Raw genomic sequence first — 115,343 nt, forward strand, 5'->3', positions numbered from 1 at the left:
GCTATCAGCTATCAGCTATCAGCTATCAGCTATCAGCTATCAGTTAGTAGAAAATAGCGATAAGTGTAGTTGCTTTTTTTGTAGGTTCTTTGTTGGACTTTAGTCCATCATCTTGATTTAGCGACATAATTAGCATGATAATCCATCATGCTAACTGCCTATTCGACAGCATAAACGCGAACCCACAACGAGCACTGATGCATAGGTAATTCACGTCATACCGTTTCAAACACAAAGCGAGTTTGGCTATAAAAAGGCTGGTCTGGTCGCACTATGGTGTTGTTTATATTAGCGCCATTAATACGGGTAGCTAAGTTTTGTGGTTCAAAACAAAATGCAGCATGTTGTTGATAAACCCAGTGTTCTTTACCTGTTTGGCTGCCATCAATATAATTAGCTGTGTATAAAATCAAGCAAGGTTGAGCGCTATACATAGTTAATTGCCTGCCAGAGTTAGGTTCAAATGCTCTTGCTGCAAATATTTCACCACTGATAACATTATCATTGCTTAACCAATAATTATCGTACCCTTTAGCGATAATCACTTGTTCGTCGTTTGAATTAATATTTTTACCTAAAGCGGATAACTGACTGAAGTCGTGCGCGCTATTTAGCACGGCTCTAATTTCACCTGTTGGGTAAATATTTTCATTCATAGGTAAAAAATAATCAGCATTTATTTGAATCTGGTGCTGATAGATATCACCAGATTTATGCCCAGCGAGGTTGAAATAGCTATGCTGAGTTAGGTTAATTACGGTAGTTTTATCGGTATTGGCAAAGTATTCAACGGTTAGTTCGTTGCGACAATTAAGGCTATATTTTACTGTGAACTCGACATTACCTGGAAAACCGTTATCACCATCAGGACTCGTATGTTGCAGTATTAAGCTGACTTTTTCAGCTGAACTTTCAGTGGTTGCCTGCCAGAGTTTTTTGTTTAGCGCTTTGTGACCACCATGAAGCTGATTGTCATTATTATTGATATCAAGCTGATAAGTTTTATCGTCAATAGACAAGAGTCCTTGATCTATCCTACCGGCATAACGCCCGATAATAGCACCTAAATAATAAGGGTCATTTTCATAAGCTTTAATGTCGTCATAACCCAAGACAATATCGTTTGAAACAGCATTTTTATCTAAGGTTTCCAAAGCAACAATAATGCCGCCGTAATTACTGATTTTTACTCGAACACCGTGAGTATTTGATAAGGTAAAAAGTGTTGCGCTTTCGCCATTACTTAAAGTGCCAAAGGCGCGTTGAGTAATACTTAGGCGGTTAATTTTGGGCTGGCTTGGCATGCTTTATACCACTATCAAAAATAATAAGAAGACTATAGCAAATATTTTTATGGCTTTACTAGCGCTACAAAATTATCTCAAGGAATAAATACAAACAACAGTGAGTTATATACCCGTAATCAATGACGATGCAGGTTTTATGACGGTCTAAAAAATCAGCTACTGCGTTGTGTTCAATCCCAATAGCGAGCTATTACTCAATCACACGCCTTGTATCTTACATTTTATCCTCGCCCTAAATTCCAGCACTTTCAATGGTCACGGGTATAAGCCAACTGTTGTTTGGCTAGAGACTTAATGGCTGCGATTAGCGGCTATATGGGCTAATGAAATTAAGGCTTGTTTGTATGCTGACTCAGGCAGTATGGCAATCGCATTAATGGCTTTATCTGCTTCTTGCTCGGCTTTATCTTGGGTATAGACTAAAGCGCCAGTTTGTTTCATGGCGGCGAGTATATCGTCTAAATGCTCCATACCATCGCCATGCTCAATTGCGTTGCGGATCATACTTTTTTGTTGTTCATTGCCATGTGCCATAGCGTATAAAAGTGGCAGGGTAGGCTTACCTTCAGCGAGATCATCGCCAACATTTTTGCCCATGGCTTGTGCATCAGCGGTATAATCCATAATGTCGTCAACAAGCTGAAAGGCAGTACCTAAATGTTTACCATAATTTAGCATGGCGGTTTCTGTTGCTTGATCTTGTTTGGCAATGACGGCAGCAAGTCGCGTGGCGGCTTCAAATAATTTAGCTGTTTTGCAGTAAATAACCTTCATGTAGCTATCTTCTGTGGTGTCGGGGTCATTACAATTCATTAATTGCAGCACTTCACCTTCAGCAATGATATTGGTTGCATCGGATAAAATATCCATGATGTTTAAATTACGTAACTCACTCATCATTTGAAATGAGCGAGAATACAAAAAATCACCTACCAACACGCTAGCACTGTTACCAAACATAGCATTGGCGGTTTCACGGCCTCGGCGCATATTTGACTCATCTACAACGTCGTCATGTAGCAGGGTTGAGGTATGGATAAACTCAACTATTGCTGCAAGTTGTAAATGCTCATGGCCTTGATAGCCAATAGCTCTTGCCGCTAATACCGTGAGTAGGGGACGCATACGCTTACCACCACCATTAATAATATAAACGCCTAATTGATTAATCAGCGCAACATCAGAATGAAGTTTTGAAAAGATAAGATCGTTGACAGCTGTCATGTCTTGTTGAGCCAAAGCTTGGATATTTTTGATATTCATAGAACGTAACAAGTTACCTTAGATGTACTTTAGTGTTAGAATACTAGTAATTTCACGGGGTAATTTTACACGAAATTCATGACGATAGAAGTTTTCCGAGTGATAAGTTTTTAGTTTAGTAAAAATAACAATAAATCATCATTTTTATGCTTGCTCTCACTGATTTCTTCGCGTAGAATTCGCGCCCTATAATTTTAAATTTAAGCGTCATCCATAGATGATGACGCAGTACGGAGTAGCTATGTACGCGGTATTCCAAAGCGGTGGTAAACAGCATCGTGTAACTGAAGGCCAAACAGTTCGTTTAGAGAAGATTGAACTTGAAATTGGTGCTGCAGTAGAATTCGAAAACGTTTTAATGATCGCCGATGGCGAGAGCATCAATGTAGGCGCGCCTTACATTGCTGGTGGTAAAGTTGTTGCTGAGGTTGTAAACCAAGGTCGCGCTGACAAAGTTAAAATTGTTAAATTTAAACGTCGTAAGCATTCACGTAAAGAAGCGGGCCATCGTCAATGGTTCACTGAAGTGAAAATTACTGGCATTAACGGCTAACTAGGAGCGATTTACAATGGCACATAAGAAAGCTGCGGGTAGTACACGTAACGGTCGTGATTCAGAAGCTAAACGCCTAGGTGTTAAGCGTTTTGGCGGCGAAGCCGTTTCAGCGGGTAACATTATTGTTCGTCAACGTGGTACTCGTTTCCACGCTGGTAGCAACATGGGTATCGGTAAAGACCACACTCTATTTGCTTTATCTGATGGTAGAGTACAATTTGAAGTTAAAGGTCCTAAAAACCGCAAGTTTGTAAGTATTGTTGCTGAGTAGTAATACGCAAACTTATAAAGCCCTGCTTTTACGCAGGGTTTTTTTTTGCAGGTAATTTATAGTAATTCGTTACAAATTGTATAAAAAATGACATTTTTCAAAACTATTTGAAATAAATCATTTATAATGTGTAGCAGAAAATAAAATTTTGGAGTGTTTTAAAACACCATGAAATTCGTAGATGAAGTAGAAATTCGCGTAGAGGCCGGAGACGGTGGCAATGGTTTAGCCAGTTTTCGTAAAGAAAAATTTATTGAGTTCGGTGGACCAAACGGCGGCGACGGCGGTGATGGTGGTGACGTTTACTTAATTGCTGATGAAAGCTGGAATACGCTAATCGATTACCGTTTTGAAAAATTTCATCGCGCGAAACGTGGTGAAAATGGCAGAAGCCGTGACTGTACCGGTAGAGGCTCAGAAGACTTGTACTTAAAAGTTCCTATAGGTACACGTGCTGCAGATATTGATACCGGTGAGCAACTCGGTGATCTAACTCACCATGACCAAGCGCTACTGGTAGCAAAAGGCGGTTGGCATGGTTTGGGTAATACACGTTTTAAAAGTAGTACCAATCGTGCACCACGTCAGAAAACTGATGGTACCCCAGGCGAAATTCGCAACTTAAGACTTGAGTTGTTGTTGCTTGCCGATGTTGGTTTACTCGGTTTACCAAACGCAGGTAAGTCTACTTTAATTCGCAGTGTTTCGGCCGCGAAGCCAAAAGTAGCAGACTACCCGTTTACTACTCTAGTACCTAATTTAGGCGTTGTGCGCTTAGACCCTCAACGTAGCTTCGTTATTGCCGATATTCCAGGCTTAATTGAAGGTGCTGCTGACGGCGCAGGTTTAGGTACACAGTTTCTAAAACACTTAGAACGTTGTCGTATTTTATTGCATGTGGTTGATGTCATGCCAGTTGATTGCTCAGACCCATTAGAGAATGCAAAAACTATTATTGGCGAATTAGAAACACATTCTTCAGAGCTTGCTGGCAAACCACGCTGGTTAGTCTTCAACAAGTTAGACTTGTTACTTGAAGAAGAAGCAAAAGAAATTACTGAGCGGGTTATTGAAGGCTTAGGCTGGACAGGTGAAGTTCGTAGTATTTCAGCCGTTAATCGCACCGGTACTGACGATTTGTGTCAAGGTGTCATGGGCTTTATTGAAGCCTTGCCACCAGAAGAAGAAGCTGCACCTGTTGATGGTAAAACTGTTGAGTTTAAATGGGATACCTATCACGAAGATACTATTGCAGAACTCGAAGATGATCTTGATGATGAAGATTGGGACGAAGACGATTACGATGTAGAAGTTGAATATCGTAAGTAATTCTTGATCTAAACTGAGTTCAGTTTAAGCCTTAACCATAGGCTTAAACGCCAAAGCAAATGTTAAAAGGTGGCTTATTTTAGCTGATAAGCCACCAGTCTTACCAAATAAATTCCACATACCCCATATATCCCGTTAAAATTTAACCTGAGCAAATAGGGCAATTAGCTTGCTTTTTTAGGGTGAATTGCTGCCATGAATTATGTAAACCATCAAAAATATTCAATTGATTTGTGGCGACTGCATGGCCAGTTAAAAACTTAATGGCTTGTAATGCTTGCATACCACCAATAATAGCCAGTACTGGGCCTAATATGCCGAGGGTTTGGCAATTGTTTTCTGGCGGCTTCTTATTGGCAGGAAATAAACATTGATAACATGCGCTGTCAGCTATGTTTGGATTAACAAACATATGTTGTCCGTCAAAGCCTGTTGCGGCGCCAATAATTAAAGGTTTTTTATGTTCAATACACTTTTGATTAATTAAATAACGGCTGTTTATCTTGTCGGTGCAGTCAAGTACTAAATCAACCAGTGGCAGATAGTAATCAGCCAGTTCTGCATCGAGCATCTCATCGAGCACTTCAATGTTGGTAGCGCTATTAAGCTGTTGCAACTTTTCTGCACTCGTGTCGGCTTTATTTTGGCCAATATCTGTTTCGGTAAACAATATTTGGCGGTGCAGGTTGCTAAGTTCAATATTGTCGCCATCGGCTAAGTAAATATTACCGACACCGGCGGCATTTAAATACAGACTAGCAGGGTTACCTAAACCACCGACACCGATAATTAACACACTGGCCTTCTTAAGCGCTTGTTGACCTTGTTCGCCCATATTTTTTAACATGGTTTGACGGCTAAAACGTATTTTTTCTTGGTTACTAAGCATTGGCTGTTGGCTCCGTAAAATAATAACTATGTACGGCATTGGCTTTAAATTGAATATACACCTTTGACTGTGTGGTTAGCGCCATACGTTTTGCTGACCATAAACTTATTTGGGCGTAAAACTCTTGCTCGTTAGTTTTTAATGTCACTAACGCATTGGTTTTGTTGTATTGTATAACGCTAATGCTTGCCGGTAGGTGATTTACAATCGAGCTGTGCTCGGGTTTGGTTTTACTGATGCTAATATCGCGAGCATAAATAATACAAGGTAACTGCTGAGAAATTAAGCGCTGACTATTGCTTTGTTCTAGTATGGGCAAGTAGATATTATGGTTTTTGCTTGTGCTCTTTGTTGCCGGTAGTGTCAGTCGGGTTAGGCCGTAATCAGGTAAATGTTCAGCGATAGTTAATGACAAACTGGTTTTAGGGCTAGTTTCACCGCGACTGTTTAGCTGGTGGATCGCTTGGTGAATAGGGGCTACTTGGGTTATTTTTCCTGCTGAAACTACCACCAATTGATCGGCGATATATTGTAACTCACTTAAACTGTGACTGACATAAAGCATAGGCAGCTGAAGCTGTTGTTGAATAGCTTTTAATATCGTCAACATTTGTGATTTAGTGCTTTTATCTAAGGCACTGAAAGGCTCGTCCAATAATAATAATTTAGGCTCGGCTAATAGCGCCCTAGCAATCGATACCCTTTGTTTTTCACCACCAGACAGCAGCGTGACATTTTGATGCTGTAGTTGATTTAATTGTGTTAACGCCAGTACTTTTTCAATGGTCAGTTGCCGGTTGGTTTGGCGTTTTGCGCCATAAGCTAAGTTTTGGTAAACACTTAAGTGTGGAAATAAACGACTGTCTTGAAAAACTAGCCCAATTTGCCTTTTCTCAGCTTTAATAAAACCCTTGTTGTCGCTATCTTGTAGCACTGTGCCATTTAATGATATTTGGCCTTTTGCTCGCGGTTCAAGGCCAGCGATAACGCGTAGTAAGCTTGATTTTCCTGAGCCAGAATCTCCATAAATACCGGTAATCGCTGAAATGCTAATGTTTTGTTTAATGCTTATTTCAAGATGACTAAACGCCAATTTAAACGCCAAGGTTAATGTAGGGGGGGCAGCACTTTTGGGCTGGTCAACGGCTAGCTGTTCTTCACTCATTTCGCTTGAGTTATTTGAGTTATTTATGCGGCTCATAGCTTCACAGCCCCTTGCTGTTTTTTATTGAAGTTATTACCCAATAAATAAACCAAAGACAAGAGTATTAATGAGGCAATTAATAATCCAGCCGAGAGCAGGTGGGCGTTAGCGTAATTAAAGGCTTCAACATGATCGAATAAAGCGATAGAGAGTACCCGGGTTTCGCCAGGAATATTACCGCCAATCATCAGCACCACGCCAAATTCACCTACGGTATGCGCAAAACCTAATGCGGTTGCCGTAATAAAGCTGGCCTTAGTTAACGGCAGTACCACACTAAAAAAACGATCTATTGGGCCAGCACCCAGCATAGCTGCTGCCTCAAGGTGGTGATCACCTAGCTGTTCAAAAGCTTTTTGTAAGGGTTGTACGACAAAGGGCAGTGAATAGAGTACTGAGCCTATAACAATAGCGCTAAAACTAAAGGCGAGCTGGCTGCCCGTAGCACTTTGCCATAACTGCCCTGGTAAGGAGGTGGGTGAAAAGGCTAGCAGTAAGTAAAAGCCTAATACGGTGGGCGGTAATACTAAGGGTAAAGCCACCACGGCCTCAAAAAAAACTTTGAATCGACTTTGCCACTTTGCTAAATACCACGCCATTGGCGTACCTATTATGAGCAAGATAACCGTAGTCACCGCCGCCATTTTCAAGGTGGTGATAAGCGCGAGTAAGTCGGCTGAAATATCAGTCATATTGTGCATTGACCTGGTTATTTTTTTCTATCAATGGTATTGATTTTATCGGTAAATAACCGAGTTGGACTAATTTCTCTTGGTTATTTTCCTGTAAAATAAAATCACTGATTTGCTGTGATAATTTGACTTGTTGGCTAGATTTAATAATCACTAATTGCTGGGCAATGGGCTGATAATATTTAGGCGGAATAATGATCCCCTGATATTTATTCATGGCTAATTGGCTGTACGCCACAATGCCAAACGGCACAGCTTGACTACGAACTTGTTGAAAGGTTTGGTTGATATTCATGCCGGTGATTAAATTGTTTTTAACCTGCGGCCAGAGCGATAATTTTGTTAACGCCTGTTGAGCAGCCTTGCCATAGGGAGCGGTATCTGGATTGGCAATAGCTAACTTACCGGAATAATGATTAAGCTCACTTAAGCCAGATAATGCTTGAGTAGCTGACCACAAAGCAATTTGCCCGTAGGCATAAGTTTTGCGACTGTCAGCTATTATTAGTTTTTCTTGTTCGAGTAATTCAGGTCGTGTTGAATCAGCAGATAAAAACAAATCAAAGGGTGCGCCGTGTTTTATTTGCAGATATAAGGTACCGGTCGCTGCGCTGATTATTTGAACGTCAATAGCGTCTTTTTTGGGTTGGTTAGCCAGTAATATTTTAAGGGCAGGCGCAAAGTTTGCGGATACCGCGATGCGTAAGGGCTTAGCCTGTTTTGGTTTGTCGAGTGCACAAGCATAGCTGGCTTGTAAGGCCAGCCAAATAACGCATAGCGAGAGTAACTTTTGTCTTAACTTTTGTATTAGCTTTGGCATAAACTTTTGCATAAGTGCTATCGATAAAGCTGATGCTATGTAAACTTTAGGTGCGGCACAAAGTTACAGGGGCGATGACCAGCATCCAGTTGCTCAACAATTAATTTGTCCCAAGCCGTTTTACAAGCGTTGGTTGAACCGGGTACAGATAGAATGACTGTGCTATTCGCCATGCCACCAAAGGCACGAGATTGAATGGTTGAAGTGCCAATCTCAGCTAAAGAAATCGTTCTAAATACTTCACCAAAACCTTCAATGTCTTTGTCAAATAAAGGTAATAACGCTTCTGGTGTATTGTCTCTTGCGGTAAAACCCGTGCCGCCAGTAGTCAATATTACCTGTATAGCGTCGTCAGCGATCCATTGAGAAACTACAGCGCGTAGTTGGTAAACATCGTCTTTTGAAATTGCTTTAGCGGCTAAGGTATGGCCTGCTGCTTGTAATCGTTCAACGAGTGCCTGGCCCGAGGTGTCGTTGTGCTCTTCTCGGGTATCTGAAACAGTTAATACGGCGATATTTAATGGCACGAAGTCATCGCCACAATGAATAGAAGATTTGCTAGACATGAGATTTCCTTTGCAAAGATAATAAATGTTGCGCCTGTTGCCATTGCTCAGGCGTATTGGTGTTAAATAAACATTTGCTGTTTTTTGGTGTAACCACCTTATGCGGAATTTGTGCTAATAAACTGCGCACAGAAGGCCCAGTTAAATTTCGCTTACTGGCTGCTTGATCCGCACTGACGTGTTCATGACTAAAGCTTGCTTTTGACTTTAGTTGTGAATGCGGCTTGGTTAAAAGTTGTTGAAAAAACTGTTCAACAAAGGCATTAACCGGTAAATACAAGGGCAAGTAATTATCAGTAAAGTAGCATGCTTGGTTACTCAATTCGCCTACTTGCTTTAATGTTGCAAGTTCTACCGAGGTCATTAAAGGTAAATCTACCGGTAAAATTAATAGTGCTTGGGGTTTAAATTGTTTGATAATACTTTGAATACCACCAAGTGGGCCGAGGTTTGCAACGAGATCATCAATTCCTTGTTCACCACCACTCACCAGTACTTGTGAACTGCCGGCAGCTTTGAGTAAAGACATGCTATAACTGAGCATGTCTTGTTTTTCCCGTTGCAAGCTGGCTTTATCTTGTCCCATACGGGAAGATTTACCGCCAGCTAAAACCACCCCTAAACAGGGTTGAAATAAAGTATTTTTCACTGGCATTAACCGCCCAACATAGCTAAGTTTTTCGTTGCACCAGTCAGCTTCTCATGTAAAAAATGCGTTTGCTTTTTATCAGTCAACATATGGGTGATAGCCTCTTTTAAAGGCTCAACATCATCACTTTTCAAATAGTCTTTCAACGACAAACCTTGTTCAGTAAATAAACATAAATGCAATTTACCTATGGCACTTATTCGTAAGCGATTACAGGTATTACAAAAATCTTTAGAGTAAGGCATGATCAAGCCAATTTTACCTGCATAGTCAGGGTGATAAAACTCTTGTGCTGGTCCTGCCGCCTTGTCATTAATAACCGGTAACCAGCCATCTAAAATCAAATTTTGTTTTATCCGCGAGCCTTGAACGTGCTGAGCATCAAAAAATTCTTTGTTATCACCCGTTTGCATTAATTCAATAAAGCGTAAGGTAATGGGGGTGTCTTTTAACCAGGCTAAATAACTGGCGATGTCGTAGCCATTATATTCACGCATTAATACGGTATTAACTTTAACATCTATATTGCCAGCCGCCACTGCCATATCAATACCTTTGAGGATATGTTTAAGCTTGTCGTGGCCAGTAATAGCATGGAATTGTCTTGGGTCTAAAGTATCAATACTGATATTTATAGCATCAATGCCGGCATCTATCCAAGCAGGCAAATGTTCAGGAAGTTTGTAACCATTGCTGGTAATAGCAACCTTTTTAATGCCAGGCGTTTGCTTACATCGTGCAATAATTTCAGGTAAGTCTTTACGTAAAGAGGGCTCACCACCGGTAATACGGATTTTTTCCGTACCCATAGCAGAAAACGCCGAAGCTAAGCGGGTTATTTCAGGCAGTGTAAGAAATTTTCTATCGTTATCACATTGATAGCCATTGGGTAAACAATAGTCGCAGCTAAAATTGCATACGTCAGTGATTGATAGGCGCAAGTAGTAAAACTTGCGACCGAAGTTGTCTGTTAACATGTCACCTTTCCAATGTCGGGAGGTAAACAAGTTTCCTTGTTAACCCTGGCAAACTCAAAATTAAAATTAAATTTGGTTTACGGCTAAAACAGCATGTTAGTTGCACAGCAACTAATTTAGCTAAGATAGCTCGGCGAAAAAAAATAATATTTTATATCATCTATCTAAATATTTTATATCATCCACTTATAAGCATAGTATGATTGCGATCACTATAACAGACAAAGACCTTTGTTATAGTAAATGACATTCAATAATATAATTATTATTTAAAAATTAGATAACTCGTACCATTTGATTAAATAAGTGCTCTACTTGGTATAAAATCAAATGTTGCTTAATCGCGCTGTTTTAATGCGCTTAGTTAAAGCTAGAGATATAAAACACAATATAAGTTGGAAGAGTTTATTATGCTTGATTGTTATTCTGCACCCGGATTAATGCCCTTTGAACAAGCACTAGCAACCATGCTAGCGGCTATTACCCCGATTACTGACCTTGAAAATATTAGCTTAGCTGCAAGCTTAGGTAGGGTTTTATCAACAGATATAACTAGCCCAATTAATGTGCCACCGCATAATAATTCTGCTATGGATGGTTATGCTTTTGCCTATGCTAGTTTGGCCAAGCAAGCGAGCTTGAGTTTAGCTGGTCGCTCTATGGCCGGGCAGCCTTTTGCAGGGATTTGTGGTGCAGGTGAATGTATTCGTATTATGACGGGCGCTAAAATGCCTGCTGGTTGTGATAGCGTAGAAATGCAAGAAAATTGCCAAGTAGTAGGCGAGAGCGTTAAATTTTTAGGCCAGAGTAAATTGGCTGACAATGTACGCTACGCCGGTGAAGATATTAAGCAAGACCAACTCGTTTTTACCCAAGGTCGGCGTTTGTCTGCTATTGATATTGGTGTATTAGCTTCTCTTGGTATTAACGAATTAACTGTATTTCGCCAGCTTAATGTCGCGTTAATTGCCACAGGTGATGAGCTAAAAGCATTAGGCGAGCCCTTAGGCAGTGGTGATATTTTTGAAAGTAACAGTTATGCGCTAGCGGCAATGTTAAAGAACTTAAACGTTAATGTCATTAATTTTGGCGTTATTGCTGATGATGAAGATGCGATAAGATCGGCGTTTATTCAAGCGGATGCCCAAGCTGACGCTGTGATTTCCTCTGGCGGTGTGTCGGTAGGTGAGGCAGATTATACTAAACTCGTGCTTGAACAAATTGGTGAAATTGCCTTTTGGAAAATAGCGATGAAACCCGGTAAGCCCTTTGCCTTTGGTAAATTGCCGAACAGTGTATTTTTTGGCTTACCGGGGAACCCAGTTTCCGCCATGGTAACCGCGGACCTTTTAGCCATGCCAGCGCTGATTAAATTACAAAATTGTCACTCAACACCGGCAATCACCTTAAAAGCAAAAACTATCACTGATTTAAAAAAGTCACCCGGGCGCATGGACTTTCAGCGCGGTGTTCTCTCTTATGACCACACAGGTGAGTTAATGGTCAATAGCACAGGCAGTCAAGGCTCCGGCATTTTAACCAGTATCTCGTCGGCCAATTGTTATATTGTTTTACCTGCTGAACAAGGTCGAGTGCCGGCGGGAGAAGTAGTCAATGTTCGCTTGTTTGAGCGCTACTTTGCGTCATAATTTATACCAAGTAGCACTCAAAAAAACCTACAAGGGATAAAAGTGTCACAAACTATTTACTTTATTCCCGGTACTATGTGCGATCAGCATTTGTGGTTGCCTGTATGGCAGCTGCTACAAGAGCAATGTCATGAAGATCACCGATTAATTTCTTTGGTGATCCCCCATACCGGTTGTATGGACGAAGTGGTGAGTGCTTTGTCAGACAAAATCGTTGCACATAAGGCGATATTAGTCGGTTTTTCATTAGGCGGTTATATTGCTAGCGCCATAGCGTTAAAGCTCGACAATAAACTTAAACACTTACTGATAGTGTCTAATTTTCCGAAAAATTTACCCATAGCAGAAATTAAGCAACGTCAACGTACTACTGATGGGATAAGCAAGCGCGGTTATTGTGGTATTCCAGATAAGCGTATTGATGACTTATTACACCCAGAGATTAAGCAACTTAATCGACAAGGTTATCAAGATATAAAGCAAGTTATCGTCGCTATGGACCGCAAATTGGGGGTTGATGTCTTATTGCATCAACTCAGGGTTTCTATGCATAGGCCCAACTTAATACCTTGTTTAACTCGATTATCCTTACCTATTACCTTGCTGATTGGCGATGCGGATAACTTAGTTGATCTTGCTTCATTAAAACAAGAGCTGCACGGCGCGAGTCATATTGTGTTAAAAGAAATCCCCCATACTGGCCACATGTTACCATTAGAATCACCGCAAGCTTTTGCCACCATGCTAATGCATTTGTTGGCTAGTTAATGCTACTTTTTGTCAGCTGCAAAGTGGTTAATAATTTAATTGCCTAAAGCTGTGTTTGCCTGAGCGAAAGCGTGTAAAATAGCGGCAATTATTTTTTACCTTAGGACTTTACGTTGAGCGACAGCAAATTTTCATCACTTAGCTTGCAACCGGCACTTTTAGAAAACCTTTCATCAATGGGTTACCATGAGATGACAGAAATACAAGCGAAAAGCCTACCAGCTATTTTAGCGGGACAAGATGTTATTGCCCAAGGTAAAACCGGCTCTGGCAAAACAGCCGCATTTGGTCTTGGCCTTTTGAATAAACTACAAGTTAAAAAGTTTAGAATTCAAACCTTAGTCCTTTGTCCAACACGCGAATTAGCCGACCAAGTAGCGAAAGAAATTAGAAAGCTAGCAAGAGCTGTGCATAACATTAAAGTGCTAACGTTATGTGGTGGTACACCGTTTGGCCCGCAAGTGGGTTCATTGGAGCATGGCGCACATATTATTGTTGGCACGCCAGGGCGAATCGAAGATCACTTAGGCCGTGGCACCTTGTCATTAGAGCATGTTGACACCTTAGTTTTAGATGAAGCCGACCGTATGCTTGATATGGGTTTTCAAGCGGCTTTAGATAACATTGTGGCTAAAATGCCTCAGCAAAGACAAACCTTATTGTTCAGCGCTACGTTTGCACAACAGATTCAAAAAATAGCCAATAGCTATTTGCAAACACCGGCTGTGATAAAAGTAGAATCAAGCCATGAAAGTAGCACTATTTCACAGCATTTTTATCAGGTAGAAAATGATGAAGATCGCCTAATGGCGATTCGTTTACTGCTGTTAACTCATCAGCCTGAGTCGAGCGTCATATTTTGTAATACCAAAGTAGAAACGCAGAGTGTGGCTAATAAATTGGCGGCTTATGGTTTTGGTGTTGTCGCCCTACATGGTGATTTAGAGCAAAGAGACCGAGATCAAACCTTAGTACGTTTTTCGAACAAAAGTGCCTCAATACTGGTGGCGACTGACGTTGCCGCTCGTGGCTTAGATATTGAAGCGCTTGATGCGGTATTTAATTATCATATTGCCCACGACAGTGAAGTTCATATTCATCGTATTGGTCGCACCGGTCGTGCAGGCAGCACGGGTTATGCCTTTTCTTTATTTAATAAAAAAGACAGCTATAAAATTGGCCTGTTAGAAGATTACTTAGAGCGCAGCATTGAAGGCGAAGAATTGCCCAGTAGTGATGCTTTAGAGCGCAGTATATTTACGCCAAAAATGACGACAATACAAATCGACGGCGGTAAAAAGCAAAAAGTGCGACCAGGCGATATCGTCGGTGCATTGACTGGTGAAAATGGCATAACCTTTGAGCAAGTGGGTAAAATCCAACTAGGCGCAAATTGGGCCTATGTCGCTGTAGATAAAATGGTGATTAGAAAAGCGTTAAATAAATTAACCCATGGTAAGTTAAAAGGCCGCACTTTTAGGGTTAAAGAATTAAAATAAGACTGCTCCCCTAAACATACCTAGGTGACTAACCAGGTACTCAGTGGCAAATTTGAGTATCTGGTTAGTCACCAAACTACCATTTCTAAAGCATAGCTCCTAGTGCCACCACTTAAGTGTCATCACTTCAAATTCACCTTGATTTTTGATATCGAGCTTTACACCTGTTGACCTTGTGATAAATATTAACGCATAGTAAGGTCATATATCGTACGATAGGCACGATGAAAATAGTGCGGGTTAATAATAGCCTTTGGTAATTTAAAGTAATCAGGGTATGATGCTGTTAATATATACAGTTGTTGCTAGTGTGGTGCTGGTATATGCATGACTTTACTGCATCATAGCAATGAGTCGAGTTTGGTAAATAGTTAAATAATAGTTAATTAAGGGATAATAATGGCAGTTGAAAGTCGATATGTCGTCATAAGAAAAGCTGTAGAGGTAGAAACATTCATGGATAAAAGAGCCGCAGATGAATACGACAAAATGCTTGATATTGCAGATGGTTTATCTGAAATTTTTGAACAAGCACCGGTCGAGCTTTCAGAAAGTATCCGTGAAGAACTGAGTGTTTATTTAGCGCAAAACCGTGAAGACGTACTTGTTGCGTTACAGGCAAAAAAAGTTAAAGTCGTCAGTAAAAAATCCGCTGGCAGCAGTCAAAAAAAGACTAAAGACACAGTAGAATTAGCTAATGACACTGTTGAAGATGATAGTGTTAAACCCGCAAATGCACCAGTGAAAAAGTCTAAAGCAGCTGGCGTTAAAGCGAGTAGTAAAGCTAAATCTGACGCCGCTTAGCACCGGCTTCAATACCGGTAGGCGTGAAAGTAACTTATGAATAACTTTGCTCTTCTGCACCAAAGTTTACTAAGTCATCATATGGCCATCATATGACAGTGTTGTTTATCGCAAGTTGACTAATAAAGACATCCACTTAACTTGATATAAGTCGATGTCTTAGGGTAGCGTTTTGGAATATCAGCTGATACGTAGTTCGCGCCGAAAGACTATTGCGTTACAAGTCAGTAACGCAATAGTTATTGTTAGAGCGCCAAGGTTTGTTAAAACAACTTATGTTGAGCAGCTTATACAAGCTAAATTGCAGTGGTTGCAGCAAAAGGTGGCCGAGCAAACAGAAAATAGAGTGCTGAGCCCCCATTTTACGCTGCAATTTTCTGATGAAACGCTAGGTAAGCATCCAAGCCTATATATTGATGGTTTGCCTCATAGCGTACTTATTGATTTTGGTCAGCAAAATGTTGTGCACAATAAGTTAGCACAAAGTTTAACCGTTGTGCTTAACCCTCGCTATAAACTCCAGGCTCTAAACTCAGTTATTGTTAGCGCAAAAATAAAATCGCAAATCGAATCTTGGTTTAAAGCCTGTGTTGAAGACTACATTGAGCATAATCTTGTGATTTTTTCACAACAAATGTCGCTGCATGCCTCGTCATTTAAAGTGAGAAAATATAAAGCACGTTGGGGTAGTTGTAATAGCCGTGGCGAATTGAGTTTTAATTATTTATTGAAAATGCTGCCTACTTGGGTGATTGACTACGTCATTATTCATGAACTGTCTCATTTAGAACACATGAATCACTCGACAAAATTTTGGCAATTAGTTGCCGAGCATTATCCAGAATATCAAAGTGCCAAGCGTTGGGTGCAGAAACACCAAGCCTATCTACAGTGGTCGTAGTCGTTTAAATACCGCACTGTGGAGACTGTGTTTTTTTTCGACTGTGGGATTCTGCTTTAGTAATCTTGGCAAAAAATCAAATTATTGCTGAGGGTGTTTTTCTGTTTTTGCTGAGCAGGGAGAAAATACTTTGAGTGTAAATTATCGCGTGTTAAGCCATTGTAAAGTCAGTTTTTGTGTCGCCCACAAAAACAGTATTGGCGCCTTGAAGGCTTGATGAGTCGTCTAAGATGACCTTTCTTAAGCACAAAAAGGTCAGTGCTAATCACAGGTGCTTAATTAAAAACAGAACTGTTAGATGAATATTTTATAAAAATATTCAATCCACCTCACTTTTATACATATATTAGTTTTTTTTATTCATAAAAATCAGTTGACAGAAAAACCCTTATCAGGCACTTTATAGCCTATGAATATTCTACTTAGCCGAATTATTATTATTATCACTACCACCCTCACCGGAATGGTGGTCATCGGCTAACGTGTAGAATTTGTCAATTTTATAAAGCCCGTGACCTATAAGGTTACGGGCTTTTTTTGTTTTAGGGTTTAGGAGTAAAAATGCGTGTATTAAAATTTGGTGGTTCCTCTTTGGCTTCAGGTCAACGCTTTATTGAAGTGGCAAATATCATCAAAAATAAAAGTAAGTCTTCTAGTCTTGCTATTGTTGTCTCTGCGCCTCAGGGCGTCACTAATCATCTTGTAGCGATGGCAGAGAATATTTCCAATGAAGAAAAGTTGCAAAGTGACTTACTGCATTTTAAACAGGCAATTGAAAATATTATTAACGACTTATCGGCAACAGTGCCCAGTTTTTGCCCGCTACATAGCGAGCAAGTACTAGCAACTTGGGAACACCAGTTAAGTCGATATTTGCATGGCGCAACCTTACTGTCATTTTGTCCTGAACACATACGTGCGCGTATTATCAGTATTGGTGAGCGCTTAAGTGTGGCCTTGTTGCAATCGGTACTGTCAGTTGACGCCATTGAAGTCAGTATTATTGAACCCGAAAAATTTTTACGCACTAATGATGTGGCTATGAATGCAGTGGCTGATTTGGTGTTATGTAAAGAAAAATTTCAATATATCTATAACGAACTCAAAACTATTGCGCTTATGCCTGGTTTTATTGGTGTTGACAGCCTTGGTAATATAACCACCTTAGGCCGCAATGGCTCAGACTATTCTGCAGCAGTATTAGCGGTTTGTAGTGACGCCGAGTATTGCGAAATTTGGACTGATGTTGACGGCGTTTATAATGCGGATCCTCGCTTAATCAAAGAAGCGCAATTATTAGATTATTTGTCCTACCAAGAAGCGATGGAGTTGTCTTATTTTGGTGCCAGTGTTTTACACCCTAAAACTATTGGACCGATTGCCCAGTACCATATCCCTTGTTTAATTAAAAATACCGGTAATCCTGACGCGCCAGGCACCTTAATTGCTAATGAAAATGATCAGCAAAAGCGGGTTAAAGCAATTTCAAACCTAGATGACTTAACTATGGTGAATGTTTCCGGCCCTGGTATGAAAGGCATGGTAGGTATGGCAAGTCGAGTTTTTGCTACTATGAGTCGTGAAAATGTTTCTTTAATTTTAATTAGTCAATCTTCAAGCGAATATTGTATTAGTTTTTGTATTTACTCGTCTGATGCCGTTAAAGCAGAGCGAAGTCTACAAGAAGAATTTGAATTGGAATTGTTAAACGGTTTACTAGAGCCGTTATCATTAACCCCTGAAATGTCGATTGTGTCGTTAGTTGGCGATGGTATGAATCATCAGCAAGGTGTGGCGGCAAAATTTTTCGCTTCATTGGCACAAGCCAGAGTCAATGTGGTTGCGATTGCGCAAGACTCGTCAGAGCGTAGTATTTCTGTCGTTATCGAAAGTAGAAAGTGCACTGATGCCATGAAAGTGAGTCATCAAAACTTTTTCTCACACAAAAAATCTATCGATGTATTTTTAGTGGGCTGTGGTGTGGTAGGTAGTGAGTTACTTGCTCAAATAGCGCGCCAACAGGCGAAATTGACCACAGACAATATTTCACTAACAGTCTATGGCTTAGCTAATAGTAAAGGTATGGTATTTAACAGTGAAGGCATCGATGCGGCAAATTGGCAGGAAAACTTAAGTCAACAAGCTATGACGGTGAATGTCGAAAACATTAAAAACTTTGTTCGTCAAAATCATTTAATTAACCCCGTATTAGTTGATTGTACATCTAATGAAGCACTCGCATTGCAATATGTGGATTATTTAGAAGCGGGCTTTAATGTGGTAACGCCCAATAAGAAAGCCAACACCGACTCTTGGCAGTATTATCAAGCACTAAGAACAGCAGCACAAAAAACCAACCGTCGATTTTTATATGAAACAACCGTTGGCGCAGGTTTACCTGTAATTGATACCTTACAAAACTTATTGAAAGCCGGTGATGAACTGGTGCGCTTTGAAGGGGTATTATCAGGCTCTTTATCCTATATATTTGGTAAACTTGATGAGGGCATGACCTTATCTCAAGCAACAAATTTAGCGAAAGAACAAGGCTTTACTGAACCTGATCCGCGCGATGACCTGAGCGGTATGGACGTAGCGCGTAAATTGCTTATTATGGCCAGAGAAGCGGGTATGGCGTTAGAACTAGATGACATTGAAATAGAGCCAGTGTTGGCTAACTCATTTGACGCTAGTGGCGACGTAGCCACCTTTATGAGCAATTTACCCAGCTTAGATCAAGCTTTTGCTGAGCGAATTAATGTCGCAAAAGCTGATGGCAAAGTGCTTAGATACATTGGTAACATCGTTGAAGGGAAATGTCAGGTGACTATCGAAGCTGTCGGTAAAGAACATCCTTTATATAGTGTTAAAGATGGCGAAAACGCTTTAGCGATTCATAGCCGCTATTATCAACCATTACCTTTCGTTTTAAGGGGTTATGGTGCTGGCGCTGCGGTAACCGCTGCCGGTGTTTTTGGTGATTTATTAAGAACATTAGCATGGGAGCAACAAGACTAATGAGCGTTTCAGTATTTGCACCTGCTTCAATTGGCAATGTTAATGTCGGTTTTGATATTTTAGGTTTAGCGGTTAAACCCCTTGATGGCACATTATTGGGTGATGTGGTGACGGTTAGCCCTAGTAATGACGGCGATCAATTAGCGGTTACCGGTGATTTTGCACATAAGTTACCCAGTGATGTTAAGCTAAATATTGTTTGGCAGTGTTTACTCTTGTTTAATAAAGAGTTATTTGCCAGTAAACAGGCGAGTGTTGAAGTAAAAATAAGCTTAGATAAACGCATGCCAGTGGGCAGCGGATTAGGCTCTAGCGCCTGTTCAGTGGTGGCAGCCATTGCCGGCTTAAATGCTTTTTATGAAAAGTACCATCAGTTTAGCTTTTCAAAGAAAGCGCTGTTAAAAATGATGGGAAAGATGGAAGCACAAATTAGTGGTAGCCTTCACTACGACAATGTTGCACCATGTTTTTTAGGCGGTATGCAGCTAATGGTGCCCGACCACGATATTATTGCCCGTAATTTACCGCCATTTCAAGACTGTTATTTTGTTATGGCGTATCCAGGCATTGAAATATCAACCAAAGCGGCAAGAGATATATTACCAGACGCTTATTCTCGTGCTGACTTGATCAGTTTTGGGCAGAATTTAGCCACATTTGTTGATGCTTGTCATCGCGCTGATAAAGCGCAAGCCTTTGCGGTATTAACTGATGTGGTTGCTGAGCCTTATCGAAAATCAATTTTACCTGGCTACAGCGAAGCGGCAAGTTATTTAACACAACAGGGCTGTTTAGCTGTTGGCATTTCTGGCTCAGGCCCAACACTTTTTTGTGTCACAGACAATCTAGCAAAAGCGAGAGAATTTGCTAGCTGGTTAAACAACCATTATTTACAAACATCAGCGACCGGCAGCAGTGAAGGATTTGTTCATATTTGCCAAGCTGATACTCAAGGTGCAGTGAGTTTACCTTAAAGAGCAATAATATCTGTTGCTTTAAACCTCGAGATTAAACCCTATATAGGAATTGAGTGTGAAATTTTATAATTTAAAAGAAAACGATGAACGAGTCAGTTTTTCTGGCGCGGTAAAGCAAGGTTTAGGGCGTAATCAAGGCTTGTTTTTTCCAGAAGAATTACCCCATTTTGATAATATTGAAGCCTTACTTGCGCTGCCGATGATTGAGCGTAGCGTTAAAGTACTTTACCCTTTTGTTAGCGAAGATTTAACCGAAGAGCAGTTAACTGAAATTGTCACTGACGCCTTTAATTTTCCAGCACAAATACAGCCTATTAGTGAAAGTAGAGCCATACTAGAATTATTTCACGGACCGACACTGGCGTTTAAAGATTTTGGTGCTCGCTTTATGGCCAAATGTTTACAAGCGTTTGGTGAAGGTAAAAAAGTCACTATTTTAACCGCAACCTCTGGTGATACTGGCGCTGCAGTAGCACATGCTTTTCACGGTATTGACAACATTGATGTCGTGATCTTATACCCGAAAGGAAAAATAAGTTTATTACAAGAAAAAATGTTTACTACCCTAGGCGGTAATATTCGTACTATTGCGGTAGAAGGCACGTTTGACGACTGTCAGGCGCTTGTTAAACAGTCTTTTGATGATCAAGAGCTTAAAGAGGCTATTGGATTAAATTCAGCTAACTCGATTAATATTAGTCGCTTGTTGGCACAAATTTGCTATTACTTTGAAGCGGTTGCACAACTTTATCGTCAAAAAGGTACAGATGCACTGAGCGATATTGTTTTTGCTATTCCCAGTGGTAATTTTGGTAACCTTACTGCCGGACTTTTTGCTAAAGCCTTAGGTTTACCTATTAAGCGTTTTATTGCTGCCACAAATGCCAATGATACCGTGCCTCGCTATTTAAAAACGGGCGAATGGACACCTCATGAAACGGTAGCAACCATCTCTAATGCTATGGATGTTAGTAACCCCAATAATTGGCCACGTATAGAGCATATGTTAAAAGCGGGATTAGTTGCGCAAGATTGTGTCACTTCAGTATCAATTGATGAAGAGCAAACACAAATGGCGATGATCCAACTGGCTAAACTTGGCTACATCAGTGAACCTCATGCGGCGGTTGCTTATAGAGCGCTGCAATATAATGCCCTTGATACTGAATTTGGTGTGTTTTTGGGTACCGCGCATCCAGCGAAATTTAAAGATATTGTTGAAAGTACCTTAGGACAACCGATAGGCTTACCAAAAGAGCTTGCTGATTGTGCGAGTGAAACTATTCTATCCACCACAAGTTCAACTGACTTTGCTGAACTTAGAGCCTACTTACTCAATTAGTTACTGCGCTCGTTAGCGTAAGATCAGGCTAGTGTTAAAGGGCAGTTTTTACTGCCTTTTATCTACAGGAAGTACGGTGATTTTTTTGTGCCAGAGAAATACTAAGTAGTCTACATCCATGTAAGTAATAACGCGGGTGCATTGACGTACAATAGCGAATAGGTACAGGAAATATGGCAATGCTGTGAGTAAGTCGCTGTGAGGTAAATAAATCTTTACGGTGAGTCATAGTAAATCGGTATTTATCTTATCAAGTTAAGCACTTAACATAGTGTGTTATAGCTCAAACGGCAGCAGAAATAAAAAAGCCAAAGAAGATATTCTTTGGCTTTTTAGTTTTTCAAATCAGCGTTGATATTAGTTTAATAATCTTACTCTGATTGTTCCATCAATCTGTTTTAATTCTTTTAAGGCTAACTTGCTATTTTCAGCTTCAATATCAATCACTACATAGCCAATTTGATCAGCGGTTTGTAAATACTGAGCGGCAATATTGATATTGAGTTTGGCAAACATTTGGTTGATTTGCGTTAACACCCCAGGTCTATTGTGGTGAATGTGCAATAAACGACTTGTGCCAAGATGGCCAGGTAAGGATACTTCAGGAAAATTAACAGCAGATAAAGTTGAACCATTATCTGAATATTTAGCAAGTTTACTTGCTACTTCAAGGCCAATATTTTCTTGCGCTTCTTTGGTACTGCCACCAATATGTGGTGTTAAAATCACGTTATCAAATGCACGTAACGGGCTAAAAAACTCATCGTCATTACTTTTAGGTTCAACCGGGAATACGTCAATTGCTGCACCAGCCACTTTTTTACTGGTTAATGCCTCGGCTAAGGCCTCAATATCAACAACAGTGCCGCGCGAAGCATTAATAAAGATAACACCCTGTTTCATGACCTCAAATTCTGCTGCACCCATCATATTTTTGGTTTGTGGCGTTTCAGGTACATGCAAACTAATAACATCCGCTTCTTTCAATAATGAAGTCATAGTCGGCGCTTGGCTGGCATTGCCTAAAGGCAGTTTAGTTTCAATATCGAAAAAGCGAACTTTCATCCCTAAAGTTTCGGCTAGTATGCCAAGTTGCATACCAATATGACCATAACCGATAATACCTAAGGTTTTGCCTCTGGCTTCAACTGAACCCGTAGCTGATTTATTCCAAACACCACGATGTGCTTGGGCACTTTTTTCTGGAATACCACGTAATAATAATAATGTTTCGCCCAATACTAACTCAGCGACCGAGCGGGTATTTGAAAATGGCGCATTAAATACTGGGATACCAAATGATTGTGCTGCGGCTTTGTCTACTTGATTGGTACCAATACAGAAGCAACCAATAGCAACCAGCTTTTTAGCGTGGCTTAAAACATTTTTATTTAAGTCAGTGCGAGAACGTATACCAACAAAGTGCACGTCGGCAATTTTATTAATTAGCTCTGCTTCTGAAAGTGAGGCTTTAATATATTCAATATTTGAATAGCCTTTATTTTTCAGCTCTTCAAGGGCGCTCTGGTGAACACCTTCTAGAAGTAGTATCTTAATCTTGTCTTTTGCTAGTGAATTGTTGCTCATGATAGTTTATCTTCTCTCGATCAAACATTGATGTACTTAAATATATTTCAAATAAGCTTTTAGATGGCTAGATACCTAAAATACCATATAGGGTATAAACTCTAAAGTGTTATTTTATTATTTTTGTACCCTCTGCACTGCCGATAATTAAGACATTTGCTGGACGATTAGCAAACAAGCCATTAGTCACAACACCAACAATAGCGTTAATGCTGTTTTCTAACGCTTTAGGGTCCATTATTTTTAAGTTATGCACATCAAGAATAACATTGCCGTTGTCGGTAATAACCCCTTGGCGATAAACCGGATCACCACCTAATTTTACTAGCTCTCTGGCGACATAACTGCGCGCCATTGGGATAACTTCTACCGGCAATGGAAAACGACCTAGCATAGGCACTTGCTTAGTGTCATCGGCGATACAAATGAAGGTTTTTGCCACCGCAGCAACAATTTTTTCGCGGGTAAGGGCAGCACCGCCACCTTTGATCATATGCATGTGAGGGCTAATTTCATCAGCGCCATCAACATAAACATCAATACCGTCAACGTTATTAAGCTCAAACACTTCAATACCATATGATTTTAAACGCTCAGTTGAGCCTTCAGAGCTTGAAACTACGCCAATAATTTTATCTTTAATGGTGGCAAGGGCGTCGATAAAATAATTTACCGTTGAGCCAGTACCGACACCAACAATGGTATCTGCTTTGATATAGTCTAGGGCTTTTATTGCTGCCGCTTTTTTCATGTCATCTTGAGTCATAATAGGCCTGTTTTAAATAAGTAAAAAAAATTAGCGATCAGTTTTAAGCTGTCAGCTTTCAGTAAACGATAGTGTTCAGTTAAAAGTTAGAAGTGATTAGCATTCAGTGAGAGGTAGTTATAAAGCAAAAGAAGTTTTCGAGACATATTTTAACTATGTCTTTGTAACTTACTGATAGCTGAGAGCTTAAAACTGACAGCTATCTAGCTACCTCTCAACTATCTCTTCGTAACTTACTGATAGCTGAAAGCTTAAAACTGACAGCTATCTAGCTATCTCTTAACTATCGCTTCTAGCTTTGGTCAGTATTATAACAAGAGTATCGAGTTAATTAGCTTTTATTTATGGATATCAAATTTATATTGTCTTGTTGGCGTAATAATCTCAGGTAAGGGAATATCCCACAGTTGTGTGGGAATGGCGTCTATTAATTGGATGTCATGTGCTAAGCCTATGGGATAAGGCTTTGTTAACTTGCTTTGTGTAACCTCATGCGGTTGATTCTGATGGCGGTATTGCTGATACCAGGATGATAAGGTTCTATCGTAGAATCCGCCGCCCATGCCTAAACGATTACCTAATGGGTCAAACGCAACCAAGGGGGTAAAAATAATATCTATTTCGCCGATAGCTTTAATCAAACGCACGTCAAGTTTAGGTTCTAAAATGCCATAGTTATTTTTTTTCATGACACTGCTTTCATCATAATGGAGAAATAATAACTGCCCATGACTAAAAGGGTGAATAACAGGTAAGTAGGTCTTTTTGTTGTTTTGCCAGCACCATTTTATAAAGGGCATAGCATCAAGCTCACTGTCATTGGCTAAATAAAGCGCAATGTTTTTTGCCGCTAGCACATCTCTACGGGCGCTGAGTTGAATGAGTAAATCATCGGAGAACTCTTGTTGCTCAACCTCACTAAGACTTTGGCGTTTAGTTCTCAGTGATTTTCTTATTTCATTTCGTGTAGACATCATCAATAGCGTTTTCTCCTTAGGTTTTAAAAGACAGCGCTGAGTTTGAAGTTTTGAGCTGTCAGATTTAAAAAAATAGCTTTCAGTTTATTTGTCTGTTTGGCTTTATGCCACTAGGTTTTTTATTCGCTGTAAGCTTGACGGACTAAAGTTCGACCTAAAAAAATTTTATCAACCATCAACTCTAATGTTTTACTGAAAGCTGACAGCTATTTTCTTTTACTGATAGCTTAAACAATTTTCATAGACAAAAAAATAGCCAACATCTAGTTGGCTATTTTTAATGTTAATTATTCAAAATAATTATGCAGTAGATGTTGCGCTTTTACCTTCAACCGGCGATGAAGTGTCATCTTCTTCTGTTTCTAAGGCTTCCCAGAATCTAGATTTCAAGCCAATGAGTAAAATAATAATACCAATACCGATACTAAATAAACTGATTTGAATATATAAGGCTGGAATTTGTTCAACGTTGTTTGGATCGTAATTACCAGCAAGCAAACCAGAAATAATATTACCAATTGAATACGTTAAGACAAATACACCCATCATTTGGCCAGCAAATCTTCTTGGTGATAATTTACTTACGGCACTTAAGGCAATAGGACTTAAGCATAACTCACCCACTGTGTGTAAAAAGTAAGTGGTAATTAACCAACCGGGCGCAACTTGTAAGCCACTTGCTGCATATTGTGCGGCAAAAAACATCACGATAAAGCCACTTGCCATAATAATTAAGCCAACAGCACATTTAATGCCGTATGCAGGTGTAACCATTCTTTGACCTAATTTAATCCAAAACGCGGCGAAAAAAGGTGATAGCAAAACAATAAACATCGCATTAGAAAACTGAAACCATGCCGTTGGAATTTCAAACGAACCTATCATACGGTCAGTGTAATCACGAGCGAATAAGTTTAATGATGAGCCAGCTTGTTCAAAGCCAGACCAGAAAAAAGCTGAGGCAATACAAATTAATAATAGTGCCCAAAGTTTTTTCTTTTCATTGCCGGTTAAGTCACTAAAAAAGTAAATAATGGCATAATAAATCACAAAAATTAAAGTAAATGCTATCGCAACATATTGTGCAGTGGCAATAGGGTCTATCACCACAATGCCTTCAAAGGTTAAAACAGTGACCACTGCAATGGCGACTAGCGAAGCTACTATAATTATCCAGCTAGTGCGTTGACCTTTTGCTGATAAAGGTGCAACCGGTTTTGCGCCAACACCTTCTAATTTTGGTGTGGTAATTTTATATTGAATAAGGCCGGCGGCCATACCTATTGCTGCGGCGCCAAAGGCATAATGCCAACCAAAATCTGAAGCTAAATAACCACAAACTAAATAGCCAATGAAAGAACCTAAGTTAATGCCCATGTAATAAATAGCATAACCACTATCACGGCGCTTATCATTTTCACTATATAATTGGCCAACCATAGCGCCAATATTAGGCTTTAATAAACCCGTACCTAAAATAACTAAGATCAAACCAATAAAGAATGTTTTGTCATTTGGGATAGCTAAAACTATGTGGCCAAACATGATGATCATGCCGCCATACCAAACCGCTCTTTGCCCACCCAGTAATCTGTCTGCTATCCAACCGCCGGGTAAGCCCATAAAATAGACGGTACCTGTATATAAACCATAAATAGCGGTTGCCGATGCAATAGTTAATGCTAAACCACCTTCTTGTAAGGTTGCTGTCATAAAAAGAACAAGCAGTGCGCGCATGCCGTAATAGCTCATGCGTTCCCACATTTCGGTGACGAAAAGTGTTTTCAATCCGCCCGGATGGCCATAAAAAGCCTCTGAATTTGGGGTACTCATATAAAATCCTCGATAGGTAATACTAAACACGGTTTAAAATTATTCTTGTCTCAACATCAATATATCTAGGTTCCACTGCAACATGCAATTTCAACATTAAGCGGCTATATATCGGGTTGATCGTGCTTAGGTAAATTAGAAATTTTTATTAATTAGCCCGTTTTATACCTTTGCTAGCCTAGAAAGGCAAGTCTGACAGGTTAATCTTTTGTTAATGATGGGAAACTGCTCAATTTTTGTTGGGTTAAATCATGACTTTTTACTATCACTCAATGCCTGATAGGGGGAAATAAGCAATTAACTCAATATATTATTGCGGAATTTAACTGAGCCGTGCTTGATTAGTGGCTGTTTAATAAAGTGGCTGATGCTCAGACTGATATTTATTTTTAGCCTAAGTTTGTTACTAAAATAAAATTTCTGTAAACAAAGTTATCCGATGCCATCAACAGCTAATAGACATTGATTAGTCAACGTGCGTGTTAGAAAGACAATATTAACTAAATTACTGATAATTTTGCCAAATAAAACTTGAGCGCTGCTGCAATTCGCCGAGCTATATCTGATGATGGGTTTAATAAAAAGTTACTGTAATCAAAGCACACTTACTGATAAACTCGACGCTGTTTAACTTTAGATCTAAGTTATGTCCCCCGTATATAGGAAGAAATACGCGCCAATGATGCATTTTATTCGTCAACTGACAAGCCTTCTCGTCGTTTTTACATTCTCTGTTAGTGCTATCGCGGCGCAAATTAGCCAGCAGCAAATAGAGCAATTTAAAAATTTACCTAAATCTCAGCAGCAGGCATTAGCGCAAAACATGGGTGTTGATCTCGATGCGGTTATGGGGCAAATATCGGGTAGCAACCAACAAACACAATTATCATCTACACCCGTTGTGCCAAGATCTACAGTTGAAAATAGTGTGGTAGGGCAAGCAGAGGTTATTGAGTTTGAAAGTGACACTGAATTATTTAAGCCACTAACAAGGTTTGGTATCGACGTTTTTTCGAATGCGCCCAGCACCTTTACTCCTACTATGGACATCGCTATTCCTAATCACTATATATTAGGCGTTGGCGACCAATTGTCGATACAAATATATGGTAAAGAAAATGCTGAGTACACACTGCCGATAACACGCGAGGGCAATATACTTATTCCGGATGTTGGGCCGATAAAAGTGGTTGGTTTAGCGTTTGCTGAAATGAAAAAATTTCTAGCTGAAAGAATTCAACAACGCATTATAGGTGTAAACGTGGTGGTCAGTTTAGCCGAATTACGTTCTATGCGTATTTTTGTTTTAGGTGACGCTTACAAACCAGGCCCATATATCTTAAGTTCACTGTCAAGTGTTACGCACGCTATTTTTGCTGCCGGTGGAGTTAGCGATATTGGCTCATTACGTAATATTGAAGTAAAACGCGCGGGCAAAATAGTACAAACTGTCGATTTATACGACCTACTCATAAACGGTGACTCTTCAAGCGACATTTTGTTGCAATCTGGCGATGTGGTTTTCATTCCAACTCAAAGTAAAAATGTTTCAATTCGGGGTGAAGTTAGGCGTCCCGCTATATACGAACTAAAAGCTGGCGATAACTTCAATCAACTTATTGAAATGGCAGGTGGTTTATTACCATCAGCTTATCTGCAATCAACCATAGTAGAACGTTACAATCAAGACAGTTTACGTAGCATCATTAATATTGACCTAACGGATAGTAAAGCACGTAAACAATTACTAAAAAGCGGTGATTATATTCGGGTGTTAAAAAGCTCGGGAATGTATGAACAATCAATTACTGTTATTGGGGCAGTAACACGCCCAGGCAAATATCAATGGCAACAAGGTCTTAAAATAACTGATTTATTACCTAATTTAGACTCTCATATCTTGCCTTCTGCAGATTTAAGTTATGGCTTAATTGTGCGTCAAAAAGACCAAGCCAGAAATATTGAAGTATTACAGTTTAATTTAGCCAAGGCGCTTGATAACTCAACACCTAACCCGGTTGATAACCTTGTCTTATTACCTAACGACAAACTATTGATATTTGCTAATGTTACTAAACAGTTGGATGAGAAAATATCATTAGACCAATTGGCTTTTACCCAAGAGCAACTTTTTGCCAAAGAGCGGCAACAGGCTAAAACGTCACATAAAGAGAAATTGTTTTGGGACAAATATAGCGGCAGTTCATCACAATATGCAACAGACACTGATGCAACTGAAGAAGCAGGGCGTTTAGCCAATCAATCTTTAGTGCAGATGACCAATACTAGTTTAGACCACAAAGTCGAAATTCGTGAAATGGGCTTGTTTTCTCGCCCTCGTTTGTTAGCGCCAGTGCTAACAAAGTTACGTCAACAAGGTGCTTCTGGCCAACCCATTCAACTGATCGAAGTCGATGGCCAAGTTAAATTTCCTGGTGTTTATCCGCTAGCGAAAAATGCAAAAGTGAGTGATTTATTAGCCGCCGCTGGTGGCGTGAAAGAGTCGGCTTACTTAGCGCGAGCAGAAGTGACTCGTAATACACTTACTGCGGCAGGTGCGACAAAAATTTCTTTAGATGTCGACCTAGGCTTAGCCTTAAAAAGAGATGAAGTTTTCGATATTGCTCTGCAAAGTAAAGATCGACTGAATGTGCATAAAATTCCGGCCTGGAGTGAAAATTATATCGTTGAATTACGAGGTGAGTTTGTCTTTCCGGGTAAATATACTATTAGCCGTGGTGAAACCTTAGCTGACTTAGTCAAGAAAGCGGGCGGTTTAACCCAATATGCTCACCCTGATGCGTCAGTATTTACTCGCATAAAGTTAAAAGAACTAGAAAAGAAAAATTTAATTAAGCTTGCTGGCGACTTACGTATTGAAATGGCCTCTAAATCTTTGACCGAGCAAGGTGGCTCAGCATCTTACGACGACGGTCAAAAAATATTAGCAGATATTACTAAATTAGAGCCAGTAGGGCGTCTAGTCATTAACCTGCCCAGTTTAATGGCTTCAAATAATGACGATGTGTTACTAGAAGGCGGAGACATACTTTATGTACCGACTAAGACAAATTCAATTAATGTTATTGGCCAAGTTCAGGTGGGGTCATCACATTTATATAATAATATAATGTCGACTGAAGACTATATCGCGCAAAGTGGTGGCATTAAAAAACGTGCTGACGCCGAGCGCATTTACGTTATCTCGGCCAGTGGTAGTATTAAAATGGTTGAGGAAAGTAACTGGTTTGCTGGCGTAGAAGATGCTGGATTAAAACCAGGCGATACCATTGTAGTGCCGCTTGATGCTGAATATATGAATGACCTAACATTATGGTCAACAGCCACACAAATTATTTATAATGCGGCTGTAGCTGTTGCAGCAATCAGCGGTCTTTAACCAAGGTGTAATTATCATTTGTAGAGCGAAGATAAGTTCGTCAGGGTAAACGAGTGAATAAAAAACGTAGTGGGATAAAGCCAAAAAAACAATCTGAAAGCTTTTTCTGATGGCTGATCGCTAATAACTTAAAACTTTTTAATAACCGCTAATAAAGGCAAAGGATTCGCAAAATGATACGTGATTTAAATGATGTAAAAATTGCTATAATAGGTTTAGGCTATGTTGGCTTGCCACTGGCAGTAGAGTTTGGCAAAAAATATCAAACCTTAGGCTTTGATATCAATCAAGCACGTATTGCAGAATTAAAAAATGGTACAGACAGTACCCTTGAAGTTAGTGACGAAGAATTGGCCGAAACAACCAATCTTAGTTATTCTTGCACGCCTGATGAATTAAAAAACTCTAACGTTTATATTGTTACCGTACCAACGCCTATTGACCAACATAAACAACCTGATTTAACGCCATTGATCAAAGCCAGCGAAATGCTAGGCAAAGTGATTAATAAGGGCGATATTATTATCTATGAGTCTACGGTTTACCCAGGAGCGACTGAAGAAGCTTGTATCCCGGTAGTAGAGAGGTTTTCTGGCTTAGTGTACAACAAAGATTTTTATGCGGGTTATTCACCTGAACGCATTAATCCCGGTGACAAAGAACACAGAGTTACTAATATTTTAAAAGTTACATCTGGCTCAACACCTGAAATAGCCACGATGGTAGACAATTTATACCGTTCTATTATTATTGCAGGTACCCATAAGGCGAGTTCAATCAAAGTCGCAGAAGCCGCAAAAGTAATTGAGAACACACAACGCGACGTTAACATTGCCTTAATTAACGAGCTGTCTATTATATTTAATAAACTCAATATCGACACCTTAGAAGTGCTTGAAGCGGCGGGTACAAAATGGAATTTCCTGCCATTTCGCCCCGGTTTAGTTGGTGGGCACTGTATTGGTGTTGATCCCTATTATTTAACGCATAAAGCGCAATCAGTAGGTTATCATCCTGAAATGATACTCGCTGGGCGACGTTTAAATGACGGTATGGGCGCTTATGTTGTCTCGCAATTAGTCAAAAACATGCTGCATAAACGTATTCAGGTAGAAGGTGCTAATGTGTTAATCATGGGCCTGACCTTTAAAGAAAACTGCCCGGACTTACGCAATACTAAAATTGTTGATATTGTTAGTGAGCTTAAAGAATACAACATGAATGTTGATATTACTGACCCTTGGTGTTCAAGCGAACAAGCACAGCAAGAATATAATTTAAGCCTGACAGAAAAGCCCGAAGCGGGTCATTACGACGCTATTATTTTGGCGGTAGCACATAATCAATTTAAGTGCTTAGGTGTTGACGAAATTCGCAAACTAGGTAAACAACACCATGTACTTTATGACCTAAAATATATACTACCAAAAGAGTCAGTAGACATGCGTTTATAGCGTAGCGGTTAAATCAGCAATGCAGTCCAAAGATTCAACCTACATAGAGCCCAAAGGTGACAATATAGATTTAGGCGATTATTTTGTAGGTCGGACTTTAGTCCGACAACCGTACATCGAATACAATAAAGCTTAATATTCAAAACTTAATGGAAGTAATAATGTCTAAATATGAAGAAGTAAAAAAGCAACTTAAACAAGCGCCAAAAGTTTGGCTTGTTACCGGAGTCGCAGGTTTTATCGGCTCAAACCTTTTAGAAACATTATTATTATTAAACCAAAAAGTTATCGGTTTAGACAACTTTGCTACTGGTCACCAACGTAATTTAGATGAAGTAAAATCTGAAGTCTCAGCACAGCAATGGCATAACTTTACTTTTATTAATGGCGATATTCGAAACTTTGATGACTGTCAGCAAGCCTTAACAACAGACAACCTTAGCGTTGACTACGTATTGCATCAAGCCGCGCTTGGCTCTGTGCCTCGCTCTATAGCGGATCCTATTTTAACCAACGCGGCCAACATTACAGGCTTTGTTAACATGTTAACCGCAGCAAAAGACGCCAAAGTAGCCACTTTTGTTTATGCCGCATCAAGCTCTACTTATGGCGATCACCCCGCGTTACCAAAAGTTGAAGCAAACATTGGTAAGCCATTATCACCTTATGCTGTGACTAAATATGTTAATGAACTTTATGCTGATGTATTTAATAAAACTTACGGTTTAAATGCCACCGGCCTGCGCTACTTCAATGTATTTGGTAAACGCCAAGACCCTGATGGAGCCTATGCTGCGGTTATTCCTAAATGGACGGCTGCTATGATAGAAAACCAAGACTTATTTGTTAATGGCGATGGTGAAACTAGCCGTGACTTTTGTTTTGTCGAAAATGCCGTGCAAGCGAATATATTAGCAGCAACAGCGAATGAACAAGGTAAAAACCAAGTATATAACGTGGCACTAGGCGATAGAACAACACTTAATGAGTTATATTCAAGTTTAGCCTCTGCATTAGCAGTTAATGATGTGAGTTATACCAAAACGGCAATATATCAAGATTTTAGAGTGGGTGACGTGCGCCATTCTCAGGCTGATATATCAAAGGCTAAAGAACTTCTCGGTTATCAACCAGAATACCGTATTCAGCAAGGCATAGACAAAGCAATGCCGTGGTATATCAAGTTCTTGACTAAGCAAGCTTAAAATTACTTGTAGGTCGGACTTCAGTCCGACAGCCAGACCCTGTAACAAAATCTGTTACAGGGTCGACAGCTACAAAACGAAAAAATAACAAAAAAGGGCAAAACCCAACCAGCCAATAAACTTAAAATAGTCAAATATTTTCGTTTAAATAAATAACACAAAAATTAACAAGTAATTTAAGTAAAACCAATAAACAAGTATTAAAAAATACAAATATCTTGTTATAATACGCTATAATTGGGCGTTTAACGTAAAGTTTCGAATTAATCGCCCAGAGGAATAATCATCAAATGAACGTAAATGCGAGTTATTGTGAAAAGTCATAAATTGCAAGGAAGTACTTCAAATGAAGTCGAAGCAATGAATTCAAACGAATTTTACCAGCAACACCACCTTCCCGAAGACGACGAAATAGACCTTGCAGAGCTTTGGCATGCTATTTGGTCAGGTAAGTTACTGATTATTTTTATCAGTGCGTTTTTCGCCATTTCGTCAATTATCTATGCAATTAATCAACCCAATATATATAAAGCTACAACCTTGTTAGCGCCAGCCAGTGAGCAAGGTGGTGCAAGCGGGTTAGCGAAAATGGCTGGCCAGTTCGGTGGTTTAGCAAGCCTTGCCGGTATTAACCTTGGCGGTGGCGGCACCGATAAAACAGGCCTAGCGCTTGAAGTGTTAAAGTCTCGAGTATTTCTAGAAAAATTCATCAATAAACACCAGTTATTAGTACCTTTAATGGCAGCTAAAAACTGGGATGTTAAGACTAATACACTAATATATAATGATGAAATTTATAATGCGACAACTAAAATATGGTTACGAGAAGTTGAAGCGCCAAAACAGCCAGAACCTTCTTCATGGGAAGCTTATAAAGCTTTTAAAGATATTTTAGCGGTGGCAACGGATAAAGAAAGCGGCATGATCACGTTAACTATAGAGCATTACTCACCAAAAATTGCTACACAGTGGTTATTATGGCTAGTAAGTGATATTAACGCCGCCATGCGTGAACAAGATAAAGCCGAAGCGCAACGTAGTATCGATTATTTATCAACTAAGCTGCAAGAAACTCAACTAGCGGATATGCAAACGGTGTTCTATCAGTTAATTGAGCAACAAACCAAAACCATCATGTTGGCGGAAGTATCACTAGAATATGTGCTAAAAACCATTGACCCTGCTAATGCCCCAGAAGAAAAAGCCAAACCTAAACGAGCTTTAATTGTTGTGCTCGGTACTATCTTAGGTGGCATTTTATCGGTGTTAATTGTGTTAGTGCGTTACTTTTCTAATAAAGGTAATAAAGATGACACTAACCATTCAAATAGTGCTAACCAAGTAGCCGAGCCAACAACAAGTTCGACTACTGTTGCTCAAGTTTCAGCCGAAGTTACAAGTAAATAGGAGTATATTTAATGACCATTGCTGCCTTAACTGCCTTCTGCTTTTCTTTTATTGCAATAAAAGTATTCAAGCCACTTGCCATTGATCTTGGCTTAGTAGACAAACCTAATGCACGTAAACACCACGACGGCCAAGTGCCGCTTATTGGTGGTATTGCAATATTTGCTGCAGTATTAGCGGCAAGTCTAATCTGGCTACCTAATACCTTAGAATTACGTATGTACCTAATTGCCTCTGCGATGATGGTTTTTATAGGCGCATTGGATGACAAATACGATCTTAAAGTACGCATTCGAATTGTTGGGCAAATTATTATTGCCAGTTTAATGATTTTTGGCGTAGGTGGTTATATATCAAACTTAGGTAACTTATTTAGTTTCGGCGATATTGAGCTGGGCCCAGTAGGTATTTTATTTACTTATTTTGCTATTATCGTAGTAATTAATGCTTACAACATGGTTGATGGTATTGACGGTTTAATTGGTAGTTTAAGTTTAAATACCTTTACCGCCATTGCGGTTTTATTTTTAATAAGTGGCAATACGAGCTACTTAAGCTATCCACTAATTTTAGCGACTGCAACCTTACCTTATTTGATTTTCAATTTAGGTTTTTTCAAAAGTTATAGCAAAAAAATATTTATGGGCGATGCCGGTAGTATGTTTATCGGCCTAAGTGTTATATGGCTATTAACTATTGGTACGCAAGGCGAAAGCGCCTCGTTTAGGCCAGTAACCGCATTATGGATATGTGCCATACCCTTAATGGACATGTTAGCTATAGTTATGCGCAGATACCGTAAAGGTAAATCTCCTTTCAAACCAGACCGAGATCATTTACACCACATATTACAACGCGCAGGTTTGTCTTCACGCCAAACACTAGTGGTTATTTCAATCGCTTCGGCACTTATGTCGATATTAGGTGTGTTAGGTGAGTATTTTCAAGTACCTGAAAGTATTGAGTTGGTGCTATTTGTGTTGATGTTTATTCTTTATAATAAATATGCTCGGCATTTTAGTTGGAAGTATGATGAGTAATAATAAATTGATATAACCCTAGGTTTATTATTTTATAAATCTTAATTTAGAGTAAAAAAAACTTTGTGCAATATTTCTGAATTGTAATACATTAGCCTTTCAAGTTTAATGTGAAAAATTGAAAAAAAAGCACAATAAATAATCTGAGTAAATAGTTATTATGACTAAAAAACGTATTTTGTCCGTATTTGGAACGCGCCCGGAAGCCATAAAAATGGCACCTCTTGTTCATGCTTTAGCAAATGATCCCCGCTTCGATGCAAAAGTATGTGTAACAGCGCAGCATCGAGAAATGCTAGATCAAGTTCTTGACCTATTTGAAATAACGCCAGATTACGATCTTAATTTAATGAAACCAGGTCAAACACTGAACGATATAACAGCACGTATTTTACTAGAGTTAAAAACGGTACTGCAAGAATTTAAACCCGATGTTGTGCTGGTGCATGGTGATACGGCAACGACTTTTGCTGCTAGCCTTGCCGCTTATTATGAGCAAATTGCCGTGGGGCATGTTGAAGCAGGTCTTAGAACCGGTAATTTATATTCTCCTTGGCCGGAAGAAGGTAATAGAAAGCTTACCGGCGCATTAGCCAAATATCATTTTGCTCCAACGATAACCTCGCAGCAAAATCTACTTGATGAAAATTATGCGCAAGACAATATTGTAGTGACGGGTAACACGGTTATTGACGCTTTACTGATGGTTAAAGAGAAGATTGATAACGATGTTGAGTTAAACGCGACACTCGCTGCTTCTTTCCCTATGCTTGAAGAGCCATCAGAAAAAAACAAGAAAAAGTTAATTTTAGTCACCGGTCATCGACGTGAAAGTTTTGGTGGTGGTTTTGAGCGTATTTGTGAAGCATTAGCGATTACGGCTAAACGATACCCAAATGTTCAAATTTTATATCCGATGCATTTAAACCCTAATGTTCGAGAACCAGTGAATCGTATATTAAAAGGAATCGATAATATTTTTCTTATTGAGCCTCAACAGTATTTGCCTTTTATCTACTTAATGATGCGTGCACACATCATTTTAACTGATTCAGGTGGTATTCAAGAAGAAGCACCGTCGTTAGGGAAACCAGTTCTAGTAATGCGAGAAACTACTGAACGCCCAGAAGCTGTTGCAGCAGGGACCGTTAAATTAGTTGGTACTGATGTTGGAATGATGACATTAGCGATTAATGCATTAATGGACGATGATGTAGCGTATAAAGAAATGAGTTTTGCACATAACCCTTATGGTGATGGTGAAGCTTCTCACAGAATACTAAATTCACTCATCAGTACTTAAGTACTCTACTGTTAATTTATGAGGTATTTAAGTAATATATTGGTGTTAATTGCTTCACGTGGCATGGCATTAGCAGGTTTTTTCTTATTACCTAGCATTACCAATGCAAATGACTTTAAGCAATATGTATTGTATTTTGCGGTATGGCAGTTTTGTAGTCAGTTGCTTTCTATGCAATTAGGCACAACGTTTTTTCGTTGTGGTTTAAATAGTGCATTTACGAAAAATTTACATTGCCTGCTGTCTGTCTTTTATCCGCTACTTTTTCTAGCCTTGTTGGCTTTTATTAGTACTTTAAGTTCGGCTAACATAATCGTCTCCGCTTTTTTTATGTCAGTTATTGTTGCCGTTTTTATTGTGGTATCAGAGTACGCAAGGGCAAAAATTAATGAAAGACTGGTTTTTTGTATTTATATGTTACCGGGTCTTTTGTATTTAACGCTGTTTGCTTTTAGCAAGTATTTAGAATTAGAATTATCGTTAAGTCAGCTTTTATTTTCTGAAGCTATTACCTATGCGATAATGACAATGCTTTTATTGGTGAAATGTGAAGTAAAAATTTCATGGTCAAGCGTTAAGTTAATCAAATCTATAAAACGAGTACTACCATTTTGGTATCGAATATCGTTCCCTTTAATCCCTAATAATTTATTGTGGTATTTTTACTTTAACGTCCCGATCGTTATTGGCTATAGACTGATAACTGACGTGCAAGATTATAACGAAATGGCGTTACTCTTTCGTTTTGTTGTTGCGATATCAACCGTATCGTCGTTGTTGGCATTAGTTTTCCAAAAAAGAATTGTTAATACTTTTGAGCACAATAAGCGCAGCTACGGGAAAATAAAACACGCTTTTTTAACCCTGTTTATACCCAGTTTTTTTGTTGTAAGTATAATAGGATATTTTGTATTTGAATCTATTGCCAGAGTAGTAAAATTAAGTGTTAGTTGTGGTGTTTGTGATGTTGCTTTTAACAATGTTGCTGTATTCATTTTTCTATTTTATATGTTTTTTAGTATTTATTTGATGTCACACTACTTTGTCGCGGAAAAGAATTTAACCATTATTTCACCATCAATGTTTATTGGTTTTGTTGTGTATGTTTTATCGGTATTAGTTGGTTTGAACTTAGGGTTCAGCTTTAGTTTGATTTCTATTTATTCGTTATGTATTTCGCTTACGATAACCTTCATAATTAGATATTTTTGGTCACTTAAACAAGAAAAAATATAAGAAAATTAAAATGTTAAAAAATATTCTAAAAAAATTGCTACCTATATCTATTTATAATTTCATTAGAATGCGACCTAGGCTTTTGATTGTTAGTGAATCACTCAAACGAAAAATTGCTTATATTAATAAAGCCGCATGGCAGCAAGACCCTGATTATCGTGGTGACAATTCTGGCGCATTAAGAAAGTATGGGCACATGGTAGATAAAGGTTTGCAATCACCAAATAGAGAAGCTGGTCATAGCCTTCCTATTGCGATGCGTTTAAATGAGTTACTTGATTTAAAAGAAAGGGAGTGTGCTTCGGCTGAGTGGGCGCAAGAAATTCTTAGTTTACATCGTGATTTGCAACAAGACAGAATTGCTGATGGATATAGTAATTTCTCTTTTATTAAAGACAACGATATAACTAGTGAACAGTTATTACATCTTTTTAAAGAAAGAAGAACGTTACGTCACTTTCAGGAGCATAAAACACCGAGCTTAGCTGATATTACCAAGATATTAGAGGCGACAATATGGGCGCCATCAAGTTGTAATAGACAAACAATTGTTAACTATTTTACTTTAAATGAAGAGTTAGCTCGTCAATGCACCAAACAGAATAAGGGGGCTACAGCAATTTCAGGTAAACATGCGTTTGTTTCTGTTTGTTATGATACTCGTTCTTACCATTTACCACAGGAATCATTAACGGGCATGATAGATGCTACGCTTGGCTTTCAAAATGCGCTACTCATGGTCCATGCACTTGGCTTGGGTGCTTGTGTGTTAAATTGGTCTCATGCGGATAAAAATGAAAATGATACGTTAAGATATTTATTGAATATACCAGAGCATTGCGAAATTGCGTTTAATGTCATCATAGGTATACCAAATGGTGGGGCGCCGGCTCCAGGAAAGAAAAACACACTTGAATACATAGTAGAGAGATAGGATGAAAGTTTTTATATTAAATCATTGTTCACATAATAAAGGGGACAATAGTGTGCTTTATTATTTGACTCAATGTTTGGATATTGTTTCGAATAATAATGAAGTTATTGTTTCTTGTAGTGACGGTATAGCGCCATTTTGGGCGAAGAAAGAGGTTGACGCCGTATGCTGGCCAGGTGGTAAAATTTTTAAAACGCCTGAAGTTGGTTTTGTAAAAAATGTGATGAGGCGTGCGAACTTTATGTTAATGCGTAAAGTACTCTACAAAGCATTCTTATCTCTTTATGCAAATAAACATGATAATTTAGCTAAAGCTCTTGCGGTAACGTTTTTTGGTTCAAAGTTAATTAAAACCTTTAAAGAAGCAGATAAAGTAATATGTACGGGTGGGCATCATATTTCGAACGTATTAGAAAAAGATTGTGTAAATCCACAATTGGTCTCTATGGCATTGGCTGATTTATATGGCCATCAGCCTGTAATGTGGTCGCAATCTATAGGTCCTATTGATACTGCAGCTCCTTATTCTAAAAAAGCTATGGGTCGTGTATTTAATGCGTGTAGTCAAATATTTGTTCGTGATGACTTAAGTGAAGCTTGTGTTAAATCCACTTCTAGTGCACCTACGGTTAAAGCTCCTGACAGCGTCTTTTTATCAAATAAATTGGTGAAAAATATTATTGAAGTTGCAGAGGTACCTTATGTTTGTTGCGCTGTTTATACTGCCGGTATTTCAGACGAAAAATATTTAGCGGCTTATAAAGAATCATGGGTTCGCATTACCCAAGAAATTAAAGATAAGGGTTTTGAAGTTGTATTTATTCCAATGCAGTACAAAGGCTTTGGTGGTGATGAAAGGGCATTTTTAAATGCTATTGTTAATGAAGTGGGTGGAAATGGTGTGCGTTTTGTTGACGAAGATAAAAGCCCTAAAGATACACTAACCTTGTTTAAGAGCGCTTCTTTTATCATAGGCCATAAGACTCATTCGGTTATTTACGGTTTAGCGTTAGAAATTCCGACAATTGCGATTGCTTATCATGAGAAAACGCGTTACTTCATGTCAATGTTTGGCTTTGAAAATTATGTTCATCAAGACGTGATTGGCTGTGAGGCTAAAATCATTAAACAAATATCTTCGGAAACAGTCAATGCTCAAAAGCAGATTCATAGTCAGTCAGACAAAAGTGCTTTATTTGCAGAGCAACTTATAGAAAATTTAAAAACTTCTTTATATGACTAATTCTATATCACTAAGGCGTTTGATTTTTTTTTGGACAACATGGGGCTATCTACTTACTAACTTTTTAGTGGCATGGTTTTCTAGCCTTAGCATGGCATTTATGGCTGTTCGAGAGTCTTGGATGCTACTTTTACTCGTTTTATTAGTTTTTAATAGATCTTATCTATCGCTTGCATTTATCGGAGTTATTGCACTATATGGTGCTGCACCATTTGCTGAGGGGATACAAGGCTATGAAGTACTTGGCTTTATATATGGCATGCGAGATATCTTTTTACTTGTTTTATTAATCGAACTTATTCATTCATCCAGTGACTTAAAGGTAAGTAAGAACGAGATCTTTCTTTTTATTTATTTCGTCTTGGGTATAGCAATCGCTGATGCTGTGACAACAAATGTTCTAGGCATGAATGTACTCGAATCTATTTTCAGAACCAGCAGTTATTATTCAAATAAAGGGGTAGATATAAACTTATCGAATGGGCTAATGGGTGAAAGAATTGGGGCGCCACTGTACTCTCCTAATTTACTTTGTACATTACTAGCATGCTGTTTTTTCTTCGATCACAGGATTGTAAAAGGGAAGTTATTTGTCAAAGCTATGGCATTAATTGTAATTGCTTTTACTATGACGAAAGTTATTGTTTTTTCGTTAGGCTTTTACCTTGTAAGATCAAAGTGGAAACTTCCTACAATATTAGGCTTAACAGCCCTTTTCCCATTGTACTTTTTGTTAGTATCTTATTATTCAACTATTCCTTTAGGTCTTCTGAAATATCATTTAGCAAGCATACTCGGTCACTTTCATGCTTTTACGTTAGCAATTGAAAGTAATCTTTTGTCATATATCCCCGAGCCTCTAGGTAGTAACAGTATTGCTGTAAAAATAATGACAGCAGGTGTAAATTCTGGCCCAGGAATAGAGTCAAGTATATTGGCTAGATTCAGTGAATTAAAAATATATTACTTTATTGTAATCGCTTTTATTATATATTCTTTTTTTAAAATTGATCATGATGTTGAAAAGAAGTTTCTTGCTTTTTTTATTGTTTTATCACTACTTACGGCAACCAGTAATCAGCCTGTTGCATTTATTCCCGCTCTATATTTATTAAAGGCATTAAAATAATGAGGTTATTTGTATTTAGAAGTTTACCTTTAGACGCAGACTCAAGAACTAAACGAAATATGGGGTTTGGTGATAAAGGGTTATCGTATAGCTGTACTTGGGAAAAAGAACCTTCTTTGGTTAAACATGATAATGCTTTTAATTTTCCGTTTAGTAAATCAGGACATGCAATAGTTAGATCTATTAAATACTTTTTATTTCTATTTTGGGTGCCATATTTGGTATTTACTCAAGCCAAGAAAGGTGACGTAATTATCTTTATGGATCTTGAAACAGTTTTGTTTGGAGGGTTAGCAGCAAAAATCAAAGGCGCTACCGCGATTTTTGATATAGTAGATCCATTTGCGCAAACTAAACGTAGTTTGAAGAATATGGCTAAGTTAATTGATTGGTTAGAGTGTCGATTAGCGCGCAATGCCGATATATTAATGGTTCCACATGACTGTAGGATGCAATACTATAATGACATGCTAGGCAAAGGTGCAATTTCTAAAGAAGCTTTTATTGTTGAAAACGTACCAAATTACTCTTTTGTTCCAGCCAACTCTAAAGAAGATAGAAAACAAGGGGAATGTTTAATCGGTTATTTTGGTACCCTTGATTACGGCTCAAGAGGGCTAGAATTTCTTATCTCCTTAGCTAAGAAGTTTCCTAATACGATTTCAGTATTGTTTGCTGGACAAGGGGCTATGGAAACTGAATTAGTTAACATTTCAACAGAATATGACAATATAAGTTTTGCGGGTGGTTTTAATGCTGATACATTACCTGAATTATATAACAAAGTAGACTTTACTTGGGCATATTACTGTCCATCCATTCCGCTTCATAGGTATGCTGCGCCAAATAAATATTATGAGCATTTGTATTTTAATACCCCAATTATAACCTCTGAAATAATTCCTCAATTCAAAGTAATTGAGGAATTAAATTCTGGTATATCTATTGATGTGTCCGTTGACTCTCCAACGGATGTTATTCATCGCCTATTAAATTTTCTAGAAAATCGTTCGATTTTGGAAAGTGAGTTACTTAGTAGCTACTGGCAAGAAAATTACTCAGAATATTATATTAATAAGAGAGTGGATTTTAAACGAATGTTAACAGCAATTCACGGAAACACAGACGCTAAAAAAAATGCTAATAATAGAATTGCTATTATTGGCACAGTTGGTGTTCCAGCCTGTTATGGGGGATTTGAAACTCTAGTTGAAAACTTACTCGATGAAAATGATAAAAATAAGCTAGTTACAGTTTATTGTTCATCGAAAAGTTATAGTGAAAAGCCCCAAAAACACAAAAATGCTCATCTACATTACATTCCTTTAAACGCGAATGGTGTACAAAGTATCCCTTATGATATTTGGTCTTTATGCCATGCTGCTATGAAAAAAACAGATGATATTTTATTATTGGGCGTTTCAGGCGCGATTTGTTTGCCTATTCTAAAGTTGCTGACTAAAGCGAGAGTTATCACTAATATTGATGGTTTGGAATGGCGAAGAGATAAATGGGGAACGTTAGCTAAAAAGTTTTTAAAGTTTTCAGAAAAATTAGCGGTAAAATATTCAGATGTTGTTGTGGCCGACAACAAAGGTATTGCAGACTATGTTCTTGAAGAATATGGCATGGAAGCCGAAGTTATTGCTTATGGCGGAGATCACGCGGTTATTACTGATTTAAACCTTTCAGATGCGGGTTACGCTTTAGCTTTATGTAGAATAGAGCCTGAAAATAATGTTGAATTAATTTTAGAAGCATTTAGCCAAACAGATAAAGCATTAAAATTCATTGGTAACTGGGACAATAGTGAGTTTGGTCGAGCCATGAAGTCTAAATATGTTCAGTTTAAGAATATAGAAATTATCAATCCGATTTACGATATTAAAACGCTTTTTGAAATTAGACAAAAATGTAGTTTGTATGTGCATGGGCATTCAGCGGGAGGTACTAATCCTTCTTTAGTTGAAATGATGCACTTTAATAAAAATATCATCGCGTTTGATTGCAACTACAACAGAGCATCAACTGAAAATAAAGCTCAATTCTTTTTCAATATTGTAGATTTAGTTGAATTGATTCAAAACTCAGCTTCTTTAAGTAATGGAAGTAGCATGCGAGAAATAGCAGAGCGTCGTTATACTTGGAAAATAGTAAAAGATCAGTATTTTAGTTTGTTCAAATAAAAGAGAGAATTATGAGAAAAGGGATTATTTTAGCCGGTGGCAGCGGCACTCGCCTCTATCCACTCACAAAAGTAGTTAGTAAACAGTTGATGCCTGTTTACGATAAACCCATGGTTTACTACCCGCTTGCTACCTTAATGCAAGCAGGCATTAGAGAAATACTTATTATTTCTACGCCCGAAGAAACTCATCGTTTTGAGGAGTTATTGGGCAATGGCGAAAACTTCGGTGTTTCAATCTCTTATAAAGAGCAACCTAGCCCAGATGGTTTAGCGCAAGCCTTTATTTTGGCTGAAGAATTTCTTGCAGGCGCTGCGGCCGCATTAGTGCTTGGCGATAATATGTTCTACGGCCATGATTTAACTAAGTCATTGCAAAATGCTAATGCACAGACTTCTGGCGGTACGGTATTTGGCTATCATGTGTCTAATCCAAAATCCTATGGGGTGGTTGAATTTGATGCTGCAGGTACGGCTATTTCAATAGAAGAAAAACCTCTAATACCCAAGTCAAATTATGCCATACCAGGCTTGTACTTTTTTGACTCTCGGGTAGTTGAATTCGCTAAAAATGTTAAGCCTTCGCCGCGTGGCGAATTAGAGATAACTGATGTTATTGATCAATACTTAAAAGCGGGCGAGTTAAAAGTTGAAATTATGGGCCGTGGTACTGCTTGGCTTGATACTGGTACCCATGATGATTTACTCGCCGCTGCTAATTTTATTTCTACAATAGAAAAGCGCCAAGGCTTGAAAGTGAATTGCCCTGAAGAAGTCGCTTATCGTAATGGTTGGTTAAGTGAAGAGAAATTGCGTGAAATAGCACAGCCTTTACGTAAAAGTGGTTATGGTGAATATTTAATCAAACTGATTGAAGAGCGGGTTTTTTAGGAGCCTGCTTTACAGGGAGGAAAGAAGGAGAAATGAAAGAGGTTTTTAACAAAAGAGCTTTTGGTTTTTCTTTTAGCTCCTTGTAGGGGCGACTTTAGTCGCTTTTTGGATTTATGATTAGGTTTTGCCACGGCGAATGAATTCGCCCCTACATAAGTTGATTTTAAAGTTTTGATGGGATTTTATGAATTATATAGATACTGCTATTGCGGATGTTAAAATAATCGAACCGAATGTGTTTGGTGATGAACGTGGTTTTTTTATGGAAACCTTTCGTGTTGACGAGTTTACTAAGCACTGTGCAGAGCAAACTTTTGTGCAAGACAACCACAGCAAATCAAGTCACGGAATTTTACGTGGTTTGCATTATCAGCTGAAAAATACGCAGGGCAAATTAGTTAGGGTAACATCAGGCGAAGTTTATGATGTTGCGGTTGATATGCGTAAATCATCACCCACATATGGCCAGCATGTTGGCGTGGTACTTTCTGGCGAAAATAAGCGCCAGTTATGGGTGCCAGAAGGTTTTGCGCATGGCTTTTATGTCATGAGTGACTCGGCAGAGTTTGTTTACAAATGTACCGATTATTATGCCCCTGAGCATGAAGTGTCTTTGTTATGGAATGACCCTGCGTTAAATATTCAATGGCCGTTACGCGATGGCAATAAACCTTCTTTATCTGCAAAAGATGAAGTCGGGCAGTTGTTCAAGAATGCGCCAACATTTAAATAAATACTTAGCTAAATTGATAAATAATGACAGATAACAACACAATGAAAATAATCGTTATTGGCAAGTCTGGTCAACTTGCCTGGGAATTAAGTCAACTTTCCACACCTGAACAAACAATAGTCTGTTTAGGTCGCGACGATGTTGACTTGCAAGACGTTCCTGCACTCGTTAACGCTTTTAAGCAGTATAACGCCGATGGTGTTATTAATGCATCAGCTTACACCGCTGTTGATAAAGCAGAGAGTGATGTTGAAAATGCTTTTGCGCTTAATGCCACCGCTGTGGGTAACTTAGCGCAAGCGTGTAAAACGTTATCCGTGCCATTTGTGCATATATCAACAGATTTTGTTTTTCATGGTGATAAAGGTGCACCTTACTTACCCGGTGATGACATAAATCCGCTAGGTGTTTATGGCACGAGTAAAGCGCAAGGTGAGCAGTTAATTGTCGATATTTATCCCGAGCATAGCGCTATTATTCGCACGTCTTGGGTGTATTCAACGCACGGTAATAATTTTGTAAAAACTATGCTGAATTTAATGGCATCTAAACCTGAACTGGGTGTTATTTGTGATCAAATTGGCACGCCAACTTACGCAAAAGGCTTAGCGCAAGCCTGCATTGCCAGTTTAACTAACCAAGTTATGGGTGTTCATCACTATACTGATACCGGAGTGGCGAGTTGGTTTGATTTCGCTGTCGCTATTCAAAATATCGGTGTTGAACTTGGTTTATTAGATAAAAAAATAGCCATTAAACCTATTACTACTGCGCAATACCCAACGCCAGCTAAACGCCCGCATTATAGTGTGCTGGATAAAAGCAGTTTAGTTAACGTTTTGCCGGAGCTTTCGTTAATGCATTGGCAAGAACAGTTAAAACATATGATGACAGCGTTAAAAACTGAACGCGAAGCCTAGTTAAATTATATTATATTATTAATTCGAGATTTTTATGAAAAAATTATTAGTTACAGGTGGTGCAGGTTTTATTGGCGCTAATTTTGTACATTATTGGATGACAAAATATTCAGCCGATAAAGTTGTGGTACTTGACGCGCTAACTTACGCGGGCAATATTGCTAACTTAGATAGCGTAAAAGACGATGCTAATTTTACTTTTGTCCATGGCAATATTTGTGACCAAGCCTTAATTGAAACATTACTGGTTGAACACGGTATTGATACTTTAGTGCATTTTGCGGCAGAATCTCACGTTGACCGTTCTATTACAGGTCCTGATGCCTTTATCGAAACCAATATTATCGGCACTTATAGCTTACTTAAAGCGGCTAAAAAAGTGTGGTTAGACGGCGAAAGTATTCTTGCAGGACATAGGTTTCATCATGTGTCTACTGATGAAGTTTATGGTACGCTTTCACCTACCGACCCTGCTTTTACCGAAGACACGGCTTATGCGCCTAATTCACCTTATTCGGCGAGTAAAGCCGCTAGTGATCATTTAGTGCGAGCTTATCACCATACTTATGGTTTAAATGTGACTACAAGTAATTGTTCAAATAATTATGGGCCGTTTCATTTTCCTGAAAAGCTTATTCCTTTAGTGATTACTAATATTTTGCATGATAAAGCCTTGCCAATTTACGGCGATGGCCAACAAATTCGTGATTGGTTATACGTTGAAGACCACGCTTACGGTATTGATTTAGTATTACAAGATGGTCGAGTTGGTGAAAATTATAATATTGGTGGCGATAATGAATGGGCCAATATTGATATTGTTAAAACCATTTCAAAATTGGTTGAACAAGAATTCATTAAAAACAAAGAGCTAGCTACTCGTTTTCCTGCGGCTAAAGCGGCGATGGCGCAAAACACTGAATCACTTATTACTTATGTGAAAGACCGGCTGGGTCATGACCGTCGTTATGCCATTGACGCGACTAAAACCAACAATGAGTTGAGCTATAAACCGAAAGAGTCATTTGAAACCGGTATTGCTAAAACCGTTGCTTGGTATTTAAATAATGAGTCTTGGTGGCAAAGTGTGATGGATGGCTCATACCAAAACTGGATAGCAGAGCAATATTCATAAGTTCTGCCGGTAGCTAAAAATATTTGAAATATATATAATCGTTATAATTTAAAGGTCGGGCTTCCGGCCTTTTTTATATTAAATTATCGTATTGTTGTGATAAGTTTTGTGGGTTTAAATTTGAGTGATACTGTATTTTTTAGCTTTAGGTGACACTTTTTGTAACCATTTGAAGGTTATTTTCAAGTGCAGTAACTATCCTATTGTTAGACAGTATGACTTAAAATTTTTCAGCTATAAATGTCATGACTAGTAGATAATCAAGCTATACAATGAATAGAAATTGCCAATAAGGATAAAAATGCCAAACAAGATCAAAAAAGCGGTAATACCTGTAGCCGGTTTAGGTACACGGATGTTGCCAGCAACAAAAGCTATTCCAAAAGAAATGCTACCGATTGTTGATAAACCACTTATTCAATACATAGTGAATGAATGTATTGCAGCTGGCATTAAAGAAATTGTTTTAGTGACACACTCTTCTAAAAACGCGATTGAAAACCATTTTGATAAATCATTCGAGCTTGAAACGACTTTAGAAAAACGGGTTAAGCGCCAGTTACTGGATGAAATTAAAGCAATATGTCCCAAAGACGTCACTATTTTACATGTGCGCCAAGGCGAAGCGAAAGGCTTAGGTCATGCGGTATTAAAAGCTCGCCCTATCATCGGTAACGAACCATTTGTTGTTGTGCTACCTGATGTTATTTTAGATGATGCTACGGCAGACTTAAAAACTGAAAATTTAGCGGCGATGTTAACCCGTTATAACGAAGTTGGCGGCTACAGCCAAATTATGGTTGAACCTGTGCCAATGGAGCAAGTCAGTAGTTATGGTGTGGTTGATTGTGGTGGTGTTGAGCTTGCCCCTGGCGAGTCACAAGCTATGACAGCTATTGTTGAAAAACCAGCGTTGGAAGACGCACCGTCAAATTTAGCTGTGGTTGGCCGTTATGTGTTGTCTGAAAAAATTTGGGATTTATTAAAAATTACCCCTCCTGGTGCCGGTGACGAAATTCAATTAACGGACGCTATTGCTATGTTAATGGAAAAAGAAACCGTTGAAGCCTTTCATATGACGGGTAAGTCTCATGATTGTGGTTCTAAGTTAGGTTATATGAAGGCCAATGTTGAATATGGTTTACGTCATCCTGAATTGGCTGATGACTTTAGAAGTTATTTAACTGAGTTGATGCAAAAAACATAGATTTAAGTTATTAGCTGTCAGTTGTCAGTAAGCAACAAGAAACAGGTATAGCTGTTAGTTTACTTGTAGGTTGGTTTTCTTGTTTATTTATTTTTGTGGTTGTCGGACTAAAGTCCAACCTACAAAAGTTAAGCTGAAAATTTTATGGTGTGATCTGTCGGCCCTATGTAGGTTGGACTTTAGTCCATCAGGTTTTATGGCTCTTTAGCCAATGGCTGGCGTTAGTGCTTATTTATTGGGTTTTAACCTTCATGGTAATTGCTTGCTGGGCGGTTGACGGACTAAAGTCCGACCTACAAAAGATAAACTTTAAACCCTCATTTATTAAAAGTATAGGTATATGGACGTAACTAATTTATCGCAGTTTACTGAACTGGCATTAACTCGTAATATTTTTTCACTATTTGCAGACTGTGATCGCAGTGAAAACTATACCATTTCGGCGGCGGGTTTGTTCTTAGATTATGCTAAGCAAAATATTGTTGATAGTGAGTTTACGCCATTATTTACTTTGGCTGAGCAAGTTGATCTTGCGGGCAAAATATCAGCGCAGTTTTCGGGTGAAAAGATCAACACTACCGAACAACGCGCTGTTTTGCATACGGTATTACGTGCGCCTGACTCGGTTAAGTTTGATGTGTTAGGGGCGCAAGCTGATGAGGTTATTAACACTGACGCTAAAATGGCTGCCATTGTTGATGATGTACATTCGGGTAAGGTGTGTTCGGTTACTGGTGAAAAGTTTACTGATATTCTTGCTATTGGCATTGGCGGCTCTTACTACGGTGTTAAGGTGGCTTTGTCGGCACTTGTGCCTTACCATCAGCCAGGTTTGAAAGCGCATGTGCTGGCTAATGTTGATGGTGATGCCGCGCAAGAAAAGTTTGCTAAATTAAATGCCGCAACCACGCTGGTTGTGGTAGTTTCTAAAACCTTTACTACGCAAGAAACCCTGCTTAATGCCACTATCGTTAAAGCCTGGATGCTTAATGCTTTGGCTGAACCTCATCATTCATCTGCAGAGGTTATTGCTCAACATTGGTATGCGGTTAGCAGTAATATTGAGGCGGCAACAGCGTTTGGACTTAATGCGGATAATATTTTGCCGATGTGGGATTGGGTTGGAGGCCGGTTTTCTTTATGGTCAGCGGTGGGTTTGCCACTGGCATTGATTATTGGTAATAGCCATTTCAACGCTTTAAAAGCCGGTGCTTATGCCATGGACGAGCATTTTAAAAATGCACCGTTTGAGCAAAATATGCCGGTAATGATGGCCTTGCTGGGTATTTGGAATCGAAATGCATTAGGTTACCCTAGTTTAGCTATTTTACCTTATAACCATGCACTGAGAGCTTTGCCAGGTTATTTGCAGCAAACCGATATGGAAAGTAATGGTAAGTCGGTGTCTATTACCGGTAAAACGCTTAATTATTTAACCGCCCCCGTGGTTTTTGGTCAGGAAGGCACGAATGGCCAACATGCCTTTATGCAATTAATGCATCAAAGTGCCGATATTATTCCAACAGATTTTATTCTTTCTCTTGCCCCAACGAGTAAACATTTGGCTAATCATGACGCTTTAGTGGCTAATTGTTTTGCCCAGAGTGAAGCCTTAATGCAAGGTAAAACCTTGGCCCAAGCGAAAGCCGAAATGCTAGATGCTGGCGCTAGTGAGGCTGAAGCGAATAGGCTAGCTGCTCATAAAACCATGAAAGGTAATACCCCAAGTAATACTATTTTAATGCAGCAGTTAGATCCCCACTCCCTTGGCGCTTTATTAGCCCTATATGAGCATAAAATATTTGTTCAAGGCGTAATTTGGCAGATAAACTCATACGACCAATGGGGCGTTGAATTAGGCAAGCAACTTGGCAAAGAAGTATTAAACGTGATGGCGCAGCCGATGGGCGATATTGACAGCGAAAAGCTTTCTGCTTCGTCACTGGCATTAATTCGCCGTTATAAAAGTAACTTAACTACTACTATTTGAAATAACTAATCGATCATTTTAAGCAGGTTTAAATCTACAATATCTGCTTTGCATACAGGGATGTAGGTACTTATGTTTAGTCTGGAACAATAAACATGTGCTCTGGATTATTTTTCCTCACTTACCATTAGCTAGCCACTTAGCCCAGTTACTTAATTGAATTGGCGTAGGTTTTATTTTTAGAATGAGAAGCTTAATCTTCCTTCTCTTTATACTTTTTTGGTATAAACAAGCTTTTAGTTATATGGATAATGATTTGCTGCTGTGGCATGATGATAATCAATAATATCATGCCAACATTAGTGGTCAGCAATGCAATTAACCCATTTACAAAAGTTAGAAGCCGAATCTATTCATATCATGCGCGAAGTTGCCGCAGAATTTGATAATCCTGTGATGCTTTACTCGGTTGGTAAAGACTCCGCCGTGTTACTTCATCTTGCGCGAAAAGCCTTTGCTCCTGGAAAAATACCTTTTCCGCTATTACATGTTGATACCAACTGGAAATTCAAAGAAATGATTGCCTTTCGCGATGAAATGGCGAAAGAACATGGCTTTGATTTACTCGTGCATAAAAATGCCGAAGGTATGGCGATGAATATTAGTCCGTTCGAGCATGGTAGTGCTAAGCATACTGATGTGATGAAAACCCAAGGTTTAAAACAAGCCCTTGATAAATATGGTTTTGATGCTGCTTTTGGTGGCGCTCGACGTGACGAAGAAAAATCGCGCGCGAAAGAGCGGGTGTATTCATTTCGTGATAAAAATCATCGCTGGGATCCAAAAAGCCAACGCCCTGAGCTGTGGAACATTTATAACGGCAAAGTCAATAAAGGCGAAAGTATTCGGGTTTTTCCATTATCGAATTGGACCGAGCTTGATATTTGGCAATACATCTATTTAGAGGGCATTAAAATTGTGCCACTTTATTTAGCTGAAAAACGCCCAGTAGTTGAACGCGATGGCACTTTAATCATGGTTGACGATGAGCGCATGCCTATTGGTAAAGACGAAGTGGTGCAAATGAAAAGTGTGCGCTTTAGAACCTTAGGTTGTTATCCGTTAACCGGCGCTGTTGAGTCAACCGCAACCACCTTACCTGAAATTATTCAAGAAATGCTATTAACCAAAACCTCTGAGCGGCAAGGCCGTGTGATTGACCACGACTCAGCAGGCTCAATGGAGAAGAAAAAGATGGAAGGTTATTTTTAAAACTTCGTCATCTTATTTCAGTTTATTTTACGGTGTTAGCATTTTAATTAAATCGACAATTTGTCGAGTAGAGATTTCCAAGGAAAAAACATGAGTCATACAGAAGACTTACTTGAAACCGATATTGAAGCTTATTTGAAGCAGCATGAAAACAAAGAAATGGTGCGCTTTTTTACTTGTGGTAGCGTTGATGATGGCAAAAGCACATTAATTGGCCGATTATTACACGATTCAAAAATGATCTTTGAAGATCAATTAGCGGCGATTAAAAACGACAGTAAAAAGTCGGGCACTACCGGTGAAGCTATTGACCTAGCCTTGCTCGTTGACGGCTTGCAGTCAGAGCGAGAGCAGGGCATTACTATTGATGTTGCTTATCGTTATTTTGCTACGGACAAACGTAAATTTATTATTGCCGACACACCAGGCCATGAACAATACACCCGCAACATGGCTACGGGCGCTTCAACTTGTGACCTGGCTATTATTTTGATTGATGCTCGCCACGGCGTGCAAGTGCAAACTCGTCGTCATTCTTATATTTGTTCTTTGTTAGGCATTAAACATGTTTTAGTAGCGGTTAACAAAATGGACTTGGTTGATTATAGCCAGGACCGTTATCAAGAAATTAAAAAAGACTACCGCAAATTTGCTGATGACCTAGCTTTTGAAGATGTGCGTTTTGTGCCAATTTCAGCGCTTAATGGTGATAATGTTGTTGACGAAAGTACTAAGATGCCTTGGTATCCAGGTGCGACGTTAATGAAGTTATTAAATACTATTAAGGTTGATGATCAAAATCACTTTACCCAATTTCGTTTGCAAGTACAGTATGTTAACCGTCCTAATCTTGATTTTAGAGGCTTTGCTGGCACAGTGGGCTCAGGACATATTCGTGTTGGTGATGAAATTGTTGCCTTGCCATCAGGTAAGCAAAGTAAGATCAAATCGATTGTAACTTTTGAAGGCAACATTGATCGCGCCGATCACGGTATGGCGGTTACTTTGACCCTTGAAGATGAAATTGACATCAGTCGCGGCGAAATGATTGTTAAAAAGGGCAGTATTCCTACTTCAGCTAAAGAGCTAAGTGCGACTATTGTTTGGATGCATGAAGACGAATTAGAACCAGGTCGTGAATACTACATTAAGCACGGCAGTAAGCTCACCACAGGGCACGCAATAAAAATTGACCACCGTATTGATGTTAATACTTTAGAGGAATTTCCTGTTGACCAATTAGCGTTAAATGAAATCGGTGTTGCTCAACTTGAAGTAGCTGAAGCGTTACATTTTGATGCTTATGGTGATAATCCAGCGACGGGTGCTTTTATTATTATTGACCGATTGAGTAACGTTACTGTGGGTGCGGGTATGATTAACGGTGCACTTGAAACCAAGCAAGATCACCAGTACTCAGCGTTTGAGCAAGAACTTAACACCTTAGTTCGCAAGCACTTCCCACACTGGGGCGCACGCGATTTATTGAAATAGGAATAGCAGGTTAGCTGTCAGTTTTAAGCTGTCAGCTTTCAGTTAACATTTAGTTATAAGTTAAAAGATAAGTTTAAGGCATAGTGATCACTGTAGGTTGGTATTTATTCTTTAACTGAAAGCTTGTAACTGACAGCTTTCAGTTAACATTTAGTTATAAGTTAAAAAATAAGTTTAAGGCATAGTGATCGCTGTAGGTTGGTATTTATTCTTTAACTGAAAGCTTGCAACTTACAGCTTTCAGTTAACATTTAGTTATAAGTTAAAAAATAAGTTTAAGGCATAGTGATCACTGTAGGTTGGTATTTATTCTTTAACTGAAAGCTTGTAACTGACAGCTTAAAGCTTTGACTGAAAACTTCTTATTAATAGTTTTAAGCTGACCAGTATCTGTAAATCAGCATTTATGCTCACAAATTCATGTAGTCAGGGTTAGGTTTACATTATGTTGTACACGCAGTGGCTACTGGTCGCAATATTTGCATTAACGCTGATTGGGCTAGTTTTTTTTCCAAACAAACCCGAGCGCGTTTTTGGTAGTACAACCTTATTGTGTTTAGCGGCGTCATTTGTTAGCACTGACGATATTCTCAGTAATGCGGTAAATCCTGGTTTAGTGACGTTATTATTATTAGTGTTATGTTCTTTTGCTTATGAACGTACCAGCATTTTAAGACGCATATCAGCGTTAATGCTTAATGGCAAAGCGTCTACGGCAAGTTTTAGAACGCTTGTATTTACCGCTTTGAGTTCGGCATTAATCAGTAATACGGCGGTGGTCGCTACGTTAATTTCGGTAGTGAAAAAAAATACTGTGGTCAATCCGGGTAAATTGTTATTACCCTTGTCATTCGCCGCTATTCTTGGTGGCACTTTAACCTTAATTGGTACGTCAACTAACTTAATTGTTAATTCGCTATGGCTAGAACAAGGTCAACAAAGTTTAGGTTTTTTTGACTTTACGCTCGTGGGTGGTGCTGCACTGGTTACTTGTTTATTGATTATATTATTGCGTCAACATACATTAGCTGACACGCCAAACGAGCAGTTAGGCGATAAGGAATATTTGGTTGAAGCACAAGTAAAACCTAACTCTAAACTGATTGGGAAAAGCATTGAAGATAATGGTTTAAGAAATTTAGACACCTTGTTTTTGGTCGAGTTAGTACGCTACGGGCGGCTTATTTCCCCAGTAACGCCAGATGAAGTCATAGAGCCGAATGACAGACTGATTTTCAGTGGTGACATCAGCAAAGTTTTAGTTTTGCAGCAATTTGATGGTTTAACCTTATTTGCTGAGCAAACCGGATTATTACGGGAAAACTTAACCGAAGTATTAATTAAACCTGACTCTGCTATTGTAGGTAAAACCTTAAAAACAGCCGGGTTTAGAGCAAGATTTGATGCCGCCGTTGTCGCTATTCGCCGAGAGGGCACGTCGCTGTCTGGCAAACTCGGTGATATAAAAGTGCAAGCGGGTGACTTTTTAGTCTTAGCGGTGGGCTCCGATTTTTGCGCGCGCACTAATTTAACGAAAAACTTTTTTATTCTTTCCGGTCATAAACCCGACGATATGCTGTCAGGCTGGCGTGACTCTTTAGCTATTTTTGGCTTTATTATTGCTATTGCGCTGACCATGGTGACGACGATAAGTTTATTGTCGAGCCTGATGTTTTATCTAGCGTTATTGATTTTAACTGGTTGTTTAACGGTGAATGAAATTAAGCGCCGATTCCCGATTGAAATCTGGCTCATTGTGCTGGGAGCATTAACTTTAGCGCAAGCGTTTGAACATAGCGGTGTCGCAGGTATTTTTGCCCATGAAATTGAGCAATTACTGGCTGGGGAAAGTGCCTTAATCGCTATGGTGGTGATATTTTTCATTACCTTAATATTGACCGAAGTTATTACCAACAGCGCCGCGGCGGCTTTAGTGTTTCCGGTCGCCTATAATATTGCCATTGGCTTAGGTGTTAGCCCTTTACCCTTAGTGATGGCGGTAGCCTTTGGCGCTAGTGGCAGTTTTATTAGCCCTTATGGTTATCAAACCAATATTATGGTGTTTAATGCCGGCAACTATAAAATTACTGACTTTATTAAATTTGGTTGGCCGATAACACTGACTTATAGTGTAGTGGTGTTAATCTTGATACCGGTGGTTTTTCCGTTTTAGAGCAAAATAAAAGAGAAGCGTTTAGTTTAAAGCGGTCAGCTGTCAGTAAAAACAAAGACCAGAGATGAGTTGGGCGTTTGGTTGTGTTTTTACTGACAGCTTTGAACTGATAGCTTAAAGCTTCTTTAGCTATCAGCTATATAAATAATTTAAGTGGAATAATATGAAAACTGAAAATACCGTTTGGCACACTCAACAAGTCAGCAAAACACAACGCGCTGATAGTAAAAAGCAAAAAGCTTGTTTGTTATGGTACACAGGGCTTAGTGGCTCAGGTAAATCAACCATTGCCAATGCGGTTGACGCGTTACTTTTTCAACGCCATTGTCATAGTTATTTACTGGATGGTGACAATGTTCGCCATGGCTTAAATGGTGACTTGGGCTTTAGTGATGAAGAGAGAGTTGAAAACATTCGCCGTATTAGCGAAGTGGCCAAACTGTTTGTCGATGCGGGTTTAATTGTCTCAACCGCATTTATATCTCCTTTTGCCGTTGATCGTGCCATGGCAGCCAACAAGCTTGAGCACGGAGAATTTATTGAAGTATTTATCGATACGCCGATGGCGGTTTGCGAACAACGTGATCCCAAAGGCTTATATAAAAAAGCGCGAGCCGGTGAGATTAAAGACTTTACCGGTATAGACTCTACTTACGAAGCGCCTGAAAACCCAAGCATTCATATCGACACGGCTAATAAAAGTATTGAACAATGTGCGCAACAAGTGGTTGATTATCTGATCACACAAGGCTTGATCACAGATTGAGTTGGCGATTAGCTAAAAATACTTCTAGCTAGCATTAATGCGAATACGGTTAAATTTCATTTAACTTGATGGACTAAAGTCCATCCTACAAAGGCCCACATAAAACCTACGGGTGATAAAGTAGCCTTGGGCGATTGTTTTTTAGGTTGGACTTTAGTCCGACAACTCTTAGCCGGCGATTAACCCGATGGATTAAAGTCCAAGCTAGAGTAAACTTACCCGTAACTTACGCTAATTTTATCGGAAAACAATTTATAGAGGAGATTTTTGCATGCATTATGATGTTTTTAATGGCGATGCTGACGGCATTATTGCCCTGTTACAACTGCGCTTGGCTCAACCGAAAGCCACAACACTGATCACTGGCGTTAAACGCGACATTCAATTATTACAGCAAGTACCTGTCGAACAGGCAACTTCTGTTACCGTGCTTGATATTTCTATGGAAAAAAACATTGTCGCTTTAGCGGCCTTGCTGGCCAATAATGTTGAGGTTTTTTATGTTGATCATCATCGCACGGGTGAAATACCGACCTCTGTGCATTTAGATAAAATTATAGATATTGACGCCAATACTTGCACCAGTTTATTGGTCAATCAATATTTAACTGGCCAATATGCTTTATGGGCTATTGTTGGGGCTTTTGGCGATAATATGTTACGAGCTGCCGAGCAGTTAGCGCAGCAAGCTGGCTTGTCAGATAGCGAACAAGCACAGCTGAAAAATTTAGGGATCTATATTAACTATAACGGCTACGGTCGCACGGTTGATGATTTACATATTGCGCCTGATGTTTTATTTACCACTTTATTGGGCTATCCAGACCCCTTTACCTTGATTAACGAAGCCAACTCTATTTTTGCCATTCTTGAGCAAGCCTATTTAAGTGATATGGCACAAGCTAAACAGGCGAGCGTATTGCATGATGATGCGGCTTTGCAGCTCATTGAGCTTGAAGATGCTGCGTGGTCGCGCAGAGTCAGTGGGGTTTACGGTAATGCATTAGCCAATCAGAAGCCTGATAAAGCGCATGCGGTGATCACCTTAAATGTTGATGCGAGTTACACGGTAAGCCTGCGTGCCCCTATTAATAATAAAGTGGGCGCTGGTGAACTTTGTGCGCAATTTGACACCGGCGGTGGTCGAGCTGCCGCGGCGGGCATCAATCAACTGCCGAAAGAAAAACTTGGTAAATTCATTGCGTTAGTGTCAAAATATTATCAATAGTTTACTTTCAGCTATTCAAAAATAAATAGCATTAACCTTATAAGGATTTAAAGATGAGTTTGTTGATCACAGGCGGAACGGGCTTTATTGGTAGCCATACCGTTATTGAATTGCTGGCGCTAGATAAAGACATTGTTATTGTTGATAATTTATCAAACTCTTCAACATTAGTGCTTGACCGTATTAAACAAATAACAGACAAGTCGGTAACTTTTATTCAAGCTGATATTTGTGATCGCCAAGCACTAAAGCAAGTATTTGAGCAACATGACATTGAAGCTGTAGTGCACTTTGCCGGTTTAAAAGCTGTGGGTGAGTCGAGTGTGATGCCATTAAGTTATTATCATAATAATGTCTCTGGTTCGGTAACGCTGTTGCAAGTTATGGCAGAGCATAACGTTAAAAACTTAGTGTTTAGTTCATCAGCAACTGTGTATGGTGAAAATAATCCCTCGCCACTTGATGAAACTATGCCAACGTCTGCGACCAATCCTTATGGTCAAACCAAACTGATGATCGAAAATATTCTCTTTGATCTAGCACGCAGTGATGAGCAATGGTCAATCGCCTGCTTACGTTATTTTAACCCGATTGGCGCACATGAATCTGGCCTTATTGGTGAAAACCCTAATGGTATTCCGAACAATTTATTGCCTTACGTGTCACAAGTGGCTGTTGGCCGATTAGCGCAATTACAAGTGTTTGGTGACGATTATCAGACCCCCGATGGCACAGGCGTTAGAGATTATATTCATGTAGTAGACTTGGCCCAAGGGCATGTTAAAGCGTTAGAGGCATTAAGTGATATTAAAGGCTGTGTGCCGATTAATTTAGGCACAGGTAATGGTACCTCGGTGTTAGAGATAGTTAACACCTTTCAAGAGATTTCAGGACAAGATATCCCGTATAACATTGCGCCACGTCGAGCCGGTGATATTGGCACCGTTTACGCCAATGCAAGTGTCGCGAATACCTTACTCGGCTGGCATGCAAAACTTGATTTAGCCACTATGATTACAGATACTTGGCGTTGGCAGTCTAAAAACCCCAATGGTTTTGAATAGCTAATTTTGAATAGCTAAGCTACTGAGTTAAGTGAGAAGTGAAGCTGTTAGCTATCAGTTATCAGCTTTCAGTAAAACCAAGCAGATATTAGCAGGCTTGGCAGATGAATAATTGACAGAGCTAATGGCTATTTTACTGACAGCTGTTTTTAAGCCCATAAAATTAACTGAAAGCTGATCGCTATTTTACTGACAGCTAGTTATGCCATGCCTTTAAAGTTTTGTTAAGTGATGACTAATAATTGGCAAGTGTTTGTTCGTCAGCCCAAGTAATTGCTTGATTATAGCTTTTAAGGACATTGGCTTTATTTAAGCCAAGCTTGACCATAACTACGTTGGTTTTTGACCACTCTGCTCGTTCAATAAACTCTAACAGTATAATTAAGGCAGCCATATCACCTTTACGGGTTAATAACGTGTCTTTGATTTGTTGAGCTAATGGCAGCTTGTTGAGAATATTTGCTAAGTCTTCGTCAACAATGGCATCAATTAACGACAATAAACCGGTTAAAAAGGCTATTGAGTTATCTAGTGGTGATTTAATTTCACTGGCCATTAAATCACAAAATTTTGCTCGAGTCATCGCCGCGTTAATAAGCTCAGATGGCTTGTCGGGATTAATATTTGCTGCAAACATTAAACCAAGAAAACGTATTAATTCAGCAGAGCCTAATATAACAAGTGCTTGTTTAATAGTAGAAATATCAGTGCAGCGTTTAAAAATTGCTGAGTTAGTATAACGCAGTAGTTTGTAGGATAAAGTAACATCACGTTCAAAAACTGATGTAATACTGGCAAGGTCTAACTCTTTTTTTGAGGTTTCATACAGGAGTTCTGCCATCGCTATTTGTGATGGCGATAGACTTTTGGTTTTTACCATTTCTGGTTTGGCGAAAAAGAAGCCTTGAAATAATACAAATCCTAGCGCTAATGCTTGGTTATATTCTTCATAGGTTTCAACTTTTTCTGCGAGCAATCTTATATGAGGAAAATCTTTAATGGCAGTTTTTACAAGTTTTATGGTGTCTAATGTCGTGTCTTGCCAGTCAATTTTAATGATATGTATAAAAGGATAAAAATGCTGCCATACAGCTTGATGAATATAATCATCTAACGCTATGGTATAGCCTTTTTCATGTAAATCTTTACATATCGATAATAACTTTTTACCTGGCTTTACGGTTTCTAAAATTTCAACAACCACTTCTTCTGGTGTTAATGTTTCTGGATAACCTTTAATGAGGGTTTCTAAAGTAAAATTAATAAAGGCAGGTTTATTGCCAGTAAATTCACTAATACCAAGATTAAAGTTACTGGCTTCAATAATTTTTGTTGTCGCTTCGTCACCATCAATATCGGGAAAAACATTGATGATGCTATCGCGAAATAACAGTTCGTAGGCAAATAGATCTTTATCTATACCTAATATGGGCTGCCTAGCTGCGTAAAAGTACATTCAAATTCCTAATTAATGCTATGTTATAAAAAATAATTTTAGTATTTTTATTTAGTATTATTGTTTAGTTCACTTAATTTTCACATTGGCTGATTCATTTATAACACAAATAATTATTAATACTTACGAAAAACATGGAATCAAGGATTAACTAAGCCTATTATTGTTGCTCACGTTCAAATGAGTAGCAATTTGCTACTCATTTGAACAGTTTTAATGCCAAACGAATTAATGACCGATAAGTAATAAAATAAATTGGTTCGATTGGTATAATGTTTTTCGGAGGTTAAATGGCTGTAGGAACGATGATTTCATTGGCACTATACTTTGTTGTTATGTTGGGGATAGGTATTTATGCCTATAGAAAATCAACTAGCGATGTATCTGGTTTTATGCTCGGGGGACGTAGTTTAGGACCTGGGGTAACAGCGCTTTCTGCCGGGGCCTCTGACATGAGCGGTTGGATGTTAATGGGTGTACCCGGACTAATGTTCACAGTAGGATTGAGCAGTGCTTGGATTTCTTTTGGCTTAGTCCTAGGTGCTTATTTAAATTATCTTATCGTAGCACCAAGATTAAGAACTTATACCGAGATGGCAAATGATTCGATTACTTTGCCCGATTTTTTCGAAAATCGCTTTGCCGATAGCTCACATGCACTTCGCATCACTTCTTCTATTGTTATTATTTTATTTTTTACCTTATATACCTCTTCAGGCATTGTTGCCGGTGGTAAATTATTTGAAAGTTCGTTTGGCCTAACCTATGAAGTAGGTTTATATATTACCGCTGGTGTTGTTGTGCTTTATACACTTTTTGGTGGTTTTCTAGCCGTGAGTCTGACTGATTTTGTACAAGGCTGTATTATGTTTATTGCCTTGGTGCTTGTGCCCATTGTCGCGATCTCAGATGTTGGAGGCACTGACGCTATGATGCAAGCGATTGAAAAGGTCGACCCCACATTTATAGACTTATTTAGTGGTGTCACTATTATCACCATAATTTCTGCCATGGCTTGGGGATTAGGTTATTTTGGTCAGCCTCATATTATTGTACGTTTTATGGCTATTCGTTCGGTAGAAGATGTACCTGCAGCAAGAAGAATAGGTATGAGTTGGATGATCGTTTCATTGTTTGGTGCTATGGCGACGGGTCTTGCTGGTGTCGCTTACGCGGCTAAAGTAGGCTTGGTAGTTGATGATGCCGAAACAATATTTATTTTATTAGGTCAGGTACTGTTTCACCCTCTTATCGCTGGCTTTATACTTGCGGCGATTCTAGCGGCGATTATGAGCACTATTTCTTCGCAATTATTGGTGACATCAAGTTCATTAACGGGCGATATTTATCAAGCCTTTTTGAATAAGAACGCTAGTGAAAAGCAATTAGTCTTGGTTGGCCGAATCTCAGTCGCCTTGGTAGCCATTGTCGCTATTTTTCTTGCTTACGATAGAGAAAGCTCAATATTAACTTTGGTCAGTAATGCCTGGGCCGGTTTCGGTGCTGCATTTGGACCCTTGGTTATTATGAGTCTGTATTGGAAGAAAATGAATCGTCATGGTGCATTAGCAGGTATGTTAACTGGAGCTATTACCGTTTTAGTGTGGATATATGCGCCTATAACGCTAAATGGTCAGCACCTTAGTGACGTGATGTATGAAATTGTACCTGGCTTTATTATGGCAAGTATCGCTATTGTATTGGTTAGTCGCTTAACAACCAAAGAGCAACCAGAAATCGAAAAATTATTTGATGAGGTTGTTGCTAAGCATAGCTAAACATAGTTAAACACTAAAATAAGCTAATAGAGATAGCTTTTAGCTTTAAGTTATTAGCTGTCAGCTGTCAGTCAAAACTTTAAATTCTTAAGTAGTTTTAAGTAAGTTATAGAAGCCGTTAATCGATATTAACGGCTTTTTTTTGTGATTTTTTCTTTCTGAGCAATAGTTTTTTAAGCTGACGGTTTTAATATCTGTCTATTGTTAAACCCTAGAATTTAAACCCAAGCCATTAAGTTAGTTCTTACTTAATGGCTTGGGTTTGCCAGAGCTTTGAGAATAAATAGCACTTTGTATAGTGACTACCTATGTAAGAAAACTATGAGTGGTTATCAATGTCTACTGTAATCAACACATGGCTGTAGGTATTCAGGTTCAGTCTGAAACGATGAACCTGTAATCTAAGCTTTTTTAAGTTTGCTAAGTGATAAGGGGTTTATTGGCATGAGTATAAGTTTGACGACTAAATTGACCAAGTAATATGATCACTGACTCGTTCTTGCCATTGCTTTATAGGCTCTTTTTTATCTCCTACTACAATGATATTTGAATGATTAAAGTTTAATGACCGACCTTGTAACTTATCATTAGCAAAATTAGCAATAAACTTAATGTCTTCGTCATCGGGTAAAATAAAAATATTGACCGGACTTGATTGACCTTGAAACACTAAATGCAGGCTGTTAGTGCCATCAAATCGACAATAATCAGCGAAGATTAAGCGACCAAAGGTACTATCAAAACTGCCCTTAAATGTCGCCATTTTCTCATTTAATGAGGCCAGTGTTACCTTTGGCTGATCATTATTAGAGAAGTGTGATGCCTCATAATTAACATGCGCAATAGCATAGTCACCCAGGTTTTTATAGGTGCTAGAAAACATCATAAAGTTAAGGGTTAAGCCCATCACTAGTGCAACAGATGCTGCCATCGACAAACGAATACGTGTTTTACGTTTTTGTTGCTGATGGCTAGCAAAAGTTTGTCGTAAAATTAACTTATGAGCTAAATCTTCAGGCACGGGAATATGCATGGCTTGTGCGATTTTATTTTCTAATGTGTCAAGTTCTTGCGAAAATTTTTGTTTTGCCGAATCACTTTTAATCGCGGCATTAATAGCATCATCACGGTTATTTGGCTCTGCTAGCAAACTGCGTCTAAATTTTAAGTCATCCATTGTGTAGACCTCTTAATTTTGGCTCGTCGTCTACGGCCTCTTTCAATTGATTGCGTGCACGAAATAATCGTGTCATCACGGTATTTTTATTGAGTGACAAGATGCCGGCAATTTCTTCACCACTGAAACCACCAATCACCTGTAAAACTAAGGGTTCACGATACTCTTCAGGCATTTGTGCTATTTTTTCCCGTAACCAATAGTGTTCAATTTCCTGTTCGCTACTGGTGGCTTTGACATCGGCAATAGTAGCTTCTTCATATTCGCTCATGTCAAAACGCTTACGCTCAAAACGACGAGCGTTTTCTCTGCGCAGAATAGTGATTAACCATGACTTTGCCGCCTTTTCGTCTTTCAACGAGTCAAGCGCACGCCATGCACGTAAAAATGTTTCTTGCACTAAATCTTCGGCAATATGCTTATCGTGGCATAACCAGTAGCCATATCGATATAAATCTGCATGTAATGCTTTAACGAGTGCTTCGTATCTAACTTGTTTTGTCGCCATGTTGTAAAAGACCTGAGGCTTTGTCATTTTATTTCACACAAATGCATTTATTTACGTAGCCCCACTATAGCTCAAATAACTATTTGAAAGTTAAGTGAATTAACCTTTACTAAATGTAGCTGTTGTTAAAAAACTTTTAAGTCAAAAGTGATATTTTTTAGTGGTAGGTTTTTAGTGTTAAGTTAGTAGCGGTAGGTTTTTTGGCTCTGAGGTTAATTGTTTGCTTAACGGTTGACGGACTAAAGTCTGACCTACAAAAAAATAGGCCTAAGCTACCGCTACTATCTTTGATAAAAAAGCCGAGCTTTAATAGCTCGGCTTTATTTATGTTGAAAAGTTGATTTCAATAAATTTTATTTAGAGCAGCTTGATTGCTAGACGCTGCTAAGGGTTAATGCTGATATCAACCACGGATGATTTGCTGATTTTGCTTTTATTCAGTGCTTGAATAGCAAGGATCAGTTTGTTGCCTGACCAAGCACTTGGATTTTTTCCATAATAGCTTTGTTGCAACTCAATAATAGCGTTAGACAGTGCGGGGTCGTTAAAATAATCGTGCAATGAGTCAAGTGTTGTTAGTACTTGGCTTTGATTATCGCCTAATGATTGTGATTGAGAGCGTGCCCATGGCAGCAAACATGCTAAGGCTAATTCGCCATTATTCTTCTTACAGGCAGCTAAAATAGCAAGATGAGCATTACTGACCTTGGTGTTAGTGTCACTATTGGCTTGCTTAGGCTTAAAAGGGCGCTTTGCTGTTATATACCAAGCTAACAAGGTGAGTAGCCATAAGGCTAGAAATAGCCATTGCAAGAAGGTGTTTTGCTGAATGATTACGCTTTCTACAACCCTAGGTGTTGTTGGGTTTTCAAGATTCATGCGCGGTGGTTGCTGCTGCATGGTACTTGGTGCTATATCAGCGTTGGGTAATACGATGATTTTTTGCCCTGCTATTGTGGCTATTTCTGCTTTATTAGTGACGGTATTCCACCAAGGAATACTAATTTCGGGTAACTGATATTCACCGGCTTTACTGGCAACAATAGCAAAGTTAACCACTTTTTGGCTGACTAAACGTTCATTGTTTAGGCCAGTATGTAGTTTAGCTTGATCTGGGTACACTTTAAGTCCTTGCGGAACTTGCATGGTAATTTCAGGTAGTTGCTCCTCTGAAAGCCCTACTGCGGTAAGTGTAATGGTGCGAGTGATCGGTTCGCCCACTTTAAATTTTCTTGGCGCGGGTTGAAACTCTTGCTGCAAAGCGAATAATTCGCTGGGCAACCATAACCCGCTAACTTGCGCTGGAATAGCTTTAACCGTTAACGCTATATCGTCACCTACCACACTAACCGGTTTAGTATCGGCAAAACTTAAAAAGTTAGATCGCCTTGCCGAGGCTATGATGATCTCGCCAGAAAAAACCGGTGCTTTTAATATCATATCACCGCTTTTTTGTGGGCTAATGGCGTACACGCGTTCAATAACGCGATAACGTTTACCTTTGATAATACTTTCTGATTCTTTGTCTTTGCCGATTTGTAAAATATTCGCGCTGACTAGGCTGGGCTCGCTCAAACTGCCACGCTTTAATTCTGCAGCGAAGTGTAGTTTTACGGTTAACGTGATTTGCTGCTGAACGTATAAGTCGGTGGCAGAGGCTTGTGTGGTGATAAACAGGTCTTGCTGGTTTGCAGTGGCTGATTCGTTTGCCGCTAGTGAATTAATGGTGATGACTTGGGTTTTGAAACCATTAATGTCAAACGCGGGTATCACTAGCTCACCTGAACTTCGAGGTATTAACACCGTATTCCATGTGGTGGTGCGTGTGGTGTCAAAATTGATCATGCTAGTTTGTGAGCTAACCGATGTTCTACCGACAATAAAGTCAGTTAATAGTGCTGATGTATCTAAGGCGTTTGCGTTAACATCATCATCGGCGGTAATGGTTAATATTATTGATTCATTAGCCATGGTCAGGTTTTTATCAACCGATGCGCTGACTTTTGTTAATGCGTAGCTATGACATGATAATAAAATAGCCAACAAAGAAATTATAACTTTTACCACTTTTTCTTAACTCCTACATTTCGACGATCTTGACTACGTTTTTGATACTCTAACTGCATTTTATTTCTCAGTAACATATAGGGGTCATCAGTGACTTTGTTGAGTAATTGTTGATGTTTTTGTTCGGTTTCTTTGGCCAATTGTTCGGCTAACTCTTTGGCTGCTAGGCTTTGTGCATCGCTTGAATCTTCAGGGGCTTCCGCTTCTTGTGCATTTTTAGCTTGCTGTTGTTTATCGCGGTCAGTTTCTTGCTGATTTTTTTGCTCTTGGCCTTCTTCAGCATCTTTTTGCGCAGAAGATTCATCTTGTTCGCCTGGCTCTTGTTTACCTGAGTTCTGTTGATTTTGCTGCTGCTGTTCGCTGTCTTGACTGTCACCGTCTTGGTTTTCACCTGGTTGATCACCGTCTTGCTGGTCATTGTTTTGTTGATCATTTTTCTGTTCTTCGTCACCAGATTCTTGCTCTTGCTGTTCTTGTTGTTGCTTTAACTTTTCAAGCAAGGCTTTATTAGCTTTTGCATCGGCTAAGTTTGGATCGCGCTGTAAGGCTTGTTCATAGGCCGCTATTGCATCGTCAAATTTTTCTAATTTAGCTAAAGCATTACCTTGATTAAATAGCGCCTCTGCGGTGTTTTCTTGTTTAAATGCGGCTAAGGCTTGTTGGTAATCACCGGCTTTGTAGTGGGCACTACCTTGCCATAGTGGGTTTTTAAATTGTTCTGCTGCTTGCTGATATTGCTCACTGTTAAAGTGCGCTTGACCTTGTTGATCTTTAGTTTTCCAAAGATCTTGCCAAATATCAGCCTGAGCTTGGTTATTGGGTATTAACATTAAAGCAAACGGCAGCGTTGCTAGTAGTGCGCCACGTCTAAAATAACTTAACACCATAGGCAAAATTAATAACAGCAGGTAGGGGCCAAACTCTTGCCATTGATCACCAGTATTTTCACTGGCTTTGGTGTTTTCTTTGTCTATGTCAGTGCTGAGCGGTTTGAAGGTCAGTCGTTCAATATCCTTGTTGTTCTGGGTCAAGGTGGCGTAGTTGCCTCTACCGCGTTGAGCTAGGCCCTGTAATGCTTGGGCTGTTAACTTAGGCACAATAATCGCACCATTGTCATCTTTCATCAGTTCGCCATTACTGAGTTTAATGGGCGCGCCCGTTTTTGTACCAATGCCAAGGATATTAAGCCGATAAGGATGATCGCGTGACCATTGGGTTATATCTTGAATATCAATATTATCGATACCGTCAGTGAACCAATAAATATCGCCGTCTTTATGACCGGCATTGATTAACATTTCATTGGCCAGTGCCAATGCGGCAAATGGGTTGCTACCCAGCACCGGCATAAGTTCGGGGCTTAATGAGGGTAAAAGTAATTTTATATTATTGCTGTCATCGGTTAACGGACTAATGTTAAAAGCATCGCCAGCATAGGCAATCAGACCGATTTCACCATCTTTAATACTATCGAGTAAATCTATGGCTTTATAACGTGCTCGTGTCAGGCGATTAGGAGCAACGTCGGTGGCATACATAGAATACGACATGTCCATGATCAGCACTGAGCCTTGTGCTACTTGATAAACCGGCTGTGGTAGTTTTTGCCAACTCGGTCCTGCCATGGCTAAAATTGACAGTAAGCCGATTAAAAACGGTAACAGCAATGAGTTAGATTTTGCTTTAGTGTTACCTTGCACTAATACTTTTGCTAAATGTGCCGGTAACAGTTGCTGCCAGCCTGACTGCTTAACACGCAGTTTTTTTAACATAAACAGCATTAAAAATAAGCCAATAATGCTTAAAAGCCAGAGCGGGCGAATAAAATGAAAGTCAGCCATATTAATCCGTCACTCCGGTTGCTGCTTTTTTGTTGAGGAAAAATTGACCATTGGAGATGCTCTTAGTTAACAGCGTGAGTAGGCTTATCAGCAAGGCTAAGCCTAAAGGCCAGTGGAACAAAGCGGTTAAAGGCCGCATTTGTTGTTGTTCTTGTTCTACGGGTTCAAGAGCGTCCAATAGTTGATAAATTTCACTCATGTCTTCACTGGCGCGAGCGCGAAAATAATAACCACCGGTTTCATCCGCCAGGCGTTGTAAAGACTCTTCATCAAGGTCACTTGAAGGGTTGACGCGACGAGCGCCAAATAATGAGTTTTGCACCATAACATCAGCGCCAATACCAATAGAGTATATGGTGATGTTTTTTGCCACGGCTAATTCAAGCGCTTGGTCAGGGGTAATTTTACCCGCGGTATTTTGACCATCGGTGAGTAACAATAAAACCCTATTTGATTCTTTCTTTTCATCAAAGCGTTTAACCGCAAGTGCGATAGCGTCACCAATCGCAGTTTTTTTGCCGACTAAGCCCAACACTGTTTCATCAAGCATTTGTTGCACGGTTTTACGATCAAAGGTCATCGGCGTTTGCATATAAGCATCGTCAGCGAATAAGATCAAACCTAACCTGTCACCACTGCGTCGTGCGATAAATTCACCTAGTAATCGCTTTAACATATCAAGACGATTAACGCTGCGGCCATTAAGGCTCATGTCTTCTACTTGCATACTGCCGGATAAATCAACCGCGATCATCATCTCGCGCCCTTCAGTGGGCACATTGACAGATTCACCCAGCCATTGTGGTTGAGTGCTCGCTAGTACCAGTAACAGCCAAGTAAGGCTGAGTATGAGTATTGATGACTTTTTCTTTTCGGGGGCAAACTCTGGTGTCTGAATACCTTTAATGATGGTGGGCATTCTAAGTGGCGCGGCTTGTACTTGTTTTTTAGCCGGTAACCAATAGACAAGTAACGGCAGCGGTAGGGCGATTAAGGCCCAGAGGAAATCAAAATGGATCATGACTTTGCTCCGTCATTTTCAAGCACTAGGTTAGCTGATTTATTTGCTGCTGGACTATTATGTAAGGCAGTGTTTGAGTTTTTAGTTATTGCAGGCGCTAACCTAGCTAACTCTTTTTTGGGTGGTAAAGCATGGCTAAGCCATAATTTCGCTGCATTTGAAAATTCAGCCGATATTATATTTGCTGTAGTACTTGTTGTAGTACTTACCGCAGTACTTTGGTAAACAGAAACAAAGTGTTCGGCGCTAAGTTCAGTAAATTCTTGCTGATGCTTAGGGGGCAATGTGGCGATTAAAAAGCTTTTAAAAGCATCGCCAGTTAAGTGTGCGACTTGCGGTCGTGGAAAGTATTGTAAAGCTGACCATTTTAATAAGGCTACCATAGCGCTGATGTCAGTCGCTGTTGATAATTGTTTGAGTGCCATTTTTTGCGCCTGGCGTTTAATCATGGCTTGTCGCAGTTTTAATAGGCCATAAATGATTAAGGCTAAAACAATAACGGCTAAAAGCCACCAACCTGGTGCGATAAGATAACCGTGCACATTGGCTGGTAGATGAATATCACTTAATTGTGCTAGCGGATCCATGACGCTACTCCGCGATGTAATTGAGTTTCGAGTGCTTCACTGGCACAAAAGTGCAGTAAGCGCACGCCAGCTTTGGTTAGTTTTTCTTCTTTGGTGTTACTTAAACTCAGGGCCTGTTGATGATATTTTTCAGCCAGTGCTGGGTCACCGAGTATTAATTGTTGTCGCTCATCACTATCATCACCATTAGTGATACCAACGCTGATTTTATGTTTACTCTCTGGTAGTTTTTGTTCGAGTGGATCGCTGAGCAAGCAAACGACTAATTCACAATGTCGAGTAATATGAGCTAAATGGCGCACCGCTTCATCCGTGAGATTAAAGGCATCGGTGATCAGATAAACTAAGCTACCGGGTTTAGCGAGTTGGCGTAGGCGAGCACAGTTTTGTTCAAAGGCTAATATTGCTTGTTCACGATTTAAGGGGTCGCTAGCAATAGTTAAAGAATCCGCGTGTTTCTGGACTAACGCATGCAAGTAATGCAGCACACCTTGTTGCCTGCTACGGGGTTTTAATTCTTGGTGATTGTGTTGGTTAAAAACAATACCGCCAATGCGATCGCCGCGTGACTTGGCATGCCAAGCCACTAAGGCTGCAACATGTGCTGCTTGCACTGATTTAAAAAGTAAACGGCTACCAAAAAGCATGCTGGTGCTTAAGTCGGTGGCAATAAGCACGGGGCGTTCCACTTCTTCATGAAATAATTTTGTGTGTGTTTTTCCTGTGCGAGCCGTTACCCGCCAGTCAATAGCGCGAATGTCGTCACCATTTTGATAATGGCGAACTTCATCAAACTCCATGCCTCGACCTTTGCTGCGGGCGAGATAATTGCCTGACATTTTGCCACGTAAACTTTTTGAGGCGGCTAAATTAATCAGTGAGCTTTTAGCCTGATAACGAATTAACTCTTCAATGGTTAATTCGATGCCATTACTGACCAGTTCATTAAGCAACAATTGCGGGTTGTTTTGCTCGGTCGATTTTTTTTGATTAAACCACATAAAGGTAACTTGCGCTTAGGCAACCGCCACTAAGCTGAGTAAGTGATCAAGTAGTTGATTACTACTGATACCTTCTGCTTCAGCTTGATAAGTCATTATTATCCGGTGACGCAATACGTTGTGAAAAACCGCTTGAACATCTTCAGGGCTAACAAAGTCTCGGTTATTTAGCCAAGCTCTTGCTCGTGCACAGCGGTCAAGTGCGATAGTAGCGCGCGGGCTAGCACCGTAGGCAAGCCATTGTTTTAATTTGTCGTCGTACTTTTCTGGCTGACGAGTTGCCATGATCAAATCAACGATATAGTTTTCCACCGCTGGCGCCATATGAATTTGCATGGTTTCTTTGCGAGCAGCAAAAATATCAGCCTGAGTCATTTTTTCAATGGTTTTTGTTGCTACTTTTAATGCTTCACCGCGGTTAAGTTTTAAAATTTCTAACTCACTAGCGGCATCAGGGTAATCGATTTCAACATGCATCAAAAAACGGTCAAGTTGCGCTTCAGGCAGCGGATAAGTGCCTTCTTGCTCAATCGGGTTTTGTGTTGCCATAACTAAAAATAATTCAGGTAAGGGGTAAGTATTGCGGCCCACCGTAATTTGGCCTTCCGCCATCGCCTCTAATAAGGCAGACTGAACTTTTGCCGGCGCGCGGTTTATTTCATCGGCTAAGACTAGGTTACGAAATAATGGTCCGGGTTGAAAAACAAAGGTACCATCTTCAGGGCGATAGATATCTGTGCCGGTTAAATCTGCTGGTAATAAATCAGGGGTAAACTGAACGCGATGAAAGTCTGCTTCGATACCTTGCGCTAATGCGTTAACTGCACGAGTTTTTGCTAAACCCGGAGGACCTTCTACAATAAGATGTCCATCAGCTAAAAGCGCTATCAGTAAGTTTTCAACAAGGGCGTGCTGTCCAATAATTTGTGAAGATAAATGTTCTTTTAATGAGGAAAAGTGTTCAATAGCCATAGTTTATCGTTCTTATTGATTAAAAAAGTTTAAGTCAGCAGGTCTGACACATAAGTTGATATAAGGTTCAGCTTTTAAAAAAACAACCATCAGGACAAAATTGTAGGGTTTTTTCTTTATCTTTTTAGTTACTTGGTGTGTTCTTGGTATCTTCCTAGTATAAGTTTGCTTAAATTTTGAAGCTAATGATTGAATTATTTCTATAGTTGGTTAGAATTACCACAAATCCAAAGAGGTCTGACCTCTTGAGTATTGCAACAAAATGGAATTAAAAATGACAAAATCAAAATTAATAACCGGCAGTGGAGAGCGCATAGCTATAGTCGCGGGCTTACGTACACCGTTTGCAAAACAAGCGACTGCTTTTCATGGTGTTCCTGCTGTCGACTTAGGAAAAATTGTTGTCAATGAATTACTACAAAAGCATGACGTTGACCCAAAAATTATCGACCAGTTAGTGTTTGGGCAAGTAGTGCAAATGCCAGAAGCACCCAATATTGCCCGTGAAATTGTACTAGGTACTGGCATGAATGTTCATACTGATGCTTATAGTGTTTCTCGTGCCTGTGCGACTAGTTTTCAATCTGCCGTTAATGTTGCTGAGTCAATTATGGCGGGTTTTGTTGATGTGGGTATTGCAGGGGGTGCTGACTCTTCGTCTGTTGCGCCCATTGGTGTGTCGAAGAAATTTGCTCGCACCTTATTAGATTTAAGTAAAGCCCGCTCATTTGGTGCAAAAATGGCGCTTATTCGCCAGCTTAACTTTAAGGATATATTACCTGTACCTCCGGCTGTTGCCGAATATTCTTCTGGTTTGTCAATGGGGTATACTGCAGAACAAATGGCAAAAACACATGGTATTACCCGTGAAGCACAAGATGCATTAGCGCATCGCTCACATACTTTAGCCACGAAAAGCTGGCAAGAAGGTAAACTAGCCGGTGAGGTGATGACCGCCCATAGCGAACCCTACAAGTCATTTATCGAGAGAGATAATTGTATTCGTGAAAACTCAGAGTTAGCCAGTTATGCAAAATTACGCCCCGTTTTTGATCGCAAACACGGTACGGTAACGGCGGCGACAAGTACGCCGCTAACCGATGGCGCTTCGGCCATTTTAATGATGCGTGAAGGCCGAGCTAAAGAACTAGGTTATAAACCTTTAGGCTACATTCGCAGTTACGGCTTTGCCGCGATTGATGTTTGGGAAGATATGCTAATGGGGCCAAGTTATGCTTCGCCAATCGCTTTACAGCGTGCCGGCATGAATTTAGCCGATATAGATTTAATTGAAATGCATGAAGCCTTTGCGTCACAGGCGCTGTCCAACGTGAAAATGTTTGCCAGTAACAAGTTTGCTCAAACGCATTTAGGGCGTGATAAAGCCATTGGTGAAATCGACATGGACAAATTCAATGTCATGGGTGGTTCGTTAGCTTATGGTCATCCGTTTGCAGCAACAGGTACTCGATTGATTGTACAAACATTGAATGAATTAAACCGCCGTGGCGGCGGTGTTGGCTTAACCACAGCTTGTGCAGCGGGTGGTTTAGGCGCGGCTATGATTGTGGAGACAGATTAATGACTGATGTAACAAATAGTGAACAACCAGAAAATAATAAAAGCTTTAGTTTAGCTCGCCAAGAAAATGGTATAGCGCATTTGATCATGGACGTTAAAGGCGACTCTATGAACACTTTGAAAGCTGAATTTTCTGATGAGATCGCGGAAATATTAAAAGAGATTCGCGAAGACAAGTTGATTACTGGCTTAGTATTAGCCAGTGGTAAAGCGGATTCTTTTGTCGCCGGCGCTGATGTGCATATGTTGGCGAATTGTACTTCTGCTGCGCAAGCCACGGCTTTGTCACGTCAAGGGCAAATGATTTTTGATCAACTGGAAAATTTATCAATCCCGGTTGTTGCTGCCGTGCATGGTGCTTGTTTAGGTGGCGGATTAGAGCTTGCTATGGCGTGTCATGCCATTGTTTGTAGTGACAGCCAAAAAACCGCCCTAGGCTTGCCTGAAGTGCAATTAGGTTTACTGCCAGGTGGTGGTGGCACACAAAGATTACCCAAACGTGTTGGTATTCAAAAGTCATTAGATATGATGCTAACCGGTAAGCAATTACGTGCTAAGCAAGCATTAAAAGCAGGCTTGGTAAATGATGTAGTGCCACAGAGTATTTTGCTAAAAGCTGCAGAGCAGCTGGCGCTTTCTGGTAAGGTAAAACCTAAAGCTCGCCAATTATCAATGATGGATAAGTTACTTGAAGGTAATAGCGTAGGCCGAAATATTTTATTCTCTAAAGCGACAAAAATGGTATTAGGTCAAACTAAAGGTAACTATCCTGCGCCTTTAAAAATAATTGACTGTATTCGAGCCGGTGTTGAGCAAGCTGCTTCAAAAGGTTATCAAGTGGAAGCTGATCATTTTGGTCAATTAGTGATGAGTGATGTTTCTGTTCAGCTTAGACAGCTATTTTTTGCGACCACAGATATGAAAAAAGAGCAGGGTGTTGAAGGAGTAGCGCCTAAAAAAATAACTAATACCGCAGTGCTTGGTGGCGGTTTAATGGGTGGAGGTATCGCTTTTGTCACAGCAACAAAAGCTAAATTACCTGTGCGGATAAAAGATATTTCAAATCAAGGTATCAGCCATGCCTTAAAATATGGTTATGATTTGTTAAACAAAAAAGTTAAACGCCGTTTTATGCGTCATAGCGAAATGCAAAGTCAATTATCCTTAATAACTGGCACGACAGAATATACTGGTTTTGGCAATGTTGGTCTTGTTGTTGAAGCGGTGTTTGAAGATTTAGCCTTAAAACAAAATATGCTGGCGGATATTGAAAGCCATTGTAAAGAGAGTACTATTTTCGCCAGTAACACCTCAAGCTTGCCGATAGGACAAATCGCAGAGCACGCTTTACGACCTGAAAATGTTATTGGTCTACATTACTTTTCACCGGCTGACAAAATGCCGTTAGTGGAAATTATCGCCCACGATAAAACCTCTGATCAAACTATCTCGACTACTGTCGCATTTGCCAAGCAGCAAGGCAAAACACCGATTGTGGTAAAAGATAAAGCCGGTTTTTATGTTAACCGTATTTTAGCACCTTATTTAAATGAAGCCGCGACGTTATTGCTTGAAGGTTGCTCTATTACAGCGCTTGATAAAGCTATGGTTAAATTTGGTTTTCCCGTTGGACCTATGCAGCTATTAGATGAAGTGGGTCTTGACGTTGGTGCTAAAATCGGTCCCATTCTACAAGCAGAATTAGGCGATAGATTTGCTCCACCAACGGCATTTTCTAAATTAATTGATGATGGCCGTTTAGGTAAAAAAACTAAAAAAGGTTTTTATCAATATAATACTAAAAGTAAGAAAAAATTAGTGGATGAAAGTGTATACGCTTTGCTAGGGCTCAAGGTTAGCAATACGACGGTTACTGACGCACAAGCTGAACGTTGTGTTTATATGATGCTTAATGAAGCAGCTCGTTGTTTAGATGAAGGGATTATCCGCAATGCCCGTGACGGCGATATTGGCGCTATTTTTGGTATAGGCTTCCCACCTTTCCTTGGTGGACCCTTTAAATATATGGATAAGATTGGCGCAGTAACTTTAGTGAGTAAATTAACCCAATGGCAAGCTGAATTTGGTGAGCGATTTACGCCTTGTGATGCCTTAGTGAAAATGGCAGAGCAAAATAAAAGCTTTTATAATTAGCCTATACTCTGGCTAATATTACCTTATACGGTATTTATTTACCGCTTAGGCGGTGATAATTGATTTACTAAGGGGCAATTTATTGCCTCTTTTTTTATTGTTTTTTTGAAATAGGGGCTATTAATTTGAGATAATAAGGTGACAATAAAATACATTATTTTTGAATAATTACTCTAAACTTGTTAAAATGCACAGGTGTGTTGGTTTTTTACTTTTCCAGTCTAATTTTTCAAAGTGAGTAGAGCATGATTTTGTTATTCATCGGGGTATTAAGCGTTGTTTTTTCGATGTTTTTTTATTGCCAAGCCATCAGCAGTGGCTTAGGTATAAAGCGATGGGCAATAGCCGGTTTAATGTTTGGTCCTTTTGTTTGGCCAATGTTTTGTATGAAAAAACGTGTAAAGATATACCAGCGCTTTGGCTTTGATTGCTTGTTATTTCCAGCATAATAAAAAAATAGCCTGTTTTAATGTCAGTAACATTTAATTTATAAAGACGCTAACTTCCCTGTAGCGTAATTTTTAATCATCTTTATAAATATCAACAGGCTTTATAAGGTCTTAATTCCACCAAGTACTTGCAGGCATTTCTTTTATTTCGATGCTTGCCGCAATAGTGTTTTCAGTCTTTGCAGTAAATAATAATTTAATTAAGTTAATCATAAAGCCTCCTAAATACGAACTTGGTCACGTCTGGTGCCGATACGAACTTGGTCACGTCTGGTGCCGATGCGAACTTGGTCACGTCTGGTGCCGATGCGAACTTGGTCACGTCTGGTGCCGATCTCTTGGACTGATACGTTATCTAAATTTACAGCAGGAGCTGGCGATATAGACATTGCAAAAGAAAGAATTAATGAACTAAACATGTTTTTCCTTATTTTTAAATTAAAAAAAATTAATTGAAATTCAATCATATACATGCGAAAAGCATGCCAAGACTGAAAAGCTCAATTTACTTGGCTTTCAGTCGATATTGGCAATAATATCACAGCGCCATAAAACCGACACTTACTTTTAAAAGGTACTCTTTCCAAGCGATGTGGATTTATGGGTAATTTGAAAAGAAAGCAAATATTTTTGGAAGTCACCTTTAGGTAGCGGTTTACTATAAAGGTAGCCTTGTAATTGCTCGCAACGTAAGCCAGATAAAAAGCTCAATTGCTGATTAGTTTCAACGCCTTCTGCAACTACCTGCATACCTAAGTTATGCGCGATAGTCACTATGGTTGCCACCATATTCCGTCCTTGCTCTGAGGTTTCAATATCATCAACAAAGGCTTTGTCTATTTTTAGCGTGTTTAATGGGAATTTTTTCAAATAGGCCAGTGAAGAATAACCCGTACCAAAATCATCCAGTGATAAATGAATGCCCATCGCACGAATTTGTAACATAGTATCAATCGCTTTTTGTGGTGAGTCCATTACCGTGCCTTCAGTGATCTCTAACTCAAGATATTTTGCCAGTAAGCCACTTTCTTTTAACGTATCGGCAATCATTGCCACCAAATTTGGTTGGGTAAACTGCACCGCCGAAAGGTTAACCGCCACACGTCCGTCAAAAAGTCCGGTATCGACCCACTTTTTAGTGGCAAAGCATGCTTTGCGTAAAACTACCTCACCAATATCTATAATTTGCCCGGTTTCTTCTGACACAGGGATAAAGACGACTGGGCTTATTATGCCTTTATTCGCTGTTTCAAAACGAACTAAGGCCTCCATACCCGCTATTTTTCCTGTTGCAATCTCGATTTTTGGCTGATAAAACACCGAAAATAAATCTTCCTTTAATCCGTGTCGAATTAAGCTTTCTATTTGCAGGCGTTTAACAGCGGTTTTATTCATTGAGTCACTGAAAAATTGGTATTTATTACCCCCCGTGTTTTTTGCATGGTACATGGCCGTATCGGCATTTTTAAGCAGCTCTTGTGGACTCGCACCATCTTCAGGGTAAATTACGATACCAATGCTACTATAAAGCACAATTTCTTGGCTTTTAAGCCTAAGCGGTAGTGCAATAGACTTTAAAACTTCTTTGGCGATGTGGGTGATGGTATGAAGATCATTGGTGTTCTCAACAATTAAACTAAATTCATCGCCACCTAAACGATAAACCGTATCTTGATTACGGCCTAGAATTTTAATGCGTTCGGCCACTTTGCATAGCAAAACATCGCCAACTTCATGTCCTAATGAGTCATTAACCTTTTTAAAGTTATCCAAATCAAACACCAGTAAGGCATGTGGGACTTTACTGCTAACTAATTTTTGTTGATTGCTTTGAAAATAAGCACGATTCGGTAACTCAGTTAAGGTGTCGGTATTGGCCAGTTTTCTTAATTCTGCTTCTGTTTGCTTGCGCTTGGTTATATCAGAAAAAACGCCGACAAAGTGCGATATATTGCCACTGTCGTCACGAATGATATCGATATTAAAGTCAGTTGAATAAATCTCGCCATTGTCACGTTTACTTTTTATTTCACCGTACCAACTACCTTTGGTCATTAAATGCTGTTTAACATTTTGATTAAAGCTATCAGAATATTGTTCAAAATTAAGTAAAGTCCCTTGCATTTGAAACTTATTTTTACCGGTTATATTTTGAAATGCTTTATTGATATCTACGACAGTAAATTGACGGTCATAAATAACAATCGCGTCTGAAATATTCTCGATACATTTTGCAAAAAGTTTTAAACGCTCATCGGCGTGTTTAATTTGACTAATATCTTTTAAGGTACCTGTCATTCGGCTAGGTTTGTTTTTTTCATCTCGTTCGACAATTTTTCCACGGTCGAGCACCCAAATCCATTTTTCGTCTTTATCTTTAACACGATAGGTCGCTTCAAAGTGTTCGCTATTGTCTTCCATATGCTGGTTTAAAGCTTCCCGTACTCGCGGGATATCGTGTTGGTGAATATTGGCTTGATCTGCTCCAACATTGCGCTTGCCATCTTGCGGGAATTCTAAAACTCCCCATATATTTGAGCGGAATATTTTTCCACTTTTAATGTTCCAATCCCACATTTCATCACCACTGCCCCAAAGGGATAGTTTAAGACGTTCTTCACTTATCTTTATTTGCAGATGATAAAGGCGTTTATGGCGCATCTGTTGCAGTATATAGGCGAGGATTAATAGCGCAATAAGGCTATAGATAAATATGGCGACCCGAGATAACCACCAAGGCGGCATAATGTTTATTTTTAGCGTTTTTATTGCACTTTCTTGGTTGTTTTGTAAGTCGTATGCTTGTACTTCAAAGGTATAATCACCGTGGCTTAAATTGGTGTAGGTGGCACGTAGGTTATTTTTACCAGCATCAATCCAGTCATCCTCTAGTCCTCTAAGTCGATAGCGATATTTTAAAAGGCTTGGAAGTTTTGCATTAGGTGATACGAATTCAATACTGAATGGTGATTGTTTATATTGAAGATTTAATATGGTTAACGCATTTGGTGTCTTTGTAATGGTAAATTCACTTAAATTATTTGCGCTTTTTACTTCAACCTCTTGGTTTGCAATGAAAATCTCACTAATATATGGAAGTGAAAAGTTTTGATTTATCTGTTTTATATCAGTTGCAGTGAAAGCATGAAAGCCATTAAGTCCACCAAAATAAATTGTCCCATTAGAAGCGATTATAGCACTGCCACTAGTAAACTCATTATCGCTAATTAGAAGGTCTTGATTAAAAGATTTAATTTTTTTTGTAGCCGGAGCTATTGAATTAATTCCTTTGTTAGTTGAGAGCCAAACAGTTTCATTTTTGTCAATTATTATCGACGCAATAAAGTTGTTACTTAAACCATTTTTTTCATTAAATATACTCATTTTTTTATTAAGTTTATTTATTAGTATTATTCCTTGGCCGTTTGTTCCTAGCCAAATCCAATTGTTCGACACCGATATGCTAGTTATTGTTCCGATGTTTTGACTATCCGTAAATTCTGTTTTTAAAGGGGTGAATGACAATGATTCAGGGAAAAACTTCACAAGTTCTTTATTCTCACCAACTAACCAAAACACATTGTCATCATCTAGGAATAATGATGTGAAATTAACTGTTTCATTGTGTTTGTAACGTTGAGATGTGTTTGAAATTTGATCATATGATGCGAGTGAATGATCAGAGTCTATGTACCATATTTTCTTATCTAAATTGAATAGTTGGTTATCACTATTATTTGTTGAAAGTATACTCCAAGCATTTATTTCAAATAAATTTTTGTCATGAGTATTGTATCTATAAAGTTTATTAGAGCCAATTTGATTATCTAATTCTGTTTTTAACCAAAGGTTATCGCTTTTATCAATCAACAATTGAGATACTAGGTTATCTAATTGTAAATGGTTGTCTTGTTCAATTTTATTCCCTTTGATTGTATACAAAAAACCTTTGTCAGAAGCTGCCCATATCGTACCGTTAGAAGACTCTGCAAATCCAATGACACTTATGGGTAAATCATTGTAATTAAGTAATCCATGTTGCATTTTTAAGTTGAGAGCATTGAATGTATTAATGCCTGCTCCATTGGTTCCTAGCCACATATTATTTGAGTTGTCTTTAAATATTTTTAATATTAAATTGAGCGATAATGAGTTTTTGTGTTGAGCACTTTGATGAGCAGATACATCATCAGAGAGTAAGTTAATACTGTTGAGGCCATTACCTGTGCCTAACCAGACAGACCAGTCATCAAGCTGTTCTATGGAACGTACTTGATTTGATAATATTTTTGAGGCTTTATCTGGGCCACTCTCAGTATAATGTTTGATGATTTGATAATCTTCATCAATGATATAAAGTCCGTTATTTGTACCAAGCCAATATTGATTATCAATAAACTTTAAATCGTAAAGAGCATCTGCGTTGAGCTTTAAATCCCATTTATTGTCCTCGCTTAAAGAAATAGCAAATGACAGTGCACTATTAGCTAAATATATCCCTTTATCATAAGTACCAAGCCAATAATTACCTCTGCTATCTTGAAAAATAGTTTTAATTTCTTTTAAGTCGGTATCCAAGCCACGTAGTCTTACCCGAGAAAACTTATTATTTTCTCGATTGAATTTATGTAGGCCTTCTTTGGTGGATACTAAAATATCATTTTGTTGGTCTTGATAAATGTCCCAAATCTGATTGTCTTCAAGCGAGTTACTGTCGTTGGTTTGGTGAAAAAAGTTGTCGAAGCTGTCTAATGCTTCGTTGTAACGGCTTAACCCTTCGTTTGTTCCAACCCACATTATATTTTGCTTATCTATAAAAATTTTGCGAATGAAGTTGCTGGCAATAGAGCTTTTATTGGTACTATCGTGACGATAATAAACGAAATTTTTGCCATCATAACGATTTAAACCGTCTTGTGTAGCTATCCATATAAAGCCATTGTTGTCTTGTATAATATCGTAAACATAGCTCTGTGATAAACCTTCGGCAATTGAGATGCGTTCAAACTTCAGTGGTGGGGTATTAATATTGTTTTCTGACGCGAGAACTTTGTTATGAGGGCATAGCAGGATCAGTAGTGCCAAGACAGCAAACATAGCATGAAATTGAGAAATTAATTTTTTTTTGAACAAAAGCAAAAGCACTAATACAACCCTTTTTAGTTAAACCTATACCTTAATGATTTAGCTTATTAGGTATGCCATATATTTTGATTATTTCTGGATGCTAGGCCCTATTACAATGGATGTGAGGAACTAAGTCAATCTTTGCTGTTATTGTGGCGCTATTGTGTGGTGATATTCTGGTTATTAATATATTTTCATGTTTGTATCGGCTAACTTAATATTTTATTTGACATTTTTTCAATAAAAATTTGATATTCTCATTAATGGCTACATTCTTGGTCATTTTATCTAACTGCGTTTTGTTTTCATAACTTAATAACGACAAGCGATCTTTTATCTCTGCGCCATTAAAATATTGTTGGAAAAATTCAGCGACATTATCTATTGAGATACTTTTAATCATTGAAATGAGTTTTTGCTTTTGGTCAAAAGAGGCTTCTTTATTACAAATAGCCGCCCAATAACGCTGACTTTTAATTCTTAAGTTTGTATCTTTTTCTTGTAACTGACTTGCTAGGCCAAATTGTAAATGCTGCCAGTGCTCAGCAGGCAAATGGGTAATGTAATCATTTGTCCGAGCGATAAAGGCATTCATGGCCTCTGTTAATGTTACTGAGTCGGTGTGCGGCGATTGAATATAAAAAGCAATGCCTGGGTAGCAATTAATCGGTATAAAACCGACACCAACCAAATAGCCATATTGTTTTTCTGTGCGCATTTCTTGGAAGAAAATAGGCGACAATAATTGATTCGTTAACATGGTTAACGCTATTGTGCGCAAATCTTTATTTGGCATGGGGTAGTAGAGTACAGCAGCGTGATCATGCTCTGGTAACTCTATCGGTAGTGTTAATGGGCCTACGCCTTGAAGATCTAGACATGGAATCTCAACTTGGTTATTTTGAGATAACTTGCCATCAAAAACTTGTTTAACCTTGGTAATAATATGCTCAGCAGACCGTCTGGACCAATTGCCATGAATGAGTAAATTGACCGCGGTGTTTTCAAAAATACGGACTACAAAACTTGTAAACGTTTGAAACGTTATCTTTTCTAGGGCATCAATTAAAACTTGGTTACTGGGGCTTTGTGGTTGCATTGTGGCGCTAAGGCTGGCAAATAGTTGTGAAATTGATTTGCTGTTTTCTGCGTTTTGCCAGTGACTGAGCAGCTCTTGCTTAAATAATTCAAATTTATTCGGACAAAATTTTCCCTGCATTAAACTAGCTAACAATAGCGGCAATAGTTTTTCTTGTTTTGTACTAATGCCTGATAATTTTAGCGTTAGCCCACTCTGATGAGAATATAGGTGATAGTGAATGCCCGCCAATTCGGCATTGTAATGCTCCTCAATAACAGCGTCGCTGTAAAGGTCAATAAATAAACGTGTCATTGCTATCGTGCTAGCACTTTCTATTACTGCTGGAGAGTCTATAGAGAGATAGATATAGCCTTTAGGCGTATTAAAACTAGTGTCATGTTTAAACCAAACATTTAAACCATTTTGCTGACAAATCTTTTTGGGCGGTGTTAGCGGGCTATTTTCTGCATCATCATTTTTGATCAGCTTAGGTCGGGACACTATATAAGGGTTTTTGCTGGGCAAAAAAAGCGCGTTTATGTTGGCCGAATTTTGCCATTGCTCAATTTCTTCGGGTTTAATATCCTTGACCGAGTAGGGAACTTGATACCATTTACTGGTGTTGACATGGGGCTGTCGAGGAACATTTTTATCGATAGAAATAATGCGGATATTAGTTGCAACCATTAAGCCAAGTAAGTTATTTAGTGTTGCTTGATTTTGACCTTCCATAACGTAATCACCGAAAATGTAATCTTGCTCTGGATAATGTTGCATATTGATCACAAGTTGGCTGACAGAGTTCAGAGGTGATAGTTTTTCTTGGTAAGAAAATGATAACTCAGCTAAGGCTTTTTTCTCTTGATAATACTGTTGGTTAATTGGCGCTTGTTTAAGTAAATTTAGATATGAAAATACGATACTGACAATGGTAGTGATGTGCTGTGTACCTAATTCAGAAAGTGAAATGCTAATATTGAAATCTTTAAAATTTGAGCCATTTATGCCTGAACCAGCCGTTAAAGCTAGCGCCCATTGTTTACTTTTTAATAATGATAAAATGCTACCTGGACCTTCATGACCTATTAAGTAGGCCAGAATAGCTTCAGGCTTTTGACGATAAAATTGATCAATACTTGGCATGGCAAAGCTAATGATCAGTTGTTGATCGTTTTTAACTGGCTGCACTGTGATCCATTTTTGTTGATGCTGGGCCAAGTAAAGGGGTTCACTAATTTTTGTTTTAGCCATGCCATTAGTTTTAATCTGGGAAAAATGCTCATTGGCTAAATTTTCTAATTCTTTGAGCGTTTGTGGCCCTTCTAACACTAAGGTCATAAAATGTGCTTGATAATGCTTTTGAAAAAACTCACACAACTCATCGCGTAAATTGTAACCGACTTTATCGGCTAAGGTCTCACTGCTACCGACAGAAAACTTTGCGAAAGGGTGAGCTTGATTAATGGTTTCTTTGTGAACATCGTAAAGGCGTCGAATATCGTCTTTAAGCTTGAGCTTGAATTCGGCGTCAATGTTCTTGCGTTCTTTGTTAACAAATTCTTCAGATAATAACGGCATAGTAAAAAACTCGCCAAAACGTGCTATTGCCGCACTGAAATGTTGATAACCTATATCAAAGAAAAAACAGGTATGCTCTGTTGCTGTCCAAGCGTTATTACTGCCGCCATGTTGATTAATAAATTTCTGATATTCACTGCCATCAGGAAAGTTTTTGGTGCCAAGAAATAGCATGTGCTCAAGAAAATGAGCAAGTCCCTGTCGATGATTAGGATCATCAAAATGCCCCACGTTAACGGCTAAAGCAGCGGCAGATTTATTTGATTCAGGGTTATGGATCAACAAAGTTCTTAAGCCATTACCTAAGGTGATGGTTTGATAGTGTTTAGCGTCATTCGGGCTTTGTTTCACGGTTACTCCCGCACAATTTATGCTGTAGCTCTGTATGGCTATGCTCTATTGATAATCTTTCTAAATTACCTTAAGGAATAAGGTGAGTCCATTTTATTCTTATTAGATGTTATAAAAAGCTAAACAATTCGTTTACTATAGCCAAGATTATTGAGAACTACGGCTAAGCCACTTGAATATATAAGATTCATCTTGTTTAGACATACAATCAACAATATTGAAAATTGTGTTGAAATTAAGGTGTTTATGCAAATTTTTGTTATGCGTCACGGACAAGCTAAAATGATTGCGCCGTCTGATGAACTCAGACCGTTAACTGAAAACGGCGTTAAAGAAGCTAAAATCATGGGACAATGGTTATTAGAAAACAGTCTGACATTTGATTGTGTTTTTGTTAGCCCATATTTACGCGCGCAACAAACGGCAGATGCCGTGATTAGCCAGTTAGGTAATCTAGATAAAAGGCAAACCTTAAGTATTATTACACCAGAAGATAGTGCTAAAGATGTTCATGATTATCTTGATGCCGTTTGCGCTGTTGAGCAGTACCAGAAAATATTATTAGTGTCACATATGCCTTTGGTAAGTTATTTGGTCGCCGAATTGAGCAGTGATAACACTATGCCGATATTTCAAACGGGCTCCGTAGCGCAAATTGACTATGATACCGACAAAATGCATGGCGAGCTTATTAGCTTAATGTCACCTAATCAAGTTGTCAGTTAATGAAGCTTTCAGTTAATGAACTTTGGCGCTAGCTTGCCATGATATTTTTGAGACTCTGGCTCCTTGAGTGTTTTGGTTAATCAATACTAAACTTGTCTTTTAATTCGACTAAAACCAGTATGGCGCCATTGCCACCCCATTCCAATGGTGCTTGGTGAAAGGCCATCACATCAGGGTGCTGTACTAACCAGTGCGGCACTTTATTTTTCAATATACGGCCACCTAAACCATGAACGATACAAACACATTGTGCATGCTCTTTTTCGCAAGCGGCAAGTAATGCGGCAATTTCACGTTTTGACTGGTACAGATCAAGGCCGTGTAAGTCTAAAATTAAGTCTGGGACGTATTGACCACGGCGTAAATTTTTAGCTTCAAAACTATCAACGCCATCACGAACGTACTTTAGAGGACCATTAAGATTCAGCGCAGGTTCAAATTCATCAGAGAAATGAAACTCAGCTAAGGCTTTTTTATCTTTTTGTTTTGCTAAAGTCGTTTTCTGCTTGCTGGTTCTTTTTGCCGGGTGTATTCTGTCCTGCACCATAGGTTTTACCTTACCTATGGTGTCTTTAAATAAATTTATTTCTTCCACATTAAGTGCGTCTTTAGATTTCATTTGCGAAGTTTAAAAACATCGACGAACAATAACAAGTGAAAGTATAATAATAAAAACAAGTGTTATGATAATAAACCTGAGGAAAGCGTGGGAATAATAAATTTTGTAGAGGTAAGCGAACAATTACATACCGTTAATGATTATGTGCGTTTTGGTGCGAGTCAGTTTAATCAAGCTGAGTTGTATTTTGGCCATGGTACAAACAATGCTTGGCATGAAGCGCTTATTTTGGTGATGCATCAACTGGCTTTACCGCAAGAAATATCTAATGATCTTATGCAATGTCGTTTGGTATCCCAAGAGCGAATAGCGATTTTACACTTGTTTGAACGGCGAATGGTTGAAGGGCTACCTGCAGCATATCTAACTAATCAAGCGATGTTTTGTGGTTTGCCATTTTATGTTGATGAGCGGGTGCTAGTGCCACGCTCACCCATAGGTGAGTTAATCGATAATAAATTTGCCGGTTTAATTGATCATGCGCCAAAGCAAATTTTAGATTTATGTACCGGTAGTGGTTGTATTGCTATTGCTTGCGCTGTTGCGTTTCCTGAGGCAGAAGTGGATGCAGCCGATCTTTCTATTGATGCACTCAATGTCGCGCAAATCAATATTGAAGGTCATGGTTTATCAGCACAAGTTATGCCAATTGAATCTGACGTTTTTTCTGGGCTCGTAGGACAAGGTTATGATTTAATAGTGACAAACCCGCCTTATGTTGATCAAGAAGATGTCGATGCCTTGCCACAAGAGTATTTACATGAGCCAGTAATGGGCTTAGGCAGTGGTTTTGATGGCCTAGATATCGTACGACAAATTTTGGCGCAAGCCGCGAGTCATCTGCATGATAATGGCGTATTGATTTGTGAAGTGGGCAATTCACAAATCCATTTAAGTGCTGCTTTTCCCAATGTGCCATTTCAGTGGTTGGCGTTTGAACGCGGTGGCCATGGCGTGTTTCGTTTAACTAAAGCACAACTAGAAAATCATCAGCAAGATTTTCAGGCAATAAATAATTAATACCCAACAAGCTGCCTAGAGTAGTTTGTTGGGCACTCTGATACCAATTCATTACGGCATTGGGTATATCATCATTTTTTACGGGTAAGATTCATTATGTCAGGTAATACTTTTGGTAAGTTATTTACAGTTACTTCATTTGGTGAAAGCCATGGGTTAGGCTTAGGGGCCATTATTGATGGTTGCCCTCCAGGCTTAGAGCTTAGCGAAGCTGATTTACAGCATGACCTTGATCGACGCCGACCGGGTACATCGCGTTTTACCACCGCGCGCCGAGAGGCCGATGAAGTCAAAATAATGTCAGGTGTTTTTGAAGGTAAAACTACGGGCACACCTATTGGTTTATTAATTGAGAATACCGACCAACGTTCGCAAGATTACGGTGATATTGCCAAGACATTTCGTCCTGGACATGCGGATTATACTTACTGGCAAAAATATGGCATTCGTGACTACCGTGGTGGCGGTCGCTCTTCGGCGCGTGAAACTGCGATGCGTGTGGCAGCGGGTGCAGTAGCAAAAAAATATTTAAAACAGAAATTTGGTATTACTATTCAAGCTTGTGTCACCCAGATTGGTGACGTATGTGCCGAAAATATTGATTGGAATATTGTTGAAGAAAATCCGTTTTTCTTTCCAGATGCGAATAAACTTGAGCAATTAGATGAATTATTACGTGGCATTATGCGTAAAAAAGACTCTATCGGCGCTAAATTGATGGTAGTAGCGAATAATGTGCCGGTGGGTTTAGGTGAACCTATTTTTGATCGTTTAGACGCGGATATTGCCCATGCCTTAATGGGCATTAATGCGGTGAAAGCGGTAGAAGTTGGCGACGGCTTTGCTGTTGTTAATCAAAAAGGCTCTGAGCACAGAGACGAGTTAACCCCTGAGGGTTTTGCGTCAAATCATGCGGGTGGTGTTTTAGGTGGCATATCTTCAGGCCAACCTATTGTTGCGTCGATTGCATTAAAGCCAACCTCTAGTATCGGTGTTAGTGGTAAAACCGTTGATCTTGCGGGTAAGTCTGCTGACATTGTGACCAAAGGCCGTCATGATCCTTGTGTTGGCATTCGCGCAGTACCGATTGCTGAAGCCATGTTAGCCTTGACCTTGATGGATCATTATTTGAGACATCGTGCACAAAATATGGATGTGATTTGTCAAACGCCAGATATTGAACGTTAAGCTTGCGGGTAAATCCCCAAGCGATGGTAGCCTAACCTAATGGCTTCAAAACAATTCATGCGTTTGTCGACAAATTATTTTTGGTATTTTGGTCTCTTAGGTTTAATTGTACCTTTTTTATCTGTATTCCTTGATGCCAGAGGTTTTACTTCGCTAGAAATTGGTGAAATATTAGCGGTGATCACCGCAACAAAAATAGTAGCGCCGTCATTATGGGCGCAGCTTGCTGATAAGTCAGGTCAACACCTAAGGATAGTGAAAGTAGGCGCACTGCTGTCGTTGTTGTGTTTTAGTTTAATTATTTGGACATTCAGTTACTGGCCATTAATGTTTAGTTTGGCCATGTTTAGCCTTTTTATCACTTCAATATTACCGCAAATTGAAGTGATGACCCTGAACTCTATTCGCAAAAGTGCGAAAATATATGCCCGTATTCGTTTATGGGGCAGTATCGGTTTTGTCATTGTTGCTATGCTCAGTGGTGAACTCATTGAGCGTTATTCTGCCGAAGCTTTTAGTTATATTGGTATGGTCATATTAGCCGGGCTTTTTATATCGACACTGCTCAATAAGCAACCTCGAATAGCCAAAAAAACCTCCGTTGATAATGTCACTATTAAAGCTAAAGTGTTCAATCGTAACTTTTTGTTATTCTTTTTTGCCGGCTTAATGTTGCAAATGAGCTTTGGGCCTTATTATGTGTTTTTTGCTTTATACCTTAAGAATTTAGCTTACTCAGGCTTTTTAATTGGTATTTTTATTGCTATTGGTGTGGTTGCAGAAATTGGGGTTTTTGTTTTTGCCGCTATTTTCTTTAAGAGTTTTTCGCTAAAAACTTTAATTAGCATGAGCATATTATTGACGGCATTTCGCTGGTTTATTGTTGGACATTTTGCCAATAGCGATATGGCATTGGCATTTTCCCAACTGATCCATGCGCTAAGTTTTGGTTTATACCATAGTGCCAGTATTAGCTTTATTCAACAGCACTTTAACGCGAACCAACAAAGCCGAGGGCAGGCGATTTATATCGGTGGTGTTTATGGTGTGGGTGGTGCGATTGGTGCCTATGTGGCTGGCCTATTATGGCAAGAGGGTATTGGTGCCGTGATAACCTTTGATTTTGCGGCGATTACCGCCCTAATAGGCGGGATTTTAGCGCTATTTTTGCGTAATAAACCCATTGAGCGAAAAGTTAGCCTACCTTAGAATGATCGATTATTTATTTCAATGATTATAAGTTAACCGTTTTACTTTGCTGTAACGAAAAAGCTAGCCATTTTATCGGCTAGCTTTTTTTATTTTTCTTAGTTAAGGTTAATTAACTAGGCAGTATGTACTTAAGTGGTATGTACTATTTTACTTCTTCACCAGCGGCTTGTTTATCAGCATGGTAGCTAGAACGTACGAGTGGACCACATGCGGCGTGATCAAAGCCCATTTTATCTGCTTCACGTTTAAACATAGCAAAGTCATCTGGGTGAACGTAACGCTCGACCGGTAAATGATGTTTACTCGGTTGTAAGTATTGACCAATAGTTAACATGGTAACGCCATGAGCACGTAAATCCCGCATCACTTGAAGAATCTCTTCGTTAGTTTCACCTAAGCCGACCATTAAACCAGACTTAGTCGGTACACTTGGGTTCGCCTCACCAAATTTTTTCAATAGATCTAATGACCATTGGTAGTTAGCGCCTGGGCGAGCTTTGGTATATAAACGTGGTGCGGTTTCGAGGTTGTGATTGAAGGTACCCGGTGGATGGGTATTTAAAATTTCTAAAGCACGATCCATACGGCCACGAAAATCAGGGACTAAAATTTCTACTTTAGTATGTGGTGAATGCTCGGCAATTTCGGTAATACAATCAACAAATTGTTGTGCGCCGCCATCACGAAGGTCATCACGGTCAACAGAAGTGATCACTACGTATTTCAGCTTCATGTCTTTTAGCGTTAAGGCTAACTTGCGCGGCTCTTCTTTATTTACCGCCATTGGGCGGCCATGGCCAACATCACAAAATGGACAACGACGGGTACAAATATCACCCAAAATCATAAAGGTTGCTGTACCGTTATTAAAACATTCTGATAAATTTGGGCATGACGCTTCTTCGCAAACAGAATGTAAATTATGTTTGCGCAGTGCTGCTTTTATACTATCAATACGCTCTGAACTTTTTGGCAGTTTAATGCGTAACCAATTAGGTTTTCTTAGCATGGTTTCGCGCTCAGAAGTCATAACCTTAATAGGAATATGCGCCATTTTTTCAGCATCGCGTAGTTTAGTGCCTGGAGTAATTTGTGATGATTTAGTGGTCATGTATTGTTTCCAATCCCGTTTGATAAGATAAATGCTGGGTGTTTAATAACTCACTTAGGTGTTTAACCAATGAGTCACCCGCTTGATCTACTGTGGCAGGGCCTTGTAAATCGATTGTTTGTATCATTTCTAAGCCTTGATAACCGCAGGGGTTAATGCGTAGAAATGGTGATAGGTCCATATTAACATTTAATGCCAAACCATGAAATGAGCAGCCTTTACGTACTCTAAGACCTAAAGAGGCAATTTTTTTATCTTCAACATAAACACCTGGCGCGTCAGGCTTTGCTTTTGCCGTAATGCCAAAGTCTGCCATTGAGGCTACGATGCCATCTTCAATTAGCGTAACCAGTGTTCTTATGCCCATTTTTCTGCGGCGGAGATTGATCATAAAGTAGATCACTTGTTGGCCAGGGCCGTGATAGGTGACTTGCCCGCCACGATCAACTTTTACCACTGGAATATCTCCAGGCATAAGTAGGTGTTCATCTTTACCTGCTTGTCCTTGAGTAAATATTGGCGGATGCTCTACCAGCCAAAGTTCATCATCAGTGCTTTCGTCTCGATTATCGGTGAAATTTTGCATGGCATGCCAAACATCGACATAGTCGAGGTTATTCAGTTGCCGAATAATCAATGTGTTTTTCAAAATACATCTCTATAGATTTTATTGCGGGTATTATAGCTAAATAATAATGGTAATACACCGGATAAGAAGTAGGGTCAAAGCACGTAACGTACTTGCTCAATGGCGTTCAAGGTTTTATATATTGTTTCAATATGTTCTTTACTGGTAACCGTAACAACCACTGAAATTGAATGATAATTTCCTTTCGAGCTTGGTTTAACCTTTGGCGCATAATCACCAGGCGTGTGTTTTTGCAACTCGCCAACCACTAGGTCAGGCAACTCGTCACACGCGATACCCATGACTTTAAAGTTTAGTACGGTGGGGAAATCTAATAATTCATCAAATTTAGTATTCATTTTTTTCTCTTAATCGGTAAAAAACCCATATGCTGTCGGTATTTTAATCATGGCTAGCATATTCGAGTCAGTGGTAAATAAACCAATCCATGTGGTAATCATTTAAGCGGCTGAATGTGCCAATTGGTGATATTTTAACACTATTTATTACGAATGTGACCAGTCGAGGCGAGTTATTGGATATAAATGAGGGGGAGATTAACTAATATCAATGTTTGCTGGTGGTTTTATTTTCTAATACAGCTGAATTAAAGCAGAAAACTTAGCCTAGGCTAAGTTTTCTGTGCAGTTTAGTAGAACTAATAAAACAGTGATTAAAACTAGTTAATAAATTGCAGCTTTACATAGTCGATCAATTTATTAAACAGGCTACCTTCTTGAATTTCTTGTAGCGTTACTAACGGGTATTGGGCAATATCTTCACCGTCGAGTTGTAAAAATAATTTGCCTACGACTTCACCTTTTTGCAGTGGCGCTTTGAGTTGCTTGTCTAACTCAAAATTTGCTTGTAAGTTTTTACGTTGACCACGAGGAATGGTAATTGGAGTATTAACCATAATACCTAAGTCAACTTCTTTGCTATCGCCCATCCAAACTCTATCACTAACAAACTTTTCACCAGCTTTATAGGGTGTGTATGTTTCGTAAAAACGGAAACCATAGTTCAGTAGCTTTTTACTCTCTACTTTACGAGCACGCTCGCTGTCGGTACCCATAACGACACTGACTAAGCGCATATCGCCTTTAGTCGCGGATGTGACTAAACTATAGCCTGCTTGTGAGGTATGGCCGGTTTTTAAACCGTCAACATTCATACTTTTATCCCACAATAAACTATTGCGGTTATATTGTTTAATGTTGTTATAAGTAAAAGACTTTTGGCGATACAACTTGTACTCATCGGGTACATCGCGAATAAGGGCAATAGCCAGTGTTGCCATATCACGCGCTGTGGTTTTGTGTTCTTTGCTGTCTAAGCCATGACTGTTTTCAAAAAAGCTACTATACATGCCTAATTGTTCAGCGTGGGCATTCATTAATTGGGCAAATGCACCTTCACTACCGGCAATATGTTCAGCCATAGCAACACAGGCGTCATTTCCTGATGCAACGATAATACCTTGGTTTAACAAGCTTACTGATACTTCTGTACCCACTTCAATAAACATTTTTGAGGACTCAGGGAAATTTTTTGCCCAAGCTTTTTCGCTAATTCTAACGGGGTCATCATTGCTGATATTACCATTATCTAGCTCTTTACCTATGATGTAACTGGTCATCATTTTGGTCAAGCTTGCTGGAGCAAGTAAAATATCGGCATTACTTTCTGCAATAACCGTACCCGTGGCATAATCTATTAAAATGTGGCCTTTAGCACTTACTTCTGGAGCGGGTGGGATAATAGTTTGTGCATGAGAAAGGGAGCAAACACTTAATAATACAGAGCCTAAAACAGTTAATAACTTTATCGGTTTTTTAGGTACTCGAGTAACCTTGATTTGGGGCATAATTGTCCTACAGCGCTATCATTTAATGGAAATTATAAAAACATTTAATGGAAATTATAAAAATTTTATGCAGTATAACATTTTTCTTTTTTAATACTAATCAGTGCTACCATCAATTTGTTACCTTTGATGAGTTTTGCTAATTATTTATATACGTTAAGTCGCAGTAATATGACTTTTTAGCTAAACATACTCGCTAAAAAAATAAAGACTAACGTTAGGGCTTAATATTTTACTCGTGCAAAAAAGTTACTAGTGAATAAAGTTACTGGCGAATAAAAGCTTTAGGGTAACCATCTGCTTTAATTGCTAACAATAACCTAGTTAATTCATCACTGCGCTCTATCGGACCAACAAGCACACGAAAAATTCCATTTATTTTTTCTAATAGGGTATTTATTTGATGTTGTTTAATTAATACCTTGGCAAGTTTGGTCGCTTGAGTATGACTGCTACTAGCAAATACCTGAATATATTGTGCTCTAGGTATAACCTTTAATGGTGATGGTGTCGCTGTTTCAAGCTCAATTTTTCTCGCGGCTATTGTTTCAGTTGCGACTGAAAGCCTTGTTTCTGGCAAAGGCGTGATTGTTGCGCTATCTGCTGCGCGTTTATTGCTATCCTGAAGTTTGGCTAAACCATTAAGCGTAAAATCAGTGATGGCTGTAATGGTTACATCGGCAGTGCCTGTTTTTAACATATCGAGCTTATAGGCGGCACTGTATGACAAATCAATAATACGGCTTTGATGAAAAGGGCCTCGGTCATTAACTCGAACAATAACAGATAGCCCGTTGCTATTATTAACGACCCTTAAATAGCTAGGTAAAGGTAAGTTCTTATGGGCGGCACTCATGGCATACATATCGTAAATTTCGCCATTTGAGGTTAAGTGACCATGAAACTTTCGACCATACCAAGAGGCCGTTCCGGCTTGGCTAAAATTTTCTGCACTGTTTAATACTTGATAGTCTTCACCGCGTACTTGATAGTGTTTATTACCACCAAGGCTAAATGCTTCTGCTCGCGGCGTAGCATCATGAAGTTCACTAGCGGTAGGTAAGCGGCTGGGTATACTGTCATTTTTTTGTTGGTAACGACCATAGTTAGCGCTACAAGCCGAGACAAGTATGATCAGTACACATAAGTATATAGGGTGATTGATGTTTAATTTCGCCATAAATATCAGTAGACTCTATTATTATTTACGTCAATTGTTTATTCGGTTATTTTTTTCATGCGCTATTATTTCACACGCCATTCTTTTTGCTAGATATTAAATTTTCTATGGGTGCTTATTGCCATAAGCATGCCAAATCCTGCCATTAATGTCACCATTGATGTGCCACCGTAGCTAATTAAAGGTAGGGGTACACCCACCACAGGCAATATACCAGAGACCATGCCAATATTAACAAAGATATAAACAAAAAATGTCAGTGTTAAACTGCCAGCCAAAAGCTTAGTAAAGGCATGCTGAGCATTGACCGCAATCCATAAGCCGCGCATAACAATTACCAGATATACTGTTAACAATAAGCCGACACCAATCAAGCCAAACTCTTCACTAAATACTGCAAAAATAAAGTCAGTATGGCGCTCAGGTAAAAACTCTAATTGTGATTGAGTACCTTGTAACCAGCCTTTACCGTGTATACCACCAGAGCCGATGGCAATTTTAGATTGAATAATATGGTAGCCTGAGCCGAGTGGATCTTGTTCAGGATTTAAGAATGTTAGCACCCGTTGTTTCTGATAAGGTTTCATCAAAAACATCCATAAAACTGGCGCAAATGCAGACGCTAAACCAATACAGGCACCGATAAGTTTCCAACTGGCACCCGCAAGGAATATAACAAATATGCCTGAGCTTGCGATCAGTAAAGACGTGCCTAAATCAGGTTGTTTAGCAATGAGCAGAGTGGGTATTAAGACTAAAATAAAAGCGATGATTATTTTGGATATTTTGATCGGTAAATCGTATTGACTAACATACCAAGCGATCATAATAGGCATGATAAGCTTCATAATTTCAGAGGGTTGAAACTTAGTAAAACCAAGGTCTAACCAACGTTGAGCACCTTTGCCAACATGACCAAATAGTAGCACGGCACTTAATAACATTAAGCCGATAATGAATACAGGTACCGCCCATCTTCGATAAGACAAGGGTGGGATTTGCGCAACAATAAACATCACAAATAGTGCTAAGCCAACACGTTTTGCATGTCTTATTAGTACGGCAGACTCTTGCCCACCTGCACTATAGACGACAAATAACCCCAGTGTTAGTAAGACTAAAATCCCGAATAATAATGGCAGGTCAATATGTAAACCTTGCCATAAAGTGCGCTCTTGGTGTTGATCATGTCCGGTATTACGCACTAGGGATTACCTGCTGTATTTTTAATTTTTTGATGAAAATCCTTGCTATGATGTGGATGCTTGCGCGGGTCTTTACTGATAATTTCGCGATCACCAAAATACTGATCCATAATTTGGCGTGCAACCGGTCCGGCATTCGTACCACCACCACCTTTAGCAACATTCTCTATGGCAACCGCAATCACTATTTCAGGTTTTTCGTAAGGGGCAAAGGCAATGAACATGGCATTGTCACGTTTGCTTTCTTTAACTTGACTCGCATCGTATTCTTCACCTTGTTCTATGTTAGCGGTTTGTGCCGAACCCGTTTTACCTGCTGCGTCGTATTTACTGCCTTTAAATGCGGTATAGCCGGTCGCGCCAAATTTTTGCACGGTATTATGTAAACCATCTAAAACCAGATCCCAGCTATGTTGATCTTTTAAGATGATAGGCTGTTTTTCATCAACCACATATTCAGTGACAATGGTTTGCGCTGTGCTAGCATCTTTGTTTTTAACAACCACTTCAGTGGTGGCTTTTAATAAGTGTGGTACCTTAATCTCACCTTTATTGACTAGGATGGCTAGGGCTTGTGACAATTGCAGTGGCGTGACTGACCAGTAACTTTGACCAATACCTACCGATAGGGTTTCACCCGTATACCAAGGTTTATTATAACGGGCTCTTTTCCATTCGATACTGGGCATAATTGCACGACTTTCTTCGTGCAGGTCAATACCGGTATATTCACCGAAGCCGAATTTTCTCATCATTTGACTAATACGGGTAATGCCCAATTTATAGGCCAAATCGTAGTAATACACATTACAAGACTGCTCTAACGATTTAGATAAACCGACTTTGCCATGGCCCCATTTTTTCCAGTCACGTCGCTTAGTTTCTATCCCGGGGAGTTGATAAAATCCGGGATCATAAATTTCTGTTTCTGGCGTAATGACCCCTGCGTCTAAACCCGTAATGGCTAATAAAGGTTTAATCGTTGAAGCAGGTGGGTAACCTTGTAATGCTCTATTGAGTAAGGGTTTATTGCTCTTTGGGGCTAAAAGTTTTTTATATTTTTTGCTGCTGATGCCATGAACAAACAAGTTGCCATCAAAACTTGGGTTTGAATACATAGCAAGCACGCCACCGTCTCTTGGGTCAATGGCGACAATCGCACCACGCTTACCCGAAAGCGCCCGTTTTGCGATCATTTGTAGCTCAATATCCAAGGTTAAGGTCAGGTCTTTACCGGGAATGGGTGGGGTAAAGTCTAAGGTACGAATGATCCGACCTTGGTTGTTAATTTCTACTTTTTGGTGGCCAATGGTGCCGTGTAAAATGTCTTGGTAATAGCGTTCTAAGCCGCGTTTACCAATATTGCGCGTAGCGGCATAGTTTTCAGCTAAGCCTTGCTGTTCTAACGCGAGTGAGTCTCTACCATTAATACGTGCGACATAACCCAGTGAGTGCGTGGTTAATTCAGCAAAAGGGTAATAACGCTTTAAACGTGCATCAATAAAAAAACCAGGAAATTTATGCTGATTGACCGAAAATAAGGCGACTTGTTGCTCGCTTAAGCGTGAATAAAGCTCTATCGGTTTAAAACGACGTTTACTCTTCATTGCTTGCAGTAGTTTGTCTTGTTTTTCTTGGCTTATATCTAACAGTTGGCTAACTTCTGACAAGCGCTTTTTAATGTCATTTACTTGCTCTGGGATCACTTCTAAGCTGTAAACAGGGGTATTGTCAGCCAGTAAAACACCATTTCTATCGTATATTAAGCCTCTATTGGGCGCGACAGGTAACAGTTTAATACGGTTGGAGTTTGAGCGTGTTTGGTACTTTTGATATGAGCTAACTTGAAGATTATAAATATTACTAAATAACACTAATGAAAGTATGATGATAGCCGCAAAGATGATGAAGGTACGGCGGGCAAATAAATTGGCTTCAGCGCTATGATTTCTAATAACAACACGTTTTTTGGCTGCCATTATTTATTCTCTATGATAAGGGTGATTATTATTGATTGACCAAGCACGATAGAGGCTTTCAGCCACAACAATTCGAACCATAGGGTGTGGTAAGGTCAGTGGTGACAATGACCACTTTTGCTCAGACGCCTTAATGCAAGCAGGTGCTAAACCTTCAGGTCCACCAACTAAAAGCGCAACATCTCGGCTATCTACATGCCAACGTTCCAGCTGTTTGGCAAGATCAGGAGTCGTCCAAGGCTTGCCTTCTACTTCTAAGGTAACAATGCGATTACCTTTTGGAATAGCCGCTAACATTAGCTCACCTTCTTTTTCAAGAATGCGGGCAATGTCTGCATTTTTACCGCGTTTCCCTGGTGAAATCTCCACTAGATGGAAACTCATATCACGAGGAAATCTACGGCAATATTCGCTAAACCCTTGGCTAACCCAAGCGGGCATTTTATTACCAACGGCATATAAGGTAATGCGCATTGTTGTTTAGACTACTGCCATAGTTGTTCTAGTTGATAACGCTCACGAGTTTCATCAGTCATCACATGCACAACAACATCACCTAAGTCGACTAAAGACCATTCACCAACATCATTTCCTTCAACACCTAAGGCTTCAATACCAGCTGCACGGCATTCGATAGTGAGTGATTGTGCAATGGAAATAACGTGGCGTTTTGAGTTACCAGAGCAAACTAACATGTAGTCAGTGAAACTCGATTTTGTAGCTACTTCTAATGTAACGATATCGCGGCCTTTCATATCTTCGATTTTTTCGGTAACAAAAGTAATTAGGTCTGAACTTTGCAAAGTGGGATCTCTATAATTAACAACAATAATCGGCGATAATAGCATTATTTTGTTTGTCAGTTAACCATCTAATGCAGTAAATAGCCGTTTTTTTGCACAACAATGGATTTATTTCACTTAACTTCTCCCCAAGTGATACAAAATGAGTGATTTGGCTGCAGTTATTGAAAAATAATGACGTTATCGATAGAGCTTATGTTGCTCTATATAATCATATACGCATTGAGGTAGGTATTGGCTGACGTCTGAGCCCGCTTTAATTTTTGCTCTTATTGTGGTCGAGGAAATATCCACAGGGGTACTTTCATGGATAAGTATTTGTCCAGTTTGCTGGCGCTGTAATTGCGCAAGACTATAAATTAAACGAGACTTTAGTGCTGGCTCAAGTGCCGCTTCCAACGCTAGGTGCGGGTAACCTGGACGAATATTAACCACTAAGTTACATAAAGTGAGAATATCTTGCCAGCTGCGCCATTGGGTAAATGATAAGAGTGAGTCCATACCCATAATAAAATATAAAGCTGCATTAGGCTGCTCAGTTTTTATTTGTTGTAAGGTATCGACGGTATATGAAGGGCTGTGACGCTTGAGTTCACGAGTATCAAGGGTAAATACTGCGCTTTTATCACAGACTAAAGCGACCATTTTAGTACGCTGTTTCGCATTGGCATGAGTGCCAGCTTTATGTGGCGGAATATGGGCAGGAATTAAATATAACTTTTTTGCGCCTAACCATTGCGCGGTTTCTTGGGCAGGTAAGATGTGACCGAGATGGATAGGATCGAAGGTACCGCCAAGTAACGCGATAAGTGTTGGCGTTTTTTGGTTAGTTATACTCATAATCTAAACTGAAGTGTTGGCTGATGTTATCGTGAAATAAGCTGATAAAAACATCACTGAGCAAAATAAAAGCGTTAAAGTCGCTACTGGTTTTACTGAGTAAATCCACTTGCGCTAACCTCGCTAATGCTTGCTCGGCATTGCTTAAGCTTATATTGTTTAACGCATGCTGATATAAGGGTTTTTTCTTCTCCCAAATACGGTATTGCTGAAAAATGTCGTTAATACGGCTGCCTTGTTCTATTTGTTCTAACATGGCATAAAGCTGACTAATTTCTTTGTGTACCACCCAAACTAATTGGCCAAATGCGCTACCGTCATGCTGCATTTGATCTAAGATAGTTAAGCACTTTTTAAGGTCACCAATCAGCAAAGTGTCGATCAGTTGAAAAGGATTAAATCGCGCTTGTTTAATTAAAAGTTGCTCTGCTTCTTCAACACTCACGGCTTGCTGTGAGAATAATATCGACAGTTTCTGCAACTCTTGAGCTAATGCCGGTAAATTACCTTCAAATAATTCAGTCATTAAATTAATAACATCGTCAGGTAAGGTTAATTGCAACTGCCGAGCTTGATTGCTGAGCCATTGTTTTAATTGTTTACCTTCAATATCGTATAAAGGCACAAAGCAACCAGCAGCTTCTAACGCCTTGAACCACTTGCGCTTTTGTGTGGCAGCGTCAAGTTTAGGGCCATGAAAGATGAGTTGAATATCTTGATGTAACAGGGTGAGTAATTGCGCGACACCTTTCGCACCATTATCGCCAATTTTACCCGTGGTAAACTCTACTTCTATAATGCGTAATGATGAAAACAAACTCATTGACTGATATTCTTGGAACAGCTCATCCCAATTAAATTTATCGTCAATGCTAAAACGAATAACTTCATCAAAGCCTTGTTTTTTAGCACTATTTTTAATTTTTTCTAAGGCGTCATTTTTTTGCCATGGCTCATCACCAAAGACTAACCATATCGGCTTAAAGCCTTGTGTTAAGGTTTTTTCGAGGTGATTATGATAAATGCGCATGTGAAGTTACCTACAGCTGAATACTAGCCATGTCACGTAAAATTTTATTGGCGGCTTCTTTACGCATTTCTCGTAACATTAACGACAATTCGCGACTTTTTGCTAGGGCAATATCAGGATCATCTTGATAATCACGATTAAGCTCAAAGCGGAAATTTTGAATATCTTGTCCGGGGATTAAAATTTGATAGCGTACGGTATAAATAAGCTCGTATTCTGCTACCTGACCATTCGGGAAAACCGACAGTGTTCTTCGGTCTAAGTTGTCTTGTAGTATACGCATTTGCGGAATAGCTTTTTCACTTTGTCGCACTAAAGTCACATCGTTAATACTTAAATGCTGCTTGACTAAACGAGTGAGTTCACCATATTGATCAACCGAGCTAAATATAATGGTTTGTAGCTCAGGCGCTAATAAATAATTGCCGCGTAGTTGAAAGCCACAACCATTTAACATCATTAAAATAATGCTAAAGGATAAAAGTTTGCTTACTCGACCAATTATTAATGGCTGCATAAAGTGTTCACTTTTTATAGGTAAAATTCAATCAGTGCATAGCCAATAAGTTTTAGCTATGCACTTTTAACTCGCTGTTTTAATTAAGTTATCATTAACAGCTGTAACAAAATAAGTTACTAATTAGCAACAATATTCAATAGTTTACCCGGTACATAAATCACTTTACGTACGGTTTTACCGTCAATAAATTTGCTAACATTGACATCATTAAAACCGATTTCTTCAACCGATTCTTTTGTTGCCTCGGCTGACACGGTAATTTTAGCGCGCAATTTACCGTTAACTTGTACAATAATAAGCTTTTCATCTTCCACTAAAGCGGTGGCGTCAACCACTGGCCAGGCAGTATTTTCAACTGGCTTACCATCGCCAATCATGTTCCATAAATGATGACTTAAATGTGGCACGATAGGTGTTAGCATTAATACTACCGCACGAATAGCTTCATGCATCACCACGCGATCTTCAGTGCTGGCAATATTCGCTTTACCTAAATGATTCATTAATTCCATGATCGCGGCAATAGCGGTATTAAAGGTGTTTCGACGACCAATATCATCACTGACTTTAGCAATGGTTTTATGCAATTCAAGGCGTAAGGATTTTTGCGCCGAGTTAAGCGTTAAGTTGGCAATCTTGGGTGCTGCTTTTGACACTTCTGCAACTTGGGTAAAGTCATAAGTGAGTTTCCAAACCCGCTTTAAGAATCTATGTGCACCTTCCACGCCGGCATCACACCATTCTAATGTTTGCTCTGGTGGTGAGGTAAACATGATAAATAGTCGTACGGTATCAGCGCCATATAAATCAATAACTGATTGTGGGTCAATACCGTTATTTTTCGATTTTGACATTTTGCTCATGCCAGCAGAAATAACCGGTTTGCCATCTAATTTACTGATAGCAGAAGTGACATGGCCTTTTTCATCACGCTCAACGTCAACATCTGTTGGTGCAATCCAATCTTGTCCGCCATTGTCTGCTTCACGATAATAGGTATCAGCTAATACCATGCCTTGGCAGAGTAATTTTTTAAAAGGTTCGTTAGATTCTACTAAGCCAGCATCACGTAATAATTTATGGAAAAAACGGGCATAAAGTAAATGTAAAATGGCATGCTCAATACCGCCAATGTATTGATCTACCGGCAACCAATAATTAGCTTTGGCTGGATCTAACATTTGCGTGTCATCGTTCGGTGAACAATAACGTGCGTAATACCATGATGATTCCATAAAGGTGTCAAAGGTATCTGTTTCGCGAAATGCTTCTTCACCATTGAAGGTGGTTTTAGCCCATTCAGGGTTGTCTTTAATCGGTGAGGTTACGCCATTCATCACTACATCTTCGGGTAGTTCAACAGGTAGTTGATCCGCAGGTACCGGCACAGACTCACCATTGGCTAAGTGCAGCATTGGAATGGGTGTACCCCAATAACGTTGACGAGAAACACCCCAGTCACGTAAGCGATAATTTACCGTTACTTTACCTTTGTTTTCAGCAATTAATTTTTCTGAAATAGCTTTAAAAGCCTCTTCAAAATTTAAACCGTCAAATTCACCAGAATTAACTAAAACATTCTTGCCAGTAATCGCCGTTTTTGTAACGTCAGCGCCTTCATCGCTGGCAATAACTTGTTTAATATCTAGACCATACTTAGTGGCGAATTCCCAATCGCGTTGGTCGTGACCCGGTACAGACATAACGGCGCCTGAGCCATAGTCCATTAGTACGAAGTTTGCCGCCCAAACAGGTACTATTTCACCACTAATCGGGTGGAGTGCTTTTAAGCCGGTATCAACGCCTTTTTTCTCCATTGTCGCCATGTCGGCTTCAGTAGATTTATTAGTTTTACAGCCTTGAATAAATGCCGCTAGTGCTGGATTCGTTTCAGCCGCAGCTAAAGCTAATGGATGCTGGGCAGCTAAGGCGACATAAGTCACACCCATGATGGTATCTGGCCGTGTGGTGTAGATATCGAAGCTTTCAGTCGAGTCGGCCACTTGAAAGGTCATATCTACACCTTCAGAGCGACCAATCCAGTTACGCTGCATAGTTTTAACTTGTTCAGGCCAATCGGTTAATTGGTCTAAATCGTTAATTAATTCTTCAGCATAAGCCGTAATTTTAATGAACCATTGCGGTATTTCTTTGCGTTCAACTAGCGCACCAGAACGCCAACCACGGCCATCTATTACTTGCTCGTTAGCTAATACGGTTTGATCAACAGGATCCCAATTCACCGTGGAATTTTTCTTATACACTAAGCCTTTTTCATATAGCTGAGTGAAGAACCACTGCTCCCAACGGTAATAGTCTTTTTTACAGGTGGCTAATTCACGACTCCAGTCGTAACCAAAGCCCAATGACTTTAATTGGTTACGCATGTAATCAATATTTTCATAAGTCCATTTGGCAGGCGCAGAATTATTTTTAATCGCGGCATTTTCAGCCGGCAAACCAAAAGCGTCCCAACCCATAGGTTGCATTACATTTTTGCCTTGCATGCGTTGGTAACGAGAAATCACATCACCTAAACTGTAGTTACGTACGTGGCCCATATGGAGTCGACCACTTGGGTATGGAAACATCGCCAAGCAATAAAACTTTTCTTTTCCTGGTAACTCTTCAGCTTTGAAGGTGTCGTTATCAGTCCAAAATTTCTGAACTTCGGCTTCAATTGATTGGGGATTGTAGATGGATTCCATTAAGATTTCTCAAACACACTTAAATAAGAGCCTCAACCCGCTTTTTTGACAATTTTACCTTGATAAAATTTGTCATGTTAAGGTCAGGTTTTAGCGATAAAAATATTCTTGATAGGATACCTTATCTCTAGCCGTTGCGACAAGTTAAAGCAGGGCTATGCGGAAATTTTTTCTAGATAAGCGCAAAAATATTGAGCATTAATAGCTAAATAGCTGATAAAAGCCACTTTAGTCGTTTTTATATGCTTTAATAAAGTGCTAGTGGGTGACGTTATCTACTCAATAAGTAGACTAATAAGTGATTTTTAAATGAGGTAAGCATGATGAAAAAAAAGCAATCTCAGATTCAAGAGCTTTATCAAAAGTTACAAACATGGTTGGAAGACACCAAGGATAACGAAATTCGCTCGGCTGTTGAATTACTCGAACAAGCGAAAACGATACTGATGGCTGCCGAGCAAATTCCTGAGCAGCAAGTTAAGCAGTTTATCGCTAATCTTAAGTACGACTTGGGTGATTTTTATCAGCAATATCAAGCGGACATTAAGCATTCAATATATTTAGAGCTACTTAATGAAAGCCTTTGGTCAAGCTTGGCGCAAATTACCGATAAGTCACAAGTTGAATGGGCCGAGTTGATGGATGATTTTCAACATCAAGATGGCTACCAGGTCGGTGATTATGTTGGTTTTGGTCAGTTAAAATGCAAAGCATGCCAACATTGTGTTACTTATAGCCACCCAAATGTTGTTACGGACTGTATTGCCTGTGGTGGTAAAAACTTTGATCGATTGAGTTTAACGCCGTAAAAACAACTTTTTTTGATGGTTTTTCTTTATATTATTTTGCTGTTCAGTGGCGTGTCGCTGTACACTGTGCTTACTGTAGCCGTATTTATTTCACCTGATATTAAAATCGCACTCCCGAGAGATCTTCTATGACAAATGTGTCAACAAATACACGTCTTAAACCTTGCCAGTTAACCGCAGACCTAACGGTTAAACAATTTGCTAATGCTACATCGACCTCAGAAACTGAACAAGTATTTATTGGCCATGAAAGAGCGAAAGAAGCACTAACTTTTGGCTTGTCGATGGATGCACCAGGTTTTAATGTTTACGCCATGGGTGAGCATGGTACCGGGCGTCAAACCCTGATCAAGCAAATGTTAGCCGCGACAGCAAGTCAAGAACCCACACCTGATGAATGGTGTTATATCAACAATTTTGATGACCCAAATTCGCCATATAGCCTTTATGTTAGCCCAGGTGATGGTAAGCAATTACTTACTCGTATGAACACCTTTATTGACGAGTTAATGGATTTGTTTCCAGAGATTTTTGATAACTTGGGCTATCAAAGGCAGAAAGCGGCCATCGATCGAGACTTTAATAAAAAATATGACCAAGCGATTACTGAGGTTGAAGAAGCAGCATTAAAAGATGATGTTGTGTTGTTCGAAGAAAATGGTGAAATTGGCTTTTCACCATTAGTCGAAGGCAAGCGACTTAATGATAAAGAGTTTGCGGAATTAAACGAACCAAAACGTGCTGATTTTTATATTCTGTTGGCCAAATTAGAAGATTTACTTTCTGAAAAATTAATTGAATTACCGCAATGGAAACGAATTTCTTCCGACAAATTACGTAAGTTAAAACATGAAACTGCGGCACAAAGTATTCAACCTTTTTTGAAAGAATTAGAGACAGAATTCGCTCGCAATACTGGCGTACAGAAATATTTAGCTAAAGTTAAAGCGCACGTTGTTGATGCTGTTTTAGAGTTACTGGTCGATGAAAGTAACGAGGCGCCTAATGATAAAGATATGCGTAAACTCATGGTGGAACGTTTTTTACCTAACTTACTGGTAACCCGAAAAGCCAATGAAGGTGCGCCGGTTATTTATGAACAGAATCCGACCTTTCAAAACCTATTTGGCCATGTTGATTTTGGTAGTTTTCAAGGCAGCAGTTACACCAGTTACCGTTTAATAAGACCGGGTGCGCTGCATAAAGCCAATGGCGGTTATATATTACTTGAAGCGGATAAACTTTTGACCCAACCTTTAGTTTGGGCGCGTTTAAAGCTAGCGCTAAAATCGCAGCAAATTACTATCGAAAATCCGCATTCAGAATATGCACAACCCGGTGCATTTAGTTTGCAACCAGAAAAAATCCCGTTAAATGTTAAAGTGATTTTGCTGGGCGATCCTGAAATTTACTATACCTTACAAGATTATGATCAAGAGTTTACTGAGTTATTTCGAGTTTTGGCAGACTTTGATCGTCACTTAGAAAAAAACCAAAGTAATTTAAATGACTACGCCAATTTAATTCGCCAGCGTGCCCATCGTAACCATTATCCACAAGTGACAGATGAAGCGGTATTTGAGTTAGTTAAATATGCGCTCAGGCGCGCAGAGCACCAGCAAAAAATATCAGCAAATATAGTGGAGGTTAATGACTTATTAGACGAAGCTTTTTATTTATGGCAGCGATCAGATGGCAAAAATGACCTGTGCGGTAAACATATCACCATGGCATTAGCGGCCAAACAACGACGTACCGGCCGCATGAGTGAAGCTTGGTTAGAGGAAATTAAAGAGCGTCAGTTACTTATTGATACCGAAGGTGGGCAAGTAGGTAAAATTAATGGTCTAACCGTGTTAGAGATTGGTGATAGTGTTTTTGGTACCCCAGCTCGTATAACGGCAACCGTATATGCTGGTAGCCAAGGGGTGACAGATATTGAGCGTGAAGTCGATTTAGGTAAATCTATTCACTCAAAAGGTGTATTGATTTTAACCGGTTATTTGGGCCACAAGTATGGGCAGAAATTTCCAGTGACTATTTCTGCTAATATTGCCATTGAGCAATCTTATGGCCATATTGATGGTGACAGTGCGTCAATGGCCGAACTTTGTGTGTTAATTTCCGCTATCGCTAAGTTACCCATAAATCAAGGTTTCGCGATAACAGGGTCGATGAATCAACATGGCGAAGTGCAATCTATTGGTGGCGTTAATGAGAAAATAGAAGGTTTTTATCGTCTCTGCAAGGATAAAGGCTTAACGGGCGAACAAGGTGTTATTATACCTAAAACCAATACCATTAATTTGATGTTGGCACCTGAGGTGATACAGGCAGTGGCCGATGGACAGTTTGCCATTTATGCAGTCGATAATATTGATCAAGCGATAGAGATTTTAATGGCGCAACCCGCTGGAGCAATCACGCGTACTGGCCGTTATCCAAGAAAATCAATACATGGTATGGTGCTGGATAAATTGTCAGCGTTTTCAGTGCTAATTAATGGCGCTGAAGAATAAGTTTTAACTATAAGCTTAAAAGATAAGCTGGCTTGAATCATTAAGCAAAAAACCTCCTCTAGCAATAAACACGGCAAGCGCCGTGTTTATTGCTTTTTATACCCGCTAAAATGTTTCAATGTTAATGTTTGATTAAAAAACAAGCATTACTTGAATTCTTTTCTATACTGGCATTATCAACAATATTTTTCATCGTAACATTTTTCCAAGCACACTAGCTGAAATGAGGGCCGAAATTAGAGCCGAAAATCGCGCAGAAATTCATGATGCAAATATTGTCTATTTACACTTAATTATAAGTGCTATCTCAGTCGGATTTATGAAGAGAGCATGTTAGCGAAAGCGGAATAACAACAATAAAAAGTAAATGCAGCGAGTTAACCTTATGCATCAGTAATGGCGATCTCCCTATAAGGTCAGGTATTAACTTACCGAACAGACACTTTTTGTCTGTCCCATCTACTTAGTTGTTAATCTGTAATGAATTTTAGTGACACTGAAATCTAATTTAGCTCACTAACATTGACATTTTTTTAATGGCTAATGCGATTACCAAGCTGCTGATGAGTATCTTGGTGATGGATTTTAAGTAGGTATCATAAGTAGGTATCGATGAGTTTGCTGTCTGTCGATTTGTAGTTTAATGAATTGTTTGCCGATGATATTTGGCATTATCACGCATTAGGTTATCAATGGAGGCTTTGTGGAAACATCGGATCAAATGACACAAGTATGGCCCATTGCGGCTTACTTTATTATTTTGGCTGCTATGCTCGTTCTGATGATGCTGCTATCCCATTTTCTTGGTCCCAAAGGTAAACAGCGAGCGAAGAACACCCCTTATGAATCCGGCATTGTTTCTGTCTCTGACAATAAAACCCGCTTTACCAATCACTTCTTTTTATATGCCATTTTTTTTGTCATTTTTGATTTAGAAACCATTTATCTTTTTGCTTGGGTTATTGCTTTTGATGAGGTGGGTTGGCCTGGTTTTATCGAAGCCAGTATTTTTATTACGGTATTACTGGCGGCATTAATTTATTTAATTCGTATTGGTGCATTAGAGTTAACCCGACGCCATCAACCTTTTAGAGCAACACAACTAAAGCGTTTGCAACAAGTTGAAAACCAGCCCGTTGAGCAAAGCTTTTTTGATCAAACTATTTTTAATCAAACTCTTTTTGAAAAAAATAAAGGACAGCAATAATGGAATGGTCACTGACAAAAGCAAAATTAGATGACGCCATGGGGGAAATGAAGGGTGTTTCTGAAGCAGAATTAAAGCGCAGTGTTCTGTTTGCTAAGCTTGATGACATGGTGAATTGGGGGCGTAAAAATTCCATCTGGCCGTTTAATTTTGGTTTAAGTTGTTGTTATGTCGAAATGGCAACGAGCTTTACCTCGCGACATGACATTGCCCGTTTTGGCGCTGAAGTGATTCGTGCAACGCCAAGACAAGCTGATTTAATGGTGATTTCAGGCACTTGCTTTCGAAAAATGGCGCCGGTAATTCAACACCTTTATGAACAACTATTAGAACCTCGTTGGATTATCTCCATGGGCTCTTGCGCTAACTCTGGCGGTATGTACGACATTTATAGTGTTGTGCAAGGAGTTGATAAATTTATTCCGGTTGATGTCTATGTGCCGGGATGTCCGCCAAGGCCAGAAGCTTTACTTGAAGCTTTATTGTTGTTGCAAACCAAAATTCAACATCAGCCACGACCGCTAAGTTGGGCGGTTGGCGAACAGCAAGTCAGCGAAATTGGTAAACCGTCATTGCGAGACATTAAGCACGAAGAGCGTATTCAAGTGACGAACCTTGATTCACCCGATCACATTTAAGTGCGTGTTGGTGTTTTGTAACATTAAAAATTTAAAAATCAAGTGTTATTAAAGCAAAGTGCTAGTAAAACAATGTGTTAATAAAGTGAAAATCCAGTAAAAACAGACCAATAATAAAAATGGCAAGCGTGAAGGGAAGCTGATGGCATCACAAGTAAATATCAAAGCGAGTAATGATTGGCAGATGCTACAAGCTGTACCTTTGCTTGATGAAATTATTGCCCTTGCACCTAAGCTCAAGTTACAGCCGGTCAGTGCTGTTGAAAACATTGTTGACGATATTCCTTCTTATTGGTTAGAAAAAAGTCAGTTAATGAAGTTTATGCAAGTGTTAAAGCAAGAGTTAGATCAGCCGTTTGATATGTGTTTTGATCTTACCGCTATCGATGAAAGCGAACGAGAGCATCAATCATTGTTATCACAAGTTTTTACCGTCAGCTACCATTTACGCTCATATCTACGTAATCAAGACATTCGTATTAAAGTTGCGTTGAGCACGACAGATAAAAGTTTAGAAAGTGTTTGTAGTTTATGGCCTAATGCCAATTGGTACGAACGAGAAGTGTGGGATATGTTCGGTATTGTTTTTAAAAACCATCCACACTTAAGCCGAATTTTAATGCCAGATACCTGGCAAGGACACCCGTTACTTAAAACTCATCCTGCGCGTGCAACTGAAATGGACCCCTTCACTCTTTCTTCTTATCAACAAGATAAAGAACAAGCAGCGTTGCAATTTAACCCTGAAGCTTGGGGCATGAAACGACAAAGTAAAGATAGCGATTTTATGTTCTTAAACCTTGGGCCAAATCACCCGAGTGTTCATGGTGCCTTTCGTATTGTGTTGCAAATGGAAGGCGAAGAAATAGTCGATTGTGTGCCCGATATCGGTTATCACCACCGCGGTGCTGAAAAAATGGGTGAGCGACAATCTTGGCACAGTTATATTCCTTATACCGACCGCATTGATTACCTTGGTGGCGTAATGAATAACTTTCCCTATGTGATGGCGGTTGAAAAACTGGCGGGCATTACCGTGCCGGATCGTGCGAAAGTCATTCGTATTATGACTGCAGAAATGTTTCGTATTCTTAGTCATTTACTGTTTTATGGCACCTTTGCGCAAGACCTTGGCGCACTTTCACCTATATTTTATATGTTTATCGACCGTGAAAAACTCTTTGGTATTATTGAAGCCTTTACCGGCGCTCGCATGCATCCGAGTTGGTTCCGCATTGGCGGTGTTGCACAAGACTTGCCAATAGGTTGGGAAGGGTTAGTGCGCGATTACGTTAATTATCTACCTAAACGCCTTGATGAATATGAAAAAATGGTCATGCAAAATTCAATTTTAAAGCAACGTACTGTCGGCATTGGCGCTTATTCCACACAAGAAGCTATCGACTGGGGTGTAACGGGTCCAGGATTAAGGGCAACCGGTTTTTCATGGGATCTACGCAAGCAGCGGCCTTACGGTGGTTATGATCAATTTGATTTTGAAGTACCGCTGGGCCACAAGGGTGATTGCTATGATCGTTGTCGGGTGCGTATAGAGGAAATGCGGCAGAGTATTCGCATTATTAAACAGTGCCTTAACAATATGCCTGAAGGGCCCTATAAAGCTGAACATCCGCAAACTACGCCACCATTAAAAGATCGCACCATGCGTGATATTGATACCTTAATACCGCATTTTCTCAATGTTTCATGGGGGCCTGTGATCCCCGCAGGTGAAGTGTCTGTCAGTGTTGAAGCAACGAAAGGCATTATGGCCTACCACCTGATTAGTGATGGTAGCACCATGAGTTATCGCACCCGTATTCGCACACCTAGTTTCCCTCACCTACAAATGTTGCCATTAATTAGCAAAGGACAAATGGTGGCTGATCTTATTGCGACACTGGGCAGTGTTGATTACGTGATGGCAGATGTTGACCGATAAATTTTTATGCTTGTTTAATAGCAGTAAATTCAATATTGAAAAATATAGTTAAGTGAGTAATACCAAGAGTTTCAGATTTTTTGACAACAAATACTCGTTAATAAAGAGATAGTGATGGAAAAAATCAACACCACAATAATTGATTATCAGCATTATTTAACGGCAATTGAAATTGCTGCTATTGAGCATGAGGCCAGTATTATGGAAACGCGTGAAGCTGCCGGTATTGAAGCACTTAAAGTGGTGCAAGCACACCGTGGTTGGATCAGTGATGAAAGCCTTTTTGCCATTAGTGACCTGTTAGTTGTGCCGATTGCGCAGCTAGAAGGGGTCGCAACTTTTTATAATTTAATTTACCGACAGCCTGTTGGTCAATTCGTTATCCACTTGTGTGACAGCATCGCTTGTCATTTAACTGGCGCAGACTCAGTGCTTGTCGCCATTAAACAGTACTTAAACATAGATTATGGCCAAACAACAACCGATGGAAAATTCACACTACTTTCGAATGCTTGTTTAGGGGGTTGTGATAAAGCGCCCGCGATGATGATTGGCATCGAGCATTATCAGCACTTAAGCCCAGAAAGCGCTGTTGATATTTTACAACAGCTTGCGGCTAAGGGAGAAGTTAATGGCTGAACATACCTCAAATAAGGCCTTAAAGCCGTTAACTCAATGGGTGAATTTGCAACAGCCGTTGTCATTTGACGATTATTGCCAAGCTGGCGGTTATCAAGGGTCAAAAGTTGCGCTGCAATATTCGCCAAATGAAGTACTTGAAATTGTTAAAAATTCAGGCTTAAAAGGGCGGGGTGGTGCCGGTTTTCCGACCGGTATGAAATGGAGTTTTGTGCCTATGTTTACTGACGGTGATGAAGAGGCTCCGGATAATAAATATTTAGTCGCCAATGCCGATGAAATGGAGCCTGGGACATTTAAAGATAGGTTATTACTTGAAGGTGTGCCGCACCAGTTGGTTGAAGCTATGATTATCGCGGCTTACACCATTGGCGCGAACAAAGCTTATATTTTTCTGCGCGGTGAATATTACTTAGCGGCAAAGCGCTTACAAGATGCGATTGACCAAGCGTACCAAAATAATTGGCTCGGTGAAAAAATTCAAGGTAGCTCATATTCAATGGATTTATACATCCATTGTAGTGCCGGTCGATATATTTGTGGCGAAGAAACCGCCTTGATAAATGCGCTGGAAGGTAAGCGAGCAATCCCTAGAGCCAAGCCGCCATTTCCGCAAGTCAGTGGTTTATTTGGCAAACCTACCATAGTCAATAATGTTGAGACCTTATGTAATCTACCGCACATTTTAAAAAATGGTATTGCATGGTTTCAGGCTATTTCTCCTGACAGTGATGCCGGTAGTAAAATTTACAGTGCTTGTGGGCGGGTGAAAAATCCGGGCTTGTGGGAGCTTCCTATGGGGCCAACCTTGGGGGAGGTGTTATATGACTATGCCGGTGGTATGCAAGATGGCTTGAAATTTAGAGGGCTACTACCGGGTGGTGCATCGACTGACTTTCTAGTGGCAGAGCATTTAGATACGCCAATGGATTTTGACTCTATCGCTAAAGTGGGTAGTCGTTTAGGCACGGGTGGCTTGATTGTTTTAGATGATAAAAACTGTCCTGTGGCTATGGTATTAAATTTAATGCGCTTTTTTGCCCAAGAGTCTTGTGGTTGGTGCACGCCTTGTCGAGATGGCACGCCCTGGGCTGTTGAAGTACTAACGCGTATTGAGCAAGGCCAAGGTAAAATACAAGATTTAGACACCTTAGCTAAACTCTGCGATTTTATGTGGATAGGTAAAACCCATTGCGCTTTGGCTCCGGGAGCCGTAGAGCCGCTAAGAAGCGCTTTAAAATATTTTCATGATGATTTTTTGCAGCATATTGAGCATGGCTGTTGTCATTATAATCCGTCAATGAACGCTAAACGCACTAAAGTATCGCAAGCTAAAGTGACAAATATTCAAAAACATCAGTCATTTAAATCACCTCAATCTCCAAAGGTAGGGCAATAACATGAGTGGAAAGAAAGTCACTATTTTCATTGATGACATGCCTTATCAGCTCAGCACTGAAGACAATTTGCTGGCTGGGGTGCTATCACAAAAATTGAACTTGCCTTATTTCTGTTGGCATCCTGCTATGGGTTCGGTTGGCGCTTGTCGTCAGTGCGCTGTTACCCAGTTTCAAGATAAAGAAGATCAACAGGGCCGCATTGTTATGGCTTGTATTACGCCAGTTACTGACGGTATGCGCATTAGTATTAAAAATAAAGCGGCTAGTGAGTTTCGCGAACAAGTTATTGCCGCGATGATGACTAATCATCCTCATGATTGCCCGGTTTGTGCTGAGGGGGGCGAGTGCCATTTACAAGATATGACGGTAATGACTGGCCACAGCGTACGAGCATATCAAGGTAAAAAACGCACATTCACCAATCAATATTTAGGTGAATTGGTTGGCCACGAAATGAACCGTTGTATTACCTGTTATCGCTGTACACGTTTCTACAATGACTATGCGGGCGGTAAGGACTTTGGGGTTTATGGTTCAAAAAACCAAGTGTATTTTGGTCGCCAGTCTGATGGTGCTTTGGAAAGTGAATTTAGCGGTAACTTAGTGGAAGTTTGCCCAACTGGCGTGTTTACCAATAAAGTTTTTTCATCGCACTATACCCGCAAATGGGATCTGCAATCTGCCCCGTCGGTTTGTAGCCATTGCTCTGTGGGTTGTAACTTAAGTATTGGCGAACGTTATGGTTCAGTACGTCGGGTGGTGAATCGTTACAATGTTGATATTAATGGCTATTTTATCTGTGACCGCGGTCGTTATGGTATCGGCTTTGTTAATGGCGAACAGCGTATCAGACAAGCTAAAGGTATTGCTAAGCAGTCAGATGTAGCCTTAACCACATTAGATGTTGCTAAAGCTTTATCGCACTTTAGAAAAAAACAATTTCTCGGTATTGGCTCTGCTCGTGCTTCATTAGAAGCGAACTTTTATTTAAAAAATATTGTTGGTGCTGAACAATTTAGCCCGGGCTATAACGATGCAGAGATGAAAGTGGTGGCGCAACATGCGCAATTACTGGCCTCGAACAAAGCACCTAGCCTTGCTGAGATTGAACACAGTGACTTTATTTTTATTATTGCTGAAGATATTAGCCAAACCGCGCCAAGAATGGCCTTGTCGGTGCGCCAAGCATTGCGCAATGCCGCTAAGACTAAAGCCGAAAAACTAGGTATTGCATCATGGCAAGACAGCGCGGTGCGAACCATTGGCGGTAAATTACTGTCACCGTTATTTTCCCTGCAAAGTACCAGTACTAAACTCGATGATGCTTGTCAGCAAGCATTACTTTTACCTGTAGAGCAAATATCAAAATGTTTAGCGGCACTGGAAAAGCTTTTACAACTGGGCAATGCTCAAACGATTAACAATGACCAAGCTTTAGCACAAGCCGTTAAGTACTTAGCTGAGCAAGATCAGTTGAGCCTCACTGAACAAGGCTTCATGGTCTCAGTTTATAAAGCCTTGCGTAAAGCCAATAAGCCGTTATTTATTTCAGGTACCAGTGGTGTTTGTGCCAAAGTACTGAGTAATATTGCCCATTTAATGTCGGCGTTTAAAGCGCAAAATAAGCTGATAACGCCAGGGTTAATTATTGTGCCGCCGTGCAGTAATAGTGTTGGGTTATTATCGATCTTAGATGAAAAATCTTTGTCTATTGAGCAAGTCTTAGTGCAGCTTAATGACCCAGATAAAAGCTATCAAGGACTGATTTTACTCGAGCAAGAACTGGCAAATATCTCAGCGGTTCAAATCACGCAATTACGAAAGTCTGCGCAAACCCTGATTGTGCTAGATCATTCCGCGCACCGACTTTCAAGTATCGCCGATATTGTTCTACCGGTTGCGGCGGTTAGCGAAGGAGATGGTCATTATGTTAATTACCAAGGCCGAGCCCAACAGTTTTTTCAAGTGCATCCTCCTGTTTTACCCATACAAGAAAGCTGGCGTTGGTTAGATAATATTGCCGATATTGTCGGTATAAAAGTAACCCGTAAAGCCTTGGGTGCAGGTGACCTTGAGTCAAATGACTATACTCAAGTTGTCGCTAAAAAAACGTCCTATGAATCACTGACTCAGTTGCATCAATTTTTTCTTGATACTTATGTTCAATGGCCAAAGTTAATAACAAAAGAGGCAGATGAAACACAGCGTGATAAGAGCCAGCAAAAAGCCATTGCTAGAATGAGTCACCGAGCCAGTGGCCGTACAGCTCAAATGGCTAATATCAGGGTACATGAAGCAAAAACCACCCAAAAAATTGATGATAACTTTACTTTTTCAATGGAAGGTAAAGCTACTGGACAAAGTAGCGACATGCCCTTTACTTGGGCGCCAGGGTGGAATTCAAATCAAGCGATTGGCCAATTTCAAAGAGAAATTAATGGTGCTTTATTGAAGGCAAGCGCTGCGGTATTTATCCCACTATCAAGTGCATTATCCAACAACCCTTGCTGGCGATTAACCAAGAGTATTAAAAATGGTACTTTTGAAAGTGAGGCTGCTGACAGTACGGTAGCTAAAAATAAAACGGCTAATCACTTAACTTATGTTCAACAAAAAAATGTTTATTTCAGTGATTGGCAAGCATCACTCACCGCTGAATTTCAAATGTTGCGACAAAGTAATCGAATCTATATTAATGCTAAGACAGCTCAGCAAGCCGAGGTTACAACAGGCCAGTGGGGTAAAATTATTTTTTCAGCGACAAACGAAAAAATGCTATTGGTTAATCAAACTGTCATCAGTCAAATTTTTATTGTTAATGATTTGCCTAACACTTTAGTTTTTGGCAACTTCGCTCTCTGTTCTTCGTTGCACCATCAACTAGAAATGACAATATCCTTAGCGTGTGAGCAAGACATTGTTGATTACCTTGCTCAATTTAATGATGCGTTAATAGCAGCGAAAAAAAGTAAAGAAAACATACTTGAGAGCTTGAAAATAAAGGATCAAACCATTCCTATTCGACTGTTCTCAGGAGGGTTGAATGATGGCTGACATGCTTTGGAAGCTATTTGAAATAACCACTATTATCGCCTTGCTTATCCCTATAGCCGCGACGTTGGTATGGGTTGAGCGCCGAATGATAGGTATATGGCAAGACCGTTGTGGTCCAAATCGCGTTGGGCCATTTGGTGTTTTACAATCATTGGCTGATTTATTGAAAATTCTTGGTAAAGAAGATTGGATCCCGCCTTTTAGTGATCGTTTAGTCTTTGTGCTAGCACCCGTGATTGGTGCTATGTGCGTCTTAATGAGTTTCGCCGTAGTCCCCTTCTCTCCAAGCATTGGCGTTTCTGATTTAAACATTGGCTTACTATTTTTTCTCGCTATGGCTTCGCTCGCTGTTTACAGCGTGGTGTTGGCGGGTTGGGCGTCAAACTCTAAGTATGCGCTGTTAGGCGGCATGAGAGCAGCGGCTCAAACTGTTAGCTATGAAGTGTTTATGGGCTTGTCTGTCATGGGCGTGGTGCTACTTACAGGTAGCTTTAATTTGCGTGAAATCGTGTTGGCACAAGTCGATGGCTGGCTTATTCAATCACAATTTGTTGGCTTTTTTATTTTCTTAGTGGCTGGTATTGCTGAAAGTCACCGACTGCCTTTTGATTTGCCAGAAGCTGAAACTGAACTCACCGCGGGTTTTCATACCGAATATTCTGGGCTGAAATTTGCCTTATTTTTTCTCGGTGAGTATTTAAGCGTCACCTTAATATCAGCCATGTCAGTGGTACTGTTTTTTGGCGGTTGGTTAATGCCAGAGCCGCTTGCTTCATGGTTGCCTCCGCTACTGTGGTTTATTATTAAAATCATGTTTTTTGTGATGTTTTTTATTCTTCTTAGAACATCGCTGCCACGACCACGTTTTGACCAACTACTCAAGTTTGGCTGGGTCGTTATGTTGCCTTTAGCGTTATTAAACCTTTTGGTCACCGCAGTATTGCGCTTAACGGGAGTGCTATAACTATGATGTATTATGGGCAAACTTATGTGGTTACTTTTAAGGCAAACGGGGGCGATAATGTTTAGTCAACTGCGAACCCTGTGGTTAGTGCTTAAACACACATTTACCAAAGCCGATACGGTACAGTATCCAGAAGAAAAACCTTATTTAGCACCCAGATACCGAGGCCGCATTGTGCTGACCCGAGACCCTGATGGCGAAGAGCGCTGCGTTGCCTGTAACCTTTGTGCGGTGGCTTGTCCGGTTGATTGTATTGCCTTGCAACAAGTAGTTGATGACGATGGTCGTAAACGTGCTGATTTTTTTCGTATTAACTTTTCACGTTGTATTTTATGCGGTTTTTGTGAAGAGGCTTGTCCGACCTATGCCATTCAGTTAACCCCTGATGTGGAATTGGCAGAATACGATAGGCAAAACTTAGTCTATGAAAAACAGCACCTACTCATTAATGGTCCAGGTAAATATCCAGATTATAGTTTTTATCAACAATCAGGTATTGCGATTGCAGGTAAAGGCAAGGGACAAGCGGAGCAGGAAAGGCCACCCATTGATATTAAAGGATTAATGCCATGAATTGCGAATTCTTTATGTTACATAAAGCTAAAGGTAGCGCTAAGGAGAGAGAAAATGTTAGCTAATTTAACCTCAATTGAAAGTTTATTTTACCTTGCTGGTTTGGTCGCGGTCATTGCTAGTTTAAAGGTGGTTACTGGCCATAATACCGTGCACGCTTTGTTGTATTTAGTGGTGTCGCTATTAGCTGTTGCGGTTTGCTTTTATTTAATGGGAGCACCCTTCGCTGCGGGGTTAGAA

At 39.5% G+C, this 115,343-nt stretch carries 91 protein-coding genes and 1 riboswitch (1 of these 92 running past the window's edge); of the genes, 53 read left to right on the plus strand and 38 right to left on the minus strand.

Going from position 1 to position 115,343, the window contains the following annotated elements; all coding sequences use genetic code 11:
• Positions 1-215: 215 nt before the first annotated feature.
• Positions 216-1,304, minus strand: a complete 1,089-nt coding sequence (locus H4J54_RS09680) for an aldose epimerase family protein (protein ID WP_182190680.1) — start codon at positions 1,302-1,304, stop codon at positions 216-218.
• Positions 1,305-1,598: 294 nt separating this feature from the next.
• The gene (ispB, locus tag H4J54_RS09685; RefSeq protein ID WP_182190681.1) at positions 1,599-2,570 is read right to left on the minus strand and encodes an octaprenyl diphosphate synthase; all 972 of its coding nucleotides are present in this window, start codon (positions 2,568-2,570) and stop codon (positions 1,599-1,601) included.
• A gap of 241 nt (positions 2,571-2,811) precedes the next feature.
• Here ispB and rplU point away from each other — a divergent pair, with 241 nt between their 5' ends.
• The 3 genes from rplU to cgtA all read left to right on the plus strand — a co-directional run bounded on the left by rplU (position 2,812) and on the right by cgtA (position 4,726).
• A complete protein-coding gene (rplU, locus tag H4J54_RS09690; protein WP_077285540.1) occupies positions 2,812-3,123 on the plus strand; it encodes a 50S ribosomal protein L21 in 312 nt (103 codons plus the stop codon).
• A 16-nt stretch (positions 3,124-3,139) separates the two neighbouring features.
• Positions 3,140-3,397, plus strand: a complete 258-nt coding sequence (gene rpmA / locus H4J54_RS09695) for a 50S ribosomal protein L27 (RefSeq protein WP_182190682.1) — start codon at positions 3,140-3,142, stop codon at positions 3,395-3,397.
• A gap of 168 nt (positions 3,398-3,565) precedes the next feature.
• The gene (gene cgtA / locus H4J54_RS09700; protein WP_182190683.1) at positions 3,566-4,726 is read left to right on the plus strand and encodes an Obg family GTPase CgtA; all 1,161 of its coding nucleotides are present in this window, start codon (positions 3,566-3,568) and stop codon (positions 4,724-4,726) included.
• A gap of 142 nt (positions 4,727-4,868) precedes the next feature.
• Here cgtA and H4J54_RS09705 read toward each other — a convergent pair whose 3' ends face one another.
• The 7 genes from H4J54_RS09705 to moaA all read right to left on the minus strand — a co-directional run bounded on the left by H4J54_RS09705 (position 4,869) and on the right by moaA (position 10,523).
• Positions 4,869-5,615, minus strand: coding sequence for a HesA/MoeB/ThiF family protein (locus H4J54_RS09705; RefSeq protein WP_182190684.1), 747 nt, complete (start codon positions 5,613-5,615; stop codon positions 4,869-4,871).
• On the minus strand, positions 5,608-6,816 hold the full coding sequence (modC, locus tag H4J54_RS09710) for a molybdenum ABC transporter ATP-binding protein (protein ID WP_182190685.1): 1,209 nt from the start codon (positions 6,814-6,816) through the stop codon (positions 5,608-5,610). Before modC ends, H4J54_RS09705 begins: the two co-directional genes overlap by 8 nt.
• Positions 6,813-7,511, minus strand: coding sequence for a molybdate ABC transporter permease subunit (gene modB, locus H4J54_RS09715; RefSeq protein ID WP_182190686.1), 699 nt, complete (start codon positions 7,509-7,511; stop codon positions 6,813-6,815). Before modB ends, modC begins: the two co-directional genes overlap by 4 nt.
• Complete coding sequence (modA, locus tag H4J54_RS09720; RefSeq protein ID WP_182190687.1) at positions 7,504-8,331, minus strand: molybdate ABC transporter substrate-binding protein; 828 nt, start codon at positions 8,329-8,331, stop codon at positions 7,504-7,506. Before modA ends, modB begins: the two co-directional genes overlap by 8 nt.
• Positions 8,332-8,366: 35 nt before the next feature.
• The gene (moaB, locus tag H4J54_RS09725; protein WP_182190688.1) at positions 8,367-8,897 is read right to left on the minus strand and encodes a molybdenum cofactor biosynthesis protein B; all 531 of its coding nucleotides are present in this window, start codon (positions 8,895-8,897) and stop codon (positions 8,367-8,369) included.
• Complete coding sequence (locus H4J54_RS09730; protein ID WP_182190689.1) at positions 8,890-9,552, minus strand: molybdenum cofactor guanylyltransferase; 663 nt, start codon at positions 9,550-9,552, stop codon at positions 8,890-8,892. The genes moaB and H4J54_RS09730 overlap by 8 nt, the downstream gene beginning before the upstream one ends.
• A complete protein-coding gene (moaA, locus tag H4J54_RS09735) occupies positions 9,552-10,523 on the minus strand; it encodes a GTP 3',8-cyclase MoaA (protein ID WP_182190690.1) in 972 nt (323 codons plus the stop codon). The genes H4J54_RS09730 and moaA overlap by 1 nt, the downstream gene beginning before the upstream one ends.
• Positions 10,510-10,671, minus strand: a riboswitch (molybdenum cofactor riboswitch). It overlaps the preceding gene by 14 nt.
• Before the next feature lie 262 nt (positions 10,672-10,933).
• On the opposite strand from moaA, the gene moeA reads away from it, so the two are divergent.
• From moeA to thrC, 8 genes are all read left to right on the plus strand, one after another.
• On the plus strand, positions 10,934-12,172 hold the full coding sequence (gene moeA / locus H4J54_RS09740) for a molybdopterin molybdotransferase MoeA (protein WP_182190691.1): 1,239 nt from the start codon (positions 10,934-10,936) through the stop codon (positions 12,170-12,172).
• A gap of 42 nt (positions 12,173-12,214) precedes the next feature.
• Positions 12,215-12,940: an alpha/beta fold hydrolase gene (locus tag H4J54_RS09745; protein ID WP_182190692.1), complete on the plus strand. Its 726-nt coding sequence runs from the start codon at positions 12,215-12,217 to the stop codon at positions 12,938-12,940.
• 113 nt (positions 12,941-13,053) lie between these two features.
• Complete coding sequence (gene dbpA / locus H4J54_RS09750) at positions 13,054-14,439, plus strand: ATP-dependent RNA helicase DbpA (protein ID WP_182190693.1); 1,386 nt, start codon at positions 13,054-13,056, stop codon at positions 14,437-14,439.
• A gap of 399 nt (positions 14,440-14,838) precedes the next feature.
• A complete protein-coding gene (locus H4J54_RS09755) occupies positions 14,839-15,243 on the plus strand; it encodes a YebG family protein (protein ID WP_182190694.1) in 405 nt (134 codons plus the stop codon).
• Between the two features lie 172 nt (positions 15,244-15,415).
• Positions 15,416-16,144, plus strand: a complete 729-nt coding sequence (locus H4J54_RS09760) for a M48 family metallopeptidase (RefSeq protein ID WP_182190695.1) — start codon at positions 15,416-15,418, stop codon at positions 16,142-16,144.
• Between the two features lie 561 nt (positions 16,145-16,705).
• Entirely contained in the window at positions 16,706-19,162 is a 2,457-nt protein-coding gene (thrA, locus tag H4J54_RS09765; protein ID WP_182190696.1) for a bifunctional aspartate kinase/homoserine dehydrogenase I, read from the plus strand.
• Positions 19,162-20,136, plus strand: coding sequence for a homoserine kinase (gene thrB / locus H4J54_RS09770; protein WP_182190697.1), 975 nt, complete (start codon positions 19,162-19,164; stop codon positions 20,134-20,136). Before thrA ends, thrB begins: the two co-directional genes overlap by 1 nt.
• A 58-nt stretch (positions 20,137-20,194) precedes the next feature.
• A complete protein-coding gene (thrC, locus tag H4J54_RS09775; protein WP_182190698.1) occupies positions 20,195-21,481 on the plus strand; it encodes a threonine synthase in 1,287 nt (428 codons plus the stop codon).
• A 357-nt stretch (positions 21,482-21,838) separates the two neighbouring features.
• Here the strand turns inward: thrC and serA are convergent, their stop codons facing one another.
• The 4 genes from serA to H4J54_RS09795 all read right to left on the minus strand — a co-directional run bounded on the left by serA (position 21,839) and on the right by H4J54_RS09795 (position 26,644).
• Positions 21,839-23,068, minus strand: a complete 1,230-nt coding sequence (serA, locus tag H4J54_RS09780) for a phosphoglycerate dehydrogenase (RefSeq protein WP_182190699.1) — start codon at positions 23,066-23,068, stop codon at positions 21,839-21,841.
• A 109-nt stretch (positions 23,069-23,177) separates the two neighbouring features.
• Positions 23,178-23,834 carry a ribose-5-phosphate isomerase RpiA gene (gene rpiA / locus H4J54_RS09785; RefSeq protein ID WP_182190700.1) on the minus strand — a complete coding sequence of 219 codons (657 nt, stop codon included), beginning with the start codon at positions 23,832-23,834 and terminating at the stop codon, positions 23,178-23,180.
• A gap of 338 nt (positions 23,835-24,172) precedes the next feature.
• Entirely contained in the window at positions 24,173-24,811 is a 639-nt protein-coding gene (locus H4J54_RS09790; RefSeq protein WP_182190701.1) for a 5-formyltetrahydrofolate cyclo-ligase, read from the minus strand.
• A 300-nt stretch (positions 24,812-25,111) separates the two neighbouring features.
• Positions 25,112-26,644, minus strand: a complete 1,533-nt coding sequence (locus H4J54_RS09795; RefSeq protein ID WP_182190702.1) for a peptide MFS transporter — start codon at positions 26,642-26,644, stop codon at positions 25,112-25,114.
• Between the two features lie 679 nt (positions 26,645-27,323).
• Here H4J54_RS09795 and H4J54_RS09800 point away from each other — a divergent pair.
• The 23 genes from H4J54_RS09800 to galE all read left to right on the plus strand — a co-directional run bounded on the left by H4J54_RS09800 (position 27,324) and on the right by galE (position 57,993).
• Positions 27,324-30,044: an SLBB domain-containing protein gene (locus H4J54_RS09800; protein WP_259367039.1), complete on the plus strand. Its 2,721-nt coding sequence runs from the start codon at positions 27,324-27,326 to the stop codon at positions 30,042-30,044.
• A 173-nt stretch (positions 30,045-30,217) separates the two neighbouring features.
• On the plus strand, positions 30,218-31,498 hold the full coding sequence (gene tviB / locus H4J54_RS09805; protein WP_220464224.1) for a Vi polysaccharide biosynthesis UDP-N-acetylglucosamine C-6 dehydrogenase TviB: 1,281 nt from the start codon (positions 30,218-30,220) through the stop codon (positions 31,496-31,498).
• Positions 31,499-31,659: 161 nt separating this feature from the next.
• Positions 31,660-32,703, plus strand: coding sequence for an NAD-dependent epimerase/dehydratase family protein (locus H4J54_RS09810; protein ID WP_182190704.1), 1,044 nt, complete (start codon positions 31,660-31,662; stop codon positions 32,701-32,703).
• 360 nt (positions 32,704-33,063) lie between these two features.
• Complete coding sequence (locus H4J54_RS09815) at positions 33,064-34,110, plus strand: Wzz/FepE/Etk N-terminal domain-containing protein (protein ID WP_182190705.1); 1,047 nt, start codon at positions 33,064-33,066, stop codon at positions 34,108-34,110.
• Positions 34,111-34,121: 11 nt separating this feature from the next.
• Positions 34,122-35,150 carry a UDP-N-acetylglucosamine--undecaprenyl-phosphate N-acetylglucosaminephosphotransferase gene (gene wecA / locus H4J54_RS09820; protein ID WP_182190706.1) on the plus strand — a complete coding sequence of 343 codons (1,029 nt, stop codon included), beginning with the start codon at positions 34,122-34,124 and terminating at the stop codon, positions 35,148-35,150.
• A 160-nt stretch (positions 35,151-35,310) separates the two neighbouring features.
• Positions 35,311-36,453: a non-hydrolyzing UDP-N-acetylglucosamine 2-epimerase gene (gene wecB / locus H4J54_RS09825; protein ID WP_182190707.1), complete on the plus strand. Its 1,143-nt coding sequence runs from the start codon at positions 35,311-35,313 to the stop codon at positions 36,451-36,453.
• Between the two features lie 42 nt (positions 36,454-36,495).
• Positions 36,496-37,689, plus strand: a complete 1,194-nt coding sequence (locus tag H4J54_RS09830; RefSeq protein ID WP_182190708.1) for a hypothetical protein — start codon at positions 36,496-36,498, stop codon at positions 37,687-37,689.
• 10 nt (positions 37,690-37,699) lie between these two features.
• Positions 37,700-38,623 (plus strand): nitroreductase family protein, encoded by a 924-nt coding sequence (locus H4J54_RS09835; protein ID WP_182190709.1) that lies wholly within the window; start codon positions 37,700-37,702, stop codon positions 38,621-38,623.
• Position 38,624: 1 nt separating this feature from the next.
• On the plus strand, positions 38,625-39,866 hold the full coding sequence (locus H4J54_RS09840) for a polysaccharide pyruvyl transferase family protein (protein WP_182190710.1): 1,242 nt from the start codon (positions 38,625-38,627) through the stop codon (positions 39,864-39,866).
• The gene (locus H4J54_RS09845; protein ID WP_182190711.1) at positions 39,859-40,995 is read left to right on the plus strand and encodes a hypothetical protein; all 1,137 of its coding nucleotides are present in this window, start codon (positions 39,859-39,861) and stop codon (positions 40,993-40,995) included. The genes H4J54_RS09840 and H4J54_RS09845 overlap by 8 nt, the downstream gene beginning before the upstream one ends.
• Positions 40,995-43,181 (plus strand): DUF1972 domain-containing protein, encoded by a 2,187-nt coding sequence (locus tag H4J54_RS19435; RefSeq protein ID WP_259367040.1) that lies wholly within the window; start codon positions 40,995-40,997, stop codon positions 43,179-43,181. Before H4J54_RS09845 ends, H4J54_RS19435 begins: the two co-directional genes overlap by 1 nt.
• Positions 43,182-43,192: 11 nt before the next feature.
• Positions 43,193-44,071, plus strand: coding sequence for a glucose-1-phosphate thymidylyltransferase RfbA (rfbA, locus tag H4J54_RS09855; RefSeq protein ID WP_182190712.1), 879 nt, complete (start codon positions 43,193-43,195; stop codon positions 44,069-44,071).
• A 184-nt stretch (positions 44,072-44,255) separates the two neighbouring features.
• Entirely contained in the window at positions 44,256-44,804 is a 549-nt protein-coding gene (gene rfbC, locus H4J54_RS09860) for a dTDP-4-dehydrorhamnose 3,5-epimerase (protein WP_182190713.1), read from the plus strand.
• 23 nt (positions 44,805-44,827) lie between these two features.
• Positions 44,828-45,724 (plus strand): dTDP-4-dehydrorhamnose reductase, encoded by an 897-nt coding sequence (gene rfbD / locus H4J54_RS09865; protein WP_259367041.1) that lies wholly within the window; start codon positions 44,828-44,830, stop codon positions 45,722-45,724.
• Positions 45,725-45,758: 34 nt separating this feature from the next.
• Positions 45,759-46,859, plus strand: a complete 1,101-nt coding sequence (rfbB, locus tag H4J54_RS09870) for a dTDP-glucose 4,6-dehydratase (RefSeq protein WP_182190714.1) — start codon at positions 45,759-45,761, stop codon at positions 46,857-46,859.
• 301 nt (positions 46,860-47,160) lie between these two features.
• The gene (gene galU, locus H4J54_RS09875) at positions 47,161-48,066 is read left to right on the plus strand and encodes a UTP--glucose-1-phosphate uridylyltransferase GalU (protein WP_182190715.1); all 906 of its coding nucleotides are present in this window, start codon (positions 47,161-47,163) and stop codon (positions 48,064-48,066) included.
• A gap of 340 nt (positions 48,067-48,406) precedes the next feature.
• Complete coding sequence (gene pgi / locus H4J54_RS09880) at positions 48,407-50,056, plus strand: glucose-6-phosphate isomerase (protein WP_182190716.1); 1,650 nt, start codon at positions 48,407-48,409, stop codon at positions 50,054-50,056.
• 312 nt (positions 50,057-50,368) lie between these two features.
• Entirely contained in the window at positions 50,369-51,268 is a 900-nt protein-coding gene (gene cysD / locus H4J54_RS09885; RefSeq protein WP_182190717.1) for a sulfate adenylyltransferase subunit CysD, read from the plus strand.
• 90 nt (positions 51,269-51,358) lie between these two features.
• Complete coding sequence (gene cysN, locus H4J54_RS09890; protein WP_182190718.1) at positions 51,359-52,762, plus strand: sulfate adenylyltransferase subunit CysN; 1,404 nt, start codon at positions 51,359-51,361, stop codon at positions 52,760-52,762.
• A 445-nt stretch (positions 52,763-53,207) separates the two neighbouring features.
• Positions 53,208-54,935 (plus strand): SLC13 family permease, encoded by a 1,728-nt coding sequence (locus H4J54_RS09895; RefSeq protein WP_182190719.1) that lies wholly within the window; start codon positions 53,208-53,210, stop codon positions 54,933-54,935.
• A gap of 163 nt (positions 54,936-55,098) precedes the next feature.
• The gene (cysC, locus tag H4J54_RS09900; protein WP_182190720.1) at positions 55,099-55,701 is read left to right on the plus strand and encodes an adenylyl-sulfate kinase; all 603 of its coding nucleotides are present in this window, start codon (positions 55,099-55,101) and stop codon (positions 55,699-55,701) included.
• A gap of 271 nt (positions 55,702-55,972) precedes the next feature.
• The gene (locus H4J54_RS09905; RefSeq protein WP_182190721.1) at positions 55,973-56,929 is read left to right on the plus strand and encodes a DHHA1 domain-containing protein; all 957 of its coding nucleotides are present in this window, start codon (positions 55,973-55,975) and stop codon (positions 56,927-56,929) included.
• Between the two features lie 53 nt (positions 56,930-56,982).
• A complete protein-coding gene (gene galE, locus H4J54_RS09910; RefSeq protein WP_182190722.1) occupies positions 56,983-57,993 on the plus strand; it encodes a UDP-glucose 4-epimerase GalE in 1,011 nt (336 codons plus the stop codon).
• 235 nt (positions 57,994-58,228) lie between these two features.
• On the opposite strand, the gene H4J54_RS09915 is transcribed toward galE, so the two are convergent.
• Complete coding sequence (locus tag H4J54_RS09915; protein ID WP_182190723.1) at positions 58,229-59,449, minus strand: EAL and HDOD domain-containing protein; 1,221 nt, start codon at positions 59,447-59,449, stop codon at positions 58,229-58,231.
• A 290-nt stretch (positions 59,450-59,739) separates the two neighbouring features.
• Between H4J54_RS09915 and putP the strand changes: the two genes are divergently transcribed.
• Positions 59,740-61,227 carry a sodium/proline symporter PutP gene (gene putP / locus H4J54_RS09920; protein ID WP_182190724.1) on the plus strand — a complete coding sequence of 496 codons (1,488 nt, stop codon included), beginning with the start codon at positions 59,740-59,742 and terminating at the stop codon, positions 61,225-61,227.
• Positions 61,228-61,690: 463 nt separating this feature from the next.
• On the opposite strand, the gene H4J54_RS09925 is transcribed toward putP, so the two are convergent.
• The 8 genes from H4J54_RS09925 to H4J54_RS09960 form a co-directional block, all read right to left on the minus strand.
• On the minus strand, positions 61,691-62,404 hold the full coding sequence (locus H4J54_RS09925) for a DUF3379 family protein (protein WP_182190725.1): 714 nt from the start codon (positions 62,402-62,404) through the stop codon (positions 61,691-61,693).
• Positions 62,397-62,912 carry a sigma-70 family RNA polymerase sigma factor gene (locus tag H4J54_RS09930; RefSeq protein WP_404851897.1) on the minus strand — a complete coding sequence of 172 codons (516 nt, stop codon included), beginning with the start codon at positions 62,910-62,912 and terminating at the stop codon, positions 62,397-62,399. Before H4J54_RS09930 ends, H4J54_RS09925 begins: the two co-directional genes overlap by 8 nt.
• Before the next feature lie 384 nt (positions 62,913-63,296).
• Positions 63,297-64,979 (minus strand): BatD family protein, encoded by a 1,683-nt coding sequence (locus H4J54_RS09935; protein WP_310650114.1) that lies wholly within the window; start codon positions 64,977-64,979, stop codon positions 63,297-63,299.
• A complete protein-coding gene (locus H4J54_RS09940) occupies positions 64,973-66,820 on the minus strand; it encodes a VWA domain-containing protein (RefSeq protein ID WP_182190727.1) in 1,848 nt (615 codons plus the stop codon). The genes H4J54_RS09935 and H4J54_RS09940 overlap by 7 nt, the downstream gene beginning before the upstream one ends.
• Position 66,821: 1 nt before the next feature.
• A complete protein-coding gene (locus tag H4J54_RS09945) occupies positions 66,822-67,841 on the minus strand; it encodes a VWA domain-containing protein (protein WP_182190728.1) in 1,020 nt (339 codons plus the stop codon).
• Positions 67,838-68,428: a DUF4381 domain-containing protein gene (locus tag H4J54_RS09950; RefSeq protein WP_182190729.1), complete on the minus strand. Its 591-nt coding sequence runs from the start codon at positions 68,426-68,428 to the stop codon at positions 67,838-67,840. The genes H4J54_RS09945 and H4J54_RS09950 overlap by 4 nt, the downstream gene beginning before the upstream one ends.
• Positions 68,416-69,429, minus strand: coding sequence for a DUF58 domain-containing protein (locus tag H4J54_RS09955; protein ID WP_182190730.1), 1,014 nt, complete (start codon positions 69,427-69,429; stop codon positions 68,416-68,418). The genes H4J54_RS09950 and H4J54_RS09955 overlap by 13 nt, the downstream gene beginning before the upstream one ends.
• Positions 69,430-69,444: 15 nt before the next feature.
• Positions 69,445-70,401, minus strand: a complete 957-nt coding sequence (locus H4J54_RS09960; RefSeq protein ID WP_182190731.1) for a MoxR family ATPase — start codon at positions 70,399-70,401, stop codon at positions 69,445-69,447.
• A 274-nt stretch (positions 70,402-70,675) separates the two neighbouring features.
• Here H4J54_RS09960 and fadI point away from each other — a divergent pair, with 274 nt between their 5' ends.
• The 3 genes from fadI (at position 70,676) to H4J54_RS09975 (ending at position 74,585) form a co-directional block, all read left to right on the plus strand.
• The gene (gene fadI, locus H4J54_RS09965) at positions 70,676-71,983 is read left to right on the plus strand and encodes an acetyl-CoA C-acyltransferase FadI (protein ID WP_182190732.1); all 1,308 of its coding nucleotides are present in this window, start codon (positions 70,676-70,678) and stop codon (positions 71,981-71,983) included.
• The gene (gene fadJ, locus H4J54_RS09970) at positions 71,983-74,136 is read left to right on the plus strand and encodes a fatty acid oxidation complex subunit alpha FadJ (RefSeq protein WP_182190733.1); all 2,154 of its coding nucleotides are present in this window, start codon (positions 71,983-71,985) and stop codon (positions 74,134-74,136) included. Before fadI ends, fadJ begins: the two co-directional genes overlap by 1 nt.
• A 245-nt stretch (positions 74,137-74,381) precedes the next feature.
• Positions 74,382-74,585, plus strand: a complete 204-nt coding sequence (locus H4J54_RS09975) for a hypothetical protein (protein ID WP_182190734.1) — start codon at positions 74,382-74,384, stop codon at positions 74,583-74,585.
• A gap of 567 nt (positions 74,586-75,152) precedes the next feature.
• Here the strand turns inward: H4J54_RS09975 and H4J54_RS09980 are convergent.
• Positions 75,153-79,718, minus strand: coding sequence for an EAL domain-containing protein (locus tag H4J54_RS09980; protein ID WP_182190735.1), 4,566 nt, complete (start codon positions 79,716-79,718; stop codon positions 75,153-75,155).
• 208 nt (positions 79,719-79,926) lie between these two features.
• On the minus strand, positions 79,927-82,722 hold the full coding sequence (locus H4J54_RS09985; RefSeq protein WP_182190736.1) for an insulinase family protein: 2,796 nt from the start codon (positions 82,720-82,722) through the stop codon (positions 79,927-79,929).
• 246 nt (positions 82,723-82,968) lie between these two features.
• Here H4J54_RS09985 and sixA point away from each other — a divergent pair, with 246 nt between their 5' ends.
• On the plus strand, positions 82,969-83,448 hold the full coding sequence (sixA, locus tag H4J54_RS09990) for a phosphohistidine phosphatase SixA (protein ID WP_182190737.1): 480 nt from the start codon (positions 82,969-82,971) through the stop codon (positions 83,446-83,448).
• Between the two features lie 76 nt (positions 83,449-83,524).
• Here sixA and smrB read toward each other — a convergent pair whose 3' ends face one another.
• Positions 83,525-84,067, minus strand: coding sequence for an endonuclease SmrB (gene smrB, locus H4J54_RS09995; protein WP_182190738.1), 543 nt, complete (start codon positions 84,065-84,067; stop codon positions 83,525-83,527).
• 87 nt (positions 84,068-84,154) lie between these two features.
• Between smrB and prmB the strand changes: the two genes are divergently transcribed.
• The 3 genes from prmB to H4J54_RS10010 all read left to right on the plus strand — a co-directional run bounded on the left by prmB (position 84,155) and on the right by H4J54_RS10010 (position 87,484).
• On the plus strand, positions 84,155-85,087 hold the full coding sequence (prmB, locus tag H4J54_RS10000) for a 50S ribosomal protein L3 N(5)-glutamine methyltransferase (RefSeq protein ID WP_182190739.1): 933 nt from the start codon (positions 84,155-84,157) through the stop codon (positions 85,085-85,087).
• Positions 85,088-85,183: 96 nt separating this feature from the next.
• Entirely contained in the window at positions 85,184-86,275 is a 1,092-nt protein-coding gene (gene aroC, locus H4J54_RS10005) for a chorismate synthase (RefSeq protein ID WP_182190740.1), read from the plus strand.
• Positions 86,276-86,314: 39 nt separating this feature from the next.
• Positions 86,315-87,484 carry an MFS transporter gene (locus tag H4J54_RS10010; RefSeq protein WP_182190741.1) on the plus strand — a complete coding sequence of 390 codons (1,170 nt, stop codon included), beginning with the start codon at positions 86,315-86,317 and terminating at the stop codon, positions 87,482-87,484.
• A 145-nt stretch (positions 87,485-87,629) separates the two neighbouring features.
• On the opposite strand, the gene lipA is transcribed toward H4J54_RS10010, so the two are convergent.
• The 13 genes from lipA to leuS all read right to left on the minus strand — a co-directional run bounded on the left by lipA (position 87,630) and on the right by leuS (position 101,358).
• Positions 87,630-88,598, minus strand: coding sequence for a lipoyl synthase (gene lipA, locus H4J54_RS10015; protein WP_182138299.1), 969 nt, complete (start codon positions 88,596-88,598; stop codon positions 87,630-87,632).
• Positions 88,588-89,250, minus strand: coding sequence for a lipoyl(octanoyl) transferase LipB (lipB, locus tag H4J54_RS10020; protein WP_182190805.1), 663 nt, complete (start codon positions 89,248-89,250; stop codon positions 88,588-88,590). Before lipB ends, lipA begins: the two co-directional genes overlap by 11 nt.
• A 71-nt stretch (positions 89,251-89,321) precedes the next feature.
• Positions 89,322-89,585, minus strand: coding sequence for a DUF493 family protein YbeD (ybeD, locus tag H4J54_RS10025; protein WP_182138300.1), 264 nt, complete (start codon positions 89,583-89,585; stop codon positions 89,322-89,324).
• A 320-nt stretch (positions 89,586-89,905) separates the two neighbouring features.
• The gene (locus H4J54_RS10030; RefSeq protein WP_182190742.1) at positions 89,906-91,093 is read right to left on the minus strand and encodes a serine hydrolase; all 1,188 of its coding nucleotides are present in this window, start codon (positions 91,091-91,093) and stop codon (positions 89,906-89,908) included.
• Positions 91,094-91,358: 265 nt separating this feature from the next.
• On the minus strand, positions 91,359-92,273 hold the full coding sequence (locus H4J54_RS10035; RefSeq protein WP_182190743.1) for a septal ring lytic transglycosylase RlpA family protein: 915 nt from the start codon (positions 92,271-92,273) through the stop codon (positions 91,359-91,361).
• Between the two features lie 89 nt (positions 92,274-92,362).
• Entirely contained in the window at positions 92,363-93,478 is a 1,116-nt protein-coding gene (gene rodA, locus H4J54_RS10040; RefSeq protein ID WP_182190744.1) for a rod shape-determining protein RodA, read from the minus strand.
• Complete coding sequence (gene mrdA, locus H4J54_RS10045) at positions 93,478-95,457, minus strand: penicillin-binding protein 2 (protein ID WP_182190745.1); 1,980 nt, start codon at positions 95,455-95,457, stop codon at positions 93,478-93,480. The genes rodA and mrdA overlap by 1 nt, the downstream gene beginning before the upstream one ends.
• Positions 95,458-95,460: 3 nt before the next feature.
• Positions 95,461-95,931, minus strand: coding sequence for a 23S rRNA (pseudouridine(1915)-N(3))-methyltransferase RlmH (gene rlmH, locus H4J54_RS10050; protein ID WP_182190746.1), 471 nt, complete (start codon positions 95,929-95,931; stop codon positions 95,461-95,463).
• Positions 95,932-95,942: 11 nt separating this feature from the next.
• Positions 95,943-96,260: a ribosome silencing factor gene (gene rsfS / locus H4J54_RS10055; protein WP_259364505.1), complete on the minus strand. Its 318-nt coding sequence runs from the start codon at positions 96,258-96,260 to the stop codon at positions 95,943-95,945.
• Between the two features lie 180 nt (positions 96,261-96,440).
• Positions 96,441-97,100: a nicotinate-nucleotide adenylyltransferase gene (nadD, locus tag H4J54_RS10060; protein WP_182190747.1), complete on the minus strand. Its 660-nt coding sequence runs from the start codon at positions 97,098-97,100 to the stop codon at positions 96,441-96,443.
• Entirely contained in the window at positions 97,087-98,130 is a 1,044-nt protein-coding gene (gene holA, locus H4J54_RS10065; protein ID WP_182190748.1) for a DNA polymerase III subunit delta, read from the minus strand. The genes nadD and holA overlap by 14 nt, the downstream gene beginning before the upstream one ends.
• A gap of 10 nt (positions 98,131-98,140) precedes the next feature.
• Positions 98,141-98,647, minus strand: coding sequence for an LPS assembly lipoprotein LptE (gene lptE / locus H4J54_RS10070; RefSeq protein WP_182190749.1), 507 nt, complete (start codon positions 98,645-98,647; stop codon positions 98,141-98,143).
• Positions 98,648-98,766: 119 nt separating this feature from the next.
• The gene (gene leuS, locus H4J54_RS10075) at positions 98,767-101,358 is read right to left on the minus strand and encodes a leucine--tRNA ligase (protein WP_182190750.1); all 2,592 of its coding nucleotides are present in this window, start codon (positions 101,356-101,358) and stop codon (positions 98,767-98,769) included.
• A 320-nt stretch (positions 101,359-101,678) separates the two neighbouring features.
• Between leuS and H4J54_RS10080 the strand changes: the two genes are divergently transcribed.
• The 11 genes from H4J54_RS10080 to nuoJ all read left to right on the plus strand — a co-directional run.
• Positions 101,679-102,167 (plus strand): zinc ribbon-containing protein, encoded by a 489-nt coding sequence (locus H4J54_RS10080; protein WP_259367043.1) that lies wholly within the window; start codon positions 101,679-101,681, stop codon positions 102,165-102,167.
• 128 nt (positions 102,168-102,295) lie between these two features.
• Positions 102,296-104,686, plus strand: a complete 2,391-nt coding sequence (locus H4J54_RS10085) for an ATP-binding protein (RefSeq protein ID WP_182190751.1) — start codon at positions 102,296-102,298, stop codon at positions 104,684-104,686.
• Positions 104,687-105,389: 703 nt separating this feature from the next.
• Positions 105,390-105,893, plus strand: coding sequence for an NADH-quinone oxidoreductase subunit A (gene ndhC / locus H4J54_RS10090; protein ID WP_310650115.1), 504 nt, complete (start codon positions 105,390-105,392; stop codon positions 105,891-105,893).
• A 38-nt stretch (positions 105,894-105,931) separates the two neighbouring features.
• Complete coding sequence (locus H4J54_RS10095; protein ID WP_310649913.1) at positions 105,932-106,531, plus strand: NADH-quinone oxidoreductase subunit B family protein; 600 nt, start codon at positions 105,932-105,934, stop codon at positions 106,529-106,531.
• A gap of 142 nt (positions 106,532-106,673) precedes the next feature.
• Positions 106,674-108,473, plus strand: a complete 1,800-nt coding sequence (gene nuoC / locus H4J54_RS10100; protein ID WP_220464226.1) for an NADH-quinone oxidoreductase subunit C/D — start codon at positions 106,674-106,676, stop codon at positions 108,471-108,473.
• A 114-nt stretch (positions 108,474-108,587) separates the two neighbouring features.
• Positions 108,588-109,112: an NADH-quinone oxidoreductase subunit NuoE gene (nuoE, locus tag H4J54_RS10105; protein ID WP_182190752.1), complete on the plus strand. Its 525-nt coding sequence runs from the start codon at positions 108,588-108,590 to the stop codon at positions 109,110-109,112.
• Complete coding sequence (gene nuoF / locus H4J54_RS10110) at positions 109,105-110,511, plus strand: NADH-quinone oxidoreductase subunit NuoF (protein ID WP_182190753.1); 1,407 nt, start codon at positions 109,105-109,107, stop codon at positions 110,509-110,511. The genes nuoE and nuoF overlap by 8 nt, the downstream gene beginning before the upstream one ends.
• A gap of 1 nt (position 110,512) precedes the next feature.
• Positions 110,513-113,566: an NADH-quinone oxidoreductase subunit NuoG gene (gene nuoG, locus H4J54_RS10115; RefSeq protein ID WP_182190754.1), complete on the plus strand. Its 3,054-nt coding sequence runs from the start codon at positions 110,513-110,515 to the stop codon at positions 113,564-113,566.
• Complete coding sequence (gene nuoH, locus H4J54_RS10120) at positions 113,556-114,530, plus strand: NADH-quinone oxidoreductase subunit NuoH (RefSeq protein WP_310650116.1); 975 nt, start codon at positions 113,556-113,558, stop codon at positions 114,528-114,530. Before nuoG ends, nuoH begins: the two co-directional genes overlap by 11 nt.
• Positions 114,531-114,542: 12 nt before the next feature.
• Positions 114,543-115,103: an NADH-quinone oxidoreductase subunit NuoI gene (gene nuoI, locus H4J54_RS10125; RefSeq protein ID WP_310650117.1), complete on the plus strand. Its 561-nt coding sequence runs from the start codon at positions 114,543-114,545 to the stop codon at positions 115,101-115,103.
• Positions 115,104-115,157: 54 nt separating this feature from the next.
• On the plus strand, positions 115,158-115,343 hold the start of the coding sequence (nuoJ, locus tag H4J54_RS10130) for an NADH-quinone oxidoreductase subunit J (protein WP_220464227.1). 345 nt of this gene lie beyond the right edge of the window; 186 of the gene's 531 nt are visible here — the first part of the coding sequence; its start codon is at positions 115,158-115,160; its stop codon lies beyond the right edge, outside the window.

Source organism: Colwellia sp. MB3u-8 (genome assembly GCF_014076985.1).
Taxonomy (GTDB): Bacteria; Pseudomonadota; Gammaproteobacteria; order Enterobacterales; family Alteromonadaceae; genus Cognaticolwellia.

Excerpts from the sequence above, each read along its gene's own strand:
- H4J54_RS09680 (WP_182190680.1), bottom strand. The coding sequence starts at position 1,304 with ATGCCAAGCCAGCCCAAAATTAACCGCCTAAGTATTACTCAACGCGCC.
- ispB (WP_182190681.1), bottom strand. The coding sequence starts at position 2,570 with ATGAATATCAAAAATATCCAAGCTTTGGCTCAACAAGACATGACAGCT.
- rplU (WP_077285540.1), top strand. The coding sequence starts at position 2,812 with ATGTACGCGGTATTCCAAAGCGGTGGTAAACAGCATCGTGTAACTGAA.
- rpmA (WP_182190682.1), top strand. The coding sequence starts at position 3,140 with ATGGCACATAAGAAAGCTGCGGGTAGTACACGTAACGGTCGTGATTCA.
- cgtA (WP_182190683.1), top strand. The coding sequence starts at position 3,566 with ATGAAATTCGTAGATGAAGTAGAAATTCGCGTAGAGGCCGGAGACGGT.
- H4J54_RS09705 (WP_182190684.1), bottom strand. The coding sequence starts at position 5,615 with ATGCTTAGTAACCAAGAAAAAATACGTTTTAGCCGTCAAACCATGTTA.
- modC (WP_182190685.1), bottom strand. The coding sequence starts at position 6,816 with ATGAGCCGCATAAATAACTCAAATAACTCAAGCGAAATGAGTGAAGAA.
- modB (WP_182190686.1), bottom strand. The coding sequence starts at position 7,511 with ATGACTGATATTTCAGCCGACTTACTCGCGCTTATCACCACCTTGAAA.
- modA (WP_182190687.1), bottom strand. The coding sequence starts at position 8,331 with ATGCCAAAGCTAATACAAAAGTTAAGACAAAAGTTACTCTCGCTATGC.
- moaB (WP_182190688.1), bottom strand. The coding sequence starts at position 8,897 with ATGTCTAGCAAATCTTCTATTCATTGTGGCGATGACTTCGTGCCATTA.
- H4J54_RS09730 (WP_182190689.1), bottom strand. The coding sequence starts at position 9,552 with ATGCCAGTGAAAAATACTTTATTTCAACCCTGTTTAGGGGTGGTTTTA.
- moaA (WP_182190690.1), bottom strand. The coding sequence starts at position 10,523 with ATGTTAACAGACAACTTCGGTCGCAAGTTTTACTACTTGCGCCTATCA.
- moeA (WP_182190691.1), top strand. The coding sequence starts at position 10,934 with ATGCTTGATTGTTATTCTGCACCCGGATTAATGCCCTTTGAACAAGCA.
- H4J54_RS09755 (WP_182190694.1), top strand. The coding sequence starts at position 14,839 with ATGGCAGTTGAAAGTCGATATGTCGTCATAAGAAAAGCTGTAGAGGTA.
- thrA (WP_182190696.1), top strand. The coding sequence starts at position 16,706 with ATGCGTGTATTAAAATTTGGTGGTTCCTCTTTGGCTTCAGGTCAACGC.
- thrB (WP_182190697.1), top strand. The coding sequence starts at position 19,162 with ATGAGCGTTTCAGTATTTGCACCTGCTTCAATTGGCAATGTTAATGTC.
- serA (WP_182190699.1), bottom strand. The coding sequence starts at position 23,068 with ATGAGCAACAATTCACTAGCAAAAGACAAGATTAAGATACTACTTCTA.
- rpiA (WP_182190700.1), bottom strand. The coding sequence starts at position 23,834 with ATGACTCAAGATGACATGAAAAAAGCGGCAGCAATAAAAGCCCTAGAC.
- H4J54_RS09790 (WP_182190701.1), bottom strand. The coding sequence starts at position 24,811 with ATGATGTCTACACGAAATGAAATAAGAAAATCACTGAGAACTAAACGC.
- H4J54_RS09795 (WP_182190702.1), bottom strand. The coding sequence starts at position 26,644 with ATGAGTACCCCAAATTCAGAGGCTTTTTATGGCCATCCGGGCGGATTG.
- H4J54_RS09800 (WP_259367039.1), top strand. The coding sequence starts at position 27,324 with ATGATGCATTTTATTCGTCAACTGACAAGCCTTCTCGTCGTTTTTACA.
- tviB (WP_220464224.1), top strand. The coding sequence starts at position 30,218 with ATGATACGTGATTTAAATGATGTAAAAATTGCTATAATAGGTTTAGGC.
- H4J54_RS09810 (WP_182190704.1), top strand. The coding sequence starts at position 31,660 with ATGTCTAAATATGAAGAAGTAAAAAAGCAACTTAAACAAGCGCCAAAA.
- H4J54_RS09815 (WP_182190705.1), top strand. The coding sequence starts at position 33,064 with ATGAATTCAAACGAATTTTACCAGCAACACCACCTTCCCGAAGACGAC.
- wecA (WP_182190706.1), top strand. The coding sequence starts at position 34,122 with ATGACCATTGCTGCCTTAACTGCCTTCTGCTTTTCTTTTATTGCAATA.
- wecB (WP_182190707.1), top strand. The coding sequence starts at position 35,311 with ATGACTAAAAAACGTATTTTGTCCGTATTTGGAACGCGCCCGGAAGCC.
- H4J54_RS09835 (WP_182190709.1), top strand. The coding sequence starts at position 37,700 with ATGTTAAAAAATATTCTAAAAAAATTGCTACCTATATCTATTTATAAT.
- H4J54_RS09840 (WP_182190710.1), top strand. The coding sequence starts at position 38,625 with ATGAAAGTTTTTATATTAAATCATTGTTCACATAATAAAGGGGACAAT.
- H4J54_RS09845 (WP_182190711.1), top strand. The coding sequence starts at position 39,859 with ATGACTAATTCTATATCACTAAGGCGTTTGATTTTTTTTTGGACAACA.
- H4J54_RS19435 (WP_259367040.1), top strand. The coding sequence starts at position 40,995 with ATGAGGTTATTTGTATTTAGAAGTTTACCTTTAGACGCAGACTCAAGA.
- rfbA (WP_182190712.1), top strand. The coding sequence starts at position 43,193 with ATGAGAAAAGGGATTATTTTAGCCGGTGGCAGCGGCACTCGCCTCTAT.
- rfbC (WP_182190713.1), top strand. The coding sequence starts at position 44,256 with ATGAATTATATAGATACTGCTATTGCGGATGTTAAAATAATCGAACCG.
- rfbD (WP_259367041.1), top strand. The coding sequence starts at position 44,828 with ATGACAGATAACAACACAATGAAAATAATCGTTATTGGCAAGTCTGGT.
- rfbB (WP_182190714.1), top strand. The coding sequence starts at position 45,759 with ATGAAAAAATTATTAGTTACAGGTGGTGCAGGTTTTATTGGCGCTAAT.
- galU (WP_182190715.1), top strand. The coding sequence starts at position 47,161 with ATGCCAAACAAGATCAAAAAAGCGGTAATACCTGTAGCCGGTTTAGGT.
- pgi (WP_182190716.1), top strand. The coding sequence starts at position 48,407 with ATGGACGTAACTAATTTATCGCAGTTTACTGAACTGGCATTAACTCGT.
- cysD (WP_182190717.1), top strand. The coding sequence starts at position 50,369 with ATGCAATTAACCCATTTACAAAAGTTAGAAGCCGAATCTATTCATATC.
- cysN (WP_182190718.1), top strand. The coding sequence starts at position 51,359 with ATGAGTCATACAGAAGACTTACTTGAAACCGATATTGAAGCTTATTTG.
- H4J54_RS09895 (WP_182190719.1), top strand. The coding sequence starts at position 53,208 with ATGTTGTACACGCAGTGGCTACTGGTCGCAATATTTGCATTAACGCTG.
- cysC (WP_182190720.1), top strand. The coding sequence starts at position 55,099 with ATGAAAACTGAAAATACCGTTTGGCACACTCAACAAGTCAGCAAAACA.
- H4J54_RS09905 (WP_182190721.1), top strand. The coding sequence starts at position 55,973 with ATGCATTATGATGTTTTTAATGGCGATGCTGACGGCATTATTGCCCTG.
- galE (WP_182190722.1), top strand. The coding sequence starts at position 56,983 with ATGAGTTTGTTGATCACAGGCGGAACGGGCTTTATTGGTAGCCATACC.
- H4J54_RS09915 (WP_182190723.1), bottom strand. The coding sequence starts at position 59,449 with ATGTACTTTTACGCAGCTAGGCAGCCCATATTAGGTATAGATAAAGAT.
- putP (WP_182190724.1), top strand. The coding sequence starts at position 59,740 with ATGGCTGTAGGAACGATGATTTCATTGGCACTATACTTTGTTGTTATG.
- H4J54_RS09925 (WP_182190725.1), bottom strand. The coding sequence starts at position 62,404 with ATGGATGACTTAAAATTTAGACGCAGTTTGCTAGCAGAGCCAAATAAC.
- H4J54_RS09930 (WP_404851897.1), bottom strand. The coding sequence starts at position 62,912 with ATGGCGACAAAACAAGTTAGATACGAAGCACTCGTTAAAGCATTACAT.
- H4J54_RS09940 (WP_182190727.1), bottom strand. The coding sequence starts at position 66,820 with ATGGCTGACTTTCATTTTATTCGCCCGCTCTGGCTTTTAAGCATTATT.
- H4J54_RS09945 (WP_182190728.1), bottom strand. The coding sequence starts at position 67,841 with ATGATCCATTTTGATTTCCTCTGGGCCTTAATCGCCCTACCGCTGCCG.
- H4J54_RS09950 (WP_182190729.1), bottom strand. The coding sequence starts at position 68,428 with ATGGATCCGCTAGCACAATTAAGTGATATTCATCTACCAGCCAATGTG.
- H4J54_RS09955 (WP_182190730.1), bottom strand. The coding sequence starts at position 69,429 with ATGTGGTTTAATCAAAAAAAATCGACCGAGCAAAACAACCCGCAATTG.
- H4J54_RS09960 (WP_182190731.1), bottom strand. The coding sequence starts at position 70,401 with ATGGCTATTGAACACTTTTCCTCATTAAAAGAACATTTATCTTCACAA.
- fadI (WP_182190732.1), top strand. The coding sequence starts at position 70,676 with ATGACAAAATCAAAATTAATAACCGGCAGTGGAGAGCGCATAGCTATA.
- fadJ (WP_182190733.1), top strand. The coding sequence starts at position 71,983 with ATGACTGATGTAACAAATAGTGAACAACCAGAAAATAATAAAAGCTTT.
- H4J54_RS09975 (WP_182190734.1), top strand. The coding sequence starts at position 74,382 with ATGATTTTGTTATTCATCGGGGTATTAAGCGTTGTTTTTTCGATGTTT.
- sixA (WP_182190737.1), top strand. The coding sequence starts at position 82,969 with ATGCAAATTTTTGTTATGCGTCACGGACAAGCTAAAATGATTGCGCCG.
- smrB (WP_182190738.1), bottom strand. The coding sequence starts at position 84,067 with ATGAAATCTAAAGACGCACTTAATGTGGAAGAAATAAATTTATTTAAA.
- aroC (WP_182190740.1), top strand. The coding sequence starts at position 85,184 with ATGTCAGGTAATACTTTTGGTAAGTTATTTACAGTTACTTCATTTGGT.
- H4J54_RS10010 (WP_182190741.1), top strand. The coding sequence starts at position 86,315 with ATGGCTTCAAAACAATTCATGCGTTTGTCGACAAATTATTTTTGGTAT.
- lipA (WP_182138299.1), bottom strand. The coding sequence starts at position 88,598 with ATGACCACTAAATCATCACAAATTACTCCAGGCACTAAACTACGCGAT.
- ybeD (WP_182138300.1), bottom strand. The coding sequence starts at position 89,585 with ATGAATACTAAATTTGATGAATTATTAGATTTCCCCACCGTACTAAAC.
- H4J54_RS10030 (WP_182190742.1), bottom strand. The coding sequence starts at position 91,093 with ATGCCCCAAATCAAGGTTACTCGAGTACCTAAAAAACCGATAAAGTTA.
- H4J54_RS10035 (WP_182190743.1), bottom strand. The coding sequence starts at position 92,273 with ATGGCGAAATTAAACATCAATCACCCTATATACTTATGTGTACTGATC.
- mrdA (WP_182190745.1), bottom strand. The coding sequence starts at position 95,457 with ATGGCAGCCAAAAAACGTGTTGTTATTAGAAATCATAGCGCTGAAGCC.
- rlmH (WP_182190746.1), bottom strand. The coding sequence starts at position 95,931 with ATGCGCATTACCTTATATGCCGTTGGTAATAAAATGCCCGCTTGGGTT.
- nadD (WP_182190747.1), bottom strand. The coding sequence starts at position 97,100 with ATGAGTATAACTAACCAAAAAACGCCAACACTTATCGCGTTACTTGGC.
- holA (WP_182190748.1), bottom strand. The coding sequence starts at position 98,130 with ATGCGCATTTATCATAATCACCTCGAAAAAACCTTAACACAAGGCTTT.
- lptE (WP_182190749.1), bottom strand. The coding sequence starts at position 98,647 with ATGCAGCCATTAATAATTGGTCGAGTAAGCAAACTTTTATCCTTTAGC.
- leuS (WP_182190750.1), bottom strand. The coding sequence starts at position 101,358 with ATGGAATCCATCTACAATCCCCAATCAATTGAAGCCGAAGTTCAGAAA.
- H4J54_RS10080 (WP_259367043.1), top strand. The coding sequence starts at position 101,679 with ATGATGAAAAAAAAGCAATCTCAGATTCAAGAGCTTTATCAAAAGTTA.
- H4J54_RS10085 (WP_182190751.1), top strand. The coding sequence starts at position 102,296 with ATGACAAATGTGTCAACAAATACACGTCTTAAACCTTGCCAGTTAACC.
- H4J54_RS10095 (WP_310649913.1), top strand. The coding sequence starts at position 105,932 with ATGGGGGAAATGAAGGGTGTTTCTGAAGCAGAATTAAAGCGCAGTGTT.
- nuoC (WP_220464226.1), top strand. The coding sequence starts at position 106,674 with ATGGCATCACAAGTAAATATCAAAGCGAGTAATGATTGGCAGATGCTA.
- nuoE (WP_182190752.1), top strand. The coding sequence starts at position 108,588 with ATGGAAAAAATCAACACCACAATAATTGATTATCAGCATTATTTAACG.
- nuoF (WP_182190753.1), top strand. The coding sequence starts at position 109,105 with ATGGCTGAACATACCTCAAATAAGGCCTTAAAGCCGTTAACTCAATGG.
- nuoG (WP_182190754.1), top strand. The coding sequence starts at position 110,513 with ATGAGTGGAAAGAAAGTCACTATTTTCATTGATGACATGCCTTATCAG.
- nuoH (WP_310650116.1), top strand. The coding sequence starts at position 113,556 with ATGATGGCTGACATGCTTTGGAAGCTATTTGAAATAACCACTATTATC.
- nuoI (WP_310650117.1), top strand. The coding sequence starts at position 114,543 with ATGGGCAAACTTATGTGGTTACTTTTAAGGCAAACGGGGGCGATAATG.